The organism is Acidovorax sp., from assembly GCF_046291265.1.
Taxonomy (GTDB): Bacteria; Pseudomonadota; Gammaproteobacteria; order Burkholderiales; family Burkholderiaceae_C; genus Acidovorax.
The window spans coordinates 73,127-186,759 of sequence record NZ_JBKBTV010000001.1 but is presented as its reverse complement, the minus strand read 5'-3'; the positions used below and the strand labels follow the sequence as shown (position 1 = coordinate 186,759).

Below are 113,633 nucleotides of genomic sequence, written 5' to 3'. Positions count from 1 at the left end.
CGAAAAAACCAAAGCCCGCATCCGCTTTGGCGTAGAGCAGTGGATGGCGGCCATGGCGCCCAGCAACTTTCTGGCCTTCAACGCCGAAGCGCAGAAAAAGGCCATCGAAACCAAGGGCGAGAGCATTGCCAAGGGCATGCAAAACCTGCTGCATGACATCACGCAAGGCCATGTGTCGATGACCGACGAAAGCCTGTTCGAGGTGGGCCGCAACGTGGCCACCACCGAAGGCGCGGTGGTTTACGAGAACGAGTTGTTCCAGCTGCTCGAATACAAGCCGCTCACCGCCAAGGTCTACGAGCGCCCGTTTCTGCTGGTGCCCCCGTGCATCAACAAGTTCTACATCCTCGACCTGCAACCCGAGAACTCGCTGATCCGCTATGCCGTTGACCAGGGGCACCGCACCTTTGTGGTGAGCTGGCGCAACCCTGATGACAGCCTGGCCCACAAGACCTGGGACGACTACGTGGAAGACGGCGCCATGGCGGCCATTGACGTGGTGCAGAACATCACAGGTGCCGAGCAGATCAACGCCCTGGGCTTCTGTGTGGGCGGCACCATCCTGAGCAACGCACTGGCCGTGTTGGCCGCGCGCGGCGATGAGCCCGTCGCAAGTGCCACGTTTTTGACCACGCTCATCGATTTTTCTGACACGGGCATTCTGGACGTGTTCATTGACGAAGGGATGGTGAAGTTCCGCGAGATGCAACTGGGCAAGGGCGGACTCATGAAAGGCCAGGACCTGGCCTCCACGTTCAGTTTCTTGCGGCCGAACGACCTGGTGTGGAACTACGTGGTGGGCAACTACCTCAAGGGCGAAACGCCGCCACCGTTTGACCTGCTGTACTGGAACAGCGATAGCACCAACCTGCCGGGCCCGTTCTACGCCTGGTACCTGCGCAATTTCTATCTTGAAAACAAACTCGTCCAACCCGGCAAGCTCACCGTGTGTGGCGAGAAGATGGACCTTGGCAACCTCACGCTGCCCGTCTATATCTACGGCTCGCGCGAGGACCACATCGTGCCCATCAACGCCGCGTATGCGTCCACGCAGGTGCTGCCCGGCAAGAAGCGTTTTGTGATGGGTGCCTCTGGTCACATCGCCGGTGTCATCAATCCGCCCGCCAAGGGAAAACGCAGCCACTGGATTCGTGCGGACGGCAAGCTGCCGGCCACGCTGGACCAATGGCTGGTGGGCGCCACTGAACACCCTGGCAGTTGGTGGACCGACTGGTCGGGCTGGCTCAAAGGACACGCGGGCAAACAGATTGCAGCGCCCAAGGCCTATGGCAAGGGCACAAAGTTCAAGGCCATCGAGCCTGCGCCGGGAAGCTACGTTAAGCAAAAGTCCTGACCTGAAGGCCTGCGAGAATCATTGGGCGAAAGCCCTGCCTTTTCTTTTCATCCACACCAAAGACAACGGGCCCACTGATGGGCCCGGACCGATCCACTCAGAAAGAAGGACATTCCATGGAAGACATCGTCATCGTTTCGGCCACCCGTACCGCAGTGGGCAAGTTTGGCGGGGCACTGGCCAAGACGCCTGCCACCGAGCTGGGCGCCATCGTGATCCGCGAGGCCATTGCCCGTGCAGGTCTGTCGTCTGACCAGATTGGTGAAGTCATCATGGGCCAGGTGCTGGCAGCTGGCGTGGGTCAAAACCCAGCGCGCCAGGCGTCGATGAAAGCTGGTGTGGCCAAGGAAACCCCGGCGCTCACCATCAATGCCGTGTGCGGCTCTGGCCTCAAGGCCGTGATGCTGGCAGCCCAGGCCGTGGCCTGGGGTGACAGCGAAATCGTGGTGGCCGGTGGCCAGGAAAGCATGAGCCTGGCCCCGCACGTGCTGCCAGGCTCGCGCGACGGCCAGCGCATGGGCGACTGGAAGCTGGTCGACACCATGATCGTGGACGGCCTGTGGGACGTCTACAACCAGTACCACATGGGCATCACCGCTGAAAACGTGGCCAAGGCTTACGACATCTCCCGCGAGATGCAAGACGCCCTGGCATTGGACAGCCAGCAAAAGGCCGCCGCTGCGCAAGACGCGGGCAAGTTTGTCGATGAAATCGTGGGTGTCAGTCTGGCGCAGAAGAAGGGGGATCCCATCCTCTTCAACGCCGATGAGTATCTCAACCGCAAGACCAATGCCGAGGCCCTGGCAGGCCTGCGCCCCGCCTTCGACAAGGCAGGCAGCGTGACCGCTGGCAATGCGTCGGGTCTGAATGATGGCGCTGCCGCTGTGGTGGTGATGAGTGCCAAAAAGGCCGCTGCCCTGGGCCTCAAGCCCTTGGCGCGCATTGCTGCCTTTGGCACCAGCGGCCTGGACCCTGCCACCATGGGCATGGGCCCGGTGCCCGCATCGCGCAAGGCGCTGCAGCGCGCGGGCTGGAACGCTGCGGATGTGGACTTGTTTGAACTGAACGAAGCTTTTGCTGCACAGGCCTGTGCGGTGAACAAAGAACTGGCGATTGACCCTGCCAAGGTCAACGTGAACGGTGGTGCCATCGCCATCGGCCACCCCATCGGCGCGTCTGGCTGCCGTATTCTCGTCACGCTGCTGCACGAAATGCAGCGCCGCGATGCCAAGAAGGGGCTGGCTGCGCTGTGTATTGGTGGGGGTATGGGCGTGTCGGTGGCGCTGGAGCGTTGATTGGTTAAGTTAGACACGCAGTTTTGAACTGCATGCCCTGCAAAAGGCCGCGTATTGACGCGGCCTTTTTTTATCCGTTGAGCTTTTCAGACAAACCAGCGCTGGGCGGGTGTGTACATCACTGAGTGCCGAGCGCTGCGAAGGGGCAAACCCGCCATCCTGTTTTGTAATCATGCGTTACGATAATTGCACATGACGACGACAATTTTTGCCCAGCCCTTTCAGCCCGTTGGATGTCAGTCCTGTCGCGACAAGACCCAGTTGCCGTTTGACTTCACGATGGCGTTTCAGCCCATCATGGATCTGGAACTGGACCGCCCGTTTGCCTATGAGGCACTGGTGCGAGGCGTCGATGGCGAATCCGCTGGCACGGTGCTGTCATGGGTCGATGACACCAACCGCTATCGCTTTGACCAGGCCTGCCGCGTCAAAGCCATCGAACTGGCTTCCCGCTTGGGCTTGGCCGCATTGCCAGACTGCCGTTTGAGCATCAACTTCCTACCCAACGCTGTCTACCGCGCAGAGACCTGTATCCGCGCCACCATGGAAGCGGCCATGGAGTTCAATTTTCCCCACAACCGCATCATGTTCGAGGTGACGGAGGGCGAGCAGGTGACCAGCGGCGCGCACCTGAAGTCCATCTTCAACGAGTACCGCCGCCAGGGGCTGATCACTGCGATCGACGACTTCGGGGCCGGGTATGCGGGCCTGAACATGCTGGTGCAGTTTCAACCGCATGTACTCAAGATCGACATGGAGCTGATCCGCAACATCGACCAGGACCCTGTTCGCCAGGCCATCGTGTGTGGCGTTGCGCTGGTGTGCCAGCGCCTGTCCATCGACATCGTGGCAGAGGGCATCGAAACCACGGCAGAGTCGCTGTACCTGCGGTCCGTGGGCATCCGGTACCAGCAGGGCTATTTGTTCGCCAGGCCGGGTTGGGAAACGCTTCCGCTGGCTCCGCACGCTGTTTGAACCGTGGGTGTTTGGCGCACACGCCAAACACCGCGTTTGGTGGGGACATTGACGCGCATCAAGTGCCGCCTGGCATTTGTTGTAACCCGCTGTATGCACCAAAACGTGGCGCCCACGCCTACGAAGTTCCTGCGTCCGCTGTGTGACGCATGTGGATATGCCAAAAAGGAAACGGCTTCAGTGTTTACCTCCACGGCGGCCTGTGATTTCTTGGTTAGAGTGAGCGTTGAGCACATCACTAACAAGGAGAAATCACATGAGCCAAAAAGTTGCGTATGTCACCGGCGGCATGGGCGGTATCGGAACGGCCATCTGCCAGCGCTTGCACAAAGAAGGCTTCAAAGTCATTGCGGGTTGCGGCCCAACCCGTGACCACGCCAAGTGGCTGGGCGAACAAAAAGCGCTGGGCTACGCCTTTTATGCATCGGTCGGCAATGTAGGCGACTGGGATTCCACCGTGGACGCGTTCAGCAAGACCAAGGCCGAGCATGGCAGCATCGACGTGCTGGTCAACAACGCTGGCATCACCCGTGACCGGATGTTTCTGAAAATGTCCCGCGAAGACTGGGATGCTGTCATCGAAACCAACCTCAACAGCATGTTTAACGTCACCAAACAGGTGGTGGCAGACATGGTGGAAAAAGGCTGGGGCCGCATTGTCAACATCAGCTCGGTGAACGGCGAAAAGGGCCAGGCAGGTCAGACCAACTATTCCGCGGCCAAGGCGGGCATGCACGGGTTCTCTATGGCCCTTGCACAGGAACTGGCCACAAAGGGCGTCACCGTCAACACAGTGAGCCCCGGCTATATCGGAACGGACATGGTGAAAGCCATTCGCCCGGATGTGCTGGAAAAAATCGTTGCCACCGTGCCCGTCAAGCGCCTGGGTGAGCCCAGCGAAATCGCTTCCATCATTGCCTGGCTGGCGTCTGAAGAAGGGGGCTATGCAACGGGCGCCGATTTCTCGGTTAACGGCGGTCTGCACATGGGTTGATTTCCGAAAGCGGGCAGAAATGCCCTTGTCGGACAACAAAAAACCCCGCATTGCGGGGTTTTTTTGTTGAGAGGAGCAAAGAACTTGGGAAGGGGCCGCCATAACGCAGCCACACCTTCAGCAGCGTGCGGGAGCGCGCTTGCGGTCGCGTTCGTCTTCGGGCCAAGCAGTCAAGATTGCGGTGGTATTCATACTGGAAAACTCCTGTGATGTACCAACAACGCGGTCGATCAGCAGTCCGTTGACAGCGTTTCGCAAAAAAATGCAACCGTAAGTGCCTGGGTATTCAGGATGTAAGCCGCTACAAATTTTGCAGCAAGTGATTGATGCCTGGTAAGCGAAAAATCTAATTACTGCAGACTTTTGCTTACACGGTTTTACATATTCAAGCGGTTGCGGAGACCTCGATTTCTTCCAGCAACGCAGAAATTTCCAACCAACGCTCTTCGAGTTGGGCCGTTTCGTCGTGCCCGGCCTTGAGGCGACGGCCGCATTCGGCGATCTCGGCGGGTGGCAGCGCTTCGGTAAGTTTTTGCTCCAACCCGGCGCGCTCCGCCGCAAGGTCCGTCAGCCGTTTGTCGATTTGTTCCCGCTCTTTCTTGAGAGGGCGGGCTTTTTCAGCCTGTTGCTGGCGCGCCTGTGCATCGAGTTTGCGCTGGTCTCGCCCGTCCCGAGAGGCGGGCGTGGAGGGCGCCTGTGTCGGAACGGTGGCCGCAACGGCGACTGGTTTGACTGCCGGTGATGGCGGGGTGAACACCTGGGGTTGAGCGTTGGCCAAAGACGTTTGGGCTTGTTCAGCCAAACGAGCCTCTTCGCGCAAGCGCTTGGACTCTTCCAGCAGATAGCGCTGGTAATCGTCCAAATCGCCATCAAAGGGCCCCACGACGCCTCGGCCCACCATCCAGAAGTCCTCGCAGACCGAGCGCAGCAGCGCACGGTCGTGGCTGACCAGCATGACGGTGCCATCGAAGTCGTTGAGGGCCATGGCGAGAGCCTCGCGGGTCGCCAAATCCAGGTGGTTGGTAGGCTCATCGAGCAGCAGCAGGTTGGGACGCTGCCAAACGATCATGGCGAGCACCAGCCGGGCTTTTTCGCCACCGCTCATGGTGCCTACGGCCTGCTTGACCATGTCGCCTGTGAAATTGAAGCTGCCCAGGTAGCTGCGCAGGTCCTGCTCGCGGCTCGGTTGTTTTGCGTCAGGGCCCAGCTCTTTGGCCAGGCGAATCATGTGCTCCAGCGGATTGTCAGCTGGGCGCAGCACGTCCAGCTCTTGCTGGGCAAAGTAGCCAATGTTCAGGCCCTTGCCTTCGGTCACATCGCCGCCCAGAGGCTTCATGGTGCGCGCAATGGTTTTGACCAGCGTGGACTTGCCCTGGCCGTTCGCACCCAGGATGCCGATGCGCTGGCCTGCCAGCACCGAGCGGTTGACGCCCGCAAGGATGGTGGTGGGCACGCCTTCATCATCGACATAGCCAAACGACGCATTGCTGATGGCCAACATTGGATTGGGCAGGTTGGCCGGTTCCTTGAATTCGAAAGTGAAATCGGCCTCGGCCAGCACGGGCGCGAGTTTTTCCATGCGGTCGAGTTGTTTGACGCGGCTTTGTGCCTGCTTGGCCTTGCTGGCTTTGGCCTTGAAGCGGTCAATGAACTTCTGCAGGTGGGCCATCTTCTCTTGCTGCTTGGAGAAGCTGGCTTGTTGCAGCTCAAGCTGCTGGGCGCGCAGTTCTTCAAACTTGCTGTAGTTGCCACCGTAGCGGTTCAACTCGCCTTGCTGGATTTGCAGGGTGACGTTGGTAATGGCATCCAGAAATTCGCGGTCATGGCTGATCACGATCATGGTGCCCGCATAGCGTTTGAGCCACGCTTCAAGCCACACCAGGGCGTCCAAATCCAAGTGATTGGTGGGTTCGTCCAGCAGCAGCAGGTCGCTTGGGCACATCAGGGCACGCGCCAATTGCAGGCGCATGCGCCAACCGCCCGAGAAGCTGTTGACCGGCTGTTCCAGCTCGCTGACGCGAAAACCCAGGCCCAGAATCAGGGCTTGCGCGCGTGCCACCGCGTCATGCGCGCCTGCATCGTGCAGGTCCGAATAGGCATGGGCAATGGCCATTCCATCGTCGCTGGCCTCGGCCTCCACCAGTTGGCGCTGGACCTCGGCCAGGCGTGTGTCGCCGTCCAGTACAAACGCGGTGGCGGACTGCTCTGTCTCGGGCATGTCTTGCGCGACCTCGGCCATGCGCCAGCTCGTGGGAATGTAAAAATCTCCGCCGTCTTCATGCAGCTTGCCACTGAGCAGCGCAAACAGGCTGGATTTACCCGCACCATTGCGGCCCACAAGCCCGACGTTTTCGCCGGGGTTGATGGTGCCGGAAATGTTGTCGAGCACGACTTTGGCGCCGCGTCGCAGGGTAACGTTCTTAAGGGTAATCATCCGGAATCCGCAAAAAGGCGCACCCGCGCTAGGGCGGGTGGCAGGAAAAAGCTGGGGGTTTCAGCGCTTTTGCAACCGAGGCAAAAGGCTGTGGCGCAACCCTCTATTGTGCCGTGAGCCGAGAATGAGCGGTTAAGGCCTGCCGGGTGACCAGTAAAACCTGGTCTTCCCCGGCACTGGTTTCGAGCCAGAACACGGGTAACTGGGGGTAAGCCGCTTCAAAGTAAGCACGTTCGTTGCCGATCTCCAGCACGATCACCGCATCTTCTCCCATACACGCAGGCGCAGCGGCGAAAAGCTGGCGGATGAAGTCCATGCCGTCATTGCCACCGGCCAGCGCTAGCGCGGGTTCCGCTTGGTATTCAGCAGGCAGCGCCGCCATGCTCGCTGCATTGACGTAGGGCGGGTTGCACAGGATCAGGTCCCACGGGCCGGGCAGGGCGGTGAGTCCGTCGGAGAGCTGCAATTGGATACGGTCCTGCAGCCCGTGTTTGTCCACATTGATGTGTGCCACTGCCAGTGCGTCGGCGGAGATGTCGGCGCCGGTCACCTGCACCTCGGGCCAGGCCATGGCGGCCAGAACGGCGAGGCTGCCGTTGCCGGTACACAGGTCCAAAACCTTGTGGGTCTGATCGCTCAAGAAGTCATCGATGCTGCCATCGGCCAGCAGTTCTGCAATCAGGCTGCGCGGCACGATGGCGCGTTCGTCCACATAAAACGGCACACCTTGCAGCCACGCTTCTTGGGTGAGGTAGGCGGCCGGTTTACGGGTGCGAATGCGTTCTTCAAAAAGTGTAGCTACCAGCGCTTGACTGGCGGGCGCTACAGGCTGATTTGTTATGGAATCTGGCGCATCAGACAGATCGCTGTCCAGCGGCAGGCCCAGGCGCCACAGCACCAGCCACGCGGCTTCGTCGCGGGCATTGGTGGTGCCGTGGCCGAAGGACACTCCGGCCGATGTCAGCCACTGCGCACCGGATTCCACCAGCGCACCCACGGTAGCGCCTGAGAGCGCTCCAGCTTGTGTGGACTCGTTGTTCATGCCGACACCGCAACCGAAGCCAGCGCCTGCGCGTGCAGGTTTTCGAGCGTACGGCGGTAGATGTTCTTGAGGGGCTCGATGTCGGCCACCACCACGTGTTCGTCGATCTTGTGAATGGTGGCGTTGGGTGGGCCCAGTTCTATCACCTGCGGGCAGATCTGGGCGATGAATCGGCCGTCGCTGGTGCCGCCTGTGGTGGAAAGCTCGGTGATGATCCCTGTCTCTGCCTGGATAGCTTGTTGAACCGCGTGGACCAGCTCACCGGGCGTAGTCAAAAACGGTTGGCCGCCCAGTGTCCAGCGCAGGTCGTACTCCAGCTCGTGGCGGTCGAGCACGGCGTGCACACGTTGTTGCAGGGCCTCGGCAGTGGACTCGGTAGAGAAACGGAAATTGAAGTCCACCACCATGTCGCCCGGAATGACATTGGTGGCACCCGTGCCGCTGTGGACGTTGCTGATCTGCCAATTGGTGGGCGGGAAAAACGCGTTGCCTTGGTCCCACACGGTCGCAGCCAGCTCGGTCAATGCTGGCAGGGCCTGATGGATGGGGTTGCGCGCCAACTGCGGGTAGGCGATGTGGCCCTGAATGCCACGCACGGTGAGCTTGCCACTGAGCGTTCCGCGCCGCCCGTTTTTGATCATGTCGCCGGTTTTCTCGACCGAGGTAGGTTCGCCGACGATGCAGTAGTCCAGCGGTTCGCCACGCGCCTTGAGTTGCTCGACCACCACCTTGGTGCCGTCCACCGATGGGCCTTCTTCGTCGCTGGTCAGCAGAAACGCCACGGTCACCAACGGATCCGGCGTGGCGGCCAGGAACTCTTCGACCGCCACCACAAACGCAGCAATCGAGGTTTTCATGTCGCTGGCACCACGGCCGTAGAGCTTTCCATCCTTGTGGGTGGGTACAAAGGGATCGCTGCTCCATTGCGCCAGTGGGCCTGTGGGTACCACATCGGTATGGCCTGCAAATACTACTGTTTTGATAGCTGGTAGCGCTTGATGGATAAGCGCTACAGGCCGTTTTGCCCATAAATTGCTGACGCGGAAATCATCCGGGCCGCTGTCCATGCGCTCGCACACAAAACCCAGTGGTGCCAGCCGATCTGCCAGCAGTTCAAGGCAACCCCCATCCTCGGGCGTGATGGAAGGCAGGGAGATGAGCTGTTCGGCCAGATGCAGGGTACGGGACATTGGGGATATGGAACTCAGGGAAGGCGTTCAAGCAGGTGGTTGTTCAAGGCGCTGTCCAGAAAAATGGCACACACCAGGCCAGTGCCACCGTGGAACTGGCTTTCCAGGTCACCGGTAGCGTCCCCTCCCGGAAGGAGAGGGGGAGGGCGCCGCAGGCGACTGAGGGGGTGTTTCACTTCATGCTGCGGGTTTGACGTCCAGCACGATCTCGGTGAACGAGGGCATGTCATCGGGCGCATCGCGGGCTTCTTTTTGCGCCTTGGCGGCATTGGCGGCCAGAGAGAAGTCGTTCTGCAGGCGCCACATCAGGTTTGTGGGCGAGTCTGCGTAGGCCATGCCTTCTTTGCGGTCGATCTTGGCATCCATGATGAGGCGGGCAAGCGCTTCTTCAAAGGTCAGCGAGCCTTCGGCCATGGACTTTTCCATCGCTTCCTTCACGCCGGAGAAGTCGCCTTTTTCAATCAGCTCGGACACCAGCTTGGTGTTGAGCATGACCTCTACCGCAGGCACGCGGCCGCCGTCCACTGTGCGCACCAAACGTTGCGACACGATCGCCTTCAAGGCCGATGCCAGGTCGCCCAGCATGGTGGGGCGCACTTCAACGGGGTAGAACGACAAGATGCGGTTCAGCGCGTGGTAGCTGTTGTTGCCGTGCAGCGTGGCCAGGCACAGGTGGCCCGACTGCGCATAGGCAATGGCGGCCGACATGGTTTCACGGTCGCGGATTTCGCCGATCAGGATCACATCCGGCGCCTGGCGCAAGGCGTTTTTCAGCGCGGTCTGCAGCGACTGGGTGTCGCTACCAATCTCGCGCTGGTTGACGATAGATTTCTTGTTCTTGAACTGGTACTCCACCGGGTCTTCAATGGTGAGAATGTGACCCGTGAGCGCCTCGTTGCGGGTGTCGATCATGGACGCCAGCGACGTGCTCTTGCCCGAGCCCGTGGCTCCCACCATCAGGATGAGGCCCCGCTTTTCCAGGATGAGGTCGCGCATCACCGGCGGCAGACCCAGCGAGTCGAATTCTGGAATCGTCTGCGAAATGAAGCGGATCACCACCGCATAGCTGCCGCGTTGGCGCATGGCGCTGATACGGAAGCGGCCTACACCGCTGAGCGGCACGCCCATGTTGAGCTCACCGGTTTCTTCCAGCTCTTCGATGCGGTCGGGAGGGATGACCTCGGACAGCAGGTTGCGCGGTGCGTCGGGCGGCAGGATCTGGTTGTTGATCGGCACGCACTCGCCGTTGATCTTGATCAGCGCCGGGGCATTGGCCGACAGGTAAACGTCTGATGCCTTCTTTTCGCTCATCAGGCGAAGAATCCGCTCCATCGTGCTCATGGTGTTTCCCTCTTGTTGTCGGTCGTTGTCGTGGCGCTGATCATGTCGTCTTGCGCGCTGATGATCAAGCGGTGCGGTGTGATCAACGCGGCTCAGTCGCGCAGCAGGTCATTGATGCTGGTTTTGGACCGGGTCTGTGCATCCACCTGCTTGACGATGATCGCAGCGTACATGCTGTAGGGCGCGCCATTGGCGGCAGTTTTGGGCAGATTGCCACTGACCACGACCGAGCCCGAGGGCACACGGCCATAGCTGATTTCGCCGGTGGCGCGGTTGAAGATGGGGGTACTCTGGCCCAGGTACACGCCCATGCCCAGTACGGAGTTTTCTTCGACGACCACACCTTCGACCACTTCGGAGCGGGCGCCGATGAAGCAGTTGTCTTCAATGATGGTGGGGCCTGCCTGCAGGGGTTCCAGCACGCCGCCAATGCCTACGCCACCCGACAGGTGCACGTTGGAGCCGATCTGCGCGCAAGAGCCCACGGTGGCCCAGGTGTCGACCATGGTGCCTTCGCCCACATAGGCGCCGATGTTCACATACGACGGCATCAGGATCGCGCCCTTGGCGATGAAGCTGCCGCGGCGGGCCACAGCCGGTGGCACCACGCGCACGCCGGTGGCCTTCATTTCTTCTTCATTCAGATGGGCGAACTTGGTTTGCACCTTGTCGTAGAAACCCAGGTCACCGGCCTTCACGACTTCGTTGTCTTTCAAGCGGAACGACAGCAGCACGGCCTTCTTGATCCACTGGTGCACGGTCCACTGGCCCACACCTGCACGGGTGGCCACACGCAAGGTGCCGTTGTTCAGTTCGGCGATCACGTGCTCGACGGCATCCTGGATCTCCTTGGGGGCGGCGGCGGGCGAGAGGCTGGCGCGGTTGTCCCAGGCGTTGTCGATGATGGTTTGGAGTTGTTGGGTCATGTTGTTGTCAGTCAGTCTCTAGGTCTGTCGATCAGGCAGTACGGGATTGGATGAATTGCACGATGCGCAGCGCGGCTTCCGCGCATTCTTCGGTTTCGGCCACCAGGGCCATGCGAATGCGCTGGGCGCCGGGGTTGCTGCCCTGGGCCTCGCGGGCCAGGTAGCTGCCGGGGAGCACGGTGACATTGTATTGAGCCAGAAGGGCGCGCGCGAACTCGGCGTCATCCATGCCCAGCGCCTCGGGGACCTTGGCCCAGAGATAAAAACCGGCGTCCGGCAGCGCCACTTCCATCACGCCCGCCAGCAAGGGGGTGACCTGGGCGAACTTCTTGCGGTACATGGCGCGGTTTTCCACCACGTGTTTTTCGTCACCCCAGGCGGCAATGCTGGCGGCCTGCACGATGGGACTCATGGCACTGCCGTGGTAGGTGCGGTACAGCAAAAACGCTTTGATCAGCGCTGCATCGCCTGCCACAAAACCACTGCGCATGCCCGGCACGTTGCTGCGCTTGGACAGGCTGGTGAAGGACATCAGGTTCTTGAAATCTCCTCGGCCCAGTTGCGACGCGGCCTGCAGCCCCCCCAGTGGCGGTTCGTCGCGGAAGTAAATCTCGCTGTAGCACTCGTCCGAGGCGATCACAAAACCATAGCGGTCGCTCAGTTCGAACAGTTTTTTCCACTCCGCAAGCGGCATGACGGCGCCGGTGGGGTTGCCGGGAGAACACACAAACAGCAGCTGGGTGCCCTCCCACACGGCCTCAGGCACGGTGTCCCAGTTCACGGCAAAGTTGCGCGTGGGGTCGCTGGGGGCGTAGTACGGCTTGGCACCTGACAACAGCGCGGCGCCTTCGTAGATTTGATAAAACGGATTCGGGCAGACCACCAGCGGCTGGCCTTTTGACGGGTCGATGACGGTCTGAGCGAACGAGAACAGCGCCTCGCGCGAGCCGTTCACGGGCAGCACCTGGGTGCCGGAGTCCAGCGTGAGCGCGTAGCGTTGTTTCAGCCACTGCGTGAACGCCTCACGCAACCGAGGCTCCCCGGCCGTAGCGGGGTAGCTGGCCAAGCCGCCCAGGTTGTTACAAAATGCGTCTTTGATGAACTGCGGTGTAGGATGGCGCGGCTCACCCATGCCCAGGCTGATCGGGCTGTACGCCGCAGGGGGCGTCACCCCGGCAAAGAGCTGTCGCAGCCGCTCGAACGGGTACGGCTGGAGGTGAGAAAGCAGGGGGTTCATGGGGCGACATTATGGGCGAATGGCTTGTATCAACGGCCAGTTTGAACGGCTCGGGGGCGTTTGACGCCGACGTTGGGCATACCTATCGGAAACCCTCGCCGGGCCCGAATTGTCAATTCGACGTAAGAGCGCGCCCCTAGCATCGCCCGGCACTCGTAAGAACGATAAGGGAGACAAGATGGCAGGATTTTTCGCGCTGCGGCCGGGCCTGTGGTGGATGCGCCGTTGGCATCTGCCGGGCAAGCTGCTGACACTGGGGCTGCTGACAGCGGTTGCGCTGGCGCTTGCGGCGGTGTCCGCCCCTTGGTGGGCCGTGGCGGTAAGTGCGGTGGTGGTTCTGTATGCGTTGGCGGCTCTGTACAGCAGTTTGTCGTCGGACCTGGCGACTTTGGCGCGTGCCATGGATCTCACCACCGGAGGCGATCTGCGTGCCCGTGCGGGTGCCTACGGCAGCGACGAAGTCGGCGAGTTGGCCAGTTCGCTCGACCGCATGGTGCTGACGCTGTCGTCTATGGTGGCCGATATCCGCAGCAATGCGGCCCTGGTCGCCCATGCCGGGCAGAGTTTGGCTGAGGGCAATCGGTCGCTGGCAGACCGCACCGAACAACAGGCGGCGAACCTGGAAGAAACCGCCGCCAGCGTGGAGCAGTTGTCGTCCGCCGTACAAAACAATGCACACACGGCCCAGGGCGCAGACGTGCGCGCCGCCGCCGTGCGCAAGGCGGCCGATGCCGGGTCTGAGGCCATGGCCCGCGCCGTGCAATCGGTCGAGGCGATCCAGCAGGGTGCACGGCGCATGACCGAAATCATTGGGGTCATCGACAGCATCGCGTTTCAAACCAACATCTTGGCCCTGAACGCCGCGGTAGAGGCCGCCCGCGCGGGTGAACAAGGGCGCGGTTTTGCGGTGGTGGCGGGCGAAGTGCGCACGCTGGCCAAGCGGTCGGGCGACGCGGCGCGTGAGATTCGCGAACTGATCGGCGCATCGGTGAGCCAGGTCGAAACCAGCGCGGGCCTGATCCGCTCGGCGGGCGCAGGGATTGCGGATATGGCTGGTGGTATTCGCAGCGTGGCAGACAGCGTGAGCGAAATCTCCGGGTCGAGTGCCGAGCAGAGCACCGGCCTGCGCGAGGTGAGCGCTGCGGTGCAGCAGCTTGACCAGATCACGCAGCACAACGCGCAAATGGTGGGCCATGCGGTGCAACAGGCCGAAGCGCTGGAGGTACGCGCGTCCACCCTGTCCCGCGCGGTGTCTGCATTTCGGCTGCAGCAAGGCACGGCAGAAGAGGCGGTGGTGCTGGTGAACAAAGCCATGGCGCTGCACAAGACCACGTCGCGCGACCAGTTCTTGCGCAGCATCACTGACAAGAACCAGCCCTACCACGACCGGGACATGTACGTGTTCGTGCTCGACGCTGCCGGGACCTACCTGGCGTTTGGGGGCAACCCGGCCAAAGTGGGCACGCGGGTGCAGGATATTCCCGGCATTGCGGGTGACCGTCTGGTGAGTGACATCGTCACCCAGGCAGAGCGCGCGCCAGGCTGGGTGGAATACGACATCACCAACCCCGCCACGGGGGCAGTGCAGACCAAGATGTCCTACGTCAGTCGCGCAGGCGATGGGTACGTGGGATGCGGCGTGTACAAGGCCCTGGCGGCCAAGTAGCCCCGGGGGGGGGGGGGGGGGGGGGGGGGGCAGGGGGCGGGGGGCATAACAGCCTCGCCGCGACGTGTTTGCTCAGCCCGGGCTTTGCGCGCGGCGTTGCCGGGCCCGCTCCATGGCGGCCGCAATCGCCGCCTGTCGTGCAGCAGCGGCGTCCGGTTTCGTTTCAACGCCAGCGTCAACGGCGGGGTTGGTGTCAGCCAACGCCTCTTCGGGGTCCTCCAGCGGCACGCGCACTCGGTGTGTCTGGTAGCGCTGGCGCGCCTGCTGCGCCATGGGCGCTGACCAGGCCGACCAGCCGGTGGCCGTGCCACTCACGTTGTCCAGCTGAATGCAGTCCACCGGACACACGGGAACACACAGCTCGCAACCCGTGCAATAGGGCTCGATGACGGTGTGCATCATCTTGTTGGACCCCACGATGGCATCCGTGGGGCACGCCTTGATGCACAGCGTGCAACCAATGCACCAAGCCTCGTCAATGAAGGCCACCGCGCGCGGGCCCTCCACACCATGTTCAACGCTCAGCGGTACGACCGGGTGGCCCGTGATGGCGGCTAGACGCGCCACACCTTCGGCCCCGCCCGGTGGGCACTGGTTGATCGGCGCTGCGCCCTCGGCAATGGCTTGCGCGTAGGCAGCGCAGTCCGGGTAGCCGCAGCGCGTGCACTGCGTCTGCGGCAGCGCAGCATCAATTCGCGCCGCAAGCTGTGCCAGGGCGGTCGGTGCGTGGATTTCCGGTGCGCGGGTCAACCTTTTCGCACTGCGCGAGCGCGGGGTGCGGGCGCAGCGGCCTTGGTCGTGCCCAATTCGGCTGCAGGCGCTGCAGCGGCTCCGGTAGGCTGTTCGCCCGCAGGCTTTACCCAACGGGTCGCAACGGCAGAGGCCGTGGCAGCCGCTTTCGGCACCACTTTTGGCGTGGGCTTGGCAACAGGTTTTGTGGTTGCCACTGCTTTGACGGGTGGGGTTGCCTTTGGCTTGGTCCGCTTGGGGGCTTCGGCCGGTTTTGCTTTGGGGGCAGCGCGGGCCGATGTTTTGGCAGGAGCGGCTTTCAACGCAGGTTTTGCAGCCGGCTTGCTCGCAGCCACCGCCTTGCGGACTGGTGGGTTGTCATCCGGGATTTCGATGGCGGTGGCTACTGCGTTCTTTTGGGGCACTTCGTGCTCCAGGATGAAAGCGCGCACTTGGGGGTACACCAGATCGCGCCAGCGGCGGCCGCTGAAAATGCCGTAGTGGCCTGCGCCCTTGGCCTCCAGGTGGCGTTGCTCCTTGCGCACCACACCGCTGCACAGGTCGTGTGCCGCTTCGGTCTGGCCCGAACCGGAGATGTCGTCCAGTTCGCCTTCCACCGTGAACAGGGCCGTGGTGGTGATGTCTTGCGGGCGCACGCGTTCGACGTTGCCTTCGGGTGAGCGCACGTCCCATGTGCCATGCACCAGCTTGTAGTCCTGGAACACGGTCTGGATGGTTTCCAGGTAATAGTCCGCGTCCATGTCCAGCACAGCGTTGTACTCGTCGTAGAACTTGCGATGGGCTTCGACGCTGGTGTCGTCGCCTTTGATCAAGTCCTTGAAGTAGTCGTAATGGCTGGTCGCGTGGCGGTCCGGGTTCATGGCCACGAAGCCGGTGTACTGCAAAAAGCCGGGGTACACGCGCCGGCCAGCGCCCGGGAAGTTGTCCGGCACGCGGTAGATCACATTGTTTTCAAACCACTCGTAGCTGCGGTTCGTGGCCAGGTTGTTGACCGATGTCGGCGACTTGCGGGCATCGATGGGGCCACCCATCATGGTCATGGTCAGTGGCGTGGTCTCGCCACGGCTGGCCATCAGCGACACGGCAGCCAGCACCGGCACCGTGGGCTGGCAGACGCTGATAACGTGGCAGTTGCCATAGGTGCCTTGCAGGTGGCGGATGAACTCCTGCACATAGTTCACATAGTCATCCAGGTGAAACTCCCCGTCGGACAGGGGCACCAGGCGGGCGTTCTTCCAATCGGTGATGTAGACCTTGTGGTCCTTGAGCATGGTGCGCACCGTGTCGCGCAGCAAGGTGGCGTAGTGGCCTGACAGCGGCGCAACGATCAACACCACGGGCTGGGTCTTGAGCTTGATCAGCGTGTCCGTATCGTCCGAAAAACGCTTGAAGCGGCGAAGCTCGCAAAACGGTTTGTCCACCTCGATGTGCTCATGCACCGCTACCCCTACACCGTCCACATCCACCGTGTGGATGTCAAACGTCGGCTTCTCGTAGTCTTTGCCCAGGCGGTACATCAGGTCGTACCCGGCGGACATGCGCTGTGCAAGCGGGCTCTGGCTGAGCGGGGACATCGGGTTGCTGAAGAGCTTGGCAGCCGCCTGTGCGAAGTCCGTGAAGGGCTCCATCAAGGAGCGCTGGGTTTCGTAGAGGTGATAGAGCATGGGGCGAAACTCCGTTATGTTGCAGTGCAATATAGCAGCACTTGGTAACAAGCGCATGGAGGAAAACCACCAATGACGAGTCACCTTTGTGACAAGGCGCGTGGCTTTCCAGGAAGATTCGTTTCTCGCGTGAGCAGCGCACCCAGAACATCAAAAACAATAGCTACTAACGCTTTATCCATAAGCGCTAGAGGCACTTTTGACTCAATATTATTGGGGTTTGGGCTCCGCGTGTTCCAGCAGCCACGCTTCAAACGATTCGCGGGCTGAATTGCGCAGCGCCGGGCGAAAAGCGGCCTTGTTACTTAGGTACAGGCAATGCCGGATCACGGTGTACGGGTTGAAGGTGCCTTGCGGGTTTTGCTCCTCCAGGTGCTGCTTGTAGCGTTTGACCACACCCACCGTCTCGCGCATCAGCGCGTTGAAACGCGCGCGGGTCATGCCCGGCGACCAGACCTGGATGTCGTCCACAAAGCCGTCCACCTTCGATGGTTCGAACTCAAAGTCCTTGAAGAAATGCGTAGCAATCTTGAGAAACGTGAACGCATTGAGCTCGCTGCTGCTGGCTGCGGCCTTCTGGGGCGCCAGTGCGTCAAGTTCGGCATCAAAGGCCGGTTCGGCGGTTTCGTCCGGCGCCTCCAGCAGTTCGGCGGCGGTGGCGTCGCGGATCTGGCGGAACTCCCGGTCGGCCAATTCGAACAAGGCAGACAGCACATTGATGCGCCGCTTGAGCTGGCCCGGGATGGATTTTTTGTACTTGATCTTGTGGTCCAGCACGCTCCACGAGTCCTGGATGATGGTGCGCACCTGCAGCTCAAAAGGCAGGTGGGCATAGGCGGCGTGCTCGGGCAGATCGCGCTGGGCCGCGCTGAGCTTGAGGTCCAGGTGCAGGCCCTTGTAGCCAAACGAGGCTTCGGTGCTCTCGACCGCGGTCACCTTGTCGGTGACATCCATCACCGCAAAGTGCGCTCGCACGATCTGGGCGATTTTTTCCAGTTCGTCCTCATACAGGCACACCACGCGCACGCCGACCAGGTCGGTGATGTAGCTCTGAATGTCGAACGGGGTGTTGCTTTCTTCCAGCGCAGGCCGGTACTTGCGCACAAACTTGCGAATGCACTCGTCTGCGTCCTTGACGCGTCCCTCGACCTTGGCGATGTCAACGCCACCCGCTTGCGCCACCACCTGGGCTACCACGCCGGCGAGGGCTTCGCAGGCCTCGTTCAGGGCGGCACATTGCTGCGCATAAAAAGCGCGAAAAAGGGATTCCTCCCGGTCGAAATCAAGCGATGGCATGCCGTTCAATGTCCCATGGGTTGTGATTGAGGCTCTGTGCGCAGCGCGCGCAGCCGGGGTCGGCGTGCAGCATATCCAACAAGCCGGTCACCCCGGGGGTAAGTCTGCACGCAAATGCACCTTGGCAGTGCGGGACAGATGCTCATAATGGTGCAGTGGTCCGGCTCACCCCATGGTGTGCCTGCACCGCCAGGCCGCGCCACGAATCAAATGGGAACGCAATGACCCCCTCACACCCGTCCGGGACGGATGCCTCGCCCGACGAAAGCCCCAGAGGCCCACTGCGCGACGCGGGTTCGCGCGGTGGCCGGGGTGCGGTGAGCCACCGCTGGGTGCCGGTGGTGTTGCCTCCGCTGGTGGCGCTGCTGACGTTGGGGTTCACCTTTCTGTATTGGCAGGCGGAAGAGCGGGGCGCGCGGGCAAAGCGGGCGCAGAATTTTCAGGTAGCGGCCGACCACATTGCCTACAACCTCAAAGACCGCATGGCGACCTACGAGGTGGTATTGCGGGGGGTCAAGGGCTATTTTGAAGGCTCCGAGCGCATCGACCGCGAAGAATTTCGCGCCTATGTGGGCGCCCTGCAGTTGCAGGAGACGCGCCCTGGTTTGCAAGGGGTGTCGCTCATCCTGCAGTTGCAATCGGCAGAACTCGACGCCCACATTGCCGACATGCGCAGTCGCGGCTTCCCCGAATACACCGTGTGGCCTGTGGGCGAGCGCAGTGCATACGCACCCATCACCCACATCGAGCCCTTCAAGGGCGACAACCTCAAGGCCCTGGGGTTTGATGCGCTCACCATCCCGGCCGCTCAGGCCGCCATGGACAGCGCCCGCGACACGGGCGAGCTGGCGTTGTCTGCGCCATTGGCGCTCCAGCAAGACAAGTCTTTGCCTGGCACACCCGGCCAGCCAGCCACCGAGCCCGTGACCGAGCCCGTGCCTGGCTTGGTGATGTATTTGCCCGTCTACCAACCCGGCGCCATCATCAGCGATGAAGCCCGCCGCCGTGCAGCCCTGGTGGGATGGGTATCTGCACCGTTCAAGTTAGCCGATGTGATCAGCGGGATGGCGAAGGAGTTTGATTCGGACATTGGGCTGCAAGTCTTTGATGGCCGCGAGGCGAATGCAGGCAACCGCTTGTATGGCAGCGCTGTTGGCACCGCCGCTTCTGCCACGCCTGCCACGCCTGCCGCCTCAGACGCTGGAGCACCTAGCGCACAAGACACCCGCTTGTTGGCGGTGGGCGGGCGCCACTGGCTGCTGCAGATGTCGCCGTTGCCCGCCTTTGAGCAGCGCTACGGCGACAACGGCCACTACCCCGTGGCAGTGGCGGGGGGCGTGTTGAGCCTGTTGTTGGCCTGGTTTACCTGGTTGCTGGCCACGGGGCGCGAGCGGGCTGTGGCAGTTGCGCGGGGCATGACGGCCGAGCTGCGCGCCACCCGTGACGACCTGGAGAGCACCCTCAACGCCATTCCCGACCTGCTGTTCGAGCTGGGCCTGGACGGCCGCATCCACCACTACCGCTCGGCCCGCTCTGAAGTGCTGGCCATTCCACCCGAGATGTTTCTGGGGCGGCTCATCACCGATGTGGTGCCGCCCCATGCTGCCGCAGGCTGCCATGCCGCCCTGGATGCGGCCCACCGCACGGGGTACTCCGCAGGCCACCAGTTTCAGCTGGAGCTGGATGGCAACACGCACTGGTTTGAACTGTCCATCGCGCGCAAGGAAAGCCCGGCCCCTGGTGACGCACCGCGGTTCATTGCCCTGTCGCGTGACATCACCGAACGCAAGCGCGCCGAGGCACGCACCCACCAGTTGGCCTATTTCGATGCGCTCACCGGCCTGCCCAACCGGCGCATGTTGCTGGACCGCATGGAACACGCCCTGCTCAGCGCCCAAAAGGCAGCGCAGGTGGGCGCCGTGCTGTACATCGACCTCGACAACTTCAAGCAGATCAACGATGCCCGGGGCCATACCGTGGGCGACGCACTGCTGATGCAGGTGGCCCAACGCCTCACCCTTCAACTGCGGCCCGGTGACACCGTCGCGCGCCTCGGGGGCGACGAGTTTGTCGTGCTGGCACACAACCTGGCACCCGATGTGGAAACCGCTGGCCGCGCCGCGCTGCTGGTGGCTGAAGATGTGCGCACCGTGCTGGAGGCGCCGTACGCCATCGACACCCACCTGTACAGCAGCACCGGCAGCATCGGTATCACCTTGTTCCCCAAGCGCGGCGAGGGCGTGGAAGACCTGCTGCGCGAGGCCGATACCGCCATGTACCGCGCCAAAGACCTGGGCCGCAACCGCATCCGCTTTTACGAAGCCGCCATGCAGGCCGACGTGCAGGAGCGCCTGGCGCTGGAGCAAGACCTGAAAAAGGCGCACGCCGAAGGCCAACTGGCCGCGTTTGTGCAAAACCAGGTGGACGCAGCAGGCACTGTGGTCGGCGGCGAATTGCTGATGCGCTGGACACACCCCACGCGCGGCAACGTGCCGCCCAACCGGTTTATTCCCATCGCCGAGGCCTCGGGCCTGATCCTGCGCATGGGCGACTGGATGATCCAGCAGGCCTGCGAAACCCTGGCCAGTTTGCAGGCCGCTGGGCGCGAGCTGTCGCTGTCGGTCAACGTGAGCGAGCGGCAGTTTCGCCAGGACGATTTTGTCGAGCGCGTGCGCCATGTGCTGGCCCACACCGGCGCCCACCCCACCAACCTCATCCTGGAGGTAACGGAGAGCCTGCTCATCGAAGACCTGGACGACACCATCGCTCGCATGACCGAAATCGTTGGCCTGGGCGTTCGGTTTTCCATCGACGACTTTGGCACTGGCTATTCCAGCCTGGCTTACCTCAAGCGGCTACCGCTGTACGAGCTGAAGATCGACAAGAGTTTTGTGGACGACACCCCCGACGACCCCAACGACACCGCCATCGTGCAGTCCATCATCTCGGTGGCACGCCACCTGCACCTGCGTGTGGTGGCGGAAGGCGTCGAAACCCGCGCCCAGGCGGATTTTTTGGTGGAAAGCCAATGCGAATGTCTGCAGGGCTACCTGTTTGGGAGGCCGGAGCCACTGGCGGTGTGGTTGGGGCGGCTGACTACGACCGCATGAGGCAACGCAGTAACCGTGATGACGGTGGCTAACCGGCCACGATGGCCCAGCGCTCGTGGTCGCACCAGCGACCATTGATCTTCAGATAGCGCGGTGAAAAACCCTCTTGCGTGAATCCACAGGCCCGCACCAGCGCGACGGAGGCCGTATTGCCGGGCTGGATGTTGGCCTCCAGCCGGTGCAGTTTGAGATGCCGAAAAGCATGGCGCACCACCTGTTGCAGCCCCGAGCGCATCACGCCCTGGCGTTCGTAGCCCGCGAAAACGTAGTAGCCCAGGTACGCACTGCGAAAGTTGCCCATCACAATTTGCGAAAGATGGATGGCGCCCGCGATCTGCTCACCGTCGTTACCACCCGCTGCGAGGCCCGGCAGGCAAATGAGAAAACTTTGGTTTGCGGGGGCCTCCATCTGCGCCAAGTAGGCTGCAAATGCTTCTGGCGTAGACGGTGCAGAGGTCCAGGGCGCGTGCAGTGCGCGACTGCGCAGAGCCAGAGCGGTGAACGCGGCCTGATCCGTCGCCACTGGCACGCGCAGGACCGTGCGCATGAGGGCCGCTTTAGTCATAGGGGCACATCCTCTTCTTTGCTGGAATCAGAGCGCTGTCAGCGCGGTGTCAAACCAGCAGCGTCTGTGCGGGTTGCTCTGAAGAGGATTCCGGCGCAGCGCTGGCATACGACTGCACCGCCAGCGCATGCACCTCGCGCGCAGGGCGGTCCTTGAGCAGATGGTTGCTCCACACCTGGCGCCAGATGCGGGCGCCGGGCAGGCTGTGGCGCAGGCCCAGCATGTGGCGCGCGATGTGGGGCCAGGGGGTGCCGTACTGGGCCGCCTCGCGCTCCATGTACTCGACCATCTTGATTTCGACCTCTTCGCGGGTCAGGGGGCAGGGGGCGCCGCCTTGTTCACCGTAGTAGAGCTGGTCCCAGCGCGCCATCCACCAGGGGTTGTGGTACGCCTCGCGGCCGATCATCACGCCGTCCAAGTGCTCCAACTGTTCCTGCACCACCACATCGGTGGTGATGCCACCGTTGATGGCGATGGTGAACTGGGGGAATTCCGCCTTGAGCTGGTGCACCACCTCGTACCGAAGCGGTGGAACGTCCCGGTTTTCTTTGGGAGACAGGCCCTGCAGCCAGGCGTTGCGCGCATGCACGATGAACACGGTGCACCCGGCGTCGGCCACGGTGCCGACGAAGTCGCGCACAAAGCCGTAGTCCTCCACCTTGTCGATGCCGATGCGGTGCTTGACGGTGACGGGCACATTCACCACGTCCTTCATGGCCTTCACGCAGTCGGCCACCAGCTGGGGCGACTTCATGAGGCTGGCGCCAAACGCGCCGCGCTGCACGCGGTCGCTGGGGCAGCCGCAGTTGAGGTTGATCTCGCCGTAGCCCCACTGCGCGCCCAGGCGCGCGGCCTCGGCCAGCTTGTCGGGCTCGTTGCCGCCCAGTTGCAGGGCGACGGGATGTTCTTCGGCGTTGAAGCGCAGGTGCCGCTCGGTGCCGCCATGGATGATGGCGCCCGCGTTCACCATCTCGGTGTACAGCAGGGTCTGGCGGGTCAGCAGCCGGTGAAAGTAACGGCAGTGGCGGTCGGTCCAATCCATCATCGGGGCGACGGACATGCGCCAGGGGCTCAGGGTGGGTTCCACGGGCAAACTAGAAAGCGGGGAGGGTGGGGGTTGCAGTGGGAGCCCTGTATGGCTGAAGGCGCCTGCAGGGCTGCAACCGGAAAGCCAGGATTATCCCACCGACCTTGCGGCCAGTGCCAGCGTGTGGTTTTGAATAAAAATGGGCTCTAGCGCTTATCCATCAAGCGCTGATAGCTATCAAAAGAGAAGCGTGCAGATAGGCTGAATCAGCGCCTTGCTCGGTGGCGTCGGTCGGCTTGCACTTCCAAGGGCAGCGCCCCGTCGCGCAGCCCATAGCGGCGCACCACCTGGGCGCGCTGGCGCGGGTCGATGTTGATGCGGGTGGCATCGCGCCCCGCCATGGCCAGCAGGCGCGGGTCCATCACGCGGCGCCACAGGGACGGCACATAGGCCAGGGTGAACATGCCGAAGTAGCCAATCGGCAGCTGCGGCACCTGGTCAAAATGCCGCAGCGACTGGTAGCGACGCAGCGGGTGCGCATGGTGGTCGGAGTGCCGCTGCAGGTGAAAAAGCGCCCAGTTGGAGAACAAATGGTTGCTGTTCCACGAATGGTGCGGCTGGCAGGGTTCGTAACGGCCGTTGGCGTCTTGTGTGCGCAGCAGGCCGTAATGCTCGACATAGTTGGCCGATGTGAGCTGAAAGTTGGCCCAGAACGAGGCCACCAGCAAAAACGGCAGCACGGCCGGGCCGAGCCACAGGGCCAGGGCGGTCCACAGCAGCAGGGTGATCAGCGCGGGTTGCAGGATTTCGTTGTGCCAGGACAGTAGCGGCAGTTGCTGGCGCGCCAGCCGGTCTTTTTCAAGCGCCCAGGCGCGGCGCAGGGCGCCGGGCATTTCGCGCAGCACAAAGCGGTAGATGGACTCGCCCATGCGCGACGACGCCGGATCAGCCGGGGTGGCCACATCGCGGTGGTGGCCCCGGTTGTGTTCGATAAAAAAGTGCCCGTAGGCCGTGGGCGCCAGCACCAGCTTGGCCAGCCACCGTTCGAGCTTGGAGTTTTTGTGGCCCAGCTCATGCCCCAGGTTGATGCAGAACCCACCCACCGTGCCCGTGGTCAACACCATCGCCAACACACCATGCCAGGGCAGGGGCTGCGTGGCCACAAACCAGGTGCTGAAAATAAAAGCGGCCCACAGCACCGGCACCAGCAGGTAGGTGATGCGGCGGTAGTAGCGGTCACGCTCCAGCGCGGGCACGGCGGATTCGGGCGGGTTGCTTTGGTCCAGGCCCAGCAGCCAGTCCAGCAACGGTGCCACCAGGTAGAAAAACGCCACCGGTGTCCACAACGCCAGCGGCTCACCGGTCCACAACATCAGCGCGGGGCCTGCGCCCACGGTGCACGGCACGACCAGCGACAACAGCCACGCATACCGCTTGCGGTCGCGGTAGGTGGTGTCGTCGTAGCGGGTGGCTTTCAGCATGGTCCAGGGCGGGTCGAGGCGTGGCGGGTCAGCTCCGGGGAAGGGGAGCCATGCCGATCATTCTGGTCCGGCGGTTTTTAAACACCAGATTTTTTTGACCAAAGTGGGCCCGGGAAAAGATTGTTGACAATGCCGCCGACGGCGCTTTTCTGGGGGCAAAGTTGCCCTGCCCCAAAACCGGGCATAGGGGCTATCGGCGATACTCCCCGCGCCTGCGATTGATGGCGGCACGACAGCCGCCGTCCTGTTTTCTGCTTCCCCCTCATGCACCACACCATTTTTGACACGCCGGTTGTCAACACGCTCCTGCGCGCTGCGTCCCGATTCACCTTGCGCATCACCGGCTGGAAGATTGAAGGCGCCTTGCCCGCCCACGCTGCCAAAAGCGTGCTGATCGCGGCGCCCCACACCAGCAATTGGGATCTGCCGTACACGTTGATGCTGGCGTTTTCACTGCGCCTGCGGGTGTACTGGATGGGCAAACAAAGCCTGTTCAAGGCGCCGTTTGGTGGGGTGATGCGCTGGCTGGGCGGCATTCCGGTGAACCGGGGCCAGTCCAGCAACCTGGTCGCGACATCGGCCCAGGCCATGCGGGATGCGGATGGGCCGATGCAGCTCATCGTGCCGCCCGAGGGCACGCGCGGGAAGACGCGGCACTGGAAGACGGGCTTTTACTTCATCGCGCAGCAGGCAGGCGTGCCCATCGTGCTTGCGTTTGTGGACTACGGCCGCAAGGTGGGCGGCCTGGGCCCGGTGTTTGAGCCCACCGGAGATCTTGACGGCGACATGGCGCGCATCAAGGCGTTTTATGCGCCCATCCAGGGCAAGAACCCCACGCAGTTCGACGCCTGAGGTAGGCTGCCAAAATTTGAATGAAATTGGCCTCTAGCGCTTATCTATTAAGCGCTAGCAGCTATCAAAAGCGAAGTGAATGCGCTGGCAAAAGCCGCCTTCACGCCCCCACACTGCGCCGGTCGATCTTGCGGCTGAGCACGATGCTGGTCTGGGTCTGGTGCACGCCGTCCAGTTGCCCCACCTTGTCGAGCAGGGTGTCGAGCTGCTCATGGCTGGTGCAGCGCAAGAACACCAGGTAGTCAAACGGCCCGCTCACGGCGGATACCTCTTCGACCTCGGCCATGGCCTCCAGCGCGTGCAACACGGCGGGCGCCGTTTTGGGCAAAACGCTGATGGAGCACCACGCGCGCACCGTCGTGGCATCCAGCCGGGTGCCCAGCCGCACCCCGTAACCCGCGACCACACCCGAGCGCTCCAGCCGCGCAATGCGCGCCACTACGGTGGTGCGGGCCAGCCCCAGCTTGCGCGCCAGCGTGGCCGTGCCTTCGCGGGCGTTGGCCTGCAGCAGGCTGAGCAACTGGCGGTCGGTGTCGTCGAGCGAAGGTAAAGGGGCTTGATGGGCTGGAAAAGTCATAGCGGCCATCATATTCGCCGTTATGACAAAACATAGAGTAGTTTTCGACGTTATGGGCGCTACACATTGACAGCACCCTTGCCTAGCATCAAGGCATCTTTATCCCGCTCTTGGCGCCGCGCCACGAGCACCCACCGGAGTACCGCCATGACCACCGTTTCCACCCCCACCAACGTTGCCACCCGCCGCGCCGTCACCATCTTGGGCGCAGGTCACATTGGTTTTGCGATGGCGTTGCTGCTGCAGCAGGCTGGCGACTATGACGTTCTGGTAGTGGACCGCGACCCGTCACGCTTGGCCGAAGTGACTGCGCTGGGCGTGTCCACCCGGCTGGCGACAGACGACGCCAGCCTGCAGGCAGCCATCGAAGGCCGTTTTGCCGTGCTCAATGCGCTGCCATTTCACCGTGCCGTGCCGGTTGCCACGCTTTGCGCCGCCGCGGGAGTGCACTACTTTGACCTGACCGAAGACGTGGCCAGCATCCAGGCGATCCGTGCACTCGCTGCCAACGCCCACAGCGTGCTCATGCCCCAATGTGGCCTGGCACCAGGTTTCATCGGCATCGTGGGCAACGACCTGGCGCGCCGTTTCGACACCCTGCACACGCTGCGCATGCGCGTGGGCGCGCTGCCCCGTTACCCGCAAGGCGCCCTGCGCTACAACCTGACCTGGAGCACCGAAGGCCTCATCAACGAATACTGCAACCCCTGCGAGGCCATTGTGGACGGCGTTCGCACCACGGTGCCCGCGCTGGAGGGGCTGGAAACCTTTGCGCTCGACGGCGTGGAATACGAGGCCTTCAACACTTCGGGCGGGCTGGGCACGTTGACGGAAACGCTGGCGGGCAAGGCGCGGCAGGTGGATTACCAATCCATCCGCTACCCGGGCCACAACGCCATCCTCAAGCTGCTGCTCAACGACCTGCGCCTGCGCGACCGGCGCGATCTCCTCAAGGACATCCTGGAAACCGCCATTCCCACGACGGACCAGGACGTGATCGTGGTGTTTGCCACCGCATCCGGCCTGAAGGGCGGGCGGCTGGTGCAGGACTCGTACTCCGCCCGCATCGTCGGCACGCAGGTGGCGGGGCACACGCTGAGCGCTATCCAGTTCACCACGGCGGCGGGCATCTGCACGGCGCTGGACCTGGTGGCCCACGGCCATTTGCCGCAGCAGGGTTTTGTGGGGCAGGAAGCGGTGGCGCTGACAGACTTTTTGGCGAACCGCTTCGGCGCGGCGTACGCGGAAGAAGGCGTGCTGACCTTGTGACTCAGCGACCCCCAGGTTTTTGGTACATGCCCTCAATCGCCTGGGCAAAAAACGCCATCAGGTTGTTGCGTTTGAGCTTGAGCGTGGGTGTCATGAAGGTGTTTTCAATCGTCCACGGCTCCAGCGTCAGGTGCACGGCACGCGGCACGGCGTAGCGGGCAAAGCTGGCGGTGTTCTTCTCGATGCGGGCCAGCACGGCGCGGTGCACGCTGGGGTGGTTCAGGCTGTCGGCGTCTTGTGGGCTCAGACCCAGGTCGGCCGCCAACCGCTGCCATTCGTCACGCTTGAGCACGGCCACGCAGGCGATGAAAGGGCGGTTTTCGCCCACCACAAAGGCTTGCTCCAGCAGCGGGTCGGCCAACAAGGCCAGCTCCAGGTCGCCGGGCGGCACCTTTTCGCCGGTGGAGGTGACGATGATTTCCTTGATGCGGCCCTTGATATAGATTCGGCCGTTCACGATCTCGGCCTGGTCGCCCGTGCCCAGCCAGCCGTCGGCGCTCAGTATCTTGGCGGTGTCGTCAGGGCGCTTCCAGTAGCCCTTCATCACGATGGGTCCGCGCACCTGCAGCTCACGGTTGTCGCCGATGCGCACCTCCACGCCGGGCAGCGCCTTGCCCACGCAGGCGGGGTCGTTGTCATCCAGAGAGTTGACCGACACCACGGGCGCGGTTTCGGTCATACCGTAGCCCTGGATCAGCGGCAGGCCCAGGCCCAGAAAACATTTGGCAATGGTGGGCGACAACGGCGCGCCACCGCTGACCGCCACCCGCACGCGGCCGCCAAACTGGGCCAGCAGCGGCTGGGCCACCAGGGCATTCAGCACCGGCCAGGGCAGGGCGGCCATCCAGCCTGCGGCGCGGCCATCTTCGGCGGCCGGTGCGGGCAGCCCTTGTGCGGCGCAAAAACGCGCCCAGCCTTTGTGTTGTGCGGCTTCGTACAGCTGCATCTTCCAGGGCGTGGGCGACAGCTTTTCGAGCAGCTTGGCGTGGATGCGTTCGTAGATGCGCGGCACCGACACCAGCACTGTGGGGCGCACGGTCTTCAGGTCTTCGGCCAGTTGGGGCACGGAACGGGCATAGGCAACGCAGCTGCCCGCCGCAATCGGCAGGTAGTAACCGCCCGTGCGTTCAAAGGTGTGCGACAGCGGCAAGAACGACAGAAACACGTCGTCCACCGTGGGCGCAATGCGGTCCAGCACGGCTTTCACGTCGCTGATCACGTTGTGATGGGTGAGCATCACGCCCTTGGGTTTGCCGGTGGTGCCGGATGTGTAAACGATGGCGGCCAGGTCGTCTGCCTCTGGTGCTTTTGGCACAGGGGCGCTGCCTGCATGCGCCGCTCCGGCCAGCCACTGCACCAGCGATCCGACCGCTGGGCCATCGCCGGAAGCGGGTGTTGCGGCGAGCGAGGCGGCGTCGTCCGTGATGACTACCGCGCGCAGGGAGGGAAACGGTGTGCCCACGGCCTGGATCTTTTCCCACTGCTCTACGTGGCTCACAAAGAGCATGGACGCTTCGCAGTCGGCCAGGATGTACGCAATGCTGCCCGGGTTGTCGATGGCATGCAGCGGCACGGGCACGCAGCCGGTGGCCAGCGTGGATTGGTCAGCGCACATGGCGTTCAGGCCGTTGGGCAGCAGGATGGCCACACGCGCCGCAAGGGGCAGCTGCATGGCAGCCAGTGCCTGCGCCCATGTGCCGACGCGCTGGGCTGTTTCGGCCCAGGTCAGGCTCGTCCAGGCCTGGGAGGTGGGGTCGAAGGCTCGGTATGCCTCTGCAGTGGGGGTGCGGGCTGCGCGGTAGGCGAGGAGCTGGGGCAGCGTGTGAACGCTGGCGATATCGGTGGGAATGGGGGACATGGAACCTGCGGTGGAGGCTGTGCGCGCCAAAGCCGCACAGTCTCAGTGAAAACCCGCAGGATCATACCGAGCGAACCTGTTGGGCCTGCCTTGACCCACCCCGCATGTGTTGCAAATGGTGCGTTCTGAATTTCGGAATGATCTACCGCTGCCACGCTGCGGTTGCTGGCTGGGGTGATATTCATGGTGGTGGATGGCGGTGTCGGCCACAATGCCCCACCCGTGGGTTTTTGCCGGAGAGTGCGCCGAAGCTTCCACATCCTGTCACTTCTTTTTGCTGCTCCCCCAGACTGCGCCTGCCGCCATGGATCCCGTAACCGTCTTCGTCGTTGCCACGCTCATGATGCTGGCCAACGGGTGGGTGCTAGGCCTTGTGCGCAAGGATTTTCCGGCGTCTCTGCGCCCCTGCGCAGAGACTTGGCGCATTGCCACATTGCTGCTGGCGGGCGGCTCAGTGACCTACGCCTTTCGCGATCAGTTGCCGCTGGGGCTTGCATCGCCCCTCGCCAATGGCCTGGTGCTGCTCGGGTGCACAGGTTACTGGCGCGCGCTGCGGCAGTTCTATGGCCTCCCAGACCTGTGGTGGATGTTGGCGCCCGCCTTGGTGGGCATCTCAGGCATCCTCTGGTTTGCCGTGCTCAACCCGGACACCCGCATGCGTGTGTTCGTTCTTTCGACGTGCTGTGCGTTTTTGCTGGGGGCGAGTTTTGTATTGCTCATCACCCAAAAATCGCCCGAAGGCCTGCACAGCCGCCGCGTGATGGCCGGCCTGTTCGCCCTGGTGGCGGTGTTCACGGTCTTTCGAGCGGGTTTCATCCTGGTGCGGGGAATCAGCCCGTCGTTCGACATCACGGGCCACGGGGCCTGGATCAACATGGCCAGCCCCATGATCGCGGCGCTGCTGCCCGTGGTGGGTACCACGGCTTTTCTGCTCATGTGTTCTGAGCGCATTGGCCGCCAGTGGGAACAGGCGGCGTCTACCGACTACCTCACGGGCCTGCCCAACCGCCGCACGCTGACCACAGCGGGGGAACAGTGGTTTGCGCATTGGCACCATCAAAAGCGCGGGTTTGCGCTGGCGGTGATTGATATTGACCACTTCAAATCCATCAATGACCGCCATGGCCACGAAGTGGGCGACGTCGCTTTGCGGCACGTGGCCCAACACCTGCAGTCCGCATGCCGGGGCAAGGATCTGGCCGCTCGCCATGGTGGCGAGGAGTTTGTGATGCTGTGGGACGGCATGGACGCGGCCACCGCACTGGCTGCCGGGGAACGTTTGCGCGCACTGGTGGCTCAGGAGCCGCTGCGCAGGGCGGGGGAGCCCATTGCGATGACCATCTCGATGGGTGTGGCGGTGGCCACCGAGGGCGACAACAGCTTCAATGACCTGCTGCGCCGCGCTGACGAAGCGCTCTACGCTGCCAAGGCGGCGGGGCGCAATCGGGTGCAGGTCGCGCAAGCCTAAGAACCTGAACAGGTTCTAAGGATCAGGTCGCCGCTTCCAGCCCCTGCGCAAAGTGCGCCTTCATCGCCTTCACCGTGGCCTTGGCATCACGTGCCACCATGGCGGCCAGGATGGCTCGGTGTTCGTTCAGCGAATCTTCGATGCGCCCCTGCTTGAGCAGTGAGTTGTGGCGGTTGAGCTTCATCACCTTGCGCAGATCGGCCACCATCTGGCCGCGCCAGCGGTTGTCGGCCAACTCCAACAGCAGCATGTGAAAGCGCTCGTTCACCGCAAAAAAGCGCTCGCGCTCGGCTGCAGCGGCTTCCAGTTCGGCGTGCAGGTCCTGCAGCTCTTTCAGTTGTTCTGGCGTGGCGGTGGTGGCGACCACGCCTGCCGCGTCGCTCTCCAGCAGGCTGAGCAGGTGGTACACGTCGCGCAGGTCTTTTTCGCTCATTTCGGTCACATAGGCGCCACGGCGCACCTTCATCGTGACCAGGCCTTCTGCGGCCAGCACCTTCAATGCCTCGCGCAGGGGGGTACGGCTGATGCCGAATTCTTCGGCAATTTTCAATTCGTCGATCCAGCTGCCGGGCTCCAGCTCGCGGCGGAAGATGCGCTGGCGCAATTGCTCGGCCACTTCTTCGTAAAGCGCGCGGGGAGTGAGGGTGACAGCGGACATGGGGCGGATTGTAAGCCGGGCAGAATATTTTGAATCAATAATTATGAATGATGTAAACTCGCCGCCACATTGGGGCATGCCCCAACAGTTTTCTGCGCCCCAACGCCATCTTCGGAGAAGCCTTCGCCATGAGTGACACCCCCACCCACAACGCCTCAGAGTTCGCTGCATCTTCGTTGGAAGCCTGGGCCAAGGCCGCTGCCAAGTCTGCTCCAGGAGGCGATGTGACCGCGCTGAACTGGGTCACGCCGGACGGCATTACCGTCAAGCCGCTCTACACCGCCGAAGACACGGCCAACCTGCCTTACGCCAACACCTTGCCGGGTTTCGAGCCCTACCTGCGCGGCCCCCAGGCCACCATGTATGCAGTGCGGCCGTGGACCATTCGCCAATACGCAGGTTTTTCGACCGCTGAAGAATCCAACGCCTTCTACCGCAAGGCCCTCGCTGCGGGCGGGCAGGGCGTGTCTGTGGCGTTTGACCTGGCTACCCACCGTGGCTACGACAGCGACCATCCCCGCGTGACGGGCGACGTGGGCAAGGCCGGTGTGGCCATCGATTCGGTGGAGGACATGAAGATACTGTTCGACCAGATCCCGCTCGACAAGGTGTCCGTCTCCATGACCATGAACGGCGCCGTACTGCCCGTGCTGGCGGGCTACGTGGTGGCGGCCGAAGAGCAGGGCGTGTCGCAAGACCAGCTGTCTGGAACCATTCAGAACGACATTCTGAAAGAGTTCATGGTGCGCAACACCTACATCTACCCGCCCAAGCCGAGCATGCGCATCATCGGCGACATCATTGGCTACACGGCCAGGAACATGCCCAAGTTCAACTCGATCTCGATCTCGGGTTACCACATGCAGGAAGCCGGGGCCAATCAGGCACTTGAGCTGGCCTTCACCCTGGCCGACGGCAAGGAGTACGTGAAGACCGCTATCGCCTCGGGCCTGGATGTGGACGAGTTCGCCGGGCGCCTGTCGTTCTTCTGGGCGATTGGCATGAACTTCTATTTGGAAGTCGCCAAGATGCGCGCCGCTCGCCTGCTGTGGTGCCGCATCATGAAGGAGACCGGCGCCAAGAACCCCAAGAGCCTGATGCTGCGCACGCACTGCCAGACCTCGGGCTGGTCGCTGACCGAGCAGGACCCCTACAACAACATCGTGCGCACCACCATCGAGGCCATGGCCGCGGTGTTCGGTGGCACGCAGAGCCTGCACACCAATGCACTCGACGAGGCCATTGCCCTGCCCACCGAGTTCTCCTCGCGCATCGCGCGCAACACGCAGCTCATCATCCAGGAAGAGACGCACATCACCAACGTGGTCGACCCCTGGGCCGGCAGCTACATGATGGAAAAGCTCACCCAGGACATGATGGATGCCGCCTGGAAGATCATCGAAGAGGTCGAGGCCATGGGGGGCATGACGCAGGCCGTGGACAGCGGCTGGGCCAAGCTCAAGATCGAGGCCGCCGCCGCAGAGAAGCAGGCGCGCATCGACAGCGGCAAGGACGTGATCGTGGGCGTCAACAAGTACAAGCTGGCCAAGGAAGACCCGGTCGACATCCTGCAGATCGACAACGTGAAGGTGCGAGACGGGCAGATCGAACGCCTGAAAAATATCAGGTCAAAACGCGACCCAGCGCTTGTCCAGCAAGCGCTGGATGCTCTCACTTCTGCAGCAGAAGACGGCAGTGGCAACCTGCTGGACTTGGCCATCAAGGCCGTGCGCCTGCGCGCCACGGTGGGGGAGGTGAGCGATGCGCTGGAGAAGGTCTATGGCCGCCACCGCGCCGATACGCAAAAGGTGACCGGTGTGTATGCAGCTGCCTATGACTCGGCCGAAGGCTGGGACAAACTCAAGACCGAAATCAACGAATTCGCCGAAGACCAGGGCCGCCGTCCCCGCGTGATGATCGCCAAGCTGGGGCAAGACGGCCACGACCGCGGCGCCAAGGTGGTGGCCACAGCGTTTGCCGACCTGGGTTTTGACGTGGACATGGGCCCGCTGTTTCAGACCCCCGAGGAGTGCGCGCGCCAGGCGATTGAAAACGACGTGCACGCCGTGGGCGTGAGCACCCTGGCCGCAGGCCACAAGACGCTGGTGCCCGCCATCATCCAGTCGCTCAAGGACCAGGGTGCGGACGACATTATTGTGTTTGTGGGCGGGGTGATCCCAGCGCAGGACTATGAGCATCTGTACGAAGCGGGCGTGAAGGGCATTTATGGACCTGGTACGCCGATTCCTGCCAGCGCGAAGGATGTGCTGGAGCAGATTCGCAAGGCGGTGGCGTGATCACTTGCGCCATCAAACCCCGAACCGTTCGGGCTGAGCTTGTCGAAGCCGGGGCGCAAGCCTGTGACGGCCTTCGACAGGCTCAGGCTGAACGGTCTGCGGTGGTGTCGACGCGTTCCTCGCTGACTCACTGAACATGCGCCCTTTCTACGTCTACATCCTGCATTGCGCCGACGGTTCTTACTACGTCGGTCACACCGATGACATGGTGCTGCGCATGCTGCAGCATGAAAGCGGTGAGGTGGGCTACACGTCGACGCGCAAGCCTGTGGAATTGATGTGGCAAGGTGAGTTTGAAACCCGCGAAGGGGCTCTGGCTTTTGAATTGCAGATCAAAGGCTGGTCGCGGGCCAAGAAGGAAGCTCTGATAGCGGGTGATTGGGAGCGAGTGCAGGAGTTGGCCCGGTCGCATGGCAAGGTTGCTGGCGCGCCCAGGCTTCGACAGGCTCAGCCCGAACGGGTGGGGGGAGGAGCAGAAGCGGGCGATCCACCCGCTGACGAAGTCCGCACGCTTCAATCCGTAGAAGCCCACACACCCCAAACCGTTCAGCCTGAGCTTGTCGAAGGCCGGCCCAAACCTTCGCAGGACTTGCTTCTCGGAATCACTGGCAATCCTGGCCCCCTCCAGCGCCGCGCCATGTCCAAGGCCATCACGCTGCTCGAATCCACCCGCGCAGACCACCGCGCGCAGGCTGACGAGCTGCTCACCCGGCTGCTCCCCCACACCGGAAAATCCTTCCGCCTCGGCATCAGCGGCGTACCCGGCGTGGGCAAGTCCACCTTCATCGAGGCGCTAGGCCTGTACCTCATCGCGCAAGGTCACCGCGTCGCGGTGCTTACCATCGACCCCTCCAGCACAGTCTCCGGCGGTTCCATCCTGGGCGACAAGACGCGCATGGAACACCTGTCCGTGCACGATAAAGCCTACATCCGCCCCAGCCCATCGAGTGGCACCCTGGGCGGAGTCGCAGAAAAGACCCGCGAGGCCATGCTGGTCTGCGAGGCCGCAGGCTACGACGTGGTGATCGTCGAAACCGTGGGCGTGGGCCAGAGCGAGATTGCCGTGGCGGGCATGACGGACATGTTCGTGCTGATGCAGCTGCCCAACGCCGGCGACGACCTGCAGGCCATCAAGAAGGGCGTGATGGAGATTGCCGACCTGGTCGTCATCAACAAGGCCGACATCGACAAGAACGCCGCCACACGCGCCGAGGCGCAGATCACCTCCAGCCTGCGCCTGCTGGGCATGCACGGCAATCCCGACCACGCGACACACGGGGCCCTTTGGCAACCCCGCGTGCTGCAGATCAGCGCTTTGCTGGGGCAGGGCGTGGATGCGTTCTGGACGACTGTGACGCTGTTCCGCGAGATGCAAGCCACCAATGGCCGCCAAGCGTCCCGTCGAGAAAAGCAATCGCTCGCCTGGATGTGGGAGCGCATCGACGCGGGTCTCAAGCTCGCGTTTCGCCAGCATCCGCGTGTCAAAGAGCTGCTGCCCCAATTGCAGGCCGACGTGGCCGCCGGGCGCGTTGCAGCATCAACTGCAGCACGAAATTTGCTGCTAGCGCAATCCAGTCAAGCGCAGACAGCTATCAAATAAATAGTAAACAAGCAACCAAATTCACCAAAGGACGACCATGCAAGACATCCTGGAGCAACTGGAGAAGAAGCGCGCCCTGGCGCGCCTGGGCGGCGGGCAGAAGCGCATCGATGCGCAGCACGCCAAGGGCAAGCTCACGGCGCGCGAGCGCATCGAGCTGCTGCTGGACGACAACACCTTCGAAGAGTGGGACATGTTCGTCGAGCACCGCTGCACCGACTTCGGCATGGAGGACAACAAGATCCCCGGCGACGGCGTGGTCACCGGCTACGGCATGATCAACGGCCGCCTGGTTTTCGTCTTCAGCCAGGACTTCACCGTCTTCGGCGGCGCCCTGAGCGAAACCCATGCCGAGAAGATCTGCAAGGTGATGGACCAGGCCATGAAGGTCGGCGCTCCGGTCATCGGCATCAACGACTCGGGCGGCGCGCGCATTCAGGAGGGCGTGGCCTCCCTGGGCGGCTATGCCGACGTGTTCCAGAAGAACGTGCTGGCCAGCGGCGTGATCCCGCAGATCAGCATGATCATGGGCCCCTGCGCCGGCGGCGCCGTGTACTCGCCGGCCATGACGGACTTCATCTTCATGGTCAAAGATTCGAGCTACATGTTCGTGACCGGCCCCGAGGTGGTCAAGACCGTGACGCACGAGGAAGTCACGGCCGAGGAACTGGGCGGCGCCGGCACCCACACCACGCGCAGCGGCGTGGCCGACATGGCCTTCGAGAACGACGTGGAGGCGCTGATGATGCTGCGCCGCCTGTACAACTACCTGCCGCTGAACAACCGCGAAAAGGCGCCCGTGCGCCCCAGCAACGACCCGGCCGACCGCATGGACAGAAGCCTCGACACCCTGGTGCCCGAGAACGCCAACAAGCCCTACGACATGAAGGAGCTGATCGCCAAGGTGGTGGACGATGGCGACTTCTTTGAGCTGCAGCCCGACTACGCCAAGAACATCGTGATCGGCCTGGCGCGCATGGAAGGCCAGACCGTGGGCATTGTCGCCAACCAGCCGCTGGTGCTGGCCGGGTGCCTGGACATCAAGAGCTCCATCAAGGCCGCGCGCTTCGTGCGTTTTTGCGATGCCTTCAACATCCCGGTCGTCACCTTCGTGGACGTGCCCGGCTTCATGCCCGGCACCAGCCAGGAGTACGGCGGCATCATCAAGCACGGCGCCAAGCTGCTGTATGCGTATGCCGAGTGCACCGTACCCAAGATCACCGTCATCACGCGCAAGGCCTATGGCGGCGCCTACGACGTGATGAGCTCCAAGCACCTGCGCGGCGACGTGAACCTGGCCTGGCCCAACGCCGAGATCGCCGTGATGGGCGCCAAGGGCGCGGTGGAGATCATCTTCCGCGAGGACAAGAACGACCCGGTGAAGCTTGCCGCGCGCGAGGCCGAGTACAAGGAGCGCTTTGCCAACCCCTTCGTGGCCAGCGCCCGCGGCTTCATCGACGACGTGATCCTGCCGCACGAAACGCGCAAGCGCATCTGCCGGTCGCTGGTGATGTTGCGGGACAAGAAACTCGAAAACCCGTGGCGCAAACACGGCAACATTCCCCTTTGAGCGGCACTGCCACAGCCCTTGGGGCGTAGTTGCCGGACCTTGTCGTAGCGCTGCTACTGCCTGCGGTCCGGCGCCTAGCCCCAACCGCTTCGCTGGGCTGTGCCAGCACCTAACCCAATACGTTTCGGGTAAGAGCCCTTGAAAGAGACACAACATGTTTACCAAAATCCTGATTGCGAACCGCGGCGAGATTGCTTGCCGAGTCATCGCCACCGCTAAAAAGATGGGTATCGCCACCGTCGCCGTCTATTCCGACGCCGACAAGGAAGCCCGCCACGTCAAGCTGGCTGACGAGGCCGTCAACATCGGCCCCGCACCCAGCCGCGAGAGTTATCTGCAAGCCGAAAAAATCATTGCCGCCTGCAAGCAGACCGGCGCGCAGGCCGTGCACCCTGGCTATGGCTTTTTGAGTGAAAACGAAGCCTTCGCCAAGCGCTGCGAAGACGAGGGCATTGCCTTCATCGGCCCCAAGGCGTTTTCGATTGCCGCCATGGGCGACAAGATCGCGTCCAAGAAGCTGGCCAACGAGGCCAAGGTCAACACCATCCCTGGCTACAACGACGCCATTGCAGGTCCCGAGCAGGCGGTGGAGATCGCCAAGGGCATCGGCTACCCCGTGATGATCAAGGCCTCGGCCGGTGGCGGTGGCAAGGGCCTGCGTGTGGCGTTCAACGACAAGGAAGCCTTCGAGGGCTTTACCAGCTGCCAGAACGAAGCGCGCAACAGCTTTGGCGACGACCGCATCTTCATCGAGAAGTTTGTGCAGGAGCCGCGCCACATCGAGATCCAGGTGCTGGGCGACAGCCATGGCAACGTGATCTACCTGAATGAGCGCGAGTGCTCCATCCAGCGCCGCCACCAGAAGGTGATCGAAGAGGCGCCATCGCCCTTCATCACCGACGCCACGCGCAAGGCCATGGGCGAGCAGGCGGTGCAACTGGCCAAGGCCGTGAAGTACCAGAGCGCCGGCACGGTGGAGTTCGTGGTCGGCAAGGACCAGGATTTCTACTTCCTGGAGATGAACACCCGCCTGCAGGTGGAGCACCCGGTGACGGAGTGCATCACCGGCCTGGACCTGGTGGAGCTGATGATCCGCGTGGCCGCTGGCGAGCCGCTGCCGCTGACCCAGGCCGACGTGAAGCGCGACGGCTGGGCCATCGAGTGCCGCATCAACGCCGAAGACCCGTTCCGCAACTTTTTGCCGTCCACCGGCCGTCTGGTGCGTTTTCAGCCGCCGGAAGAATCGATGTTCCAGTCCGATACGACCAAAAAATTGGGCGTGCGGGTGGACACGGGCGTGTACGAGGGCGGCGAGATCCCCATGTACTACGACTCGATGATCGCCAAGCTCATCGTGCACGGCACCGACCGCAACGATGCGATTGCCAAGATGCGCGCGGCACTCAACGGCTTTGTGATCCGTGGCATCAGCAGCAACATCCCGTTCCAGGCCGCGCTGCTGGCGCATCCCAAGTTCGTGACGGGGGACTTCAACACCGGCTTTATTGCCGAGAACTACGGCAAGGGCTTCCACGCGGAAGACGTGCCGCACGCCGATCCGCTGTTTCTGGTGGCGCTGGCCGCCTTTATGAACCGCCGCTACCGCGCACGCGCCTCGGGCATCAGTGGCCAGCTGGCCGGGCACGAGGTGAAGGTGGGCGAGCAGTTTGTGGTGGTCACGCTGGGCGCCGAGGGGCAGAACCAGCACCACGAGGTGACGGTGTCTGATTTTGAAGACAAATCGGGCTCTAGCGCAGTATCTGTAAGCGGTACCAGCTATCAGATCAGTAGCAACGCCACTTTGGGGCAGATTCGCGTGCAGGGCGCGTGCAACGGCCAAGGCTTTACCGCCCAGGTGGAGCGCGGCGTGGGCAAGAACCCGCTGGCGCTGCGCATTGCGCACAACGGCACGCAGATTGACGCGCTGGTGCTGTCGCCGCTGGGCGCGCGGCTGCACAAGCTGATGCCGTTCAAGGCGCCGCCGGATCTGTCCAAGTTCTTGCTCTCGCCCATGCCCGGCCTGCTGGTCGATGTGGCGGTGCAGCCCGGGCAGAAGGTGCAGGCGGGTGAAAAGCTGGCGGTGATTGAGGCGATGAAGATGGAAAACATCCTCTTTGCCGCGCAGGACGGCGTGGTGGGCAAGGTGCTGGCGGGCAAGGGTGAGTCGCTGGCGGTGGACCAGGTGATTCTGGAGTTCGCTTGATCCAGGCAACGTCGTCGGCGGTCACGGCGGGCGCACGTCCGACTCAACCGCCAGCGGTTGCCAAGCCCGCTTGGCCATGGGGGCGCGTTGCCAGCGTGCTGGTGGGCGGCCTGCTGCTGGCAGATGCCTTGGTCTTGATGGGCCAGGGCTTTTTCATGGTCGGCGTGACCGTGCCGGGTGTGTTGGGGTTGGCGCTGGGTGCGCTGGGATTTCGTTGGCACAGCGTGCGAACCTGGCTGCAGGGCCAACGCTGGGGCACCGTGGTTTGGCGCGGCGGCTGGCTGCTGCTGGCAGCGTGGGTCGTGAGCGTGGCCGTGTTCTGGGCCTGGCTGGCGCAACAAGTACGGGCCTTTGAAGGCGCTGCCACCGCCGCGCCCGTGCAAGCCATTGTGGTGTTGGGCAGCGGCACGCCCAACGGGCAACCATCCCCGGCGCTGCGCGCGCGGCTGGCCAAGGCGCGCGAATTGGCGGCTACCCATGCGCAGGCTTGGGTCGTGGTCTCGGGCGGTGTGGACTTTGGTGAAACGCTGAGCGAAGGGCAGGTGATGGGCAATTACCTGCGCGAGCAAGGCATAGCCCCGGCGCGCATCCTGCAAGAAGAACGCAGCACCAGCACCGAGTTGAACCTGCAATACAGCCTGCCTTTGTTGCAACAACAGGGGCTGGGTTTGAACGCTGCCGTGGCCGTGGTGACCAGCGACTTCCACACGGTGCGCGCCCAGCGCATCGCTCGCAAGATCGGCTACACGCAGGTCGTTCCCGTGCCTGCGCCGACACCGCTTTACATCCGCTACAACGCCTGGCTGCGCGAGTATTTCGCCATGGTCAGCAGCTGGGCGCTGCAAGAGGTGTGAGCGCCGCGTTGGCAAAAATTTCAAGCCAAATTGGCCTCTGGCGCTTATCCAATAAGCGCTGATAGCTATCAAATCAGGAGTAAAAAGACATGACTGCCAGCACCCGCCCGTTCAAAGTCCTGGGCATCCAGCAAGTCGCCATTGGTGGCACCGACAAGCAGCGCATGAAAACCCTGTGGGTGGACATGCTGGGCCTGACACAGACCGGCACGTTTCAGAGCGAGCGTGAAAACGTCGACGAAGACATCCTGGCCATGGGCAAGGGCGCCTTCAAGGTCGAGGTGGACATCATGCAGCCGCTCGACATCGACAAAAAGCCCGCGGTGCACACCACGCCGCTCAACCACATCGGCCTGTGGATTGACGACCTGCCCACGGCGGTCGAATGGCTGGCGGCCAAGGGCGTCCGTTTTGCGCCGGGTGGAATCCGCAAGGGGGCTGCGGGGTACGACATTACGTTTTTGCACCCCAAGAGCAATGACGAATTTCCAGTTGCGGGGGAGGGGGTGTTGATTGAACTGGTGCAGGCGCCGCCGGATGTGATTGCTGCGCTGAGCTGAGCTGACCACAAAACCGGGCGTGCTCGGCATCTTCAGCGTGAGGCTCCGCTGACCCTCGGGCCCATGGCAGGCTTAAACCTTGAGCAACGGCTTGTATTGGCACGCAAACGAGCCCTGTTCAAGGCCCCAACTGCACGCATCTCCGCGCCCTGCGAATTGACGTTGTACATGGATTGACCGCAGTTGCGCGCTGATGGCGCTGGGTAGAAATGCCCGTTTGCAGGTTGCCGCTAAAAGACGGCAATTAGCCCTCAAAAGTGGATATTTTGCGGTGAGTCTGCAGCGTATTTGCCGTGTGTTGTCGCACCATTTTTGTTGGCACTTTTTGTGACCCCACAGTGCACTTTTGCACCTGCTTCCGCTTCAAAATCCGCACACCGTCACTGCGCAACGGTCAAACCTGAAGGGGTCTGAACGGTGCGCGCTGTGTAACTTCTGCCTGATGACTGACTGCTGTGCGCAGCGATGTTCAGGCGGACGCTTTGAAAGAGAACAACACCATGTCTACGTCCACCATGGCCGCTTCGGCCGCACCTCAAACAGTTCAGTTGCACCGCCGCCCCTCACCATCGCCGCAGCCTGCCGCAGATGCGTGGACGGTAGAGGCCATTGAGGCGCTGCTCGACAAACCGCTGATGGATCTGTTGTTCGAAGCCCAAACGGTGCACCGCCAGCACTGGCCCGCGGGAGACATCGAGCTGGCCACCTTGCTGTCCGTCAAAACCGGCGGCTGCCCCGAAAACTGTGGCTACTGCCCGCAGGCCGCCGAGTTTGACACCGGCGTGAAAGCGGACAAGCTGATGGAAGTCCATGAAGTGGTGCGCGCCGCCCAGGCCGCCAAAGACGCGGGCGCCACACGGTTTTGCATGGGTGCCGCATGGCGTGCCCCTAAAGACCGCGACATAGAGAAAGTCAGCGCCCTGATTGGCGCAGTGAAGGGCCTGGGCCTGCAAACCTGCGCCACGCTGGGCATGCTCGAATCGCACCAGGCGCAGGCCTTGAAAGACGCAGGGCTTGACTACTACAACCACAACCTCGATACCGTACCCGAGTACTACACCGATGTTGTCAGCACCCGTGCCTACCAAGACCGGCTGGACACCTTGCAGCATGTGCGCAGCGCGGGCATCAGCGTGTGCTGCGGCGGCATTGTGGGTATGGGCGAGGCGCCCGTACACCGCGCCGGGCTGATTGCGCAACTGGCCAATTTGCAGCCTTACCCGGAATCTGTGCCCATCAACAGCCTGGTGCGCGTGCCCGGCACACCCCTGGCCGACAGCGAACCCATCGACCCCTTCGACTTTGTGCGCATGATCGCCGTGGCCCGCATCACCATGCCTAAGGCACGTGTGCGGCTGTCTGCGGGTCGCCAGCAGTTGGGCGATGCGGTGCAGGCCTTGTGTTTTATGGCAGGGGCCAATTCGATTTTCTATGGAGACAAGCTGTTGGTGACCGGCAACCCCGATGCCGATGCCGATGTGCGTTTGCTGGCCAAGCTGGGACTGAATGGTCACCGCACCACGACCACCACCAAGGATGAGGAGCAGTTGCTCCCTGCTTGAAGCCCGTGCTGAGCACCGTTGTGGAACCCCATCGTCTGCAGGGCGGGGAAAGCTATTGAGTTCAGCCTTTGCGCAGTTGTGCAGTTGCTCACGTGGCGGTGGTTGTGCCTTGTATGCGTAGCAAATCTGCCCGCAGTTGCTGCACTTCGCTGCGCAGTTGCGCGTTTTCACGCAGCAAGTCGAAGTCTTTTTGCAGCTGCTTGCGGTGCTCCACATAGACCATCAGGTTGCTGACGCGCAGCCGCAGCAGGTCTGGGTCGATGGGTTTGAACACGTAGTCAATCGCCCCCAGGCTGAGGCCCTTGTGGCGTGCCGCTTCGTCCGTGACGGCGGTTACAAAGATGATGGGGGTGCATTCCGACGCATGGTGTTCGCGCAACCTGCGCGCCACCTCAAATCCGTCCATGCCAGGCATCATCACGTCGAGCAGGATCACATCGGGCGGCGCGTCGGACTGGCAGATGCTCAGCGCCTTTTCGCCGCTCTGTGCGACTTTGACTTTGAAACGTTCGCGGAACAGTCCTGCCATCAGCTGGAGGTTGTCGGGCGTGTCGTCTACCACCAGCAGGGTGGCGCGGTCAGCATTTCCGTCGTCTGGGGCGGCGGGCTGGGCGATCTCTCTGGTGAGCACACGCTGCATGCGTTCGAGGAGTCGTCGCACCGTAAAAGGTTTGACCAGCAAGTCGCTGATGCCCAGCTGGATGGCCTTGGCAGCAGAGGTGCGGTCAAGCCCGCTCGACATCAAAATGAAGGGAACGCCCGCAAGTCGTGGTTCGGCACGCATGGCCTCCAGCACCTCCAGTCCGTTGTGAACCTGCATGTCCATGTCAGCCACCACCACCTGCACGGGCTCGGACCGCAAGATCTGCAGCGCGCGCAAGCCATCTTTGGCTTGTAGAACCTGGCCAAAACCGACGCTTTCGAGTTGACTGGCCAGCGCCTGGCGCATGGCACCAGCGCCTTCAGCGAGCAATACCGTCGTTTTTGCGGGTTGCATGGGCACTGCCTTTATTCGTCGCGCACGGTCAATTCGATGCGTTCCGTCGGCACATCGGCGGCAAGGCGTTCTATCTGGGCCTGGAGCACCGGCGCACTGTCGGCAAAACGCTGGGCGATGGCCCGAAACTCTTCGGACAGCACCAGAAAGGCGTCCACCATGTCCGGGTCAAAGTGGCTACCCCGGCCGTCCCGAATGATCTCGACAGCCGTTTCGTGGCTAAACGCGGACTTGTAGACACGCTCCGAGATCAGCGCGTCATACACATCCGCCACCGCCATCAGGCGGGCCGACAGCGGAATGGTGTTGCCCATCAGTCCTTCAGGGTAGCCAGAGCCATCCCACTTTTCCTGATGGCTGTAGGTGATCTCCTTGGCGTAGCGAAAAAACGGGTTGTCCAGCATCGCGTCCGTCTCGGCAGCCACGATGGCGTCCCGGCCGAGCGTGGTGTGGGTTTTCATGATCTCGAACTCTTCTGGCGTCAGCTTGCCGGGCTTGAGCAGAATGCGATCTGGAATGCCGACCTTGCCGATGTCGTGCAGGGGGGCGGACTTGAAAATCGTCTCGATGGCGGCATCGGTCAGCTCGTCTTTGAATCGCGGGTGGTCTTGCAGCTTGCGCGCCAGTGCTTCGACATAGTGCTGCGTGCGACGGATGTGGTTGCCGGTCTCGTTGTCACGTGTTTCTGCCAAGGACGCCATGGCGCGGATGGTGGCGTCTTGCAGTTCGGCCAGGGCGCGGGTGCGGTTGGCGATTTCTTGTTCGAGAAAATGGTTGTGGTGCGCCAGATAATCGCGTGCGCGTTTGAGCTGCAGGTGATTGCGCACCCGGGCCATCACGATGGCGGGGTTGATGGGCTTGGTGATGTAGTCGACCGCACCCAGCTCCAGTCCGACGCTCTCGTCATCGGCCGCACTCATGGCGGTCAAAAAAATCACGGGAATGTCTTCGGTGTCCGGGTTGAACTGCAGGCGGCGAAGCACCTCGTAGCCGTCCATCTCCGGCATCATGATATCCAGGAGGATGAGGTCTGGCTTGCTTTCGCCCGCAACGATCTGCAATGCACGCTCGCCGCTGGTGGCCAGTTTGACTTTGTAGTCCGTCCGCAGCAGATCGCTCATCAGCGACAGGTTGTCGGGGGTGTCGTCGACGACCAGCACCGTGCACTTGCCGCTCAATTCCAGTGGATTGTTCATGAACCGGTTCCTCCTTGTTGTGTGTGGTTGACGGTGGCCTGGCGCAGCACGGCCAGCGCTTGCACAAAGTCGTAGTTGTCCAGCGCTCTTTTGATTTCGGGGTGGGCTGTACCCAGCAAAGCTTTCAGAGAGGTCGATGAGTCTCGGAAGAGTTCGATGGCGTCGGAGTCGTCGTCGGCCAGCAGTGCGTCTAGCTGAGCCACCAGCTTTTGCGCGGCCTCTGCGTCTATCGGCTCGCCTTCACGGGGTGTGGCACTGTCTTCTTCGGGCGGCAACGCTTTTTGCAACGCGGCCACCAATGCCTGGCAGGCATCGTCTACCGGTTGCAGCAGTGGTTCCAGCGCTTGGGGCGTGGCGTTGTGCCCGATGGCGTGCTCAACCGCCTGGGCCAGATCGGCCAACGGGCCTGCGCCAATGGTGCCCGCGGTGCCTTTCAGCGTGTGCATGGCCCGCAAAGCATCGTCCCGCTGGCCGGCCAGGAGCGCAGTGCGGGTGTTTTGCACCGCATGTGCCTGCCCTTCAACGAATTTGCGCAGCATGCTCTTGTAGGCGGCGTGCTTGCCCAGCACGCGCTTGAGGCCAGCGGTTGCGTTCAGTCCTTCGATGTTGCGCAGCGCCTCGTCTAGTGCAAGGGAATTCGCGGCCTCGGTTTGCACCTCTGCCACGGCCCCTTGCTCTGGTGCTGTGTGGTGCGGTGTGTAGTGCGGTGTGATCCATTGCAGGAGGCTGGCAAACAGTTCGTCCGGGTCGATGGGTTTGGCCAGGTGGCCGTTCATACCCGCTTCGAGGCACCGGTCTCGGTCGCTGGTCATGGCGTTGGCGGTCATGGCCAGCACGGGCAGGTTGGCCCACGCGGGGTTTTCTCGCAGTCGGCGTGTAGCGGTCAACCCATCCATCACAGGCATCTGCATGTCCATCAGTACCAAGTCGTAGCTCGCACGGGCCAACATGTCCAGCGCGATCTGGCCGTTGTCGGCCACCTCCACCACCAGTCCCGCGCCGGTCAGCAGTTCGGCGCCCACTTGTTGGTTGAGGTCGTTGTCGTCCACCAGAAGCACCCGTGCGCCGCGAACCGCCGACATGTCCAGCGCCGTGCCTTTGCGTGGTGGGTGTTGCGCATCGGCCAAAGGGGCGGCGCCCCCGAGCGCACGCATGGCGGTGTCAAACAACTGCGAAGGACTCACGGGCTTGGTCAGCATCAGTGCGATGCCCGCGCGGCTGAGTTCTTTGAAGACATCTTCGCGTCCATGCGCCGTGACCAGAACGGGGCAGGGCGGGCGTGGCAGCAGCGCGAGCTGGCGGTAGGTCTCAAACCCATCCATGCCCGGCATCTTCCAGTCAAGAAACGCGATGTCAAAGGGGCGCCCTGTTGCATCCGCCTCCTTTGCACAAGCGATAGCGGCTTCGCCAGAGCTGGCCGTGACCACGTCGAAACTCATGCTGCCCAGCAGCCCGGCAAGAATTTGCCGGGCCTGTTCACTGTCGTCCACCACCAGCATGCGGCGGCCTCGCAGGTCAGGCTCGGGCAACAGTGCGCGCTGCTTGGTGAGACCCAGCCCCAGGTCCAGACGCGCCGTAAACCAGAACGTACTTCCTTGGCCCGGGGCGCTCTCAACACCCACATCGCCCCCCATCAGTCCTGCCAGTTTCTTGGAGATGGCCAGGCCCAGCCCCGTGCCACCATACTTGCGGGTCGTTGAGGTGTCGGCCTGCTCAAAGGATCGGAACAGACGGGATTGTTGCTCTTGGGTCAGGCCGATTCCGGTGTCGTGGACTTCAAAGCGCATGAGAACGCCGCCAGCATCGCGCGCTGCCTCCAGCACGCGGATGACAATCTCTCCCTCGTCGGTGAACTTGACCGCGTTGTTGCCGTAATTGACCAGAATCTGCCCCAGGCGCAAGGGGTCTCCGCGCAGGTCGTCGGGCAGTGCGGGGTCCACGTCGAACATCAGTTCCAACCCCTTGCTGTAGCATTTCTGACCGATGAGGTTGGCTACGTTGTCGAGCACGCTGCGCAGCTCGAAATCGACCACCTCGACTTCGAGCTTGCCTGCCTCGATCTTGCTGAAATCGAGAATGTCATTGATCAGCCCTAGCAGGTGTTGGCCTGACCGCTGGATTTTCTCGACGTAGTCGCGCTGGCGGGGCGTGAGGTCAGTGCCTAAGGCGAGATGGCTCATGCCAATCACCGCGTTCATGGGTGTGCGGATCTCATGGCTCATGTTGGCCAGAAAGTCCGACTTCATTTGGGAAGCGTCTTCGGCCTTGGCCCGCGCAATCTCCAGCTCTTCCTCATGTTCGCGCAGCGCCACGTTGAGCGTCTGTAGTTCTGCGGTGCGCTGCGCTACGCGGGCCTCCAGCGCCTCTTCGTTGCGTTTGAGGGCTTCGACCAGTTCGGCCTGGGCTGCCAAGGCCAGTGATTTGGCCTTTTCTCGTTTGAGAAACTGCCGTGCCATGGCAAAAGCCAGCAAAAACGTGAGCACGGCCTGAAAGGCGGTGAGGCCGGTGGTGAGCAGGGTCTGGTGCTTGACCTCCGCATTGCGTGAATCGCCCAAAAGAGCAGAAACGCGAGAGGCATTCAGCGAAAGCTCTTGCACCGTGTCACGCAAGGTGTCGAGTTCAGCGCGCAACATGCCCATGTACTTCTGGCTGGAAGCGGTGTCGACGCTCTGCCCAAAGTACATGTCGCCTGCGGCCACAAACTTTTGCAACGCGGCCAGCGCTTTTCCGTAAATGGCCTCCTCTTGCATGAGCGTGCGCGCTGTGCCGCTTTCCAGCGCACTGAACCGGCTCAGAAAAAGGTCGTAGCGCAGTTCCAGTCGGTCCATCGGCAGGCTGGCAGGGTCCAGCGTGAACTGGTGCAACGCATGGTCCAGCTTTTCGTACTCGACATTGAGCTGCAGAAATGACCAAAGCGCGTTGACATCGCCCCGGCGCATGACCGCTTCGACGCTGCGGTATTGGTGGTATTGAACCGCTGCAATGGCAACGTAGGCCACCACCAGGCCCGCAATGATCAGTCGCAGAAGGTGTTTGCTGCGCAGCATGCGTCAAGAGGTCCGTGCGGCTTGAATGCGTTACTTGATTCGCAGCACGTTGAGCTGCCAGGCTGCACGGTTGTAATACAGCTCGGTGCGCAACTCGGCCTTGGTGTCAAAAGGAAACACGATAAAAAGCGGTCCCTTCTCGCGCACGGGCATGGGCCGGTTGTTCATCAGCCGGGCCACGATCACGTCGTGTCGGGTGGCATCGTCAAAAGGGATTTCGGTCTTGTAGTCGTTCAGCGCCACCGCCGTGATCTTGGTGCCTTTGGCGCCTACTGCCGCCAGCACGTCGCGCAGAAGGGGGCCCGTGAAAGTCACGGCATCGGGGTACCAGGGTGTCTTGGTCGAGAAGCTGTGTTGTGGCAGCTTCTCGAGCATCTTCATGTCGAACTGCGCCTGCGGGCCGTTGTTGGTCTGGCTGATCGTGCCTTCCACGGTCAGGATCACCCGCCCCGCAGGCTTTTCAAGGGCAAACGCAGCGGGCGCTGTCAGTGATAGCACACAGACAATGATTTTGCCCATACACCGCGCAAACCAATGCGCTATCGAATACCTGGCGATTGCGAACATGTCGACCTCCCCTTGAATGCAACAGTCTGATGGACGGTTGATCAAAATGTAAACTGATTTTTACCAACCGGTGGCTATTTCAGTTTGGGAGGTGTTGCCGCGCAGCGCCTATCGAGGCGATGTCTGCCGTTGCATCTACCTGTTCATGGGGCAGGTGTTGATGCCAAGCAGCGTATAGGCCGGGCAAAAACGAAAGAGGCCAGTGGCCAAGGGCACTACGCCCAGCCAGCCCCACCACCCCACGGTGTTGGTGGCAGCCAGGGCGATGAGCACCAAGCCCGCTGCGATGCGGGCTACCCGGTCCAGAGTTCCTACGTTGATCTTCATGGTGTTTCCTTTGGGTGACAACGGCCCCCGGGACGAGGGCCTGTTCTTGCACAGATGGCCGAGAGCCTCTTCATGGATGTCCCTGGTCTGATGAAGCCGGGGTGCAGGCGCGATGGGCCGAATCAAGGGTGTCACAACGCGTTGACGGGGATCTTGAGATAGGTCACGCCGTTGGCTTCAGCGGGGGGCAACTCGCCCGCGCGGATGTTGATCTGCACCGAGGGCAGGATCAGCACGGGCATTTCCAGCGTGGCGTCGCGCCGCGTGCGCAGCTCCACAAAAGCGTTTTCTGTGACGCCCTCGTGCACGTGGATGTTGTGGGCTCGCTGGTCCGCTACCGTGCTTTGCCACGTGGCGTCGCGCCCGGAGGGCGGGTAGTCATGGCACATGAAAAGGCGTGTTTGCGCGGGCAAACTCAGCAGCTTGCGCACCGACTGGTACAAGGTATGCGCGTTGCCACCGGGGAAATCGCAGCGGGCTGTCCCCACATCGGGCATGAACAGCGTGTCGCCTACAAAAACAGCATCTTCGACTTGGTAGGCCATGCAGGCCGGGGTATGGCCTGGCACCGCGAGCGCCTTGGCGGTCAATGCACCAATCTGGAACACCTCATCGTCGTGCAGCAATTGGTCGAACTGGCTGCCGTCCGGGCGGAATTCTGGCTCCAGGTGGAAGACGCCTTTGAACACGTCTTGCACCTCTGTGATGGCTGCGCCAATGGCAATCTTGCCTCCGAGCTTTTTGCGCAGGTAGTGCGCGGCAGACAGGTGATCTGCATGTGCATGCGTCTCCAGAATCCACTGCACGGTCAAATTCCGGCCTTGAACAAATTCCACGAGGCGCTCGGCAGAGCGCGTACTGGTACGGCCGGATTTGGGGTCGTAGTCAAGCACCGAGTCCACAAGGGCGCAATGGCCGCCAGGCTGGTCAAAGACTACGTAACTCACGGTCCAGGTGGCATCGTCAAAGAAGGCTTGTATCTGAGGCTTCATGGTGGGCTCCGTGTTTCGATTTCAGTTCTTATAGTTTATTGACGGATATATTGTTAGTCAATAGAATATGAATAACGAAATTGAAAAGGAGTGCATCCCTATGCTCACCGATACCGCCATCGACCTTGAAAGCCTGCGCCGTTCGGCAGACAGCGCGTGCCGCCTGATGAAGGTTTTATCCAACCCTGATCGCCTGCTATTGCTGTGCCAACTCAGTCAGGGCGAAAAGAGGGTGGGGGAGCTGGAGGAACTGGTCGGCATCTCTCAACCTACCTTGTCCCAACAACTGGGTGTGCTGCGCGAGGAAGGTTTGGTCAACACGCGTCGCGACGGCAAGAACATCTATTACGAAATCGCCAGCCCGCAGGCGATGGCCGTGATGAACGTGTTGTTTGAGCAGTTTTGTGGCCCGGCCAAGGAGACTCCCCCATGCTGATTGACTGGAACCATTTCACGCCTTGGGCTGCTTTGGCAGGGGGCGTTCTGCTGGGCCTGGCGTCGGCAGCGTTTGTTCTTTTCAATGGCCGCATTCTGGGCATCAGTGGCATCGTGGGTGGACTGCTGCGTCCCCGCGCAGGCGATGTGGGCTGGCGTGTGGCGTTTGTGCTGGGCATGCTGGCGGCCCCGGCGCTTTATTGGATGGTTGCGGGGCCGACGCAACCACGTATCGATGCGGGTTGGGGAATGGTGGTTGCAGCGGGCCTGTTGGTAGGTGTTGGAACGCGCTATGGCTCGGGCTGTACCAGTGGACACGGGGTGTGCGGGCTGTCGCGCATGTCGCCTCGTTCATTGATTGCCACGTTGGCCTTCATGGGGGCCGGATTCATCACGGTGTTTCTCATGCGCCATGCACTCGCCTGACCGGCACCCCACTTCATCGGAGCACTGTTTTGAAACATCGAATCTCGGAATTTTTGGTCGGCCTAGTGTTTGGCCTGGGCCTCATCGTGTCTGGCATGACGGACCCCGGCAAGGTATTGGGTTTTCTGGACCTCGCCGGTTTGTGGGACCCATCCCTGGCGTTTGTGATGGGAGGCGCCATCGCAGTTGGTGTGTTTGCGTTTGCCGTTGCGCGAAAGCGCACCACGAGTTTTTTGGGTGGTGGCATGCATTTGCCAACCTCCAGTGATATTGATCGTCGCCTGGTCATTGGCAGTCTGGTCTTTGGGGCAGGCTGGGGACTTGCGGGCTTTTGTCCAGGCCCGGCCATTGTGTCCGCGGGCGCCGGTCAGCCCAAGGCCATCGTGTTTGTCGTGGCGATGCTGGTTGGCATGTGGCTGTTTGAAGTGGCCGAACGCCGTGCCCGCATCAGCTCATCCAACAACGCGGGAGCGCACTGAAATGAACTTGCAAGCCATTGCACGGGCCCCTGAGTTTGCCGTGACGCCGCAGCTGTCGGCGGGTGACTTCGCCTGGGCATGAAAGTCATCCCCACCTGGATTCGCAACTACCAGAGGTCCTGGCTGTCGGGCGATGTGCTTGCCGGAGTGATCGTCACCGTGATGCTGATCCCCCAAAGCCTTGCATACGCGCTGCTCGCAGGGTTGCCGCCTGAAATGGGGTTGTACGCCAGCATCCTTCCCATCCTTGCCTATGCTTTGTTCGGTTCGAGCATGACCTTGGCCGTAGGCCCGGTGGCCGTGGCCTCGCTCATGACGGCGAGTGCGCTGCAACCACTGGCGGCCGCCGGTTCTGCCGACTATGTGGCCATGGCGATGCTGCTGTCGCTGTTGTCAGGTGGCATGTTGTTGGTGTTTGGCGTGCTCAGGCTCGGTTTCCTGGCCCACTTCCTGAGCCATCCGGTTATCAGCGGCTTCATTTCGGGTTCGGCCATCCTGATTGCGGTCGGACAGCTTAAACACCTGCTGGGCGTACCAGCAGGCGGCGCGAGCGTGTTCGATACGCTGATCCAGTTGGTGCACGCCATTCCCCACACCAATGGCGTCACCTTTGGCATTGGGGCAGGGAGCGTACTTTTCTTGGTGTTGGCGCGCAGATACCTTGCGCCATTGCTGGTTCGTGCTGGGGTCAGCACCCCGTTGGCCGACATTGCCTCGAAGCTGGCCCCCATGCTGGCGGTGATCGTGTCCACCGCATTGGTTGCATTGTGGCGATGGGACGAAACCGCAGGCGTCAGCATTGTGGGTGTGGTGCCCAACGGGCTTCCCACACTGGGTTTGCCACATCTGTCTGTATCCGCCATCGGGCAGCTGTGGCTGCCTGCCTTGCTGATTTCTTTGGTGGGATTTGTCGAGAGTGTGTCGGTGGCGCAGTCGCTCGCGCTCAAACGCCAGCAGCGCATCAACCCCAACAGAGAACTGCTGGGCCTGGGCGCAGCCAACGTGGCGAGCGCGCTGTCGGGCGGGTTTCCGGTTACCGGCGGGTTTGCGCGCTCGGTGGTCAACTTTGCGGCGGGTGCCTATACGCCCTTGGCAGGCGTGATTTCTGCCGTGCTGATGGGCGCCGTCATCGCCGCGATGACGGGCCTGTTTCACTATCTGCCTCACGCTGTACTGGCAGCCACCATCGTGGTAGCCGTGGTGTCACTGATTGACCTACAGACCTTGCGTGAGGCTTGGCGCTACGACAAGGCCGATGCGCTGTCCTTGCTGGCCACGGCGGGAGGCGTCATCGTGTTCGGTGTGGAGGTGGGCATCCTGACGGGGGTTGCCCTGTCGCTGGGCACCCTGGTATGGCGCAGCAGCCATCCGCACATCGCCGTGGTGGGGCGCATCCCGGGCACAGAGCACTTTCGCAACGTGGCGCGCCACCCCGTGGCCGTTGAGCAAGGGCTGATTGCCGTGCGTGTAGACGAAAGCCTGTATTTTGCTAACGTGGATGTATTGCAAGACACCGTCGAATCATTGGTGGCCGCACAGCCAGAGGCCCGATTTGTGTTGTTGGTGTGTTCGGCAGTCAACCAGATCGACGCGACCGCATTGGGCGTGCTGACCCATCTGGAGCGCAGCCTGTCGCAGCGCGGCATTGCGCTGTTGTTGGCAGAAATCAAAGGGCCAGTGCTCGACCGCCTGCAAAACACGGCGTTGGGCGAGCGGATGCAGGGAAGGGTGTTTTTGAGCACCCACGATGCCTTTGTGTTTGCACAACATAGCGCGGTGAAGCGTCCGCCGGTGGTCGATGGGCTGTCTACTTCGACCCTGTGACGCTGTGACCGTTCAAAGCCGACTTGCGGCGGTATTCTTGGCGTCCTTTCTTCCAGACAATCCGCCGAGCCTTTCATGCGCATCAACCTGATCACACCTTTTGCAGAAAAAGACGCCGCCAAAGCCCTCGGCGCCCGCTGGGACTCAGCGCGCAAGCTCTGGTACGTGGTGGATCCTCAAGACCTCACGCCATTCATGCGGTGGATTCCTGACATGGACGCTGCGACGGAAGACGCAGCCGTCGGTGCCAAAGGTACAGCGGGTGCAACTGCCGCAAGCTTGGCCCAAGTCGTGCCCAAAGAAAAAGCCAGCGTCGTGACTGGGCCTGCGGGCGAAATTGCCCATTGCGGTTGCGATGTACTACCGTGGATCGATTGCGCGCATACAGCCACACAAGTGCCAAGGTGACAGCACAGTCCATTGAACAAACGCCCAGATTGACGTGTGCGTTCTTTTGTAATTTTACATAATATACATCGTATATAGTCATGGGTAGGTTTTACGACTGACCACCTTAAGCGCTTCGGAGCCTCACAGAACTGCTGCTTTGCCTTCCGCATTCCCCCAGATGCCAAAGACTATCCTCGACCGCTACCATCCCCGACCATGACTATTTCCACCCCAGCACCTTCGACATCCTCCATCCACTTCGGCCACCAGGGCCGTGTTTGCATCGTCACTGGCGGTGCACAAGGTATCGGTGAGGCTTGCGTCCGCCGCTTTGCGGCCGAAGGTGCCAAGCCCGTGATCGTCGATGTAGACGATGGCCGCGGCCACGCTTTGGCGCAGGAGCTGGGAGCGCTGTATGTGCGATGTGATGTGGGCGACAAGGCGCAGGTGGATGCGCTGGTGGCGCAGACGCTGGCAGCCCATGGCCGCGTCGATGTGCTGGTGAACAACGCGGGCATCTTTCGGGCCGCAGACTTTTTGGACGTGACCGAGGCCGACTTTGACGCGGTGCTGCGGGTCAACCTCAAGGGCTCGTTCCTGGTGGGCCAGGCGGTGGCGCGGGCCATGGTCGCGTCGGGCGGCGGGTCCATCGTCAATATGAGTTCAGTCAACGGCGTGCTGGCCATTCCCAATATCTCCAGCTACAACGTCAGCAAAGGCGGCGTGAACCAGCTCACGCGGGTGATGGCGCTGGCGCTGGCCGACAAGAACATCCGCGTGAACGCGGTGGCGCCCGGCACCATCGCGACCGAGCTGGCCGCCAAGGCGGTGCTGACCAGCGATGAAGCCAAGCAGAAGATCATGAGCCGCACACCCATGAAGCGGTTGGGTGAACCGTGCGAGATTGCCGATGTGGTGGCCTGGCTGGCCAGCGATGCGGCCAGTTATGTGACCGGCGAGATCGTCACCGTGGATGGTGGCCGCATGACGTTGAACTACACGGTACCGGTCTGATTAATCGCAATCCCCTCTCAATACTATTCAATTGATAGCTGCTAGCGCTTGATAGATAAGCGCTAGCGGCCAATTTGACTCATATTTTTGTCAAGACTGCGGCATGCGCTGCAGCAGCCCGGCCATGCTGCGTGGCCAGCCCACCGCGCCAAACCACGCGCCGCCCGCCACCGCCCAGGCGTTGACCACGCCGTACAGCACCAGCGCCACGGCTTGCGCGGCAAACACGGCTGCCAGACCGCCGCCCCAGCGCAGTGCCAACCAGCCGCCTGTCACGGCCACCACCAGCCGAACGATGTTGCCAATCACAGGCCAGAGCAAGCGCCCTGCCCCTTGCGAGGCAAAGTACAGCACCAGGCCCAGACCGAAAAATCCGTACAGCGGCCCGACGATGCGCAGGTATTGCGCGCCCGCCTCCACCATGGCCGGGTCGCTGGTAAACAACGACAGCCACGCGGCCGGAAACGCCGCCGCCCACAGGCCGATGGCTTCGGCCATCACAAACGCGATGGCAGCACCGATCCAGGTGGCGCGCAGAGCGCGTTCGCGCTGGCCTGCGCCAATGCAGGTGCCCACCATGGCCACCAAGGGCGCGCCCAGGCCAAACACCAGGGGCACCAGCAGGTACTCCAGCCGCGATGCGGTGCCATACCCGGCAATGGCCGCCGTGCCAAACCCACCGACCAGCGCGGTGGTCACGCCAATCGCCACATTGGTGGCCACGGTCGACACGGTGCCCACCAGCCCGACCCGCAAGATGTCTTTGAACAACACCCAGCGAAACCGGATGTGGGCAAACGACGGCTGCAGCAGGCTGCGTGGTGACCACAGATACGCCGCCAGCACCAGGCTGCCGACCAGGTAGTACGCCATCAGCGCAATCGCCCCGCCCGCAATGCCCAGGCCGGGCACCGGCCCCCAGCCAAAGATGAGCAGCGGCGACAGTGGCACCAGCACTACGGCCCCCAGCACCGTGACATAGGCAGGCACGGCCATGTTGCCCGTGCCCCGGATGACCGCCGACAGCGTGTTGAACAACCACACCAGAAACGCGCCTGCGAACACCCAGTTGGAATAGACCAGCGCTGCATCCAGCGCGCCGCCGGTGCCGCCCATGCGGGTGTAAAGCCAGCGCCCTCCTCCCACCACGCCCACGGTAAAGATCAGTGAGAACACCGCCGCGATGGCCAGCGAGTGCAGCACCAGCGCATCGGCATCTTCTCGCCGCCGCGCGCCCAAAGCGCGGGCGATGGCCGACGCGATGCCGCCGCCCATGGCCCCCGCAGACGTCATTTGCATCAGCATGACCACCGGGAACACCAGCGCCATGCCCGCCAGCGCATCGGTGCCCAGCTTGCCAACAAAGTAGGTCTCGATGAGCCCGACGCCCGCCTGCGCCAGCATCACCAGCACATTGGGCGCGGCCAGCCGCAGCAGCGTGGGCGCAATGGGCGCCTCCAGCAGCATGCGGGTGCGTGGGTTCAGCGCTTCGGTGGTCATGCGGTCACCACGGCGTCAACGGCTGGTTTGCGTGGCACCACGATGCGCACGGTAGAGACTTGGAGCACATCGCCATGCTGGTTGCGGGTTTCGCTGCGCACGGTGACCATGCCACGGTCGGGCTTGGACTTGGAGGGCGCAATCTGCACCACCTCGCTCACCACGTGCAGCACATCGGTCGGCCGTGTGGGCCTGGGCCAGCTCAGTTCGCCCCCTGCCCCGACGATGCCGCCCGCAATGGGCAGCCCGCTGGTCACCTGCAGGCGCATGGTGATGGCCGCCGTGTGCCAGCCACTGGCTGCCAGCCCACCGAACAACGTGGCGCGGGCAGCGGTGTCGTCCAGGTGAAAAGGCTGCGGGTCAAACTGCGTGGCAAAAGCCTTGATCTGGGCCTCGTCCATGGCGTGTTCGCCGCTTTTGAACTGGTCGCCGACGGCAAGATCATCCAGGTACCTTGGCTGCATCAGTGCCGCTACAGATGGGTCAGGGTGGCTGCAAGCGTGGGTGTCCGTCATGGCGTGGGCGTTTTCGTTGGAAGGTGGATGTGAGTGATGGGGCGCGCTCAAGCAGTAGCCGGGCGCACCAAACGCGCTTCACGGATCGGCAGGTTGACCAGTGCCGCGCCCACGGCCAGCACGATGTCGATGTACCAGACCCAGTCATAACTGCCCGTGGCCTGGAACACCGTGCCGCCCAGATAGGCGCCAAAGAACCCGCCAATCTGGTGCGCCAGCATCACGATGCCAAACAGCATGGCCATGTTGGCGGTGCCGAACATCTTGGCAACCAGGCCGACCGTGGGCGGCACGGTAGAGAGGAACGTCACGCCCATCACCGCTGCAAAAATCAGCACTACTGCGGGTGTCTTGGGTGCAAACAAAAAGACCAGCACCGCCAAACCGCGCGTGGCATACAGCAGCGACAGCAGCGACTTCATGCGCCAGCGCCCCACGGCCCAACCCATGGCCAGGCTGCCAACGATGTTGAACAAACCAATCATGGCCAACGACCATCCGCCGATCTCGGGCGGCAGACCACAAGCGGCGATGACACCCGGCAAGTGCGTGGCCAAAAACGCCACGTGAAAGCCGCACACCAAAAAGCCGGCTGCCAGATACCGGTAGCTGGGCGTCGCCAGCGCCTGGGCAATGGCCTCGCGCGCCGTCAGCGCCTTTTGGCCCGATGCCGCGGCGGCCTGCGCGGCCATGGCATTGGAGTTGCCCTTGAGCACCCACACCGCAGGCAGCGCCAACAGCACCAGCACTCCCAACCACTGCATGGCACTGGCCCAGCCCACAGCCGCCGTCAGGCCGATGGCAATGGGCGCCATCACAAACTGACCGAACGAACCGCCCGCGTTGACGATGCCGCTGGCCAGCCCGCGCTTGTTCGCAGGTACCAGCCGCGCGGTGGCCGCCATCAACACCGACGGCCCTGCCATGCCCGCACCACCTGCGGCCAGCACGCCAATCGCAAAAATCAACCCAGCTGTGGTGGTCATGTAAGGGGTGATGAAGGTGCCCAGCGCCACCAGCGCCACGCCCAGCAAAATCACCCGGCCGGTGCCAATGCGGTCGGCCACAGCACCCGCAAAAGGCTGGGTCAGGCCCCACCAGAGCTGACCAAACGCAAACGCCAAGCTGATGCTGCCAATGCCCAGCGCGGTGGATGTATTGAGAGACGAGAGGAACAAGCCCATGGTCTGGCGCGTGCCCATGGTGAGCGCAAAGGCGCCAGCGGCGGCCAGCAGCACCAGCCACAGGGCCAGTGGCGCGACAGGCTTGGCTGCCGCTTGAGGGGTATCGTTACTCGTCATGGCCCACCTCCTGCGCGGGCAGCGCCGCCAGCAAATCCATGGATTCGTCCACCAGCGCATGCAGCGCTTGCACCCGCTCGGCGCCCAAGGTTTCATTCAGCGCCAGTTGGGCGGCCTTCCAGTGGAGCTTGGCTTCCGCGCGCTTGTCGCGGCCCGCGTCGGTGATGTGGGCCAGGCGGCTGCGGGCATCGGCGCCCGCCTCCAGCGTCACCCAACCCGCGTCGACCAACGGGCGCAGGTTGCGGGTCAGCGTGGAGGCGTCCATCTTCATGGCTACCGCCAGGTCGCCAGGCCGGATCGGCCCCAGTGTGAGCACATGCGACAGCAGCGAATACTGCGTGGTCTTCAGCCCACACTTGGCCATTTCGGCGTCGTAATGGTTGGCCACACGGCGCATGAGCTGACGCAGTTTGAAGTTGGTGCAGCCCTGCGGCAGTGCCGTGAAGACGGGTGGCTCAGCAGGTTCGAGGGTGGTGTGTTCGGCTTGCATGGATTTGATTGTATCTGCAATAATTGCATATGCAATACTTTGAGTTCGACCCCACCTTCAACGAGGAAACCCCATGACCCAACACAACCACCTGGAAGACTGGCTTGCCCAAGAGCGCGAAATACTGGTCCGGCTGGATGCGGGCCCCGGCCCGGGCGTGGCCAGCCGAGAGCAGATCGCGCACCTGAACGGCCTTGAGCAAATGCAGGCCATGCTGCGCGGCGAGCTGCCCTACGCCGCCATTGCCAAGACGCTGGATTTTTTGATCGTGGAAGTGTCAGAAGGCACCGCCATCTTTCAGGGCACGCCGCGCGCGGAACACCTCAACCCCATGGGTACCGTGCATGGCGGCTGGTTTGCCACCCTGCTCGACTCCGCCCTGGGCTGTGCCATTCATACCCGCATGCTGCCCGGGCGTGGCTACACCACAGCCGAGCTGGGCATCAATCTGGTCAAGGCCATCACACCCAAGGTGCAGCGCGTGCGTGCCGAAGGCCGCGTGATCCACTCCGGGCGCCAGTTGGCCACGGCCGAGGCGCGCCTGGTGGGGCCGGATGGCACGCTGTATGCCCACGCCACCACCACCTGCCTGGTTTTTGACATGCCTGCACAATCGAAAGGATGAAATTCCTCCACACGATGCTGCGCGTTGGCAACCTTCAACGCTCGATTGATTTCTACACCCAAGTGCTCGGCATGCAACTGCTGCGCCAGTCCGAGAACCCCGAGTACAAATACTCGCTGGCGTTTCTGGGCTTTGACGGCGGCAACCCCGGCCAGGCCGAGATCGAGCTGACCTACAACTGGGGCACCGAAAGCTACGACATGGGCACGGCCTATGGCCACATTGCGCTGGGTGTGCCGGATGCGTATGCGGCGTGCGAAAAGATCAAGGCCTCGGGCGGCAACGTCACGCGAGAAGCGGGCCCCGTCAAAGGCGGCACCACGGTGATCGCGTTTGTGACCGACCCCGATGGCTACAAAATTGAGCTGATCCAGCGCGCCGAAGGCACGGGCGGCGCAGGTCTGCGTTGAACGGCGCCAACATATACTATTAAATTTATAGCTGCTAGCGCTTAATAGATAAGCGCTAGAGGCCAATTTGACCAATAAAAAACCCGGCAATGCCGGGTTTTTTATTGAGCGACCTGCAGAAGGTCACTGCGCGTCATTGGGTGGGCATTACGCGCCCAGTGCCACTTCCACGCGGCGCGCTTCAGCGTTGCTGCCGCTGGCGGTGGTGACTTCGGGCTTCTTCAGCTCGATCTTGTCGTCGGCCACGCCCAGGGCCTTGAGTGCATCACGCACAGCAAAGGCGCGTTGTTTGGCCAGTTCTTCGTTCAGAGCGGCGTCGCCCGTGGCGTCATGGAAACCCGACACCACAGCCTTTTTGCCTTCGGCCACGCCCTTGACCACGTCGGCCAGAGCTTCGTTGGCGCCCGCGGCCACGTCGGATTTGGCGGTGGCAAAGTAGAACTTCACCACGCCGTTTTCGACCCGCACGCTGGCGGCGTCGGCAGCTGCCGGGTCAGCCACCACTGCGGCTGGCGCGTTGCTTGCAACAGCGGTGGTTGCAGGGGCCGCGCCCTTGCCGCCCATTTGCTTGACCACGACCGTGCCCACCACGACAGAGATGATCAGCGCAATCAGCGCGAACAGGAAACCGAGGGCAAAACGTTGTTGGCTGTCGTCGTCAGAGCTGGACATATGGGAGACCCCTTTTTTGGTGATGGTGAGAAAGAAACAATGAACCGTCGCCGCCTTGAAACCTGCCAGTGCAGAGGCCCCAGAGCGCCGAAGCAAAGCTTTCGATTGTAGAGTGACCGCATGACGAATCTCCCCGCGCCGCTGCGAGACCCCGCCCCGATGCTGGAGCGCGCCCTGAGCGAATGGGGCGGCCACCAGGACCTGTGGGTGTTTGGCTATGGCTCGCTGATCTGGCGGCCCGATTTTGACTACGCCGAACGCCGCGCCGCCAAGGTTCATGGCTGGCACCGCGCGCTCAAGATGTGGAGCCGCATCAACCGCGGCACGCCCGAATGCCCGGGCCTGGTGTTTGGCATGCTGTCGGGCGGCAGCTGCCGAGGCATGGTGTTCCGGGTGGACAAGGCGCATGCCCGGCAGGTCATGATCAACCTGTGGCAGCGCGAGATGATCACCGCCGTGTACGACCCGCGCTGGCTCACCTGCCAGACCCCCCACGGCCCCGTGCAAGCGCTGGCCTTCACCCTGTCGCGCAAAAGCCCCAACCACACGGGTGAGCTGCCCGACCACGAATACTGCCGCATTTTTGAGCAGGCCAGCGGGCGTTATGGCACCACCATCGACTACGCCCAGGCCACCTACGACGAGCTGCGCAAACACGGCATCCATGACCAGGCGCTGGCCCGTTTGATCGCGCTGGCAAAAAAAGAGGTGTAGTTCGCGCCCTGCGCAGATACGATGGCGTGCCACCGCTTGCGGGCGCCCGCAACGATCTGCGGTTTTCCTCTATCGTCTATGTTTTAAGGAGATTGGGCTATGAAAGTTCGTTTCACCCTGTCGATTCTTGCGTCCGTTGCTGCACTGGCCCTGGCTGGCTGCGCATCCCACCATGTCGATGCCCGTGCCACCGCCAAACTGGAGCCCACACGCGGCAATACCACCAGCGGTACGGTCACTTTTGCCCAGACCCACGATGGCGTGCGCGTGTCCGGAGAAATTCGCGGCCTCAAGCCAGACTCCGAGCACGGCTTTCATGTGCACGAAAAAGGCGACTGCTCCAGCGGCGACGGCATGAGCACTGGCGGGCACTTCAACCCCACAGGCAAGTCCCACGGCAACCACGGTGCAGGCGAGCACCACACGGGTGACTTGCCCAGCCTCAAAGCCGATAAGTACGGCGTAGCAGCATTCAGTTTTACGTCGAACAGCATCAGCCTGACGCGCGCGACGACCGAGATCATCGGCAAGGGCCTGATCGTTCACCGCGACCCCGACGACTACAAGACCCAGCCCACAGGTAACGCGGGCCCACGCCTGGCCTGCGCCGTGATCACGGCGGTGAAGTAGTCACCTTGGTCACCTCAGTCAACTGCGGGCAGGTTTCACCAGGCTTCATTCATTCTTGAGTCGGCATCTTTGACCTTGAAACACCCGTTCGGGCTGAGCCCTTCGACGGGTTCAGCGAGAGCAGTTTCAAGGGGATTGATGCAGACGCCATAGCCTGATCAGGCAGTTCTCAAGCAGTCAGCTACCGCCGCGCCGCCAGCAACCGCTCGGCGCGGTCCAGGTCCTGCACGGTGTCCACGTCGGTTACCGTGCCCACGTCTTCCACCTCCACCAAAAGCACCCTGCCCTGTTGCGCCTGCTGGCGCACCACGCTGGCAGCACCCTGCTCTCCCGCCAGGGCCAGCAGCCCAGGCAAGCATTCGGCTGCAAAACCCACGGGGTGGCCGCGCTCGCCCTGGTGCACCGGCACCGCCACCGCGCAGTCCGCCAGGGCGGCGGCGATGGTGCGTAGGGTTTCGGGCAGCACCAGCGGCAAGTCCCCCGGCAACACCAGCCAACCCGGTGCTTCCGCCGTAGCGCGCACCGCTGCGGCAATCGAATCACCCATGCCACCGTGCCCCGCATCCTCCACATGCCAGGGCAGCCCGCTGGCGCGCACGGCATCCAGCGTGTGCTGCAGCACCGGCTTGCCCGCCAGCAAGGCTTGCAACTTGTGCACGGACCCGCCAGATGCCGCAAAGCGCTCGCCCCGACCAGAGGCCAGGATCAGGACGGTGGGAAGATGGTGTCGCATGGACGGGATTGGCGATGGGATCGGAAGAAGTGCCGTTTCCTTGCTTCTCATACGGCAGAAAGTACGAGGCAATGAAGGGCAAATCGCTTCTGAGTGCTACTGGTGTACGGAAGCTTGGGCAATCTATGTTTTGGCCAGAAACGCCTGTTGGATCTCGTCAAACATCGTCTGGACGGTTTCTTCAATCCGGAAAATCAATTTATTATTTTCCGTGGTTCGCACAATTGCGTCGCCATGTTCGGAAACTTGAAAATAGATTTTGCCCGCTCATTTATTTCCAAATAGCTCGTCAGCTCGCTGAGCTTGCCATAGAAAGTGGCGCGTCCCCCGAAGTACGCCGTGTGCGCGCCGCCGGGCGATACGCCGAAGCGGCTTCTTTATACCTTCGGGTAACGCCGGAAACCCACCCACGCCAGCAAGGTCGCCAGCAGTGCCAAGGCCCATTGCGACAAAGTGGGAATTTTGCTGGCAGTATCGGTTGGCACAACGGGTTGAATCTCCACCGCCCCCATATCGATGGTGCCGCCCACGACTCGCGTCAATCCGCGCTGGTCGGTCGCAGCCACGGTCACGAACGTGTTCGAGCCCACATTGCGCGCTGGGCTGGTGTTGGCAATCAAGCGCGTGAGCGTGGCGCCGCCATTGTTGCCCAGCGCGCCTAGCTGGGGATCTACGCCAGTGACATTGTTAGCGCCCACCACCGCTGCCGACGACGTGTCTTGCAGCAGCGAGTAGTTCATGTTGATGGTGGCATTGCCCTTGTTGATATCGGGGCCAGTAGGTGCAGTGCCACCAGCGATGATGGAATTGGTGATGTTGATGGTGTTGGCGCTGTTTCCACCGTCTAGATTGCCACCGGAGCCGCTCGCCGTGTTGGAGGCTATCGTGGACGAGCGTATGTCGGTCAACTGGCTGCCACCAAAAGAGCCCTTCAAATAAATGCCGCCACCTTTACCAGCGGTGGCAGTATTGCCCGATATGGTGGTGTTTTCCAAACGCAACGTGGAGTTGGTTCTGTAAAAAAAGAAACCGCCCCCTTGGCCTGCGGTGTTACCACTGATCGTCGAGCGCTCTACGGTCAACGTGCCAGGCGCTGACGATTTGTAAAAGAACACACCACCACCACGACCATTGCTGTTGCTATTGCCCGAAATCGTAGTGTTGCTGATCGTCAGTGGCGCATTGATTTTGTACAGAAAGATACCGCTACCTCGAGATCCGCCGGAATTGCCCGAAATCGTCGAGTTGGTGATGCTGCTGGTGCCAGCCACGTTGTAGAGAAACAATCCAGCTCCACCAGAGCCTGCCGTGTTGCTGCTGACCGTGGTGTTGCTGATACTCACGCCTCCCGAGTTGGATCTGAAAAACAGCGCCCCCCCTTTGCTGGTTGACGTATTGCCTGTGATGACGGACTGGTCGATCGTCAAGCTGCCCGATTGCTCAAAACGAATAGCAGCACCATTGCTGTTTCTACCGCCGGTCAGCGTCAGTCGGCTGATCGTGACGCTCACACCAGCCGTTCTGACGTAAAAAATACGCGACGTATTGTTGCCATTGATGGTGAGTGTCCCCGCAGTCGGGCCTTGCACTGTGGCCGAATCGGTCAGGCGCAAATGGGTACCACCCAATATGATGGCGCCAGTCAACGCCGACAAGTCAATGGTGTCGGTGCCCGCACCTGCAACACAATCCCCCCCAGTGGTGTCGCCGTCAGCGTTGGCGTTGCTCACCGCCTCGCGCAGCGTACACAAGCTGTCGCCTGCCGTCACATCGTCAGCCAAAGAATCGACCTCAATGACCGCTGCCGATGCTTGCCCTCCCGCGGCTGCTAGCACCGCGCCTGCAGCCAGTGCCGCGCTTTTACCTATCCGTTTGGTATCTGGCCCACGATCCCATGCACCACCTTGTGTTTGGTATACCGCCATATCCCTCGCCCTTTAGTGATGTTAACTTTGCCGTTAGTGAGATTCTAAGAATACTGGGCACCAACCTAGCCGGTGCCTTACCCTTATGCGCCTGAACACAGAGTACATCCAACTGCCCCTGGCCTTTGATGCCGCCCGCTTGGCCAGCGAAATCAGCGCCCTGCCTGAATCAGTGTGGCAGCCACACCCCGAAGGACACGCCGGAAATGCGGCCTTGCCGCTGATGGCGGTGGGCGGCGACCCCTTGAACAACGGTGTCAAAGGAGTCATGCAACCCACACCACAGCTTCACAATTGCCCGTACCTGCAACAGGTGATATCAGCACTGCAAGCGCCCATTGGCCGCACCCGCCTGATGCGCATTGACGGCCGTGCCGAAGCCAGCTTGCATGTGGATGTCAATTACTACTGGCAGCAGCATATGCGCGTGCATGTGCCCATCGTGACCGATCCTGCGGTGCAGTTTATCTGTGGCGGCCACGCGCTGCACATGGCGGCCGGTCAAGCATGGGTGTTTGATACCTGGCGCGAACACAACGTCATCAACCCCACCCCCTTGCAGCGCATCCACCTGGTGATAGACACCACGGGCTCGGCCGCACTGTCGGCGCTGCTGGCGCAAGGCGGCCGCCCCACGGACCCGCAAGCGCCAACCATGGGCCCGGTTCGCACGGTGGCCTTTGAACCCAGTGCCCGCCCCAAAATTTGGCATGAGGTGGACAATTTTCCTGTGGTGATGTCCCCTGCAGAGCAGCAAACGCTGTTTGCGAACATCCAAGCCGTGCTGCCCAGCACAAACGCGGGCGCAGCCTTGTGTGCCGAAGTGACCGGTTTTTTCGACCAATGGCGACAGCTTTGGGAGCAGCACCAGTCAGCCCCCTCGGGTTGGCGCGCTTATGCCGATCTGCTGGAGGGCACCAGCAACAAAATGGAACGACTGCGCAGCAGCGTGACGCTTTCCAACGGCGTTGATGGCGCGTTCGCGGTACAGCAAATCATCTTGACACCAGCCCTGAACACAGATTTGGCCGAGCGCGTGGTGCCCTCAGTGCGCGGCGCACAAACGCGATTTGATCGGCCTGTTTTCATCGTCTCTTCCCCTCGCTCAGGATCATCGCTGTTGTTTGAGACGCTAAGTCAAGCGCAGGGTGTGTTCTCCATTGGCGGCGAAAGCCACGCACTGATCGAGGGCATCGAGACGTTACACCCCAGCGCGCACCAATGGCACTCCAACCAGCTGAGCGGCGCAGATGCCACGCCCGAGGTGATGCAGGAACTGGCAGCACGCTTTGCCACGGCCGCCCATGACCGCGAAGGGCGTCCCACCACGGACCAGGGTCGCTTTCGGTTCTTGGAAAAAACGCCCAAAAACAGCCTGCGCATTTCTTTTTTGCGCGCCATGTTTCCAGATGCCATCTTCATCTACCTGTACCGCGATGAGCGCGCCACCATCAGTAGCATGCTGGATGCTTGGCGCTCGGGGCACTTTGTCACCTACGACTTGCCTGGCTGGCGCGGCACACCTTGGTCGCTGGCTTTGGTACACGGATGGCGCGATATGGCAGGCATGTCCACGGCAGAAGTTGCTGTGCGCCAATGGGAGTCCATTACCCGCACCGTGCTTGATGACCTGCAAGCGCTGCCACCCGACAGCTGGTGCGTGACCAGCTACGACCAACTGGTGGCGCACCCGGAGCACGAAATGCGCAGGCTCAGCCAGTTCGTTGGCCTGGCGTGGGATCGCGCCTTGACTGCACCGCTGCCACCCTCGCGGCATACCCTCACACCAGCCAACCCCAACAAATGGCAAGCCAATGCCGCCGAAATCGAGCCTCTGATGCACCTGGTCTCGGCCACCGCCGAGCGCGCACGCGCACTGTTTGCCCACGAGCCCCTGCGCCGCGTTCCCACCACGCTGGCGCCACCCGCGCCCACGCACGTTGCCGCCCCTGCACCTACCCAAAACATGCCAACCCACGCCCCTAGCGCAGTCCCCGCTCAAACGCATGACACCCTGGACTTTCGCAGCGTCCACACCACCTCCTTGCCCCAGCTGCTCAGCGAGCTGGGTGCATCGCTGTTGGTGACCACCTATCAAAGCGGCCGCCTCATCACCCTGCGCGCAGATGGCCCCAAGCTCAACACCCACCTGACCTACTTTCCCAGCCCCATGGGCATGGCCTACGATGGCAACCGGTTGGCCATAGGCACGCTGCAAGCCATCTGGGACTACCGAAACATGCCCGATGTCGCGGCCCGTCTGCACCCCAACAAGCACGACGGTTGCTTTATACCGCGCAACATGCACGTCACTGGCGACATAAGGGTGCATGAGCTGGCTTTTGATGCGGGCGGCGAGCTGTGGGTGGTCAACACCCGGTTTTCGGCGTTGTGCACGCTCGACCGTGACCACAGCTTTGTGCCACGCTGGCGACCATCGTTTATCACCGCGCTGGCCGCCGAAGACCGCTGCCACCTCAACGGATTGGGCATGCGCGACGGCGTCCCCACCTTGGTCACGGCGCTGGGCAACACCAACATTCCCGAAGGCTGGAGGCACAACAAAGCGCAAGGCGGCATCGTTATGGACATTGCCAGCAACGAAATCGTCACCCAAGGCCTTGGCATGCCGCACTCCCCGCGTTGGCACAACGGCCATTGGTGGTTGCTCGAGAGCGCCAAAGGCACGCTTATCACGTTCGATCCAACTACCGGAAAAACACAAACCATCGCCCAAATGCCCGGCTTTACCCGAGGCCTGGCCATGCATGGCTCGTTGGCCTTTGTGGGACTGTCCCAAGTGCGCGAGAGCGTGTTCGACGGAATTGCCTTGAGCCAGCGCCTCAAGCCTGAAGAGCGCAGCTGCGGCGTGTGGGTCATTGACCTGAACACCGGCAACACCGTGGGCTTCATTCGCTTTGAGGGCATCGTGCAGGAGATTTTTGACATCCAAATACTGCCCGATCTGCGCTACCCCGAGGTATTAGAGCCCGATGCCGATGTCATTGGTGGCGCGTTCGTCTTGTCGGACGAGGCGATGAAAGATGTGGTGATGGACTGATGGTTCTGGCCAAAGTGCACCGGATAAGCTGCTGAATCCAGTCGATAAGAGAGCCCCATGCAAAGCCCTGCAACACCACACGTATTCTGGCAAACCACTGCCGTCAACAAAGCCCAGCGCAGCCAGCGCTGGGGGCAAACGCCTTTGGTGGTGTGGTTAACAGGGCTCAGTGCCGCAGGCAAAAGCACCATTGCGGTCGCGCTGGAGGCGCAGCTGCACCAGCGTGGCTACGCCACCTATTTGCTCGATGGCGACAACATCCGCCACGGCCTCAATCAAGATTTAGGATTTTCTGAGACCGAGCGAGCCGAGAACGTGCGTCGCATCGGCGAAGCGGCCAGACTCATGGTAGATGCAGGCTTGATTGTGGTGGTCTCCTCCATCTCACCGTGCCGCACCCAACGCGAGGCTGTGCGAGCACGCTTTGAGCCCGGCGAGTTTCACGAAGTATTCATCAGTACCCCGTTGCAAGAGTGCGAGCGGCGCGACCCCAAAGGCCTCTACAAGCGCGCCCGGCTAGGTCAAGTGCTGCAATTTACCGGCATCAGCGCCCCTTACGAAGCACCCAACCATGCCGATGTCGTCGTGGACACCACTGACCGACCATTGAGCGATTGCGTGCAACAGGTCACCACCTACATTTTGGCGCTGCAAAGTTCGCAGGTTTAGGGAGGGCGGCTTTTCTCTGCGTCTGTTTGCCATGCGCAGCTTGGAAAAATGGCACTAATCCGACACACTGTCCCGTATTGCCGTTGAAATCGGCCGCTTAGCAGCCGGGCCACCCAAGGCCCGGCGTCTTCACTCATTCAAGCCAGCTTGAACGGCAGCTCGCGCGGTGTTTTGCCTGTCAGCTGCGCAATGGCATTGGCAAACGCCGGTGCCAGTGGCGGCAGGCCGGGCTCGCCCATGCCCTTGGGTGGATCGGCACTCGGCACGATGTGCACCGTCACCTGGGGCATGTCGGTAATACGCGGCACGGCGAAGTCGCCAAAGTTGCTTTGCTCCACGACACCGTCCTTGAGCGTGATGGCGCCGCCGGGCAGGCACATGGACAGGCCCATCAGCGCCGCGCCCTGCACCTGGGCTTCTACGCTTTTGGGGTTGACCACCAGGTTGCAATGCACGCCGGCCGTGATGCTGTGCAGCTTGGGTGTGCCGTCCTTGACGGACGCCTCGACCACATAGGCCACCACCGATACAAACGACACGTGCACCGCCACCCCCCAGGCGCGGCCAGCGGCCAGCTTCTTTTTGCCATAGCCCGACTGGGCCACGGCCAGCTGCAGCGCGGCCTTGTGGCGCGGGTGCTTGTCTCCCATCAGGGCCATGCGGTAGGCCACGGGGTCTTGTTGGCTGGCGCGGGCCACTTCGTCGATGAGGGTTTCCATGACGTAGGCCGTGTGGGTGGATCCCACACTGCGCCACCACAGCACCGGCACGTTCACGTCGGGGTGGTGCACCGACAGTTTCATGGGCACGTTGTACGGCTCGCCCATGCCTTCGGTGGTCGTGGCGTCGATGCCGTTCTTGACCATGAAGGCCTCGAACGGCGAGCCCTTGGTGATGGACTGGCCCGCGATGGTGTGGTCCCACGCCAGGATCTTGCCCTGGGCGTCGAAGCCGATCTCGGCGCGGTGCACGTGCATGGGGCGGTAGTAGCCGCCCTTGATGTCGTCCTCGCGGCTCCACAGGGTGCGCACCGGGGCGGTGATGCCCGCCGTGCGCGCAGCCTTGGCCACGCCGCAGGCCTCCACCACGTAGTCGCTGGTGGGAATGGCGCGGCGGCCAAAGCCACCACCGGCCATCTGGGTGTGAACCTTGACGTTCTGCGGCTGCAGGCCCAGGGTTTTGGCGGCGGCCATGGCGTCCAGGCCGGGCATCTGGGTGCCCATCCACAGCTCGGCCTTGTCACCATCCAGCTTCACGGTGCAGTTGAGCGGCTCCATGGGCGCGTGCGCCAGGTAGGGGAACACGAACTCGGCGCTGATCTTGTGGGCAGCGCCCGCCAGCGGCGCCATGTCGGCCTGCATGGCCACGTTGCCAGGCTTGGTGGCCAGTTCGCGGTACTGCGCCAGCAGTGCCGTGGTGTCAGGCTTGCCCACCGCGCTGGTGTCCCATTCCACCTTCAGCGCATCGCGCCCCTGCTTGGCGGGCCAGTAACCATCGGCCACGATGGCCACGCCCTCGCCACCCCGGTCGGTGGGCACGCGCAGCACGGCTTTCACGCCCTTGATGGCTTTGGCCGCGCTGTCGTCCAGCGTCTTCACCTTGGCGCCAAACACGGGCGGACGTGCCACCACGGCCGTCAGCATGCCGGGCAGGCGCACGTCAATGCCGTAGTCCTGCTGGCCGCTCGATTTGGCCTTGGCATCGAGTCGCCCGGTGGGCTTGCCGATGAGGCGGAACTGCTTGGGGTCCTTCAAGGTGACCTTTTCGGGCACAGGCTGCTTCATGGCCGCTTCGGCCAGCGCGCCGTAGCCCAGCTTCTTGCCCCCGGGGCCGACGACAAAGCCGTTGCTGGTGCGCAGCGCCGAGGCATCCACGCCCCACTGCGCGGCAGCGGCCGAGACCAGCATGGCCCGGGTGCGGGCACCCAGTTCGCGGTACTGGGTGTACGAGTTCTTGATGGAGTTGGAGCCGCCCGTGAGGTGCATGCCCATCATCGGGTCGGCATAGGCCTGGTTGGCGTCGCCGTGCACGCTGCGCACTTTGCTCCAGTCGGCATCCAGTTCTTCGGCCAGGATCATCGGCAGGCCGGTCTGCACACCTTGGCCGAAGTCGAGGCGGTTGATGGTGACGGTGACCGTGCCATCGGCGTCGATGCGGACGAAGGCTGAAGGCTGCTCGAACGGCTTGAGGCCTGCGGGGGCTGCTGCTGCGGCACCCTGCGCGGCAGCCACCAGCGGAAACGCGCCCAGGGCAAAGCCCGACGCCGCCGACACCTTGAGGAAGGTGCGGCGAGCCAGGCCTTCAATACCCTCTATTGCGTCGTTTACTCCTGAATTAGTAGCTGCTTGCGCTTTATCCATAAGCGCTAGCAGGTGTTTGGGCATAAAAATATGGGCTTGGCCCTGCAGGGCATGAGCATCAAAGTGCATGGTGTTCTCCTTCAATCAAGCCAGGGTTTTGGCAGCGTCATGGATGGCTGCGCGAATGCGCACATAGGTGCCGCAGCGGCACACATTGCCTGCCATCGCCGCGTCGATGTCGGCGTCACTCGGCTTCTTCTTGCCCTTGAGCAAGGCAGTGGCGCTCATGATCTGGCCGCTCTGGCAGTAGCCGCATTGCGCCACATCGTGTTTCACCCAGGCCGCATGCACAGCCTTGCCCACCTTGTCGCTGGCCGTGACGGCTTCGATGGTGGTGATCTTCTGGCCCGCTGCCGCCGAAATCGGCGTGATGCACGAGCGCACTGGCGCGCCGTTCAGGTGCACCGTGCAAGCCCCGCACAAAGCCTGGCCACAGCCAAACTTGGTGCCGGTCATGCCCAGCGTGTCGCGCAGGGCCCAGAGGATGGGGGTGGATTCATCGGCATCTACAGCCGTGTCTTTGCCATTGATGTTGAGGGTAGGCATCGTGGAGTTCTCCGTGGGGAAAGGTGTTGTTGTGTTGCAGGAGGCGGTTGAAGGGAAAGGGATGGCGTCAGCGACGCCATCGGCCATGAAACGGTTGGAGCGTGGTGTGTGACATTTTTAAGAGAATATAAATTCGTTTAAAAGATCAGTCTGCGGCAGGAAAAAGTGCATCTCCGTCTCCTACCTAGGCCTTCAAGGCATCCCAGCACAGCCCAAAAGCCATCTGGTGCACAGCGTCTTCGTCGGGCAGCACCTTGGTGCGGATCAGGTTGCCCGTCTCGCGCACCGACCCCACCAGGCTGGCGGTGAGCAGCGGAATCGGCACGGCTTTCAAGATCTCTTGTTGCTGGCCTTCTTCCATCAACGCAAAAAAACCGGCCATCAGACGGGTCGAGAATTCGCGGTTGCCCTCAGTGAACCAGGGCGAGTTGTAGTACTGCTCCTGAAACACCACCTCGGCATACTGGTCCAGCCGGTGCCGCAGCAGGTTGCCCCAGGCGCGCCGCACGCGAGCGCGGTAGGGCATGCCGGGCGCGATGCCTTCCATGATGCGGGTGGCCGTAACCGTCTTGGCATTCTGGTAGAGCTGGCTGATGAGTTCATCCTTGGACGGGTAATACACATACAGCGTGCTGGTCGCAATGCCCGCAGCGCGGGCAATGTCTGCCAGGGTCAAGCCGCTCAGGCCGGTCTGGGCCACCAACTCGAAGGTGGCCTGGGCAATGGCACGCTGCTTTTCGTCGTCTTTGGGTTTCATCGGTGCGGCAATATAAGCGAATAGTTATTCGGTGACAACCGAGAACCGCAAAACCCCACGTTACCCCCATCCCGCACGCCCGTCACCCCCTTTGCCATGTGCCCGCCGTGGCTGGCAACCGCCCTGCCCCCACAGGCACAATCGGCCCATGACCACCTCCATCGCCGACCTTCGCAAGAGCTACGAGCGCGCCGAACTCAACGAAGACGCCTCGCACGCCGCCCCCCAGCAGCAGTTTGACCAGTGGCTCAAAGAAGCCATCAGCGCCGAAGTGCCCGAGCCCAACGCCATGACCCTGGCCACCGTGGGCAGCGACCTGCGCCCCAGCACCCGCATCGTGCTGATCAAAGGCTATGACGAGCGCGGCATCGTCTGGTTCACCAACTACGACAGCCGCAAGGGCCGCCAGATCGCGGGCAACCCCTACGCAGCCCTGCAGTTCCACTGGGTAGAACTGGAACGTGTGGTGCGCATTGAGGGCGTGGTGGAGAAGGTCAGCGATGAGGAAAGCAACGAATACTTTGCCAGCCGCCCGCTGGATTCGCGCATTGGCGCCTGGGCCAGCCCACAAAGCCAGGTCATCTCTGGCCGGGGTGTGCTGGTGGCCAATGCCGCCAAGTACGGAGCCCAGTTCATGCTGAAGCCACCCCGCCCGCCGCACTGGGGCGGATATCGCTTGAAGCCCGACCAGTGGGAGTTCTGGCAAGGGCGCAAGAGCCGGTTGCATGATCGGTTGCGATATCGGATGGATGCGGGGGAGTGGGTGCGGGAGCGGTTGGCGCCCTGATCCTCCAATACGCCATCCAGCCACGCGGCAACCCCACACGACCACCCAGGAGCGCACCATGTTCTCGCACATCCACATCGGCGTCACCGACTTCGACCGCGCCCTGGCGTTTTATCAACCGGTAATGGCTGCGCTGGGCATCGAGCCGCGTTTTGTCGACGTCGCCCACCCCTGGGCAGGATGGCAAAGCCACCCGAATCCGCGCCCCCTCTTCCTTATCGGTCGCCCCTTTGAAGGCGAACATGCACCGGGCAACGGTCAGATGACCGCCTTCGCCGCCAACACCCGCGCGCAGGTGGATGCCGCGCACGCCGTCGCCCTGGCCCACGGCGGCCATTGCGACGGGCCGCCCGGTCTGCGGCCGCAGTACCACGCCAACTACTACGGCGCGTACTTTCGAGATCCCGACGGCAACAAACTCTGCGTGGCGTGCCACGGGCCGGCGACCGCTTGAACCTTGGCCCACAAAGGCGTTTCGATCGACAGCTTCAACACTTGGCGCAAAGCCATTTGCAGTTTGGGCCGCATCATCGTATGATGTGCGTCATGCGAAAAACACCTGTCAACCAGCGCACCGCCGCCAAGGAAGCCTCGCACGAACGCATCGTTGATGTCGCGTCGCGTGCCATCCGCCGCAGCGGGTACGGCGGCACGGGTGTCGCTGACATCATGAAAGAAGCAGGCCTGACCCACGGCGCCTTCTACGCCCACTTCGATTCGCGCGAGGCCATGCTGGCCGAGGCCGCCGACCGGGCGGGCGCCGCCGCTAACGCCGCCGCCGCCGATATCGTCGCCGCGGTGCCGCCAGAGCAGTCCCTGCGGGCACTGATGAAGGCCTATTTGTCCAAAGAGCACATCCACGGTATCGAGCACGGGTGTCCGGTGTCTGCGCTCGGGTCTGAAATGCCTCGGCAATCGCCCGAGGTGCGCCGAGCGGCCACGCTGCGCATCAAGGAAATGATCGATCTGGTGGCGCGGCAGATGCCCGACTGGGGACAGCCCAGCGCCCACGAGCGCGCGCTGGCCACTGTGGCGTCGATGGTGGGGACGCTGATGCTGGCGCGTGCAGTGGACGAGCCCACGTTGTCCGATGCGTTGTGCGCCGCAACCCTCAAAAACCTGGACAGCACAGACTCCGCGTGACGGGGCTTCATTCCACACGCGGTTTTTTTGGCTCATAAATATGACGACCATCATGCGAATTTGCGTAATTAACGATCCACAGCGTTTTGCAAGTCCCATCCATTTCAACAGGGAATCAAAATCATGAAAGTTTTCATCGTTGAGCGCTACGGAAAAAATCAGAGCCTCAAAGCCACAGATATTCCCGAGCCGGAACTCCGTGAGAACGAGGTCCTGATTGAAGTTCACGCCGCCGGTGTCAACCTGCTGGATTCCAAAATTCGCAGTGGTGAATTCAAGCTGATCCTGCCTTATCGCACGCCCTTTGTTTTAGGGCACGACGTTGCCGGGGTCATTACCCAGGTGGGCCGCCGCGTTACGCGGTTCAAGGTGGGGGACGAGGTTTATTCACGGCCCGACGATTTTCGAATCGGCACCTTCGCAGAATATGTGGCGGTGAAGGAGGATTCGGTCGCCCTCAAGCCGCGCAATCTGACCATGGAAGAAGCAGCGTCCATTCCCTTGGTGGGATTAACCGCGTGGCAGGCGCTGGTCGAAGTGGCTCACCTGAAAAAAGGACAGAAGGTCTTCATCCAGGCCGGGTCTGGTGGAGTGGGCACCTTTGCCATTCAGCTGGCCAAACACTTGGGCGCCACCGTAGCCACCACCACCGGGCCCGGCAACATTGCCTGGGTTCAAGGCCTAGGTGCCGATACCGTTATCGACTACCGAAAGGATGATTTTGAGAAAGTCCTTCACGACTACGACTTGGTATTGAACAGCCAGGACGGCGAGACGCTGACCCAATCCGTCAACGTACTCAAACCCGGCGGACGCCTCATTTCCATCTCTGGCCCGCCCGACCCGGCATTTGCAGAATCCATCCGTGGCCCCTGGTTTCTGAAGCTGGCCACCCGCATCCTGAGTTGGGGTATCCGCAAGAAGGCCAAGGGCCGCAACGTCCAGTATTCATTTCTCTTCATGCGTGCCAATGGCCGCCAATTGAGCCAGATCACGCCGCTCATCGAATGTGGCGCGATCCGCCCCGTGGTGGACAAGGTATTTCCGTTTGACTCGACCAACGAAGCCCTGGCCCACGTCGAAAGCGGACGCGCCAAAGGGAAGGTGGTGATCAAGGTGCGCTGAGGGATCAAGGCAGTTGCTAGGTTCAACAACACGCACTCTGATATGACGTTCATCATATTTAGTTGCTTTTTCAGTTGATTTTTTATACCCAGGAGTTTTTCATGAATATCCAAAACGCAGTCGTTCTCGTCACAGGCGCCAACCGTGGAATCGGTTTGGCGTTTGCCCGCCAGTTGCTCGCCCGGGGCGCGCGCAAGGTTTACGCAGCCGCACGCGACCCGTCCACCGTGGCGTTGGCGGGCGTAGAGGCCTTGCAGCTCGACGTGACCTCTGTTGAGCAGGTCCAGGTGGCTGCCCGGCAGGCGTCGGACGTGACCCTGGTCATCAACAACGCAGGCATCGCCCAGCCCGGCGGCTTTCTGGCAGAAGACAGCGATGCCGTGACGCGCCGCGTTTTTGAAACCAATTTCTTCGGCGTGCTGAACATGAGCAAGGCCTTTGCGCCCGTGCTCAAGGCCAATGGGGGTGGCGCACTGCTCAACGTGCTGTCGGTTGTATCGTGGTTCAACGCGGGCGAACTGGCGGCTTATTCGGCCAGCAAATCGGCAGCATGGTCACTGACCAACGCCCTGCGCTACGAACTGGCCGGCCAGAAAACCCAGGTGCTGGGCTTGCACATGGGCTACGTCGATACCGACCTGACGCGCGGTTTTGACGTACCCAAAACCAGTGCCGACGAGATTGTTCAGCGCGCGCTCGACGGCCTGGAGGCCGGGGCCGATGAAGTGCTGGCCGACGAGATCACCCAGCAGGTCAAGCAAGGGCTGACGGCGCCACGCCCGGCCTACCTGCCCCAGGTGCAGTAGTCACCGGCACGGCGTCCACGGCTCGATCTCGGAGCTGTTGGCCCTCGCTCCGGGGCGGAGGTGTCGCGGCAAAGCCGTCAGCCCACCACCCACCGCGTCACCGCCAAAATCACCACCGGCATCGTCACCAACGCCAGCGCGGTCGACACCGCCACGCTCGCCGTCACCTCGTCTTCAGCCACCGCATAGCGCTGCGCAAACAAAAACACATTGGCCCCCACGGGCAGTGACGCTGCGACGATCATCACCGCCAGCGGCATGCCCGACAGGCCCAGCGCCAGGCCCAAGGCGGCCAGCACGATGGGGTGCACCACACACTTGACCAGCGCTATGCGCATGGCGGCCTTGAAATGGTGGCCGACCTTGGTAAACGCCAGCGTCACCCCCACCAGCAGCAGCGCAATCGGCCCCAGCGCCTGGCCCAGCAGCAGCAAGGGCTTGTCGACCACCTGCGGCACCACCAGCCCGGTCTGCGCAAACAGCAGGCCCGCAATGATGGGCAGTGGCACCGGGTGCACGATGCCGTTGCGCATGGCCTGCAGCACCGTGCGCCACATGGGCTGCTGCGCCGCTCCGTCCCGCCCGGCGTTTTCGCGGGCAGCGGCCAGCTCGAACACCACGGTGGCAGCGGTCAGCAGGATGAGCGAATGCACCGAGATCAGCGTGAACAGCGTGACCAGCCCCGCATCGCCAAACACCAGGCCCACCAGCGGCACGCCAATCATCAGCGTATTGCTGAACGTGTTGGCCAGCGCCCGCGCCGCCGCCAGCGTGTTGAAGCCCTGCAGCACCAGCGTGGCCGCGTACACGATGCCAAACGCCACAAAGTAGATGCCCACCGGGCCAAAGTCGAGGTCTTCGATGTGCACCGTGCTCATGGTGCGAAACAGCAGCGCGGGCGTGAGCACCATGAACACCAGGTTGGCCAGGTCCTTCACCGCGGTGGCTCGGATCCACTGGCGCCGCCCCACATAAAAGCCGATGGCGATGAACAGGATGACGGGGATCAGCGAGGTGAAGACGGGCGAGTTCAAGGTGCGGTGGCTCGGTGGGCAGGCCTGCGCGCCGCTAAGCGCTTGGCCTGTTAACTATGATTTTGATAGCTACTAGCGCTTTCACATCAAGCGCCAGAGGCCATTTTCGCTCAATAGTTGCCACTCATCCGGAGCCCTAGGCCATGGGGCGCCGCACGGACGGCTAGATCTTGATGAAGTTCGTCGAAGCCAAAGACCCGAACGGCAGCTCTGCCAGGCGCCCACCCACGGCGAGCGAGCCCAGGTCCACCGCAAAGTAGCCCATGCCGTCCAGCATCTTGCGCACTTGTGCCTTGGCGTCGGCGTCGTCGCCCGAATGCCCGCTAGATAACGTTTTATGCAAAAAAGATAGCTGCTAGCGCTTTATGGTAAAGCGCTAGAGGTCAAAAACACTTGATTTCTGGGCCTGCCGAAGCCCTGCACGAACGACGCTTCGCAAGGCATACCAAGGCCTGAGCGCCGCCCTGGTGAACAGCCACAGGCACATCCCGTTGCCCAGCCTTTTAAAACCCAAAAGAATATTAAACGTCTGTCACATATAAATTGGGTTATACTCCGCCGCGTTGCAGTCACCGCTCTTAGCGCGTGCAGTCACCGCAACGCCTGCCCAGAGACGCAAGTCTCCCCACGCAGGCCGCCTTTTGCGACCTTTGTTTGGTCGCCCAGTGGATCTGCAGAGCTGCAGCCCACCGCGTCCCTCGATGCTCATGCAGGCCCGTTATCAAGCCTGCCACCTGATTGAATCCGATTTCACAGACCGCCATTTCCATGGGCCAATACGTCGTTTCGCCCTCGACACACCCGACCGACTGTGGCCGCTTTCGCGCCTCCTTCTCGGTCCATCGATCCCAGGGCAACGGCAGCTACTGCCGCGTGTTCCGCTTTGACAAAGCCTTTGCCTCGCGCGAAGCCGCCCGGCTCTTTGCAGTCACCCAAGGCTGGCTGCAAACGTGCATGCAGCACCCGCCCACGTGCTGACCGGCAGATCGTTTCATTGATTGGTTCACGGGTGATGTTGACCTGCCCTCCGCAGATCCAACAACCATCTATCCACCCCCTTCCCGACTGCTGCGGATTTTCAATCCGTACGCTCGTACCCCAACGGTGCGCCATTCGTTGCACACCAAAATCTAGAAAGGCTCTACTTCCATGAGTATCAAAATCTACGTGGGCAACCTGCCCTACTCCGTGACCGATTCCAGCCTGGAAAGCAACTTCGCCGAATTCGGCTCCGTCTCGTCCGCCAAGGTCATGATGGACCGCGAAACCGGCCGCTCCAAAGGCTTCGGTTTTGTCGAAATGGCCACTGCTGAAGTGGCCCAGGCCGCCATCACCGCCCTGCACGGCGTGTCCGTCGACGGCCGCTCGATCGTGGTGAACCTGGCCCGCCCCCGTGAAGAGGGTGGCGCCCGTTCGGGCGGCGCGGGCGGCTACACAGCCAGCAAGCGGGCGGACGTTGGGTATGGCACGGGTGGCTACGGCGGCGGTCGTTACTGATCCCGGTAACCCTCTGTGAAGAACCGGCTCTGAGGAGCCGGTTTTTTTTTGCCGCGCACCCCTAAGTCCACTGAATCAGAGAAATCGGCGGTGCAGGCAATTGAATTGCCCCTGGCACGCTTTACTGAAACACGCACACGCCCAATGACTGACTTTTGGCCCGGTACATGGCGGTGTCTGCAGCGCGCAGGTAATCGTCGACCGTCGCCAGCCTGGATGCGCTGCTGGCCAATCCGATACTCGCACCACTGATCACGGTGCGCCTGCCAATCACGTAAGGTGCTTCCAGGGCGGCGGCAATCTGCCCTGCGCGTTGGCTGGCTTCAGCGGGATCAATGGACTCCAACAGCACATTGAACTCGTCGCCACCCATGCGGGCGACCAGGTCCACCGCCCGCACGCAGGATTCGAGCCGCCGCGCCACCTGCTGCAATAGCTGGTCGCCCACCTGATGCCCGTAGCTGTCATTGACGGCCTTGAACCCGTTGAGATCCAGCAGCAGCACGGCGAACATCGTGGCTCCATCGCGTGTCGGCACGCCACCACCGTTCACCACCTCGTTCTGGTGCAGCGCGATGAGTTGCGCGAGGCGATCGCGGAACAATGGCCGGCCGGGCAAGTTGGTGAGCGCATCGTAGGAACTGCCACGTTCGGCCAGATCGCTCAACGATCCCGCCATGCGCACCGCAACGCCGTCTTCGAACTCGGCGAGCCCGCGCCAATTGACCCATACCAGCCGCCCAGCCCCGTGGAACGCGCGGAAGTCCACCGAAAAGTTCGGGCTGTTTCCCGACAGGTGCCTGCGGTAGGCCTCCTGCACGCGCCCGCGATCCTCGGTATCGATGAGTTGTTCGAGAAAGCGCCAGCCTCCGTCATGCACAAGATCGGCGCTACCCAGCCCGACGATCTGAAGAAAACGCCCGGACACATGCAAAGCGTCCGTTCGCAAGTCCCAATACCAGATGCCGTCATTGGATCCGCGTGTCGCCAGCGAATAGCGGTTTTCGGAGCGCAACAACTCGAGTTCGGTGTTCTTCTGCTGGGTGACATCGATCATCAGGCCGATCATGCGGTTCGGTCGCCCCGGCTCGACCACTGCGCGGCACAGATCACGCACCCACACGACCTTGCCAGACTTGGCAATCAGCCTGTAATTCATCTCGTAGGCATGGCTCTGCGTGGCGTTGTATGCGGCATCGTCGATACGCAGGGCCTGCGCCAGGTCATCGGGATGCACATGCGCCCGCCAGAAGCCCGGGTCAGACCGCCACTCCTCGACGGAGTAACCGAACAAGCGCTCGACCTGCGGGCTCAGAAAGGTATTGCCCACCCCGATTTCAGCCTCCCACACCACGCCATCAATGGTTTCCAGCAAGCGCAGAAAGCGCTGGCGAATTTCCACCAGCACCTGCTCGGTGACCTCGGTGATCTCGATCAGGACACCCTGGCGGCTGATCACCCGATCCGCCGCATCCGTCTCCGGGTGAAGCTGCAGACGCACCCAGCGATAGTCCGCGTCGGCAAAGCGCAAGCGGAACACCGGCATACCCGAGCGCATGGTGCCGATGTCGTCGGGATGCACGAATTCAAGCAAGGACCTGCCGAGCGCCGCCGCCACCGAATGGCCGGTGAGCTTGTGCCACGCCGGATTCAGATAAGTGATCTCCCACAGCGCATCGGTTTGCACCACCGCCTCGGGTAACAGTTGCAGCAGTTTTGCGGACGGCGGGGGAGTGGTGGGCATGCAGGGCTGTTGCAAAAAAAGGGAGCGAAATCAACCACGTGAGATTAAGTATGGCACGGGTTCCGGGCATTGGAGCCCCCTTGATTTCGGTGGTTTGGGGCAGCGAAAGAGGGCAAGCCAGCAACGCCCTCCCCCGCCGCTGGTTCGCTCACATCACGAGGGCATAACCCGTCAGAACGCCACCTTCACCCCCACCGTCACATTCCGCCCCATCAGCGGCGCCGCCTTCTTGTTGAACGAGGTGTGCGCATACGCCAGGCGATCCGTCAGGTTGTTCGCCTTCAAATACACCTGCCACGGCGTGCCGCTGCTGAACTGGCCGTTGTAGCTGACGCCCAGGTTCAGCATGCCGTAGCCGGGTGTGGCGGTTTCAAACTGTGCCACGCGGTTCTGACGGGCCACTTGGACCCATTCGACCTGGCCTTCCCAGGCTTGCCAGTTGGCGTCCAGCCGAACACCGGCGCGGGTGGCGGGGATGCGGGGCAGTCGGCCGCCGCCTGCGTCTAGCGTGGCGCGCACGGTGTCGCCGAACAGGGTTAGCCCCAAGTTGCGGGTGATGCGCTGGCGCACCTGGCCTTCGATGCCGGTGAAGGTGGCGTCGGCTTGGCTGTATTGCAGCAGTTGCAGGCCATCCACTTCATCGAGCGTGCGGCCATAGATGTAGTTGTTGATGCGGTTGCGGAAGACGCTGACGCCAAAGGTGGTGTCGCCCGCCGTCTTTTTCAGGCTGACGTCGATGTTTTGCGAGATCTCGGACTTCAGGTTGGCGTTGCCGCGTTCATACGTGCTGGTGGCCATGTGCAGGCCTTGGGCGTACAGCTCTTCGGCTGACGGGGCGCGGCTGGCGCGGGTGAAGGAGGTGCCGACCTGGTAACCGGGCGTGAACTTCCACACCGCGCCCAGTGATGCGGACGTGCCGTTGTGGCTGCGTTCGATGCCGCTGGTTTGCGCTTCGGCCGTCTGGCGGTCGTGGCGCAGGGCGGCTTCAAAGCGCCAGTCGCCCAGGCGGTATTCCTCTAGTGCGAAAAAGCCGAGCTTGCGGGTGATGGTGGGCTCGACATACGCCTCTTCGCCCTCCGCGCTGAACTTGCGTTGCGAGGTTTGCAGGCCGATGAGGCCTTTAAAGCCTGCAATGGGTTCGTGCTGCAGCTCGATGCGGGTGTCGTAGGCCTTGTTTTTGAAGGTGGTGGCAATGGCGCCCTCTTCGACCTCGTCGTGCACGTAGTCTGTGACGCCCGCGCGCAGGCGCAGGGCCGAAAATCCGGCAAACGGGTTGCGCAGCTCGCCCCGGATGTCAAAGCGTTCGCTGCGCAGGTCGACCACAGGCACGTCACCATGTTCGGCGTCGTGGTCATGGTCGTGGCCGTCTTCACCTTCTTCGCCTTCGTGGGCGCCGCAGTGCAGGCTGTTGCCGTGGGTGTGGCAGCCTTCAAAGCTGTGGTTGTGGCCCGGCAGGCCGTATTGGGCGGCTTGGCGGGTGTAGGCGGCGCCCAGGTAGCCGCGGTCGCCCACCCACGACAGGCCGACGCTGCCGGTGTCGGTGCGTTTGAAGCTGCCCAGCACTTTGCGGGTGGGCTCGCCATCGGGCGCCCAGCCTTTGCCCACGCGGTAGTCGCCCGCGTCGCGCGCCACGCCTTCTGCGTGCACGGCCAGGTTGCCCGCGCCGCCGGTCAGCGAAAAGGCGCCTGCCCCTTCGCGCGCGCCGGTGTTGGCGCGCAGCTCGGCGCTGCCTTCGTAGCCTTTTTGCGGGATGGCGGTGGGGATTTTTCCGTCGAGCACGTTGACGACTCCGCCCACGGCGCCCGCGCCATACAGCAGGGCCGATGGGCCACGCAGCACTTCGATCTGGGTGGCCAGCAGGGGTTCGGACACCACGGCGTGGTCGGGGCTGATGGTGGAGGCGTCGTGCAGCTCGGCACCGTCGCTCAGCACCTTGACACGCGGGCCGTCCATGCCACGAATGATGGGCCGGCTGGCACCGGCGCCGAAATGGCTGCTGGTGATGCCGGGTTCGCTGTTGAGCGTTTCGCCCAGCGTGGCCTCGCGGCGGCGCACGAGTTCGTCGCCCTCCAGCACGGTGACGGGCGTGGTCATGTCGTTGGCACCCAGTTGCAGGCCGCTGGCTGAGACGGTGACGGGGGGCAGGCTGGAGGCGGCTTGGGGTGTTGCCTGGGCGTTGGGCTGGGCACCAACCTGGGCATGTGCCAAGCCAGTACCAGACAGCGTGAGGATGGCGGCCAGCGCCACCGGATGCAGGGCTGGGTGGCGGCTTGCGGTGCGGCGGAGAGCAGACCGGTGGATGGGGTTGTGGTTGGGGCTGGTGGGTGTCATGGCTGCAATGCAAATAAGGGGGCGTGCCAAGCGGCATGCGGTTGACGGCATCAAGGCCATCAATGAGAAAAATATGAGTAAAAAGTGCCTCTAGCGCTTATTGAATAAGCGCTAGCAGCTATCAAAACAGGAGTAGTGGTGGTGACGGGCCCACGCCACGGCATGCGCAAAGGCTTCAGATCGACACCGGGGATCGACACGGACTGATGCAGCAAACCCGTCTGCTGGCGCTGCGCTTTGTCGAAGGGCTTCGACAGGCTCAGCGCAAACGGGGTGCGCCGAATCAACGGTGCCTGATCAGCTGGAATGCAGATCTGAAGCCACGCGCGGTGCGTGGGGGGCCGTGCGGATTCGCCTCAGTCAAAAGTCTGCCCGTGAGCCTTGCAGCGGATCACGCAGATCGCACAGCAAAAGGCAGCAGACAGCCCTGACCGGCTGAACCCGTCACGCCAGCGCAGGCGGGCCGCGGGCCTGAAAAAGCGCAACATGCCGGACCGCAGCAGTGGCGGCCGGGTGCACCAGTGGCGCCTGCGCGGGCACCGGGGTGGCAAGCGCCGCAGGGGCGCTGTGCAAGGCGTCGCCCAGCGCGAGCTGGTCGAGCAAGAGGCAGTCCACCGGCGCGTGGTGCGCCAGCAGCACATCGAGCAGGTTGTGCGCGTGGGCTGGGTGGTTGTGACTTGCTGCCGGGTCGTCGGCTTGGGCGGTGGGGGTGTCTGGTGTCGCAGAAGCAGCAACGTTTTGGCTCTGGCTGGGGTTGTCACCTGCATCGGCAAACCCCGCCGACGGTGAAAGCGCATGCACCTGCAGCGCCGGGGCATGTATGACCTGGTGCAAGCGCCCCAGTGTTGGCACCAACACCAGCGCCAGCAGCAGCCACACCAAAGCGGCCTGCGCCCACAGCTGGCGGCTTGTTTGACCTTGCAAAAGCGCGCGCAGCCCTGCCCTGCGGGCCACGGCTTGCGGGGGGGCAAGCCGTGCCGTGGCGGCGGGTGGATGGGCGCGGGCGCGGGTCACAGGGCGGGGTTCAATCTACGAATCAGTCAGAAGCGGGGCAAGAAGGATGGCGGGTTGCTTTACTTCACCGGCACGGCTTCGACTACGCGGTAGTACAGGCCGTACTGGTCGTTGGTGAGCACGGTGAACTTGCCCTCGACCACCACGGGCTCCATGGAGTAGCGCACGGGGGTTTTGGCTTTCACCTCGATCATGCTTTCGGGCCCGCCCGGGATGCAAAACGAGCAGGTGAGCGGCACCGCGGTGAGCAGAAAGTGCGTCTGCGTGGCCTTGGCGTCCAGCGGCATCATGAAGCCCTGAAAGCGCTGAACTGTTTTGTCCATGCCCTTTTGCGCGTCGTTGAACACGGGCAGGATGCCGTCCTTGGTGGTCTTTTTGGTCAGGTCGGTCAGCACCGACCATGGCACCACGTCGTTGCGCTGGGGCAGCGGCGCGATGGGGCTGTTGGGGCTGTGGTAACCGGCGCCCGAGCCCGATGGCATGGCAGTGCCTGCGCCTGCCGGCAGCGGCGAAGAGAGCACCGGCGCCGCCGTGGACGTTGACGCCTCTTTGGCACGCTCGAAAGCGCCCGGCGCGGGCTTGGTGGCCGTGCCCTGCTGCTGCGCCTGCGCGCCGCCAGCCAGTGCCAGCGCGGCAGCCAACCAGGCCAAGCGGAGCATTGGGCCGCTGGCGGGTGTGGGGGTCAAAGCGTGGGACATGGCGGGCAACCTCTACAAAAAAATGAATGGCAGGAGCGGCGATCAGTGAACGTGCTTCATGCCGCAGTATTTACCGATAGCCAGACCCTTGCAGGCGGTCTGGAGTTCCTTCTGGCACACGTCGTGGCCCTTGCCGGATTCCAGGCACTTGGCGGCAGCCTCGTGCGCGGCGGCCATGGCACGGTGGCGTTCGGCGTCGGCCTTGGTCTCTTTGTCGCTGTGGGCCTGGGCGTGTGCCAGGGCGCCGACGAGCAGTAGGGGGGCCAGTGCGAGTGCGGTGAGGAGCTTTTTCATGGAGAGCCTTTCAGGTATGTCGATGGATGGGTTGATTGGTTTGAAAAATTTGGCTGGCGGGTCAGAGGCTGAGAGTTTGGTAGCCGAGCCCGAAAGGCGCGCGAAAACGCCTCGGATCTAGGCGCAAAGCACAGACATAGCTCGGGCTATGGCGAGCATTTGCAACGACGAGCCGGGGCGTTTTGGCGTGCAAGGCGGGCATGGATATAAGACTCTCAGCCTCTCAGGGCTGGCTGAGCAAATCGGCCACTTCGGTGCGGTAGGCCTGCATGGCGGGCAACAACGCCGCCAGCGCCGCCACACCTGCCGCCAGCAGCGGCACACCGGCCTCGGCAGGCAGCCAGATCCAGCCGGTGACGGGCAGCAGCCCCTGCGCCTGCAGCGCCCAGCCCAGGCCATGCGCCAACGCGTGGCCCATCAGCAGGCCCAAAACCGATGCCAGCGCGGCCAGCCACAGTGCTTCCCACAGCACCAGCCCGGCCACGCGGCCCGGGGGCGCGCCCAGCATGCGCAGCATGGCCAGGTCAGCGCGGCGTTCGCGCACGGCGTTCCACAGCGCGATGAACACACTCAGCGCCGCCACGGCCAGCAGCACGCCGCCAAAGGCGCGCAGCACATCGGCCCCCACGCCCAGCAGGCGCAGCAGGCGCGTGACCTCGATGGCGGGCGCGGCCGCCTGCATGGCTGTGTCCGCGTTGATCTGGCGTGGCAGCGTGATGGCGGCCATGGGCGTGCGGTAGCGCACCAGGGCCACGGTCACTTCGCGCTCTTCTTTCAGTATTTCCAGGTCTTCGGCGTCGTTGGCCGTGGCGGTCTCGTGCACCATCCAGACGGATTCGGTGCTGGTTAGGATGAGGCGGTCCAGCACGCAGCCGCAGGGTTTGAGCACGCCACTCACACGATACGGGTGGTTGCCGTGCGCGTGCCCTCCTCCGCCCAGCCCGTGGCTGCCGACAAAGGTGGCGCCCACCAACGGCGCACCTGCATGGCTGGCTTTGACAATGCCGCGCGCCACCGTAGCGCCCAGCACCGCATCCATGGGCTGCTGCCACAGCGCGCCTTCGGCCAGCGTGGTCTCGTAGTGCGTCACATAGTCGAGCGTGGTGCCCACGATGCGGTAGCCCTGGTAGCTGTCGCCCAAGCTGAGCGGAATGACCTGCGCCACCAGCGGGTTCTTCTGCAAAGTCAACACCTCTTGCAGCGGGATGTTGCCCGTGGGCACGTCGATGTGGAACACGCCCGCCAGGATGAGCTGCAGCGGGCTGCCTTTGGCACCCACCACCAGGTCAATGCCGTTCAGATCGCGCTCAAACGCCTTATCAAGCTGCGTGGCCACCAGCAACACCAGCGTGATAGCGGCCAGGCCCAGGGCGAGCACCAGCAGGTTCAACACCGCAGCCAAAGGCCGGGACCACAGGTAGCGCCACGACAGGCGGGCGAGTTTGAATACTCCTGAATTCATAGCTGCTCGCGCTTATCCAATAAGCGCTGGGTGCCAATTTCATTCAAATTCAGCGTCTGCACACCACCCAAGGCTTGCACCACACGCTGGTCGTGCGTGGCAATCACCAGGCTGGCATCGCACGCGGCGGCGCTTTGTTGCAGCAGCGCCAGCGCGTCGGCGGCGGCCTCATCGTCCAGACTGGCCGTGGGCTCGTCGGCCAGCAGCAGCTGCGGCGCCAGCAGCACAGCCCGCGCAAGTGCCACCCGCTGCGCCTGCCCGCCCGAGAGCTGGTGCGGCTTGCGCGCGGCCAGCTCGGCCACCCCCACCTGCCCCAGCGCGCGGGCGACGGCCGCATCGTCGCGTGGCAGCCCGGCGGCAAAATACACCAGCGCCAAGTTATCAGCCACCGTGAGCGCGCTGCTGAGGTACAGCTTTTGCGGCAAAAACCCGATGCTGCGCGCGCGCCAGGCATCGATCTCGGCCCCGCGCTGCGTGCCCAGCTGCGTGCCCGCCACAAACAGATCGCCGCCGCTGGCACCGCGCAGCCCGGCCATCAGCGCCAACCAGGTCGATTTGCCCGAGCCCGAACGCCCGCGCAGCAGCAAGGTGCCGCCCTGGCGCAGGTCCACATCGGGGAACCGCAGCGGCTCTGCGCCGCCCGTGGCATAGGTATAGGAGAGGCCCCGGGTGCGGATCATGCGGCGGCACCTTCAGCCGGGTGCGCGCAGTCGACACAGCGCCCGTGGACCGCGATGTCCACCGCCAGGCTCTCATGCCCGGCGGTGGCCAGCGCCTGCAGCACCTGCTTGAGGGCGGTCTGCACCTTGGCAGATCCCTGGGACAGGCGGAACTGGCGGTGGCAGTCGTCGCATTCAAATCTGGGGGCGGCGCCCTCTTCCCCTTGGGGCGCCAGTGCATACCGGGTCACGCGGGCTGCATCGACTTGCTTGTGCAGCAGACCGGCAGCGGCAAAGCGGTCAAGCAGGCGATAAACGGTGACTTTGTTGACCGGGGCGCCAGCGGTGGCGAGGGCGGCCTCGACTTCGGGTTCGGTGAGGGCTGCGTTGGGACGCGTTTCATACAACTGCGCCAACGCCCGCGTGGCGCGGGTGGCGCGCATACCGGAGGGGAGTGCCCAGGGCTGGCGGTGTGGGGAAGATGAAGCTGGGGTGGAGGGCATGGCGGGGTGCGGTGGCAGGCAGTGTCTGTAACGCAATCGGTTTGCATTATGCCTTTGGTTCTTCTTAGTTCGGAGCCTTGACAGCCATACCCGTCCAACGAAGACCCGCTGGTGCGAACCGAGCCGCAGCAGCTATTCAGGCACCGGTCCCCCAACATCAAAGAGCTTCAATGCGCCTGGGCCTCCGGATAACTGAAGTTTGACTACCTCTGGGCGCTTGACAGGTTTCAAATCAACTTCATCTTGCGACAACACACCTTGAGCGACGAGCTGGGGCTGAAGGCTATTTGCGACACCGACAACCAGTTTCGCCCTCTCCCACACCGCCGATATTAATGCTACCTCGAAAATTTCTGCCCCCATTTTTTCGCGGTATTCATCTGCGAGAGACATCTTGTCCTGCTCGATATGAAAGTATTTTGAATAGAAACCTACTGAAATTATCCTGTCAGTTTCAACTGGGAGATCCTCAGCCTTCATCCCCATGCCACCCCAAAATACGGCATCGCGCCAGCGTTTTCTGAGAGACTTGGTCCAAGGGCGAACTTTTGGATTCCTTTTATCCAGAAGAGATAATAAATTCATGAAATTTATTTTTTCATTCTGTGCAAAAAATGGCCTAAAACGTAATGCCAAAACCTCAAACTGGGCCTCTGGCAACGTAGAAAAAAATATTTCTAAATTAGCCAAAGAGGCTAACTCGAGAGTCTTTTCAAGCGAGCCCATATTTTTTGCGCCTTGAATTTTCAATGAAATCGGAAAACTCTTTACACTCGGCAACTCGTCGGTCACCAACCGTAATCGCATCGCCGCGCGCCAAAACATCAGCAGCGTTCGCTCACTGTCTACTTGATTGTCAAATTCAAGCATTCAAATAATTTCAGGCATTACTCTTAGGGATAATTCCACGGTGCCTCGACTTCCAAAAGGTGCCTCAGCCCAGGGCTTGCGTCAGGGAGACGCGTCCAGCATGGCGGTGAATTGCTTGAACTTATCAGCATCCAGGCTAAAAAGGACCTGGTCGAGCACCACGGCCTGTGCGCGGTCGCAAGCAGCTTCAAGCACGAATGCCGAGCGATTCATGCCGAGCAACCGGGCAGCGCGGTCGATCAGGGCACGTTGCTCAAGCGATGCCCGAAGGGTGATGGCTGCGTCACGCATAGAACTTATGCCTTCAAATACCGCGCAAACGTCTTCCTGAACTTCTCCACCTTCGGCCCCACCACAAACGCGCAGTACCCCGCGTTCGGGTTGTTCGCAAAGTAATCCTGGTGGTACGCCTCCGCCGTGCTGTAGTTGTCCAGCGGCTTCACCTCGGTGGTGATGGGCGCGCCGAATAGCTTGTCCTGCGACATCTGGCGGATCATGTTGTTGGCCACCTCGCCGTCTTCGGGCTTGTCGAAATAGATACCGCTGCGGTACTGGGTGCCCACGTCGTTGCCCTGGCGGTTCAGGGTGGTCGGGTCGTGGGTGTGGAAGAAGATTTCCAGCACTTCTTCGAGGCTGATCTCGTCGGCGTCGTAAGTCAGGCGCACGACTTCGGCGTGGCCGGTATCGCCCTGGCAGATCTGCTCGTAGCTGGGGTTGATGGTCTGGCCGTTGGTGTAGCCGCTTTCCACGTCGGTGATGCCACGGACTCGGTCAAAGACGGCTTCGGTGCACCAGAAGCAGCCGCCGCCCAGAGTGATGGTTTGCAGGTTGTGGGCCATGAGGGTCTCCATGCGGTGAAGTGAGGGGAAAAATGCTCACGGCATGGTACGCGGCCTCGCCCGGCGCAGGGCGGGCGGGGGCTTTGGGCGCCGACCGGCGGCCCGACCCCGGATTACTCGTACTGGCGGCCCTGCGCCATCAGCTCGGGCGTGCCGATGAGGGCGTTCAGGCCGTCGAAGTCGAGCATCTGGTCTTTGAAGGGCGCGGTGGTCTGGTGCGTGTGCAGGCTGGCGTAGTACGCCTGTAAGGTGTGCGCCACCGCGCGGGCGGTGCCGCCCGGAAAGATGGCAATGCGAAAGCCGCGTTGCCCCAGCTCTTCAGCGCTCTGCACAGGGGTCTTGCCGCCTTCGACCATGTTCGCCAGCAGCGGGATGCGGTGCGCAAAGCGCTGGCAGGCGGCGTCCATCTGCTCGGGGGTGCGCAGCGCTTCAATGAACAATGCGTCCACACCGCAGGCCAGGTAGGCCTCGGCGCGGTCGAAGGCGGCTTCGATCCCTTCGACCGCCAGGGCGTCGGTGCGGGCGAGGATGAGGGTGTGGGGGCTGTGGCGCGCGTCCACGGCGGCTTTCAGCTTGCCGCACATTTCGGCCACGGGGACCACGGTTTTGCCGTCGAGGTGGCCGCAGCGTTTGGGAAAGCCCTGGTCTTCGATCTGCACCATGGCCGCGCCCGCGCGCTCGAAGCCGCGCACGGTGCGCTGGGTGTTGAGTGCGTTGCCAAAGCCGGTGTCGGCATCGACGATGACGGGCGTGCGCACGCGCTCGGTGATGCGGGCCAGGGTGTCTTCGACCTCGGTGTAGGTGGTCAGCCCCACGTCGGAACGGCCGAGGCGCGTGTAGGCAATGGAAGCGCCCGAGAGGTACAGCGCCTCGAAACCGGCTTGCTCTGCCACCAGGGCGCTCAGGGCGTCGTACACGCCAGGGGCGAGGATGGTGCGGGGTTCTTGGAGGCGCTGGTGGAAGGGGGTTGTGGTCATTGCGGCAGCGATCTGCGTGGTGAAGACGGTTCTCTTGAAATACCCCAACCGTTCACCCTGAGCTCGTCGAAGGGTTGGCGCAGGTGGTGGCCCGGCTTCGACAGGCTCAGCCCGAACGGGCGGGGGGTGGGCGGTGGGGTGGACTCGGGACAGGCGCCGTGTCCGGCTCGCCTGAACGGTTGCTTGGAAACGGAAAAGCGAAGGTGCAGGTGCATCAGGCGCCGTTCAGTGGAAGAGCCGCCGTGTGCGCGGCAATGTACCCACCGGCCACCGCGCTGAGCAACCCATTGCCCGACAGATACCCCCACACCACATCGCCCGACACGCCGCGCGCCGCGCCGCCTGCGGCCAGCAGATTGGGAAACGGCTGACCGTCGGCGCCCAGCACACGGCATTGGGCGTCGATGTCGAGCCCGCCCTGGGTGTGGAACAGCGCGCCGGTGACCTTGACGGCGTAGAACGGCGCCTGCAAGGCGCGTTGAAACACACGCTCATGGGCAAATTTATGGTCTTTTTGACCGCTAGCGCTTGTCACGCTTGAGAGAGTAGCTATCAATTTTGATTTTTCGCAACCGACGGTGGCGGCCAGTGCCGACACGCTTTCGCAGCGCTTCACGGCCCCCGCGGCTTCGGCGTCGGCAAAGTCCGGGAAGCTGCGTGCCAGCGCCAGGATGGGCGCGTCAAACACGTTCCACGCCACGCCGCCGGGTTGGGCCAGCACATGTACCGAGGCTTCGGAGTAGCCCTGGGTTTCGTCATGAAAGCGCTCGCCCCGCGCGTTGACCTGGATACCGCCTTCCATCATCAGCGCCCAGGAGATCAGCGCGCCTTGGGGGATGGCCCAGGAGCCGTGGCCCTGGTAGCCGCCCAGGTCGGCCAGCCGCGCACCTAACTCTCGTCCCCACCCGATGGCGCTGCCGTCGTTGCCGGTGTGGCCCGCAAACAGCGCGTCGCGCATCTCGGGCAGTAGCTCGCGCACCATGGTGGCGTTGCCGCCAAAGCCATTGCAGGCCAGGATAAGTGCGTCGCACGACAGGTGTTCCAGCGTGCCATCGGGCCGCTCGTAGCCCACGCCGATCACGCGCTGCTGGGCGTTAACCCACAGCTCGCGCACGGTGGCGTCCGTCACCAACGGCACATCGGCCGCCGCCACCGCGTTGGCCAATCGGCCCATCAGGCCTGCGCCGGTTTTCTCGGGCGTGGCGTGCATGCGGCGCACGCTGTGGCCGGGGTACAGAAAGCCGTCGAGCACCTGCCACTGCAGCCCATGGCGCGTTTGCAGCGCATCCAGCGCGGGGCCGATGGCATGGGCGTAGGCATCGACCAGGTGCGGCGCCGCCCTGCCCTTGGCCTTGGCGCTGATGTCGGCGGCGAATTGTGCAGGGCTGTCGTCGATGCCTGCCGCGCGTTGCACCTGCGTGCCGGGCGCGGGGATAAAACCGGACGACAGCGCCGACGAGCCCGTGGGCGTGGCGTCGCGCTCCAGCACGGCGCAGTCCACGCCGGCGTCGTGCAGCATCAGCGCGGCCGTCAGCCCGCAGGCGCCGCCGCCCACGATGACCACGGGCACATGCGCGTCTTGCGCCACGGTGCCTGGCATGTGCTCTGCGTGGCAGATGCGTGGGATCGTCATGCCGCGGATGCCGACACGGCAGCAGAAAAGTCAGCACAGGTGAGCACTTGCGCCACGTTGGCCATGTCGGCCAGCGAGGTGTCGTGCACTTCCTGCTTGAAGGCCGCGCAGCCGTCGGACAGCACCAGCGTGCGGTAGTCGCGCATGTGGGCGTCTCGCACGGTGCTGGCCACCCCCCCGTTGGTGACGATGCCGCACACGGCCACGGTGGTGATGCCCGCGCGGCGCAGCACCCAGTCGAGCTGGGTGTTGAAGAAGGCCGAATACGCGACCTTGCACACCGCCACATCGACCCAGGGCGCAATGTCGGAGACCATCGCCTGGCCCGCGCTGCCCGGGGCGAAGTCGCCGCGCCGCAGAAACGGGCGCAAGGCTTTGAGATGGGGCGAGATCATGGGCTCGCCCTGCGCGTCGGGCCACAGGGTGAACTGGCTGCCAACGACCATGCCGCCAGCGGCCTTTAACGTTTTGGCCACGGCGGCCACGCGCGGGGGCAAGGCCTGGGCAGCGGGACTGACGGCACCGCCCCGGGCGTAGGCGCCTTCCGGGGCCAGAAAGTCGTCCTGCAGGTCGATGATGACCAAGGCGGTGTGGCGTGGGTCGAGCGCAGTAGCCATGCTCATGCTGCGGCCTTCCCGTCTGCACGTACCAAGAGGTTGCCCAGGGCGTCCACCGTGGCGCTGAAGCCCGGCTCCAGCCACACGGTGGTGTCGGGCTGTTCCAGGATGGCGGGGCCGTCGATGCGGGTGCCCACGGGCAGGTCCAGGCGCGCGTGGCGCGCAGCGTCCCACCAGCGGCCCGCGTGGAACACGCGCTGCACGCCCAGCGATGGGTTGACCGTGGTGGTCTGCGGTGCCAGCACCGTCAGGTCGAACTTGGGGCGCACGCCCACGCGGGCGTAGCGCAGGTTCATCACCCGCACGGCAATGCCGTCGAGCACGCGGCCAAAGGCGGCGCGGTAGGCGGCCTCGAAAGCGGCGCGGATGCCGTCTAGGCTGAGCGCATCGGCGGCCACGGGCACTTGCACGGTGTGGGTCTGGCCTGCGTAGAGCATGTCGAGCGCAATGACCTCCTGCACCTGAACGAACTTCACGCCCGCCGACTCCAGCCGTTGCTGGCAGGCGGACGCGAGCGTGGCCACGCGCTGGCGCAGGTCGGCCACGTCCAGATCGGCCAGGGGCTTGTTCAGCGTTTGCACCGCGTCGTGGCGCATGTCGGCCATCACGCAGCCCAGGGCCGACGTGACGCCGGGGTAGCGCGGCACGATGCCCGTGCCCACGCCCACCTCGCGCATCATGGCGCACACATGCAGCGCGCCGCCACCGCCGAAGGGCATGTAGGCGAACTGGCGCGGGTCGTGCCCGCGCTCGATGGACACCACACGCACGGCGCCCGCCATCTTGGCGTTGGCCACCGTGAGGATGGCTTCGGCGGCGGCCATTACGTCCAGGCCCAGGGGTTGGGCCACATGGGTGTCGATGGCATCGCGCGACTTTTGCGCGTCCATCGCGGCCAGCAGGCCACCGCCCAGGGGGCGGTCGGCGGCAATGCGGCCCAGCAACACATTGGCGTCCGTCACTGTGGGGCGCGTGTTGCCCCTGCCATAACAAGCCGGGCCAGGGATGCTGCCCGCCGACTCGGGGCCTACCTGCAACATGCCGCTGGCGTCCACCGAGGCAATGGAGCCGCCGCCCGCGCCGATGGTCTCGATCTGGATCATGGGCGAGCGCACCACCATGCCAAATTCAATGGCGGTCTGCGCGGCCAGGGCGGCCTCGCCGTTGGCAACCAGGGACACGTCAAACGAGGTCCCGCCCATGTCGCCGGTAATCGCATCGGGGAAACCCGCCGCCCGCGCAATGGCCGCGCAGGCGATCACGCCCGCTGCTGGGCCCGATAGCGCAGTGCGCACCGGCACGTCGCAGGCCGTCTGGCGCGACATCACGCCGCCGTTGCTTTGCACGATGAGCAGCTCGCCGCCAAAGCCCTGGGTGCGCAGGTCGCCTTCCAGCCGCTCCAGGTAGCTCCCCACCACGGGCTGCAGGGCGGCATTGAGGGTGGCTGTGGAGCAGCGCTCGAACTCGCGGATCTCGGGCAGCACCTCGCTGGCCGCCGTCACATGCGGGTTGGGCCACAGGCTGCGCACGGCGGCCACGGCGGCCTGCTCGTTGGCGGGGTTGGCGTAGGTGTTGATGAAGAACACGCAGACCGCCTCGCAGCCTGCGTCCAGCAAGGCCTGGGCCTGCGCTTTGACCTGTTCGATGTTGACGGGGGTGTGCACCGAGCCATCGGCCAGCACGCGCTCGTCCACCTCCAGGCGCAGGTTGCGCGGCACGATGGGCTCGAAGCTGCCGCGCAGGCCCCAGGTCTGCGGGCGGTCGCGGCGGCGCATCTCCAGCACGTCGCGAAAACCGCGTGTGGTGATGATGCCGGTGCGGGCCACCTTGCGCTCCAGCAGCGCGTTGGTGCCCACCGTGGTGCCGTGCACGATGGTGGCGATCTGCGCGGCCGAGTCGGCCACGCGCGCCACGCCGTTCATGAAGCCGCGCGCCTCCTCGCCCCGGGTGCTGGGTACCTTGACGATGCGGGCGCTGCCGTCGCGTTCGTCCAGCACGAACAGGTCGGTGAACGTGCCCCCCACGTCCACGCCGACCACGTACGACGCCTCGCTCGAAGCCTGATCCGAAACCTTGCCGTTCATTCCTTGCCTTTCAGTGCTTTCAGTGCGGTTGGGGCCGTCACATAGCCCATCGCCAAATCCTTGTCACGCGCTGCGGCAGCCCGTGCCGCAGGGGCGCCGTAGCCGCCGCCGCCGGGGGTTTCCAGCCGCACGCGTTCACCCTGCTTCAGGCGGATGCCGATCATCTTGGAGCGCATGGGTGGCTGATGCCATTCACTATCATTTTCATAGCTAAAGACGTTTACTGCACTAGCGCTACCGCCCGAAATGCCTTGAGGTGCCGCCTTGCCGCGCTCGCCAAAGATGAACACCTCGGCGTCCTGCTCCAGCAGCTCGATTTCATAGATGGCACCCAGGCCACCCCGGTGCTGGCCGTCACCGCCGGAGTCGGGTCGCAGCGCCCACTGGGTGAAGCGCACGGGGTATGCGGCCTCCAGGATTTCGAGCGGCGGGATGGTGGCGGTGGAGATGGGTGCGTTTCCATGGCTCAAGCCATCGCCATCGCTGTGACCGCCGTGGCCGCCACCGAAAAAGCTGAACATGACCCAGCGTTGTCCTTTGCGCGCGGCATCGGTGCGGTGGCCTGCGATGGACAGCGCGTTGATGGTGCCGTAGGCCTGGGCCATGGCGCGCTTCGGGTCGGCCTGCGCCGTGGCGCTAAAGATCACATCGATCATGCGCAAGATGGTTTCGGTGTAGCCCCCCACGGGGCGCGGCCGTGCGGCGCTGATGACCAGGCCTTCGGGGAGCACGAAGTCCACCGCGTCCAGCACGCCCGCGTTGGCGGGCACGTCGGGGAACAAGTGCTTGAGCGCCACGTAGCAGGCCGCAATCGCGGTGGCGCGCGAGATGTTGACCGGCCCCGCGCACTGCGGTGAGGTGCGCGAGAAGTCGAGCGTGAGGCGCTCGCCCTGCACCGTCATGTCCAGCGCAATGGTCAGTGCCTCGTCCTTGACGCCGTCGTTGTCCAGGATGTCGCTGAAGCTGTAGCGACCATCGGGCAGCGCTGCGATGTGTGACTGCATGAGCTTGACGGCGCGTGTGCGCAGCTCACCCATGGCCTGATGCACCACGGCGTCGCCGTATTGGTCCAGCAAGTCATGCAGGCGGCGCTCGCCCAGGTCCAGGGCGGCCAGCTGGCCGTTGAGGTCGCCCCACAGGCTGTCGGGCAGGCGGGTGTTGGCTTTCAGGATGGCGAGCACGTCATCGTCAAACACGCCGCTGCGCACGATGCGAACGGGCGGGATCTGCACTGCCTCTTGCCAGCATTCGGTGGCCGCCGGGTTGTAGTTGCCGGGCACGTTGCCGCCCACGTCGTGCCAGTGCGCGGCCGATGCCAGAAAGCAGTACAGCTTGCCGTGGCGAAAGAAGGGGCGCACCAGCTTGAAGTCGTTGGCGTGCGTTCCACCTTCGTAGGGGTCGTTGAACAGCCAGGTGTCTCCCGCCGTGATGCCACCGCGCTCGGCCGCCACGCGCATGGCCGCACGCACCGCAAACGCCATGGCGCCCACAAACACGGGCAGGCCCGATTTGCCCTGCACCAGCGTGTCGCCACTGATGGCGTCGTACAGGCCGTGGCAGGCGTCGTGCGCCTCTGCAATGATGGGGTTGAACGCGCTGCGGTACAGCGTGGCGTCCATCTCGTCGGCGATCTGCTCCAGTCGGCCGCGCAATACGGCCAGGGTGACAGGGTCCATGCGGGACGGTGCGGTGTGTGCGGTCGTGTTGTGTTCAGCCATTGAGGGCCTCCTTACCAAAGCGGGTGCGCAGCTGGTTCAGCAAACCGCCAGCGCGGACCATGTCCATGAGAAACGGGGGAATCGGCTCGCAGGCCAGCGCACGGCCCTGGGGGGTGATGACGGCGGGCGTCTGCCAGTCGAGCGTGATGGCATCGCCTTCACCCAGCGCACCCACCGCATCGGCTTCTGGGCAAGTGAGCAGAAGCAAGCCCAGATTGAACGCGTTGCGAAAGTAAAGCCCGCTGAACGACGGTGCGATGACCGCCACGATGCCTAGGCGTACCAGCACGGCGGCAGCCTGCTCGCGCGATGAGCCGATACCGAAATTGGGCCCAGCCACGATGACATCGCCCTTTTGCACGCCGCTTACGAAGTCGGGGCGCACGGATTCGAGACAGTGGCGAGCGAGCACGTCGATGCCGTGCTTCATGGCGTGTCCGGGGGCCAGCACATCGGTGTCGATGTCGGCGCCCAGCTTCCAGACGCGGTGGGTGTTTGTCATGCCAACACTTCTCTCGGGTCGGTGATGAAGCCGCGCAGTGCTGAGGCAGCCACGGTGTAGGGCGACGCGAGGTAGACCTGCGCAGTGGCCGAGCCCATGCGGCCCTTGAAGTTGCGCGCGGTGCTGGAGATGACGGTGGTGTTGTCGCCCACCGTGTCGCCATACCCTGCGCAGGCGCCGCAGGTGGTGGGAAAAAGCTCGGCCCCAGCGTCCTGCAGCACCTGCAGCACCCCTTCGGCACGCGCGGCAGCCTGGTCCTGCTGGCTGGCGGGGGCCACCATCAGGCGCACGCCGGGCGCCACGCGTTGGCCACGCAGCACGGTGGCAGCGGCGCGCAGGTCGTCCAGCTTGGCGCCGGTACACGCACCGATGTAGGCCACGTCAATCGACTGACCGGCGTGCTGGGCCACGGGTGCGGCGTTGGCGGGGCTGTGGGGGGCGGCGACTTGGGGCGTGAGCGTTGTCGCATCAAACGCATGGCGCGTCAGGGGTGCGCCCTCGTCCGTGTGCCAAGCATCCAGCCCTTGCAATGCGTCGTCGGGCACGCCCGCAGCGTGGAGCCAGTCGCGCGTGGTGGCGTCAGGCGCAATCAGCCCGGCCTGGGCGCCCAGCTCCGCGCTCATGTTCGAGAGGGTCATGCGCTCTTGCATGCTGAGCGCCTGCACGGCAGGGCCTGCAAACTCCACCGCCTGGTACTGGCCGCCGTTCATGCCAAAGCGGCCGATCATGTGCAGCATCATGTCCTTGGCCGTCAGGCCGGTGCCCAGGCGCCCGCTCCAGTGCATTTGCAGCGTGTGGGGCACGCGCAGCCAGATCTCGCCAGTGACGACCACGCCCAGCATCTCGGTGCTGCCGATGCCGAACATGTAGGCGCCAAACGCACCGCCCGTGGGCGAGTGCGAGTCGCCGCCTACACAGAACATGCCGGGGCGGATGTGACCGTGCTGGGGCACTACCACGTGGCAGATGCCCTGGCCGTCGTAGACATGGGGCAAGGCCTGCTCGCGCGCCCAGTCGCGGGCAATGCGCACGATGCGGCGGGATTCGTCGTCGCGCTCGGGCAGATAGTGGTCCATGACGAGGACCACGCGGGATTTGTCCCAGATTTGCGCGCCCAGCTCGTCGAGCATGGGTTTCAAGCGCCGCGGACCGGATGAGTCGTGGAACATGGCCAGGTCCACCCGGCAGTTGACGATTTCGCCGGGCGTCACGCTGCTGCGGCCACTCGCGCGGGCCACCAGCTTCTGTGCCAAGGTGCTGGGCGCGCGGGTCGTCATTCAGGCTTGGCTCCGGAAAACTGCACGACCTTGGCCCAGCGCGGGATTTCGGACTGCACAAACCGAGCGAATTCCTCGGGGCTGTTGCCCACGGGCACGGCGCCTTCGTGCTCCAGGCGCTTTTTCACATCGGGCGAGGCAATGGCTTGCCGCGCGGCGTCGCTGATGCGTTTGGCCAATGCGGGATCCATCTGCCCGGGGCCAAACAGTCCGAACCAGGCGCTGGATTCATAACCGGGCAATACCTCGGCAATCGCAGGCACGTCGGGGAACGCAGGCAACCGCTTCGCACTGGTCACGCCCAGCGCCTTGAGCTTGCCCGCGCGAATCTGCGCCTGGGCGTTGCCTACGGCGGCGAACATCAGGTCCACCTGCCCTGCCAGCACATCTTGTAGCGCCGGGGCCGTGCCGCGGTAGGGAATGTTGACGATGTAGGCGCCCGACTGCATCTTGAAGGCATCGCCCGCCAGGTGCAGCGACGAGCCTACGGCGCCAATCGCAAAGTTGAGCTTGCCGGGTTTTGCCTTGGCGAGCGCAATCAGCTCGCGCACGTCCTTGGCGGGCAGCGACGGGTGGGCGACCAGCACCGAGGGCGAGGTGGCCACGCAGGTCAGCGGTGTGAAGTCTTTGATGGGGTCAAACGGCAGTGTCTTGTACAGGCTGGCGTTGATGGCGTGGCTGGTGAAGCTCATCAGCAGGGTGTTGCCGTCCGGCACCGCCTTGGCCACGGCATCGGCGGCGATGTTGCCGCCCGCGCCAGGGCGGTTCTCCACGATCACGGTGCGACCCAGCAAGCGCCCCATTTCGGTGGCCAGGGTGCGCGCCAGTGTGTCTGTGGACCCACCGGCTGGGGCGCCCACCAGGATGCGGACGGGCGCTGTTTGCGCAAGCGCGTTGGCGCTGTGCAGTACGGCGGGCACAGGGCTCAGTGCAATAAGGACGTGGCGGCGTTGGATCATGGTGGGTGGTCTCCTGCAAGTTTTTGTACGGGTGCAGGCATCGGCGTGCCCTGTTTTTCTTCTGGTGCGCTTTCGTATTCGCTGGGGGCGCAATGGCTAGAGCCCCAGGTAGGCGCGGCGGAGGTCGTCGCTGCGCAGCAGTTCGTCGGGCGCGCCAGTGAAGCGGATGCTTCCGTTTTCCATCACGTACGCGCGGTCGGCAATCTCCAGCGACTGGCCTACGTTTTGTTCTACCAGCAACACAGCCAGCCCGGTGGAGCGCAACTGGCGGATCAGGCCAAACATCTCCTCCACCAGCAGCGGCGACAGGCCCAGCGAGGGCTCATCCAGAATCAAGAGCCGCGGCTCGGCCATGAGGCCGCGTCCAATCGCCAGCATCTGCTGCTCGCCCCCGCTCATGGTGCCCGCCAGCTGGGCTGTGCGCTCCTTGAGGCGCGGAAAGGTCGCAAACACCTTGTCGATGTTTTCAGCCCGGCGCTCACGGGCACGGGTAAAGCTGCCCAACGACAGGTTCTCCAGCACGCTGAGGTTGGGGAAAATCTTTCGCCCCTCGGGCACCTGGATCAGCCCGGCCTTGACCACCTGGGTGTAATGCGCGCCGCTGAGGTCGCCACCGTCAAACAGCATCCTGCCCGCCCAGGCGGGGTAAATGCCGCACACCACGTTGTTGAGCGTGGACTTGCCCGCACCGTTGCTGCCCAGCAGCGCAACGGTTTCACCGGGATTCACATGCAGGTCGACCCCGCGCAGCACCTCCACGCGGCCATAGCCACCGCGCAAACCCTTGATGTCGAGGAGTGGTGTTCTTGGCTTCACAGCGTCGGTTGTGTTCATGCCGTGGCCCCTTGCGTTGTCGGGGTGGCTGCGGCGCGCAGCCTCGCGGCAGTGCCATGGCCCAGGTAAGCCTCAATCACCCGTTCGTCGGCCGTCACCTGTGCGGGGCTGCCCTGTGCAATCAGTTGCCCCTGGGCCAGCACCCACACGTGTTCGGCCAGGTTCATCACAGCCTGCATCACGTGTTCGATCATCAGCACCGTCACGCCGCCATCGGCAATGCCGCGCACCACGGGAATCATCTCGGCAATCTCCTGGGGGTTGAGGCCGGCCAGCACCTCATCGAGCAACAGCAGACGCGGCTGGGTGGCCAAGGCGCGGGCCAGCTCCAGGCGCTTGCGGCCTGCCACCGTCAAGTCGGCGGCGGGTTTGTCGAGCTGCGGCAGCAGCCCCACGCGTGCGGCCACGTCAGTAGCCAGCCCCAGCGCGGCGCGGCGGTTGGGCTCTTTCAGGTGGGCGCCCACCGCGATGTTCTCGCGCACGGTTTGCGCGGCAAAGGGCTGCACGATCTGAAACGTGCGCGTCATGCCCAGCCGTGCGTTGACGTGCGGTGCCTGGCCCGTGATGTCCGCGTCCGCAAGCCGAACAGTGCCGGTGTCAGGCCGCACAAAGCCCGACATCAGCGCGAACAGCGTCGTCTTGCCCGCGCCGTTGGGGCCAATGAGGGCCGTGAGCGAACCCTCTGGCACCGACAGGCTGACGTCCTGCACCGCCTTCAGGCCGCCGAAAGATTTGCTCAGATGCTCAAGCTGCAGCAGGTTACTTGCCATCACGGCCTCCCGAGCGTTTCCACACAGCCACCACCGATTGCCCGATGCCCGCTATTCCGCGCGGCAGGAACATCACGATCAGCACCAGCACCACGCCGTAAATCACCATGTTGATGCCGGGCAACTGGCCGAACAGGTTGCGCGTGACATCCGCCAGCACATGCAGCACCAGGGCGCCCAGCACCGGCCCCCAGATGGTGCCGATGCCGCCCACGATGGCGGCCACCAAGGCTTCCACCGACGTGACCGAGCCATAGGCAATGCCCGGGTCGATGTACTGGAACACCTGCACATAAAACGCACCCGCCGCGCCCATGAAGCCGCCCGACAGCGCAATCGCTCCCATCTTGACGTTGAATGGGTTCACGCCGATGGCGCGTGCGGCGTCTTCGTTGTCGCGCACGGCCTGCAGCCAGGCGCCAAAACGCGAGTTCTTGAGCCACCAGCTCACCAGCAGCGCCAGCGTGACCAAGGCCAAGATCAAAAACACATAGCCCTTGCGCGAGCCGAACTGCATGTTGCCCACCGACTCGCTGAGAGGAAGCATCAGGCCCACGCCCGCTCCGGTGAAAGGCACCGACAGGGCCAGGATGCGGAACACCTCGGCAAAGGCCAGCGTCACCAGCGCAAAGTACGAACCCTTGAGCCCGTAGCGGAACGACAGCCCACCCACGAAAAGGCCGACCAGCGCACTACCCACCACGGCCATGGGCAAGGCCACCCAGGGGTTGATGCCGCCCTGCATCTGCGCAATGGCCTGGATGTAGGCGCCCGTGCCAAAAAACAGCGCGTGGCCAAACGAAAACTGCCCACCAAAACCACCCAGAATGTTCCAGGCCTGGGCCAGCAAGGCTGCGTAGAGCGCCATCATCACGAAGTTGAGCAGCACGCCCGATTCCGAAATGCCGGTGACAGCTGCCACCACGGCCGCAAACAATCCAATGGTCCAGAGTTGCTTCACGGCTTGGCTCCAAAAAGGCCCTGCGGGCGAAACAGCAGCACCGCAATGAAGATGGCAAAAATGCCGATCTGTCCCAACGATTCGCCCAGATACAAGCCGCCGAGCGACTCCACGACCCCAATCAACAGGCCGCCCACCAGCGCCCCCGTAAAGCTGCCCATGCCGCCCAGCACCACGATGGTGAAGGCCACCAGAACAAAGCCGCTGCCCACCTGCGGGTTCACGTAGTACGCTGGCAGCAAAAAGCAGGCGGCTGCGCCCAGGCAGGCCAAGCCAATGCCAAAGCTCATGGCGTACACATGGTCCACGTTGATCCCCATGAGCTTGGCGCCGTGTTTTTCACGCGCCACAGCGCGGATCGCGCGGCCCAGGTCCGTCTTGCCGACGATCCACAGCAACACACCCGACACCACCAGCGCCCCTGCAAAGGCCACCAGTTTCGGCAAGGCAATCATGGCGGGGCCCACGGCAACGGTGGTCAGCGTGTACGCGGTCTCGATGGTGCGGGTGTCTGACTTGAAGAACAGCAGCGCCAGGTTCTCCATGACGATGGAAATGCCCAGCGTGACGAGCAGGATGTTCTCGTCCTTGCCGTGGCTGGCTCGGTTGATGACCAGGCGTTGTAGTGCGTAGCCCAGCGCAAACATGCCGGGCACCAGGATGGGCAAGGCCAGATACGGATCCAGCCCGAAGTGCTGTTTGAGCAGGTACACCGCGTACAGCGCCAGCATCAGCGATGCGCCGTGCGCAAAGTTGATGATGTGCAACACGCCGTAGATCAGCGTGAGGCCGAGCGCGATCAGTGCATAGACCGCGCCCGTCGTCAGGCCGTTCAGAAGGGAGGGGAAGAGGATGCTGAGCTCAAACATGGGTGGGATGTCCGGTTTTCAGGCAAAGGCGCGGCCTGGCACCAGGGGTTCTGGCGCCTTGCTGGCCCATGCATGCATGGCCGGTGAGTGAGTGGGTTCAGGCCTTCAGCGGGAAGAGAGGGTCCGTTTCGCGGTAGTCGCGCGGGATGATGACCTTGATGTCCTTGTTCAGCACCTGGGTCATCAGCGGCTGGGCGCCCTGGTTCTGGCCATTGACGAACTTGGTGGCACCGTACGGCATGATGTGATCGGCAAACGTGCTCTTCTCCAGCGCGTCGATGATGGCGGCGCGGTCTACCGACTTGGCGCGTTCCAGCGCATCGGCCAGCAGCCACATGGACGTGTAGGTCATGAACAGCTCGTAGCTGAAGAACAGGCCCTTGGCCTCCACGCGCTTCTTGAGGTCTTGCGCCCGCTTGTCCTTGGGATTGAACCAGTGGTTGCAGTCGATGATGCCGTTGGCAGCGTCCGGGAATTCCTTGACGAACTTGTAGCTGGATGCCGCACCACCCAGCACCGAATAAATCGCCTTGGGCGTGACCTTTTGCTGCTGCATGGTGCGCACCAGCAGCGCGTATTCGTTGTAGTAGTTGGCCGGGATCACGATGTCCGGGTTGATCGCCTTCATGCGCAACACGATGTTGTTGAAGTCGCGCGTGGGGTTGGCGTGTTTGACGATCTCCTTGACCTCATAACCGTAGCCCGGCAGTTCGCGCGCCAGCAACGCGGCTGTGCCCGAGCCAAACAGCGACTCCTCGTGGATGATCATCACGGTCTTGGCGGGCTTGCCGGCCGAGGTGTTCAGCACGTGCAGGTTGGCTACGGCCGTTTCTGCGCATTTTTTGTAGCCGGGGCCAAAACGGAAGGTGTTTTTGAGGCCCCGCTCCACGATCTGGTCTGCCACGCCCACGTCCACGATGTGCGGGAGGTTGTACTTGGCAGCTGCCTGCGTGGTGGCCAGGCAGATGGCCGATGCAAAGGCGCCGACCACGGCAGATACGCCTGCCTCGTTCATCTTTTCAATTTCGGCCGCGCCGGCCTGTGGTTGCGACTGGGCATCGCCCAGCAACGCCTCGATCTTGGCGCCCCCCAGGGACTTGATGCCGCCGGCCTTGTTGATGTCCTCGATGGCCATCATCGCGCCCTCACGGCACTGCTGGCCCGAATACGCCAGTGCACCGGTCACCGGGTGCAGCACACCGACCTTGATGGTCTTTGCCTGAGCCCCACCCACCAATGGAAAGGCCATTGCAGACGCTGCAGCGGCCGACTGGGACATGAAATGGCGGCGAGTACTCATGGGCATTCTCCTGACAAAGATGGGGTTGGTTGGAGTTAGGGACGGGAAAGGGAATCAATGGAACTGGGCGGACAGCTCTTTGCTGACCCAGACCTTGGCGTCGATGCTGCCCACACGGGACAGCTGCATTTCGTATTCGTAGCGGTCAGGGCGATACAGCCCGTGCAACCACTGCACAGGGCGCTCCTGATCGTCATAAATGAGGCGGCGCACTGCCAGCAGCGCTGAGCCCACCGATATGTCGAGATGGCGCGCCACCACGGCATCGGCCAGCTTGGCCGAGATGGTCTGGTGGGCCCGGCCGACCTTGACGCCGGATTCTTCCAGCAGCACCAGGATGGGTTTTCGCGCCAGCTCGCGGCGTCCAAATTGGCGCGCAATGTCGGCAGGCACATAGGTAGTGATGTGGGAAAGCGGGCCTTCTTTGGTGCTGCGCACCCGCACTGCCTTTTGCACGGAATCGCCCACGGCAATCTGCAGGGCCCCGGCCACGGCGCGGGACGCGGTGACGGTGTCCACGTCCAGCACCTTGACGGATGTGCGCAAACCCATGCTGACCAGGTTCTCCAGCAAACCCGTCAAGTGTGCGCGGCTGCTTTCTCCGTCGGCCCCCGTACCAGTGGTTAGTGTGGGTGCGGACAACAAAGGGCGGGTACCCCGGCCGGGCTCGCGCGAAATCATGCCCTCGCCTTCCAGCAGCTCCAGCGCACGGCGCACCGTCACGCGTGCCACCGAAAACTGCTGCATCAGCGCAAATTCACCCGGCAAACCGTCTGCAAAACGCCCTTCCTGCAGTTGTTCACGCAACACCAGATAGATCTGGTGGTACTTGGGCAGCGGCAGGTTGTTGGATGGCATGACTGTCATATTAGGAATAGTTCTAATGTCCTGTCAATAAGACATTTAGAGGCGAAATCGCCCTTAGGGTAGACATTTGCGTAAGGGCGTGGCGTGCCACAACCCATGCAACCACTGTGCCAACCCACCGGCTCTGCGCGCAGAGGGTTTTGTAAAGCAGCGCATTTTTTTCTGTCGATGCGGCCGGGTGCGATTGACGCTCTCCCGGGCATTGACTACATTACTAACCAGTCAGTCATTAACGAAGCCGCCGTTGTCCCCCACCTCGACCCCGTCCCAGCCCCATCCAGCGACCAAGCGCGAACGCCGCAAAGAGGCGCGCCCTGGCGAGTTGCTGGAAGCGGCGCTCGACCTTTTTGTGGAAAAAGGGTTTGCGGCGACCCGGGTAGACGAAGTGGCGGCGCGGGCTGGGGTGTCCAAGGGCACCCTGTTTTTGTACTTCCCCAGCAAGGAAGAGCTTTTCAAGGCCGTGGTGCGCGAGAACATCGCTGGTCGTTTTGAGGAGTGGAACGCCGAGCTGGAAACCTTTGTAGGCACCACCAGCGATGTGCTTCGCTACTGCTACCAGGTCTGGTGGGAACGCATTGGAAGCACCAAGGCGTCTGGAATTACCAAGCTGATGCTGAGTGAGGCCCAGAACTTCCCTGAAATCGCCCAGTTCTACCAGCAAGAAGTCATCTTGCCCGGGCAATCTCTGGTTCGGCGCATTCTGGAGCGTGGCATTGCGCGCGGTGAGTTTCGCGCCATCAATCTGGACTACGCGGTGTACCTGGTGCTTGCGCCGATGATCTTCCTCATGATGTGGAAGCACTCGATGGGTGCCTGCGTGCCTGACGCACAGAACCTCGCGCCCGAGGTCTACATCGACACGCAGATCGACAACATCCTGCACGGCCTGTGTGTACGGCCCGATGCACCCCCCTCCTCCCCTCCTCCCTCGGCCTGACCATGAAACGCTGGATTCCCTGGATGGCTGCAGCCATTGTTGTCGTGCTGGTGGGTGCAGGCGGCTGGCGGGCTATGGCGGCGCGCCAGGCCCAGCAAAAGGCGCTAAACGAGGCTGCAACGCAGCGCGCAGACGCCCCCTTGCAGTTGGGCGCTGACGAAGTGTTGGCGGTGCAGCCACAAAGCCTATCGCTGGGTGTGCCGGTCTCCGGGTCATTGCGCGCTGTGGACTCCGCCATGGTCAAAGCGCGTGTGGGCGGCGAGTTGCAAGGGTTGACCGTGCGCGAGGGTGACAGCATCAAGGCGGGGCAGGAAGTCGCTCGCATCGACCCCACCGAGGCACGCGCACGACTGCGCCAAGCCCAGCAGCAAGCGGACGCAGCCAAATCACAGGTCGACATCAACCAGCGCCAGTTCGCCAACAACCGCGCCCTGGTGGACCAGGGGTTCATTTCAGCGACGGCGCTGGTGACATCGCAAGCCAGCCTGGATGCCGCGCAATCCACCTACCAGGCCGCGGTTGCTGCCGCGGACGTGACACGCAAAGCGCTGGAGGACACGGTGTTGAAGAGCCCCATCAGCGGGCTGGTGGCGCAGCGACTCGCACAACCCGGAGAGCGCGTGGCCATCGACACCCGCATCATCGAGGTGGTGGACCTGTCGCGCCTGGAGCTGGAGGCGCTGCTGAGCCCTGCGGACTCAGTGGCTGTGCGCGTGGGGCAGAAAGCATTGCTGACCATCGAAGGCGCCTCGGTGCCGGTGTCTGCCACGGTGGTACGCATCAATCCCAGCGCGCAGGCGGGCAGCCGCACGGTGCCGGTCTACCTGCGGGTCGATCAAACCAAGGCAGACGCGCCGCTGCGCCAAGGGCTTTTTGTGCAGGGCACGCTCGACACGGGGCATGCCGATGTACTGACCGTACCGCTCGACGCTGTGCGCACCGACAAGCCCGCGCCGTACCTGCAGACGATCAAAGACGGCCGAATCGCCTACGTGCAGGTCAAAACCGGGACGCGTGCTGTCATCAATGGACAGACGCTGGTCGCGGTGGAGGGAGTGCCAGCAGGCACGCCCGTGATTGCAGGCCGCATTGGCCAGCTGCGCGAAGGCACGGCCGTGTCGGGCGGTTTGGGAGGCGCGGCGGTTGCGCCTTCCGCTCCTGTCGCACCGGCTGCATCCCGCGCGGCACCCTGATGCGCTGACCCGCCATGTGGTTCACCCAAGTCAGCCTCAAAAACCCCGTGTTCGCCACGATGGTGATGCTCGCCATCGTCGTGCTGGGGTTGTTCTCGTACCAGCGCCTGAAGGTCGATCAATTTCCCAACATCGACTTCCCGGTGGTGGTGGTCACCGTGGACTACCCCGGCGCATCGCCTGAAATCGTTGAGAGCGAAGTCACCAAGAAGATTGAAGAAGGCGTCAACTCGATTGCCGGTATCAACGCCCTCACCTCGCGCAGCTACGAGGGCACTGCGGTGGTCATCATCGAGTTCCAGCTGCACATCGACGGCCGCAAGGCCGCCGAGGACGTGCGTGAGAAGGTGGCCACTGTGCGCCCTTTGCTGCGCACCGAGGTCAAGGAGCCGCGCGTGCTGCGCTTCGACCCCGCCAGCCGCGCCGTGTGGTCGCTGGCCGTATTGCCCGAAGAGCAAGCCGGTGTCACCCCGCGCAGTGCGGTAGAGCTGACCACCTGGGCCGAGCAGATCCTGAAAAAGCGCCTTGAAAACGTGCGCGGCGTGGGCGCCGTGAACCTGGTGGGCGCCACCAAGCGCGAGATCAACATTTACCTGAACCCGCAGGCGCTCGAAGCTTTTGGCGTGACACCCGACCAGGTGGCGCAAGCCGTGCGCAACGAGAACCAGGACCTGCCTGTGGGCTCCATCCGGTCGCTGGCGCAAGAGCGCGTGGTGCAGATCGACGCCCGCATGCAGCGGCCCGAGGACTTCGGCAAGATCATCGTCGCCCGCAAGAATGGCGCGCCGGTCCGTCTGGACCAGGTTGCCCGCGTCAACGACGGCGCGCAGGAGGTCGAGAGCCTCGCGCTTTACAACGGCCAGCGCACCCTGTTGCTGTCGGTCCAGAAGTCGCAGGGCGAAAACACCATCGAGGTGGTGGACGGCCTGAACGCTGCCGTGGTGGAACTGAAGAACCAACTCCCGCCCGGCGTGCGGCTGGAGACCATTGGCGACAGCGCCCGCCCCATCCGCGTGGCGGTGAACAACGTGCGCCAGACGCTGATCGAGGGCGCCATCCTCACGGTGTTGATCGTCTTTCTGTTCCTGAACTCCTGGCGCTCCACGGTGATCACCGGGCTGACATTGCCGATTGCGCTGATCGGCACGTTTTTGTTCATGAACATGTTCGGCTTCACCATCAACATGATCACGCTGATGGCGCTGAGTCTGTGCGTGGGCCTGTTGATCGACGATGCGATCGTGGTGCGCGAAAACATCGTGCGCCACGTGCAGATGGGTAAATCTGCCTACAACGCGGCCATGGACGGCACGCAGGAGATCGGGCTTGCCGTGTTGGCCACCACCTTGTCCATCGTCGCGGTCTTCATGCCCATCGGGTTCATGGGCGGCATCATCGGCAAGTTCTTCCACGAGTTCGGCATCACCATCGTGGCCGCCGTGATGATCTCGATGTTCGTGAGCTTCACGCTCGACCCCATGCTGTCGAGCATCTGGCACGACCCGAGCATTCACAGCCACGGCAAAAACGTGGCGCCCGTCACTTTCTACGACAAAACCATAGGCCGCGTCACAGGCTGGTTCGACCGTGGCACCGACGCGCTGGCCGAGGGCTACCAGCGCATCCTGCGATGGTCGCTGGTGCACAAGCTGGCCACCATGGGCATTGCGCTGGCCATTTTTGTATTGAGCATCTTCATGGTGCCGCTGCTGGGCACCGAGTTTGTGCCCAAGGCCGATTTCTCCGAAACGTCCCTCAATTTTTATACGCCCGTGGGTTCGTCGCTCGAAGCCACCGAGGCCAAGGCCAAGCAGGTCGAAGGCATCCTGCGCGAGATGCCCGAGGTGCGCTACACGCTGTCCACCATCAACACCGGCAGCGCCCAGGGCAAGATCTACGCCAACATCTATGTGCGGCTGGTAGACCGCAAAGACCGCAGCCGCAGCGTGGACCAGATGTCAGACGTGCTGCGGGAGCGCCTGAAGACCGTGCCCGGCATCACCATCACCCATGTGGGCCTGCTGGACGCAGTCGGCGGACAAAAGCAGGTGGAGTTCTCCCTGCAAGGCCCCGACCTGCAAGAGCTGGAACGCCTCACAAAGATCGTCACCGAAAAGATCCGCGACATCCCTGGCCTGGTGGACCTGGACACCAGCGCCAAGCCCGACAAGCCCGTGATCGCGCTGGAGATCAAACGCGATGCCGCGTCAGACCTGGGGCTGTCTGTGGCACCCATGGCCGCATCGCTGCGCACACTGGTGGCGGGCACCACAGTGGGCAACTGGCGTGCGCCGGACGACCAGACCTACGACGTGAACGTACGCTTGGCCCCCGAGGCGCGCACCGCACCGCAAGACCTGGAGCGCCTGCCGTTTGCCCTGACCGCCGCCGACGGAACCACGCGCATCGTGCGCCTCAACCAGGTCGCCAGCGTCACCGAATCCACCGGTGCCAACCAGATCAACCGCCGCGACCTGACCCGCGAAGTGGCCGTGAACGCCAATGTGGCCCAGCGCTCTGCGGGCGAAGTGTCGACCGACATCAAAAAGGCGCTCGATAGCGTCACCTTTCCGCCCGGCTACCGCTACCAGTTTGGTGGTTCCACCAAAAACATGGCCGAGTCGTTTGGTTATGCCATCTCTGCCCTGGTCATGGCGATCATCTTCATTTACATGATTCTGGCGAGCCAGTTCAAGAGCTTTTTGCAGCCGCTGGCGCTGATGACGTCCTTGCCACTGACATTGATCGGCGTGGTGCTGGCGCTGCTGATGTTCCGCTCCACGCTGTCCATGTTCTCGATCATCGGCGTGGTGATGTTGATGGGCTTGGTGACTAAAAACGCGATTTTGCTGGTGGACTTTGCCATCCGCGCCCGCGACGAGCACGTGAACGACGAGGGCCAGACCGTGCCAGGCCTGCCCCGTGCAGACGCCCTGCTGCTGGCTGCCCGCGTGCGGCTGCGCCCCATCCTGATGACCACGCTGGCCATGATTTTTGGCATGGTGCCGCTCGCTTTTGCGCTGTCCGAAGGGTCAGAGCAGCGTGCGCCCATGGGCCAGGCCGTGATTGGCGGGGTCATCACCTCTTCGCTGCTCACACTGGTGGTGGTGCCGGTGGTGTATTGCTACATGGACGACTTGGCCCAGTGGGCCCTTCGCAAGATGGGACGCGCCCCGGCAGCGCCTAAAATCGAAAGTTTGTCCTGATCGTCCCGATCGGCCTTGCATCTGCCCCACGGAGAAATTCCATGAACATGCCCCTGAACACGTCCGCCAACATCAGCGATCCTATTGCCCAGGCCCGCTACAACATGATCGAGCAGCAGATCCGCCCCTGGAACGTGCTCGACTTCGACGTGCTGGAACTGCTCGCCGTGGTGCACCGCGAGAACTTTGTGCCTCCTGCCTACCGCAGCCTGGCGTTCATGGACATCGAAGTGCCCCTGCTGGGCGACGACGCCGAAGAGGCCGTCCGCCTGGGCCTGAGCATGCTGCAGCCCCGCGTGGAAGCGCGCATTCTGCAAGACCTGCAAATCAAATCGACCGACCGCGTGCTCGAAATTGGTGCGGGTTCGGGCTACATGGCGGCCCTGCTGGCCTACCGCGCAGAACGCGTGGTGTCCCTTGAAATCAACCCCGAGCTGGCCGAAATGGCGCGTGAAAACCTGCGCGATGCGGGTGTGCAAAACGCCGATGTGCGCCTGGGCGACGGCGCACGCGACGTCATCACCGATGGCCCGTTCGACGTGATCGTGCTCAGCGGCTCGGTGGCCGAAGTGCCCACCGCCCTGCTCTCTTTGCTCAAAGATGGCGGCCGCTTGGGCGCCATCGTGGGCAATGACCCGGTCATGCGCTTCACCCTGACCCGCCGCACCGGCGACCGTTTCGAAACCACCTCGCCCTGGGACACCATCGCGCCGCGCCTCGTGGGTTTCCCCGAGCCGTCCGGTTTCACGTTCTGACCCTGGCCTTCTGAGTCCTTCTTTCGGAGTTTTTTGCATGATCGATCACGTCCGCCCCGCCCAGCTGTTGGTCTGGTTTGCCGCTGCCCCCGAAGGCAGCCAGCCCCTGGTGCTGGACGTGCGTGAGCCTTGGGAGCTGCAAACCGCCAGCGTGCGTGCGGACGGCTTCGAGCTGGTCGCCATCCCCATGGGCGAGTTGCCCACCCGCCTGGACGAGTTGAACCCTGCACGCCCCATTGCCTGCCTGTGCCACCACGGCGCACGCAGCCTGCGCGTGGCAGCGTTCTTGCAACACAACGGGTTTGAGCAACTGGCCAACATCACCGGTGGCATTGACGCCTGGTCGCACGAAAACGACCCCGCTGTCCCCCGTTACTGATGGCGTTCCTCGATCGCACCGCCCCTATACCGAATCGCAGACTCTTCCGAAGGACTTTCATGACATCGCACCGGCCGCTTATCCCGTCCCTTCTGACCCTGGCGCTGGTCGCAGCGCTGTGTGCGCCCGCGCACGCCCAGAGCCTGACGGAGCTGGTGGAATCGGCCCGCACCTACGACACCAGTTGGCAATCGGCCCGCGCCCAGCTCGATGCGGCCGCACGCCGTGCCGACCAGGCCCGCGCCGGCCTGCTGCCCAGCGCCGCGCTGTCGTCCGGCATCAGCCGTTCCAACGTGGACGTGAGCCGCCCTGCCATCGAAAACTCGGGCACGACCCAAACGCTGGGCGTCAACGCCTCGCAACCGCTGTACCGCCCTGCCAACCGGATCAACCTGCAGCAAGGCCAGCGCGGTGTGGATGTGGCGCAGGCGCAGCTGGACGCCGCCACCCAAGACCTGCTGGTGCGTGTGAGCCAGGCTTACTTTGACGTGCTGGCCGCCCAGGACACCCTGACCTTCGTCCAGGCCCAAAAAGCCGCAGTGTCGGAGCAACTGGCCTCTGCCAAACGCAACTTTGAAGTGGGCACCACGACGGTGACCGACTCGCGCGAAGCCCAAGCACGTTACGACCTGGTCATTGCCCAGGAGATTGCGGCCGAGAACGACCTGCGCGTAAAACGCCTGGCGCTGGACCAATTGGTGGGCATCACCGGCAGCAAGCCACAGCCCCTGGCACTGCCCGTGCAACTGCCCGGCGTGTTGCCCGACAACATCGCCACCTGGGTCGACACCGCCCGCGACCAGCAGCCCGGAGTTCGCCAGGCCGCCATTGCCCTCGAAATTGCCCGACTGGAAACCAAAAAGGCCGAAACCGGCCACCTGCCCACCGTGGACCTGCAGGCGGGCTACAACATCACGCGCAACCCCAACGGCACGATTACATCGCCCGGCGTGAACAGCCGCACCAACAGCGCCAGCGTGGGGGTGGCGCTGAACCTGCCGTTGTTTGCTGGTTTCTCGGTACAAAACCGCATCAAGGAAACCCTGGCGCTCGAAGAAAAAGCCACTGCGGACCTCGAAACCACCCGCCGCAACGTCGCCCAGGCCACGCGCGCCGCGTTTTATGGCGTGCAGTCTGGTCAGGGCCAGGTGCAGGCACTGGAAGCCGCCGAGGCGTCCAGCCAGAGCGCACTCGATGCCAACAAGCTGGGTTATCAGGTGGGCGTGCGCATCAACATCGACGTGCTCAACGCACAAAGCCAGCTCTTTCAGACCAAACGCGACCTGGCCCAGGCCCGCTACAACGTGCTGCTCGGCACGCTGAAGCTGCGGCAGGCGGCGGGCACGCTGACCCAGCAGGACATTGAGGCGATCAACGCACTGCTGCTCAGGCCCTGAGCGGTTGAATCGGTCGGGCGGGGCTTGCAACGGCCAGGCCCACTACTCCCGAGGACTTCGTAACCGCCGCGCGTTAACTACCGGGCGGCAGGCACCGCCGGATGCACCATGGCCAGAATGGCGGCCACCGTGGCTTTGGCCGCGCCCCGGTGTGCATTGGCAAACCGCGTTGCGCGTTCGCTGGCGGCGTGCTGCTTGTCCGCATCGTGCACCAGTTGCGCAGCACGGGACATGCCTGCACCCATGTCTGGCACCCGCTGCGCCGCACCCGCCGCACACGCCAGCTCAGCCGCCTCGGCAAAGTTGAAGGTGTGCGGGCCCAGCACCACGGGGCAGCCACAGGCTGCGGCCTCGATGAGGTTCTGCCCGCCCAGCGGCGCGAAGCTGCCACCCAGCAGCGCCACGTCGGCCAGACCGTAGTACAGCGCCATCTCACCCAGTGAATCGCCCAGCCATACGTCCGCAGAATCGGGGCCAGCCGCCCAGGTGCTGCGGCGCGAGACGGTCAAGCCAGCGTGTTGCAACAGTTGGTGCACCTCGTCAAACCGCTGGGGGTGGCGCGGAACGATCAGCCACTGCACGCTGGATGCTTCACTATTGATAGCTATAGGCGCTTTATCCATAAGCGCTAGAGCCTTATTTCGCTTGAAATTCTCCAACCACAGCGATTCCTCGCCTTCGCGGCTGCTGGCCAGCATCACCACGGGCTTGGGTGACAACCTGCGCCACGCCTGCCCCCGTGCCTGTTGGGCGGCATCGGGCACCACGTCAAATTTGAGGTTGCCAAACACGCCGCGCACCGGGGCGCCGATGGCGCGCAGGCGGGTGGCGTCCTCTTCCGTCTGCGCCCACACGGCGGTCAACCCGCCATACGCAGGGCGGGCCAGCGCGGCAACACGTTGGGCTTTGCGCAAAGAGTTTTCGTTGAACCGCGCGTTGGCCAGCACCAGCGGAATGCCACGCTGCTGGCAACCCGCCACCAGGTTGGGCCACACCTCGGTTTCCATGAGGATGCCGATGGCAGGCCGGAACTTGCGCAAAAACCGCGACACGGCGCCGGGCGTGTCCCACGGCTGCCACACCTGTAGATCGCCCGCCTGCAGCAGTTTTTCGCCTTCTGCCCTGCCCGTGGCGGTGCCGTGGGTGAGCAGCAGGCGCATGCCGGGCAACTGCTCGCGCAGTTCTGCCAGCAAGATGGCAGCGGCACGGGTCTCGCCCAGCGACACCGCATGCACCCAGACAAACCGCCCCAAAGGGTCGGTGCTGCTGTGGGGCATCAGGCTGTCGATGGGCGCGGGGTAGCGGCCAAAACGTTCGCCCATCGCATGGCCATAACCTGGCTCGGCCACCGCGCGGCGGCGCAGCTTACGGCGCAGCAGGGGCTGGCCGCACCAAGTGACCAGCGAATACAGGGCGCGCGCGGCGTTCATGCCGCTGCATCCACCGGCAGTACGGGGACCACGCGGCCAGACCAGGAGCCATTGCGATCCCGCTGCGCCAGCACCAGGCAATCGCCAGCGCCAGGGGCGGCCACCACCAACGCCCCCCCGGGTGCCCAGAAGGCACTGCGGCCCGCACTGACATAACCGCCGGACGGCCCGCCATGGTTGGCCAGCAGCACGGCCATGGCGTGGTCACGCGCGTAGCCCTGCAGCTGGGCGGACTCCGGGCCGTACCCTTGTTCAGAGATCAGGGCGCCGCTGGCGTACAGCACAGCGCCTGCGGTGGCCGCCGCATTCGCGTGTTCCGGGTGTGTGGCGTCTGCGCAAATGGCGAGCCCGGTGGGTGTGTCGGCCAAGGACAGCACCAGCGAGTCGTCCGCGCCGGCACTGGCAAATTGCACCTCGCTGCCATGCAAATGCCGTTTGCGGTACAGCGCCACCGAGCCGTCTGCGTTCAATACCCAGGCGCCAATCGCAGGCAGCCCTTCACCACGGACCGGTGGCGCCGGGGCTCCAACGACGAGCGTCATGCCATGGTCGCGCGCGGCCTGGCGCAGGGGGGCCAATAGCGCGTGCTCGGCGTCCACCACGTGGGCGGCCAACTGCGGCAGCTCATAGCCCGTGAGCGACAGCTCTGGAAACACCAGCAGTTGCACACCCTCTTGGGCCGCCGCCCGCACAAAGGCCAAGTGCGTTTGCACATTGCGTGTCACATCGTGGGCCACCACCGTGGTTTGGGCCGCAGCAATCAACAGAGGGCGAGAGAAAGAAGGGTTCACGCAGGGCCAAAAAATCAAAGAAAGGGATCGGGCGGCGGCCCCCAGCAGCCTGTGGAGCCAGGGGCGCCCTGGCCCCTTCAGTTCAGATGTGTGTCCGATGCGGTTCAGTGGCTGGCCGCGCCCACATGGGCATCGGGCTTCACGCGGTGCAGCAGCGCCAACATGGCCGCCTCAATGCGCGCCAGGGCCTCGGTGGTGTGCCCTTCAAAACGCAGCACCAGCACCGGGGTGGTGTTGCTGGCGCGGATCAGGCCAAACCCATCGGGCCAATCGACCCGCAGGCCGTCGATGGTGTTGATCTGTGCGGGGGCCGCAAAGGTTTCGGCCGCCAGGGCCTGCAGCTCGGCCGTCAGACGGTGCGGTTCGCCCTCGGCGCAGGCCACATTCAGTTCGGGGGTGGAGTGGCTGGTGGGCAAGGCGTTGAGCACCGCGCTGGGGTCGGCGCTCTTGCTCAAAATCTCCAGCAAGCGGCAACCGGCGTAGGTGCCGTCGTCAAAACCGTACCAGCGCTCTTTGAAGAAGATGTGGCCGCTCATCTCGCCGCCCAGGGGCGAGTTGGTTTCCTTCATGCGCGCCTTGATCAGCGAATGCCCGGTCTTGAACATCACCGGCACGCCGCCCGCAGCCGCAATGGCGGGGGCCAGGCGCTGCGTGCATTTGACGTCGAAGATGATCTCGCCACCGGGTGCCCGCGAGAGCACGTCTTGCGCGAACAGCATCATCTGGCGGTCGGGGAAGATGTTGGTGCCTTCTTTGGTGACGATGCCCAAGCGGTCGCCGTCGCCGTCAAACGCCAGGCCCAGCTCGGCGTCGCTGGTCTTCAGGGCCTCGATCAGGTCTTTCAGGTTTTCGGGCTTGCTCGGGTCGGGGTGGTGGTTCGGGAAGTTGCCATCCACCTCGGAGAACAACTCGATCACCTCGCAGCCCAGTGCGCGGAAGATATCTGGCGCCGATGCCCCTGCAATGCCGTTTCCGCAGTCGACCACGATCTTCATGGGCCTGGCCAGTTGGATGTCGCCCACAATGCGCTCGCGGTAGGCAGGCAAGACGTCCACATGGTGCACCGAGCCGCCGGGCACCAGTTGCCAGCTCTC

Annotated in this window: 102 protein-coding genes and 1 pseudogene (1 of these 103 cut by a window edge); 42 read left to right on the top strand and 61 right to left on the bottom strand. The window is 63.2% G+C overall.

Going from position 1 to position 113,633, the window contains the following annotated elements:
• From ACK41V_RS00845 to phbB, 4 genes are all read left to right on the top strand, one after another.
• On the top strand, window positions 1–1,354 hold the 3' portion of the coding sequence (locus ACK41V_RS00845) for a PHA/PHB synthase family protein (RefSeq protein WP_409776434.1). Its footprint begins 347 nt before the window's first position; 1,354 of the gene's 1,701 nt are visible here — the last part of the coding sequence; the start codon falls outside the window, past its left edge; the stop codon is at window positions 1,352–1,354.
• A gap of 116 nt (window positions 1,355–1,470) precedes the next feature.
• Window positions 1,471–2,649: an acetyl-CoA C-acetyltransferase gene (locus ACK41V_RS00840; protein WP_409776431.1), complete on the top strand. Its 1,179-nt coding sequence runs from the start codon at window positions 1,471–1,473 to the stop codon at window positions 2,647–2,649.
• Window positions 2,650–2,841: 192 nt separating this feature from the next.
• Window positions 2,842–3,624 carry an EAL domain-containing protein gene (locus ACK41V_RS00835; RefSeq protein WP_409776428.1) on the top strand — a complete coding sequence of 261 codons (783 nt, stop codon included), beginning with the start codon at window positions 2,842–2,844 and terminating at the stop codon, window positions 3,622–3,624.
• Between the two features lie 256 nt (window positions 3,625–3,880).
• A complete protein-coding gene (gene phbB / locus ACK41V_RS00830; protein WP_409776425.1) occupies window positions 3,881–4,618 on the top strand; it encodes an acetoacetyl-CoA reductase in 738 nt (245 codons plus the stop codon).
• A 385-nt stretch (window positions 4,619–5,003) separates the two neighbouring features.
• Here phbB and ACK41V_RS00825 read toward each other — a convergent pair whose 3' ends face one another.
• The 6 genes from ACK41V_RS00825 to dapC all read right to left on the bottom strand — a co-directional run bounded on the left by ACK41V_RS00825 (window position 5,004) and on the right by dapC (window position 12,788).
• Window positions 5,004–7,052: an ATP-binding cassette domain-containing protein gene (locus tag ACK41V_RS00825; RefSeq protein WP_409776422.1), complete on the bottom strand. Its 2,049-nt coding sequence runs from the start codon at window positions 7,050–7,052 to the stop codon at window positions 5,004–5,006.
• 103 nt (window positions 7,053–7,155) lie between these two features.
• A complete protein-coding gene (prmB, locus tag ACK41V_RS00820; protein WP_409776419.1) occupies window positions 7,156–8,094 on the bottom strand; it encodes a 50S ribosomal protein L3 N(5)-glutamine methyltransferase in 939 nt (312 codons plus the stop codon).
• On the bottom strand, window positions 8,091–9,284 hold the full coding sequence (dapE, locus tag ACK41V_RS00815; protein WP_409776416.1) for a succinyl-diaminopimelate desuccinylase: 1,194 nt from the start codon (window positions 9,282–9,284) through the stop codon (window positions 8,091–8,093). The genes prmB and dapE overlap by 4 nt, the downstream gene beginning before the upstream one ends.
• A gap of 177 nt (window positions 9,285–9,461) precedes the next feature.
• Entirely contained in the window at window positions 9,462–10,625 is a 1,164-nt protein-coding gene (locus tag ACK41V_RS00810) for a PilT/PilU family type 4a pilus ATPase (protein ID WP_409776413.1), read from the bottom strand.
• Between the two features lie 92 nt (window positions 10,626–10,717).
• Entirely contained in the window at window positions 10,718–11,551 is an 834-nt protein-coding gene (dapD, locus tag ACK41V_RS00805; RefSeq protein WP_409776411.1) for a 2,3,4,5-tetrahydropyridine-2,6-dicarboxylate N-succinyltransferase, read from the bottom strand.
• A 31-nt stretch (window positions 11,552–11,582) separates the two neighbouring features.
• The gene (dapC, locus tag ACK41V_RS00800; RefSeq protein ID WP_409776408.1) at window positions 11,583–12,788 is read right to left on the bottom strand and encodes a succinyldiaminopimelate transaminase; all 1,206 of its coding nucleotides are present in this window, start codon (window positions 12,786–12,788) and stop codon (window positions 11,583–11,585) included.
• Window positions 12,789–12,966: 178 nt separating this feature from the next.
• On the opposite strand from dapC, the gene ACK41V_RS00795 reads away from it, so the two are divergent.
• Window positions 12,967–14,454, top strand: a complete 1,488-nt coding sequence (locus ACK41V_RS00795) for a methyl-accepting chemotaxis protein (protein ID WP_409776405.1) — start codon at window positions 12,967–12,969, stop codon at window positions 14,452–14,454.
• A gap of 72 nt (window positions 14,455–14,526) precedes the next feature.
• On the opposite strand, the gene rsxB is transcribed toward ACK41V_RS00795, so the two are convergent.
• The 3 genes from rsxB to ACK41V_RS00780 form a co-directional block, all read right to left on the bottom strand.
• Window positions 14,527–15,204, bottom strand: a complete 678-nt coding sequence (gene rsxB, locus ACK41V_RS00790) for an electron transport complex subunit RsxB (RefSeq protein WP_409776402.1) — start codon at window positions 15,202–15,204, stop codon at window positions 14,527–14,529.
• The gene (locus tag ACK41V_RS00785; protein ID WP_409776400.1) at window positions 15,201–16,868 is read right to left on the bottom strand and encodes a polyhydroxyalkanoate depolymerase; all 1,668 of its coding nucleotides are present in this window, start codon (window positions 16,866–16,868) and stop codon (window positions 15,201–15,203) included. The genes rsxB and ACK41V_RS00785 overlap by 4 nt, the downstream gene beginning before the upstream one ends.
• Window positions 16,869–17,078: 210 nt before the next feature.
• On the bottom strand, window positions 17,079–18,164 hold the full coding sequence (locus ACK41V_RS00780; protein ID WP_409776397.1) for a GTP pyrophosphokinase family protein: 1,086 nt from the start codon (window positions 18,162–18,164) through the stop codon (window positions 17,079–17,081).
• Window positions 18,165–18,385: 221 nt separating this feature from the next.
• On the opposite strand from ACK41V_RS00780, the gene ACK41V_RS00775 reads away from it, so the two are divergent.
• Window positions 18,386–21,274: an EAL domain-containing protein gene (locus ACK41V_RS00775; RefSeq protein ID WP_409776394.1), complete on the top strand. Its 2,889-nt coding sequence runs from the start codon at window positions 18,386–18,388 to the stop codon at window positions 21,272–21,274.
• Window positions 21,275–21,302: 28 nt separating this feature from the next.
• Here the strand turns inward: ACK41V_RS00775 and ACK41V_RS00770 are convergent, their stop codons facing one another.
• From ACK41V_RS00770 to ACK41V_RS00760, 3 genes are all read right to left on the bottom strand, one after another.
• Window positions 21,303–21,839 carry a GNAT family N-acetyltransferase gene (locus ACK41V_RS00770; RefSeq protein ID WP_409776392.1) on the bottom strand — a complete coding sequence of 179 codons (537 nt, stop codon included), beginning with the start codon at window positions 21,837–21,839 and terminating at the stop codon, window positions 21,303–21,305.
• 49 nt (window positions 21,840–21,888) lie between these two features.
• Window positions 21,889–22,932 (bottom strand): tRNA dihydrouridine(20/20a) synthase DusA, encoded by a 1,044-nt coding sequence (gene dusA, locus ACK41V_RS00765; protein WP_409776390.1) that lies wholly within the window; start codon window positions 22,930–22,932, stop codon window positions 21,889–21,891.
• A 200-nt stretch (window positions 22,933–23,132) separates the two neighbouring features.
• Window positions 23,133–24,347 carry an alkane 1-monooxygenase gene (locus ACK41V_RS00760; protein ID WP_409776387.1) on the bottom strand — a complete coding sequence of 405 codons (1,215 nt, stop codon included), beginning with the start codon at window positions 24,345–24,347 and terminating at the stop codon, window positions 23,133–23,135.
• Between the two features lie 264 nt (window positions 24,348–24,611).
• Between ACK41V_RS00760 and ACK41V_RS00755 the strand changes: the two genes are divergently transcribed.
• Window positions 24,612–25,199: a lysophospholipid acyltransferase family protein gene (locus ACK41V_RS00755; protein ID WP_409776385.1), complete on the top strand. Its 588-nt coding sequence runs from the start codon at window positions 24,612–24,614 to the stop codon at window positions 25,197–25,199.
• 100 nt (window positions 25,200–25,299) lie between these two features.
• Here the strand turns inward: ACK41V_RS00755 and ACK41V_RS00750 are convergent, their stop codons facing one another.
• The gene (locus tag ACK41V_RS00750) at window positions 25,300–25,776 is read right to left on the bottom strand and encodes an Lrp/AsnC family transcriptional regulator (protein WP_409776383.1); all 477 of its coding nucleotides are present in this window, start codon (window positions 25,774–25,776) and stop codon (window positions 25,300–25,302) included.
• A gap of 147 nt (window positions 25,777–25,923) precedes the next feature.
• Here ACK41V_RS00750 and ACK41V_RS00745 point away from each other — a divergent pair, with 147 nt between their 5' ends.
• Window positions 25,924–27,045: a saccharopine dehydrogenase NADP-binding domain-containing protein gene (locus tag ACK41V_RS00745; RefSeq protein WP_409776380.1), complete on the top strand. Its 1,122-nt coding sequence runs from the start codon at window positions 25,924–25,926 to the stop codon at window positions 27,043–27,045.
• 1 nt (window position 27,046) lies between these two features.
• Here the strand turns inward: ACK41V_RS00745 and ACK41V_RS00740 are convergent, their stop codons facing one another.
• Window positions 27,047–28,903, bottom strand: coding sequence for an AMP-dependent synthetase/ligase (locus tag ACK41V_RS00740; RefSeq protein WP_409776377.1), 1,857 nt, complete (start codon window positions 28,901–28,903; stop codon window positions 27,047–27,049).
• Window positions 28,904–29,207: 304 nt separating this feature from the next.
• Between ACK41V_RS00740 and ACK41V_RS00735 the strand changes: the two genes are divergently transcribed.
• Window positions 29,208–30,371, top strand: coding sequence for a diguanylate cyclase (locus ACK41V_RS00735; RefSeq protein ID WP_409776374.1), 1,164 nt, complete (start codon window positions 29,208–29,210; stop codon window positions 30,369–30,371).
• Window positions 30,372–30,393: 22 nt separating this feature from the next.
• On the opposite strand, the gene ACK41V_RS00730 is transcribed toward ACK41V_RS00735, so the two are convergent.
• Window positions 30,394–31,029, bottom strand: coding sequence for a GntR family transcriptional regulator (locus ACK41V_RS00730; protein ID WP_409776372.1), 636 nt, complete (start codon window positions 31,027–31,029; stop codon window positions 30,394–30,396).
• Window positions 31,030–31,157: 128 nt separating this feature from the next.
• Here ACK41V_RS00730 and scpA point away from each other — a divergent pair, with 128 nt between their 5' ends.
• The 8 genes and pseudogenes from scpA (at window position 31,158) to bioB (ending at window position 41,675) form a co-directional block, all read left to right on the top strand.
• Window positions 31,158–33,326: a methylmalonyl-CoA mutase gene (gene scpA / locus ACK41V_RS00725; protein ID WP_409776369.1), complete on the top strand. Its 2,169-nt coding sequence runs from the start codon at window positions 31,158–31,160 to the stop codon at window positions 33,324–33,326.
• Between the two features lie 136 nt (window positions 33,327–33,462).
• Window positions 33,463–33,672, top strand: a pseudogene (locus tag ACK41V_RS00720) (GIY-YIG nuclease family protein); the annotation flags it as partial.
• A gap of 291 nt (window positions 33,673–33,963) precedes the next feature.
• Window positions 33,964–34,926 (top strand): methylmalonyl Co-A mutase-associated GTPase MeaB, encoded by a 963-nt coding sequence (meaB, locus tag ACK41V_RS00715; protein WP_409776459.1) that lies wholly within the window; start codon window positions 33,964–33,966, stop codon window positions 34,924–34,926.
• A 37-nt stretch (window positions 34,927–34,963) separates the two neighbouring features.
• Window positions 34,964–36,496 carry an acyl-CoA carboxylase subunit beta gene (locus tag ACK41V_RS00710; RefSeq protein WP_057204367.1) on the top strand — a complete coding sequence of 511 codons (1,533 nt, stop codon included), beginning with the start codon at window positions 34,964–34,966 and terminating at the stop codon, window positions 36,494–36,496.
• Between the two features lie 154 nt (window positions 36,497–36,650).
• Window positions 36,651–38,699, top strand: a complete 2,049-nt coding sequence (locus ACK41V_RS00705) for an acetyl-CoA carboxylase biotin carboxylase subunit (protein ID WP_409776366.1) — start codon at window positions 36,651–36,653, stop codon at window positions 38,697–38,699.
• Window positions 38,696–39,553, top strand: a complete 858-nt coding sequence (locus ACK41V_RS00700; RefSeq protein WP_409776363.1) for a YdcF family protein — start codon at window positions 38,696–38,698, stop codon at window positions 39,551–39,553. Before ACK41V_RS00705 ends, ACK41V_RS00700 begins: the two co-directional genes overlap by 4 nt.
• Before the next feature lie 89 nt (window positions 39,554–39,642).
• Window positions 39,643–40,113: a VOC family protein gene (locus tag ACK41V_RS00695; protein ID WP_409776360.1), complete on the top strand. Its 471-nt coding sequence runs from the start codon at window positions 39,643–39,645 to the stop codon at window positions 40,111–40,113.
• 500 nt (window positions 40,114–40,613) lie between these two features.
• The gene (gene bioB, locus ACK41V_RS00690) at window positions 40,614–41,675 is read left to right on the top strand and encodes a biotin synthase BioB (RefSeq protein ID WP_409776357.1); all 1,062 of its coding nucleotides are present in this window, start codon (window positions 40,614–40,616) and stop codon (window positions 41,673–41,675) included.
• Window positions 41,676–41,763: 88 nt separating this feature from the next.
• Here the strand turns inward: bioB and ACK41V_RS00685 are convergent, their stop codons facing one another.
• From ACK41V_RS00685 to ACK41V_RS00660, 6 genes are all read right to left on the bottom strand, one after another.
• Window positions 41,764–42,672 carry a response regulator gene (locus ACK41V_RS00685; protein WP_409776354.1) on the bottom strand — a complete coding sequence of 303 codons (909 nt, stop codon included), beginning with the start codon at window positions 42,670–42,672 and terminating at the stop codon, window positions 41,764–41,766.
• 11 nt (window positions 42,673–42,683) lie between these two features.
• Window positions 42,684–43,868, bottom strand: a complete 1,185-nt coding sequence (locus ACK41V_RS00680) for a two-component system response regulator (protein ID WP_409776352.1) — start codon at window positions 43,866–43,868, stop codon at window positions 42,684–42,686.
• A complete protein-coding gene (locus ACK41V_RS00675; protein WP_409776349.1) occupies window positions 43,865–46,915 on the bottom strand; it encodes a response regulator in 3,051 nt (1,016 codons plus the stop codon). Before ACK41V_RS00675 ends, ACK41V_RS00680 begins: the two co-directional genes overlap by 4 nt.
• 30 nt (window positions 46,916–46,945) lie before the next feature.
• A complete protein-coding gene (locus tag ACK41V_RS00670; protein WP_409776346.1) occupies window positions 46,946–47,482 on the bottom strand; it encodes a molybdopterin-dependent oxidoreductase in 537 nt (178 codons plus the stop codon).
• A 135-nt stretch (window positions 47,483–47,617) separates the two neighbouring features.
• The gene (locus tag ACK41V_RS00665) at window positions 47,618–47,809 is read right to left on the bottom strand and encodes a DUF2892 domain-containing protein (RefSeq protein ID WP_409776343.1); all 192 of its coding nucleotides are present in this window, start codon (window positions 47,807–47,809) and stop codon (window positions 47,618–47,620) included.
• Between the two features lie 131 nt (window positions 47,810–47,940).
• A complete protein-coding gene (locus ACK41V_RS00660; RefSeq protein WP_409776340.1) occupies window positions 47,941–48,801 on the bottom strand; it encodes an MBL fold metallo-hydrolase in 861 nt (286 codons plus the stop codon).
• Between the two features lie 100 nt (window positions 48,802–48,901).
• Between ACK41V_RS00660 and ACK41V_RS00655 the strand changes: the two genes are divergently transcribed.
• The 6 genes from ACK41V_RS00655 (at window position 48,902) to ACK41V_RS00630 (ending at window position 53,369) form a co-directional block, all read left to right on the top strand.
• The gene (locus ACK41V_RS00655; protein ID WP_409776337.1) at window positions 48,902–49,237 is read left to right on the top strand and encodes an ArsR/SmtB family transcription factor; all 336 of its coding nucleotides are present in this window, start codon (window positions 48,902–48,904) and stop codon (window positions 49,235–49,237) included.
• Window positions 49,231–49,662 (top strand): YeeE/YedE family protein, encoded by a 432-nt coding sequence (locus ACK41V_RS00650; protein WP_409776334.1) that lies wholly within the window; start codon window positions 49,231–49,233, stop codon window positions 49,660–49,662. The genes ACK41V_RS00655 and ACK41V_RS00650 overlap by 7 nt, the downstream gene beginning before the upstream one ends.
• Before the next feature lie 29 nt (window positions 49,663–49,691).
• Window positions 49,692–50,141, top strand: coding sequence for a YeeE/YedE family protein (locus ACK41V_RS00645; RefSeq protein ID WP_409776331.1), 450 nt, complete (start codon window positions 49,692–49,694; stop codon window positions 50,139–50,141).
• A 78-nt stretch (window positions 50,142–50,219) separates the two neighbouring features.
• A complete protein-coding gene (locus ACK41V_RS00640; protein WP_409776328.1) occupies window positions 50,220–51,965 on the top strand; it encodes a SulP family inorganic anion transporter in 1,746 nt (581 codons plus the stop codon).
• A 75-nt stretch (window positions 51,966–52,040) separates the two neighbouring features.
• Window positions 52,041–52,373, top strand: a complete 333-nt coding sequence (locus ACK41V_RS00635; protein ID WP_409776325.1) for a DUF5710 domain-containing protein — start codon at window positions 52,041–52,043, stop codon at window positions 52,371–52,373.
• 198 nt (window positions 52,374–52,571) lie between these two features.
• Window positions 52,572–53,369: an SDR family NAD(P)-dependent oxidoreductase gene (locus ACK41V_RS00630; RefSeq protein ID WP_409776322.1), complete on the top strand. Its 798-nt coding sequence runs from the start codon at window positions 52,572–52,574 to the stop codon at window positions 53,367–53,369.
• Window positions 53,370–53,459: 90 nt separating this feature from the next.
• On the opposite strand, the gene ACK41V_RS00625 is transcribed toward ACK41V_RS00630, so the two are convergent.
• The 4 genes from ACK41V_RS00625 to ACK41V_RS00610 all read right to left on the bottom strand — a co-directional run bounded on the left by ACK41V_RS00625 (window position 53,460) and on the right by ACK41V_RS00610 (window position 57,175).
• A complete protein-coding gene (locus tag ACK41V_RS00625) occupies window positions 53,460–54,869 on the bottom strand; it encodes an MATE family efflux transporter (protein ID WP_409776319.1) in 1,410 nt (469 codons plus the stop codon).
• Window positions 54,866–55,333 (bottom strand): MaoC family dehydratase, encoded by a 468-nt coding sequence (locus tag ACK41V_RS00620; protein ID WP_409776457.1) that lies wholly within the window; start codon window positions 55,331–55,333, stop codon window positions 54,866–54,868. The genes ACK41V_RS00625 and ACK41V_RS00620 overlap by 4 nt, the downstream gene beginning before the upstream one ends.
• A 98-nt stretch (window positions 55,334–55,431) precedes the next feature.
• A complete protein-coding gene (locus ACK41V_RS00615) occupies window positions 55,432–56,685 on the bottom strand; it encodes an MFS transporter (protein ID WP_409776317.1) in 1,254 nt (417 codons plus the stop codon).
• A complete protein-coding gene (locus ACK41V_RS00610) occupies window positions 56,675–57,175 on the bottom strand; it encodes a MarR family winged helix-turn-helix transcriptional regulator (protein WP_409776315.1) in 501 nt (166 codons plus the stop codon). Before ACK41V_RS00610 ends, ACK41V_RS00615 begins: the two co-directional genes overlap by 11 nt.
• Window positions 57,176–57,248: 73 nt before the next feature.
• Here ACK41V_RS00610 and ACK41V_RS00605 point away from each other — a divergent pair, with 73 nt between their 5' ends.
• Both ACK41V_RS00605 and gloA read left to right on the top strand, forming a co-directional pair.
• On the top strand, window positions 57,249–57,800 hold the full coding sequence (locus tag ACK41V_RS00605; RefSeq protein ID WP_409776312.1) for a PaaI family thioesterase: 552 nt from the start codon (window positions 57,249–57,251) through the stop codon (window positions 57,798–57,800).
• A complete protein-coding gene (gene gloA / locus ACK41V_RS00600; RefSeq protein ID WP_409776310.1) occupies window positions 57,797–58,210 on the top strand; it encodes a lactoylglutathione lyase in 414 nt (137 codons plus the stop codon). The genes ACK41V_RS00605 and gloA overlap by 4 nt, the downstream gene beginning before the upstream one ends.
• A gap of 147 nt (window positions 58,211–58,357) precedes the next feature.
• Here the strand turns inward: gloA and ACK41V_RS00595 are convergent, their stop codons facing one another.
• Window positions 58,358–58,882, bottom strand: coding sequence for an OmpA family protein (locus ACK41V_RS00595; protein ID WP_409776307.1), 525 nt, complete (start codon window positions 58,880–58,882; stop codon window positions 58,358–58,360).
• A gap of 120 nt (window positions 58,883–59,002) precedes the next feature.
• Between ACK41V_RS00595 and ACK41V_RS00590 the strand changes: the two genes are divergently transcribed.
• Complete coding sequence (locus ACK41V_RS00590) at window positions 59,003–59,596, top strand: gamma-glutamylcyclotransferase (RefSeq protein WP_409776304.1); 594 nt, start codon at window positions 59,003–59,005, stop codon at window positions 59,594–59,596.
• Window positions 59,597–59,695: 99 nt separating this feature from the next.
• Window positions 59,696–60,226 carry a superoxide dismutase family protein gene (locus tag ACK41V_RS00585; protein WP_409776301.1) on the top strand — a complete coding sequence of 177 codons (531 nt, stop codon included), beginning with the start codon at window positions 59,696–59,698 and terminating at the stop codon, window positions 60,224–60,226.
• Between the two features lie 181 nt (window positions 60,227–60,407).
• On the opposite strand, the gene ACK41V_RS00580 is transcribed toward ACK41V_RS00585, so the two are convergent.
• Window positions 60,408–60,959 (bottom strand): NTP transferase domain-containing protein, encoded by a 552-nt coding sequence (locus tag ACK41V_RS00580; RefSeq protein ID WP_409776298.1) that lies wholly within the window; start codon window positions 60,957–60,959, stop codon window positions 60,408–60,410.
• A gap of 377 nt (window positions 60,960–61,336) precedes the next feature.
• The gene (locus ACK41V_RS00575; protein ID WP_409776295.1) at window positions 61,337–62,884 is read right to left on the bottom strand and encodes an IPTL-CTERM sorting domain-containing protein; all 1,548 of its coding nucleotides are present in this window, start codon (window positions 62,882–62,884) and stop codon (window positions 61,337–61,339) included.
• Between the two features lie 85 nt (window positions 62,885–62,969).
• Between ACK41V_RS00575 and ACK41V_RS00570 the strand changes: the two genes are divergently transcribed.
• Complete coding sequence (locus ACK41V_RS00570; protein WP_409776293.1) at window positions 62,970–65,945, top strand: TIGR03032 family protein; 2,976 nt, start codon at window positions 62,970–62,972, stop codon at window positions 65,943–65,945.
• Window positions 65,946–66,002: 57 nt separating this feature from the next.
• On the top strand, window positions 66,003–66,614 hold the full coding sequence (gene cysC, locus ACK41V_RS00565; RefSeq protein WP_409776290.1) for an adenylyl-sulfate kinase: 612 nt from the start codon (window positions 66,003–66,005) through the stop codon (window positions 66,612–66,614).
• A 137-nt stretch (window positions 66,615–66,751) separates the two neighbouring features.
• Here cysC and ACK41V_RS00560 read toward each other — a convergent pair whose 3' ends face one another.
• The 3 genes from ACK41V_RS00560 to ACK41V_RS00550 form a co-directional block, all read right to left on the bottom strand.
• Window positions 66,752–69,043: a molybdopterin cofactor-binding domain-containing protein gene (locus ACK41V_RS00560; protein WP_409776287.1), complete on the bottom strand. Its 2,292-nt coding sequence runs from the start codon at window positions 69,041–69,043 to the stop codon at window positions 66,752–66,754.
• 15 nt (window positions 69,044–69,058) lie between these two features.
• Complete coding sequence (locus ACK41V_RS00555) at window positions 69,059–69,520, bottom strand: (2Fe-2S)-binding protein (RefSeq protein ID WP_010458214.1); 462 nt, start codon at window positions 69,518–69,520, stop codon at window positions 69,059–69,061.
• Between the two features lie 184 nt (window positions 69,521–69,704).
• Window positions 69,705–70,277 (bottom strand): TetR/AcrR family transcriptional regulator, encoded by a 573-nt coding sequence (locus tag ACK41V_RS00550; RefSeq protein WP_409776284.1) that lies wholly within the window; start codon window positions 70,275–70,277, stop codon window positions 69,705–69,707.
• 148 nt (window positions 70,278–70,425) lie between these two features.
• On the opposite strand from ACK41V_RS00550, the gene pdxH reads away from it, so the two are divergent.
• From pdxH to ACK41V_RS00525, 5 genes are all read left to right on the top strand, one after another.
• Window positions 70,426–71,064 carry a pyridoxamine 5'-phosphate oxidase gene (gene pdxH, locus ACK41V_RS00545; RefSeq protein WP_409776282.1) on the top strand — a complete coding sequence of 213 codons (639 nt, stop codon included), beginning with the start codon at window positions 70,426–70,428 and terminating at the stop codon, window positions 71,062–71,064.
• A gap of 58 nt (window positions 71,065–71,122) precedes the next feature.
• Window positions 71,123–71,518 (top strand): VOC family protein, encoded by a 396-nt coding sequence (locus tag ACK41V_RS00540; RefSeq protein WP_409776279.1) that lies wholly within the window; start codon window positions 71,123–71,125, stop codon window positions 71,516–71,518.
• Between the two features lie 80 nt (window positions 71,519–71,598).
• A complete protein-coding gene (locus ACK41V_RS00535; RefSeq protein WP_409776276.1) occupies window positions 71,599–72,207 on the top strand; it encodes a TetR/AcrR family transcriptional regulator in 609 nt (202 codons plus the stop codon).
• Window positions 72,208–72,330: 123 nt separating this feature from the next.
• On the top strand, window positions 72,331–73,332 hold the full coding sequence (locus ACK41V_RS00530) for an NADP-dependent oxidoreductase (RefSeq protein ID WP_409776273.1): 1,002 nt from the start codon (window positions 72,331–72,333) through the stop codon (window positions 73,330–73,332).
• Between the two features lie 101 nt (window positions 73,333–73,433).
• The gene (locus ACK41V_RS00525) at window positions 73,434–74,138 is read left to right on the top strand and encodes an SDR family oxidoreductase (RefSeq protein WP_409776270.1); all 705 of its coding nucleotides are present in this window, start codon (window positions 73,434–73,436) and stop codon (window positions 74,136–74,138) included.
• 77 nt (window positions 74,139–74,215) lie between these two features.
• Here the strand turns inward: ACK41V_RS00525 and ACK41V_RS00520 are convergent, their stop codons facing one another.
• Window positions 74,216–75,172 carry an AEC family transporter gene (locus ACK41V_RS00520; protein WP_409776267.1) on the bottom strand — a complete coding sequence of 319 codons (957 nt, stop codon included), beginning with the start codon at window positions 75,170–75,172 and terminating at the stop codon, window positions 74,216–74,218.
• Window positions 75,173–75,335: 163 nt separating this feature from the next.
• Window positions 75,336–75,515: a hypothetical protein gene (locus ACK41V_RS00515; protein ID WP_409776264.1), complete on the bottom strand. Its 180-nt coding sequence runs from the start codon at window positions 75,513–75,515 to the stop codon at window positions 75,336–75,338.
• A 425-nt stretch (window positions 75,516–75,940) separates the two neighbouring features.
• Between ACK41V_RS00515 and ACK41V_RS00510 the strand changes: the two genes are divergently transcribed.
• Both ACK41V_RS00510 and ACK41V_RS00505 read left to right on the top strand, forming a co-directional pair.
• Complete coding sequence (locus tag ACK41V_RS00510; RefSeq protein ID WP_409776455.1) at window positions 75,941–76,150, top strand: hypothetical protein; 210 nt, start codon at window positions 75,941–75,943, stop codon at window positions 76,148–76,150.
• Between the two features lie 171 nt (window positions 76,151–76,321).
• Window positions 76,322–76,669 (top strand): RNA recognition motif domain-containing protein, encoded by a 348-nt coding sequence (locus ACK41V_RS00505; RefSeq protein ID WP_409776262.1) that lies wholly within the window; start codon window positions 76,322–76,324, stop codon window positions 76,667–76,669.
• 121 nt (window positions 76,670–76,790) lie between these two features.
• Here ACK41V_RS00505 and ACK41V_RS00500 read toward each other — a convergent pair whose 3' ends face one another.
• The 25 genes from ACK41V_RS00500 to ACK41V_RS00380 all read right to left on the bottom strand — a co-directional run bounded on the left by ACK41V_RS00500 (window position 76,791) and on the right by ACK41V_RS00380 (window position 102,451).
• Window positions 76,791–78,413 carry a PAS domain-containing protein gene (locus ACK41V_RS00500; RefSeq protein ID WP_409776259.1) on the bottom strand — a complete coding sequence of 541 codons (1,623 nt, stop codon included), beginning with the start codon at window positions 78,411–78,413 and terminating at the stop codon, window positions 76,791–76,793.
• A 171-nt stretch (window positions 78,414–78,584) separates the two neighbouring features.
• Window positions 78,585–80,744: a TonB-dependent receptor domain-containing protein gene (locus ACK41V_RS00495; protein ID WP_409776256.1), complete on the bottom strand. Its 2,160-nt coding sequence runs from the start codon at window positions 80,742–80,744 to the stop codon at window positions 78,585–78,587.
• A gap of 444 nt (window positions 80,745–81,188) precedes the next feature.
• Window positions 81,189–81,758 carry a hypothetical protein gene (locus tag ACK41V_RS00490; protein ID WP_409776253.1) on the bottom strand — a complete coding sequence of 190 codons (570 nt, stop codon included), beginning with the start codon at window positions 81,756–81,758 and terminating at the stop codon, window positions 81,189–81,191.
• Between the two features lie 59 nt (window positions 81,759–81,817).
• Window positions 81,818–82,456: a DUF3299 domain-containing protein gene (locus ACK41V_RS00485; RefSeq protein WP_409776250.1), complete on the bottom strand. Its 639-nt coding sequence runs from the start codon at window positions 82,454–82,456 to the stop codon at window positions 81,818–81,820.
• A 42-nt stretch (window positions 82,457–82,498) separates the two neighbouring features.
• Entirely contained in the window at window positions 82,499–82,750 is a 252-nt protein-coding gene (locus ACK41V_RS00480; protein ID WP_409776247.1) for a hypothetical protein, read from the bottom strand.
• 223 nt (window positions 82,751–82,973) lie between these two features.
• On the bottom strand, window positions 82,974–84,212 hold the full coding sequence (locus tag ACK41V_RS00475; protein WP_409776244.1) for an ABC transporter permease: 1,239 nt from the start codon (window positions 84,210–84,212) through the stop codon (window positions 82,974–82,976).
• Window positions 84,209–84,892, bottom strand: coding sequence for an ABC transporter ATP-binding protein (locus tag ACK41V_RS00470; protein WP_409776240.1), 684 nt, complete (start codon window positions 84,890–84,892; stop codon window positions 84,209–84,211). The genes ACK41V_RS00475 and ACK41V_RS00470 overlap by 4 nt, the downstream gene beginning before the upstream one ends.
• The gene (locus ACK41V_RS00465) at window positions 84,889–85,314 is read right to left on the bottom strand and encodes a Fur family transcriptional regulator (protein ID WP_409776452.1); all 426 of its coding nucleotides are present in this window, start codon (window positions 85,312–85,314) and stop codon (window positions 84,889–84,891) included. The genes ACK41V_RS00470 and ACK41V_RS00465 overlap by 4 nt, the downstream gene beginning before the upstream one ends.
• A gap of 192 nt (window positions 85,315–85,506) precedes the next feature.
• Window positions 85,507–86,244, bottom strand: coding sequence for a hypothetical protein (locus ACK41V_RS00460; protein WP_409776237.1), 738 nt, complete (start codon window positions 86,242–86,244; stop codon window positions 85,507–85,509).
• 81 nt (window positions 86,245–86,325) lie between these two features.
• Window positions 86,326–86,535, bottom strand: a complete 210-nt coding sequence (locus tag ACK41V_RS00455; protein ID WP_409776234.1) for a DUF1778 domain-containing protein — start codon at window positions 86,533–86,535, stop codon at window positions 86,326–86,328.
• Between the two features lie 5 nt (window positions 86,536–86,540).
• Window positions 86,541–87,083 carry a peptide-methionine (S)-S-oxide reductase MsrA gene (msrA, locus tag ACK41V_RS00450; RefSeq protein ID WP_409776449.1) on the bottom strand — a complete coding sequence of 181 codons (543 nt, stop codon included), beginning with the start codon at window positions 87,081–87,083 and terminating at the stop codon, window positions 86,541–86,543.
• A 113-nt stretch (window positions 87,084–87,196) separates the two neighbouring features.
• On the bottom strand, window positions 87,197–88,060 hold the full coding sequence (locus tag ACK41V_RS00445) for an oxaloacetate decarboxylase (protein ID WP_409776231.1): 864 nt from the start codon (window positions 88,058–88,060) through the stop codon (window positions 87,197–87,199).
• Window positions 88,061–88,274: 214 nt separating this feature from the next.
• Window positions 88,275–89,693: an FAD-dependent oxidoreductase gene (locus tag ACK41V_RS00440; protein ID WP_409776229.1), complete on the bottom strand. Its 1,419-nt coding sequence runs from the start codon at window positions 89,691–89,693 to the stop codon at window positions 88,275–88,277.
• Window positions 89,690–90,316, bottom strand: a complete 627-nt coding sequence (locus ACK41V_RS00435; RefSeq protein WP_409776226.1) for a cysteine hydrolase family protein — start codon at window positions 90,314–90,316, stop codon at window positions 89,690–89,692. The genes ACK41V_RS00440 and ACK41V_RS00435 overlap by 4 nt, the downstream gene beginning before the upstream one ends.
• Complete coding sequence (locus tag ACK41V_RS00430) at window positions 90,313–92,394, bottom strand: hydantoinase/oxoprolinase family protein (RefSeq protein ID WP_409776223.1); 2,082 nt, start codon at window positions 92,392–92,394, stop codon at window positions 90,313–90,315. The genes ACK41V_RS00435 and ACK41V_RS00430 overlap by 4 nt, the downstream gene beginning before the upstream one ends.
• Window positions 92,391–94,112 (bottom strand): hydantoinase B/oxoprolinase family protein, encoded by a 1,722-nt coding sequence (locus ACK41V_RS00425; RefSeq protein WP_409776222.1) that lies wholly within the window; start codon window positions 94,110–94,112, stop codon window positions 92,391–92,393. Before ACK41V_RS00425 ends, ACK41V_RS00430 begins: the two co-directional genes overlap by 4 nt.
• Window positions 94,105–94,614, bottom strand: coding sequence for a 3-isopropylmalate dehydratase (locus ACK41V_RS00420; protein ID WP_409776219.1), 510 nt, complete (start codon window positions 94,612–94,614; stop codon window positions 94,105–94,107). Before ACK41V_RS00420 ends, ACK41V_RS00425 begins: the two co-directional genes overlap by 8 nt.
• The gene (locus tag ACK41V_RS00415) at window positions 94,611–95,891 is read right to left on the bottom strand and encodes a 3-isopropylmalate dehydratase large subunit (RefSeq protein ID WP_409776216.1); all 1,281 of its coding nucleotides are present in this window, start codon (window positions 95,889–95,891) and stop codon (window positions 94,611–94,613) included. The genes ACK41V_RS00420 and ACK41V_RS00415 overlap by 4 nt, the downstream gene beginning before the upstream one ends.
• Window positions 95,888–96,850, bottom strand: a complete 963-nt coding sequence (locus ACK41V_RS00410) for a tripartite tricarboxylate transporter substrate binding protein (protein WP_409776213.1) — start codon at window positions 96,848–96,850, stop codon at window positions 95,888–95,890. The genes ACK41V_RS00415 and ACK41V_RS00410 overlap by 4 nt, the downstream gene beginning before the upstream one ends.
• A 96-nt stretch (window positions 96,851–96,946) precedes the next feature.
• Window positions 96,947–97,684 carry an ABC transporter ATP-binding protein gene (locus ACK41V_RS00405; protein ID WP_409776210.1) on the bottom strand — a complete coding sequence of 246 codons (738 nt, stop codon included), beginning with the start codon at window positions 97,682–97,684 and terminating at the stop codon, window positions 96,947–96,949.
• Complete coding sequence (locus ACK41V_RS00400; protein WP_409776207.1) at window positions 97,681–98,454, bottom strand: ABC transporter ATP-binding protein; 774 nt, start codon at window positions 98,452–98,454, stop codon at window positions 97,681–97,683. The genes ACK41V_RS00405 and ACK41V_RS00400 overlap by 4 nt, the downstream gene beginning before the upstream one ends.
• Complete coding sequence (locus ACK41V_RS00395) at window positions 98,444–99,415, bottom strand: branched-chain amino acid ABC transporter permease (protein ID WP_409776204.1); 972 nt, start codon at window positions 99,413–99,415, stop codon at window positions 98,444–98,446. Before ACK41V_RS00395 ends, ACK41V_RS00400 begins: the two co-directional genes overlap by 11 nt.
• The gene (locus ACK41V_RS00390; protein ID WP_409776201.1) at window positions 99,412–100,284 is read right to left on the bottom strand and encodes a branched-chain amino acid ABC transporter permease; all 873 of its coding nucleotides are present in this window, start codon (window positions 100,282–100,284) and stop codon (window positions 99,412–99,414) included. The genes ACK41V_RS00395 and ACK41V_RS00390 overlap by 4 nt, the downstream gene beginning before the upstream one ends.
• A 97-nt stretch (window positions 100,285–100,381) precedes the next feature.
• Window positions 100,382–101,584: an ABC transporter substrate-binding protein gene (locus ACK41V_RS00385; RefSeq protein WP_409776199.1), complete on the bottom strand. Its 1,203-nt coding sequence runs from the start codon at window positions 101,582–101,584 to the stop codon at window positions 100,382–100,384.
• A 54-nt stretch (window positions 101,585–101,638) separates the two neighbouring features.
• Complete coding sequence (locus tag ACK41V_RS00380; protein WP_409776196.1) at window positions 101,639–102,451, bottom strand: GntR family transcriptional regulator; 813 nt, start codon at window positions 102,449–102,451, stop codon at window positions 101,639–101,641.
• A 244-nt stretch (window positions 102,452–102,695) separates the two neighbouring features.
• On the opposite strand from ACK41V_RS00380, the gene ACK41V_RS00375 reads away from it, so the two are divergent.
• Genes ACK41V_RS00375 through ACK41V_RS00350 form a run of 6 tightly spaced genes read left to right on the top strand, consistent with a single transcriptional unit; the run spans window position 102,696 to window position 110,318 of the window.
• Window positions 102,696–103,388, top strand: a complete 693-nt coding sequence (locus ACK41V_RS00375) for a TetR family transcriptional regulator (protein WP_409776193.1) — start codon at window positions 102,696–102,698, stop codon at window positions 103,386–103,388.
• 2 nt (window positions 103,389–103,390) lie between these two features.
• Entirely contained in the window at window positions 103,391–104,581 is a 1,191-nt protein-coding gene (locus tag ACK41V_RS00370; RefSeq protein WP_409776190.1) for an efflux RND transporter periplasmic adaptor subunit, read from the top strand.
• 14 nt (window positions 104,582–104,595) lie between these two features.
• Window positions 104,596–107,787, top strand: coding sequence for an efflux RND transporter permease subunit (locus ACK41V_RS00365; RefSeq protein WP_409776187.1), 3,192 nt, complete (start codon window positions 104,596–104,598; stop codon window positions 107,785–107,787).
• A 41-nt stretch (window positions 107,788–107,828) separates the two neighbouring features.
• On the top strand, window positions 107,829–108,542 hold the full coding sequence (locus tag ACK41V_RS00360) for a protein-L-isoaspartate O-methyltransferase family protein (protein WP_409776184.1): 714 nt from the start codon (window positions 107,829–107,831) through the stop codon (window positions 108,540–108,542).
• Between the two features lie 37 nt (window positions 108,543–108,579).
• On the top strand, window positions 108,580–108,921 hold the full coding sequence (locus ACK41V_RS00355; RefSeq protein ID WP_409776181.1) for a rhodanese-like domain-containing protein: 342 nt from the start codon (window positions 108,580–108,582) through the stop codon (window positions 108,919–108,921).
• Between the two features lie 59 nt (window positions 108,922–108,980).
• Window positions 108,981–110,318, top strand: coding sequence for a TolC family outer membrane protein (locus tag ACK41V_RS00350; protein ID WP_409776178.1), 1,338 nt, complete (start codon window positions 108,981–108,983; stop codon window positions 110,316–110,318).
• 77 nt (window positions 110,319–110,395) lie between these two features.
• Here the strand turns inward: ACK41V_RS00350 and ACK41V_RS00345 are convergent, their stop codons facing one another.
• The 3 genes from ACK41V_RS00345 to ACK41V_RS00335 form a co-directional block, all read right to left on the bottom strand.
• Complete coding sequence (locus ACK41V_RS00345) at window positions 110,396–111,748, bottom strand: 3-deoxy-D-manno-octulosonic acid transferase (RefSeq protein ID WP_409776176.1); 1,353 nt, start codon at window positions 111,746–111,748, stop codon at window positions 110,396–110,398.
• Window positions 111,745–112,539 (bottom strand): carbon-nitrogen hydrolase family protein, encoded by a 795-nt coding sequence (locus ACK41V_RS00340; RefSeq protein WP_409776173.1) that lies wholly within the window; start codon window positions 112,537–112,539, stop codon window positions 111,745–111,747. The genes ACK41V_RS00345 and ACK41V_RS00340 overlap by 4 nt, the downstream gene beginning before the upstream one ends.
• A gap of 104 nt (window positions 112,540–112,643) precedes the next feature.
• Window positions 112,644–113,633, bottom strand: a 990-nt coding sequence (locus tag ACK41V_RS00335; RefSeq protein WP_409776170.1) for a phosphomannomutase/phosphoglucomutase, incomplete at its 5' end; no start/stop codon positions are given.

Coding starts and splice junctions, on each gene's coding strand:
- ACK41V_RS00840 (WP_409776431.1), top strand. CDS start 1,471: ATGGAAGACATCGTCATCGTTTCGGCCACCCGTACCGCAGTGGGCAAG.
- ACK41V_RS00835 (WP_409776428.1), top strand. CDS start 2,842: ATGACGACGACAATTTTTGCCCAGCCCTTTCAGCCCGTTGGATGTCAG.
- phbB (WP_409776425.1), top strand. CDS start 3,881: ATGAGCCAAAAAGTTGCGTATGTCACCGGCGGCATGGGCGGTATCGGA.
- ACK41V_RS00825 (WP_409776422.1), bottom strand. CDS start 7,052: ATGATTACCCTTAAGAACGTTACCCTGCGACGCGGCGCCAAAGTCGTG.
- prmB (WP_409776419.1), bottom strand. CDS start 8,094: ATGAACAACGAGTCCACACAAGCTGGAGCGCTCTCAGGCGCTACCGTG.
- dapE (WP_409776416.1), bottom strand. CDS start 9,284: ATGTCCCGTACCCTGCATCTGGCCGAACAGCTCATCTCCCTGCCTTCC.
- ACK41V_RS00810 (WP_409776413.1), bottom strand. CDS start 10,625: ATGAGCACGATGGAGCGGATTCTTCGCCTGATGAGCGAAAAGAAGGCA.
- dapD (WP_409776411.1), bottom strand. CDS start 11,551: ATGACCCAACAACTCCAAACCATCATCGACAACGCCTGGGACAACCGC.
- dapC (WP_409776408.1), bottom strand. CDS start 12,788: ATGAACCCCCTGCTTTCTCACCTCCAGCCGTACCCGTTCGAGCGGCTG.
- ACK41V_RS00795 (WP_409776405.1), top strand. CDS start 12,967: ATGGCAGGATTTTTCGCGCTGCGGCCGGGCCTGTGGTGGATGCGCCGT.
- ACK41V_RS00785 (WP_409776400.1), bottom strand. CDS start 16,868: ATGCTCTATCACCTCTACGAAACCCAGCGCTCCTTGATGGAGCCCTTC.
- ACK41V_RS00780 (WP_409776397.1), bottom strand. CDS start 18,164: ATGCCATCGCTTGATTTCGACCGGGAGGAATCCCTTTTTCGCGCTTTT.
- ACK41V_RS00775 (WP_409776394.1), top strand. CDS start 18,386: ATGACCCCCTCACACCCGTCCGGGACGGATGCCTCGCCCGACGAAAGC.
- ACK41V_RS00770 (WP_409776392.1), bottom strand. CDS start 21,839: ATGACTAAAGCGGCCCTCATGCGCACGGTCCTGCGCGTGCCAGTGGCG.
- ACK41V_RS00760 (WP_409776387.1), bottom strand. CDS start 24,347: ATGCTGAAAGCCACCCGCTACGACGACACCACCTACCGCGACCGCAAG.
- ACK41V_RS00755 (WP_409776385.1), top strand. CDS start 24,612: ATGCACCACACCATTTTTGACACGCCGGTTGTCAACACGCTCCTGCGC.
- ACK41V_RS00750 (WP_409776383.1), bottom strand. CDS start 25,776: ATGACTTTTCCAGCCCATCAAGCCCCTTTACCTTCGCTCGACGACACC.
- ACK41V_RS00745 (WP_409776380.1), top strand. CDS start 25,924: ATGACCACCGTTTCCACCCCCACCAACGTTGCCACCCGCCGCGCCGTC.
- ACK41V_RS00740 (WP_409776377.1), bottom strand. CDS start 28,903: ATGTCCCCCATTCCCACCGATATCGCCAGCGTTCACACGCTGCCCCAG.
- ACK41V_RS00735 (WP_409776374.1), top strand. CDS start 29,208: ATGGATCCCGTAACCGTCTTCGTCGTTGCCACGCTCATGATGCTGGCC.
- ACK41V_RS00730 (WP_409776372.1), bottom strand. CDS start 31,029: ATGTCCGCTGTCACCCTCACTCCCCGCGCGCTTTACGAAGAAGTGGCC.
- scpA (WP_409776369.1), top strand. CDS start 31,158: ATGAGTGACACCCCCACCCACAACGCCTCAGAGTTCGCTGCATCTTCG.
- meaB (WP_409776459.1), top strand. CDS start 33,964: ATGTCCAAGGCCATCACGCTGCTCGAATCCACCCGCGCAGACCACCGC.
- ACK41V_RS00710 (WP_057204367.1), top strand. CDS start 34,964: ATGCAAGACATCCTGGAGCAACTGGAGAAGAAGCGCGCCCTGGCGCGC.
- ACK41V_RS00705 (WP_409776366.1), top strand. CDS start 36,651: ATGTTTACCAAAATCCTGATTGCGAACCGCGGCGAGATTGCTTGCCGA.
- ACK41V_RS00695 (WP_409776360.1), top strand. CDS start 39,643: ATGACTGCCAGCACCCGCCCGTTCAAAGTCCTGGGCATCCAGCAAGTC.
- bioB (WP_409776357.1), top strand. CDS start 40,614: ATGTCTACGTCCACCATGGCCGCTTCGGCCGCACCTCAAACAGTTCAG.
- ACK41V_RS00685 (WP_409776354.1), bottom strand. CDS start 42,672: ATGCAACCCGCAAAAACGACGGTATTGCTCGCTGAAGGCGCTGGTGCC.
- ACK41V_RS00680 (WP_409776352.1), bottom strand. CDS start 43,868: ATGAACAATCCACTGGAATTGAGCGGCAAGTGCACGGTGCTGGTCGTC.
- ACK41V_RS00675 (WP_409776349.1), bottom strand. CDS start 46,915: ATGCTGCGCAGCAAACACCTTCTGCGACTGATCATTGCGGGCCTGGTG.
- ACK41V_RS00670 (WP_409776346.1), bottom strand. CDS start 47,482: ATGTTCGCAATCGCCAGGTATTCGATAGCGCATTGGTTTGCGCGGTGT.
- ACK41V_RS00665 (WP_409776343.1), bottom strand. CDS start 47,809: ATGAAGATCAACGTAGGAACTCTGGACCGGGTAGCCCGCATCGCAGCG.
- ACK41V_RS00660 (WP_409776340.1), bottom strand. CDS start 48,801: ATGAAGCCTCAGATACAAGCCTTCTTTGACGATGCCACCTGGACCGTG.
- ACK41V_RS00655 (WP_409776337.1), top strand. CDS start 48,902: ATGCTCACCGATACCGCCATCGACCTTGAAAGCCTGCGCCGTTCGGCA.
- ACK41V_RS00650 (WP_409776334.1), top strand. CDS start 49,231: ATGCTGATTGACTGGAACCATTTCACGCCTTGGGCTGCTTTGGCAGGG.
- ACK41V_RS00640 (WP_409776328.1), top strand. CDS start 50,220: ATGAAAGTCATCCCCACCTGGATTCGCAACTACCAGAGGTCCTGGCTG.
- ACK41V_RS00635 (WP_409776325.1), top strand. CDS start 52,041: ATGCGCATCAACCTGATCACACCTTTTGCAGAAAAAGACGCCGCCAAA.
- ACK41V_RS00630 (WP_409776322.1), top strand. CDS start 52,572: ATGACTATTTCCACCCCAGCACCTTCGACATCCTCCATCCACTTCGGC.
- ACK41V_RS00625 (WP_409776319.1), bottom strand. CDS start 54,869: ATGACCACCGAAGCGCTGAACCCACGCACCCGCATGCTGCTGGAGGCG.
- ACK41V_RS00620 (WP_409776457.1), bottom strand. CDS start 55,333: ATGCAGCCAAGGTACCTGGATGATCTTGCCGTCGGCGACCAGTTCAAA.
- ACK41V_RS00615 (WP_409776317.1), bottom strand. CDS start 56,685: ATGACGAGTAACGATACCCCTCAAGCGGCAGCCAAGCCTGTCGCGCCA.
- ACK41V_RS00610 (WP_409776315.1), bottom strand. CDS start 57,175: ATGCAAGCCGAACACACCACCCTCGAACCTGCTGAGCCACCCGTCTTC.
- ACK41V_RS00605 (WP_409776312.1), top strand. CDS start 57,249: ATGACCCAACACAACCACCTGGAAGACTGGCTTGCCCAAGAGCGCGAA.
- gloA (WP_409776310.1), top strand. CDS start 57,797: ATGAAATTCCTCCACACGATGCTGCGCGTTGGCAACCTTCAACGCTCG.
- ACK41V_RS00595 (WP_409776307.1), bottom strand. CDS start 58,882: ATGTCCAGCTCTGACGACGACAGCCAACAACGTTTTGCCCTCGGTTTC.
- ACK41V_RS00590 (WP_409776304.1), top strand. CDS start 59,003: ATGACGAATCTCCCCGCGCCGCTGCGAGACCCCGCCCCGATGCTGGAG.
- ACK41V_RS00585 (WP_409776301.1), top strand. CDS start 59,696: ATGAAAGTTCGTTTCACCCTGTCGATTCTTGCGTCCGTTGCTGCACTG.
- ACK41V_RS00580 (WP_409776298.1), bottom strand. CDS start 60,959: ATGCGACACCATCTTCCCACCGTCCTGATCCTGGCCTCTGGTCGGGGC.
- ACK41V_RS00575 (WP_409776295.1), bottom strand. CDS start 62,884: ATGGCGGTATACCAAACACAAGGTGGTGCATGGGATCGTGGGCCAGAT.
- ACK41V_RS00570 (WP_409776293.1), top strand. CDS start 62,970: ATGCGCCTGAACACAGAGTACATCCAACTGCCCCTGGCCTTTGATGCC.
- cysC (WP_409776290.1), top strand. CDS start 66,003: ATGCAAAGCCCTGCAACACCACACGTATTCTGGCAAACCACTGCCGTC.
- ACK41V_RS00560 (WP_409776287.1), bottom strand. CDS start 69,043: ATGCACTTTGATGCTCATGCCCTGCAGGGCCAAGCCCATATTTTTATG.
- ACK41V_RS00555 (WP_010458214.1), bottom strand. CDS start 69,520: ATGCCTACCCTCAACATCAATGGCAAAGACACGGCTGTAGATGCCGAT.
- ACK41V_RS00550 (WP_409776284.1), bottom strand. CDS start 70,277: ATGAAACCCAAAGACGACGAAAAGCAGCGTGCCATTGCCCAGGCCACC.
- pdxH (WP_409776282.1), top strand. CDS start 70,426: ATGACCACCTCCATCGCCGACCTTCGCAAGAGCTACGAGCGCGCCGAA.
- ACK41V_RS00540 (WP_409776279.1), top strand. CDS start 71,123: ATGTTCTCGCACATCCACATCGGCGTCACCGACTTCGACCGCGCCCTG.
- ACK41V_RS00535 (WP_409776276.1), top strand. CDS start 71,599: ATGATGTGCGTCATGCGAAAAACACCTGTCAACCAGCGCACCGCCGCC.
- ACK41V_RS00530 (WP_409776273.1), top strand. CDS start 72,331: ATGAAAGTTTTCATCGTTGAGCGCTACGGAAAAAATCAGAGCCTCAAA.
- ACK41V_RS00525 (WP_409776270.1), top strand. CDS start 73,434: ATGAATATCCAAAACGCAGTCGTTCTCGTCACAGGCGCCAACCGTGGA.
- ACK41V_RS00510 (WP_409776455.1), top strand. CDS start 75,941: ATGGGCCAATACGTCGTTTCGCCCTCGACACACCCGACCGACTGTGGC.
- ACK41V_RS00505 (WP_409776262.1), top strand. CDS start 76,322: ATGAGTATCAAAATCTACGTGGGCAACCTGCCCTACTCCGTGACCGAT.
- ACK41V_RS00500 (WP_409776259.1), bottom strand. CDS start 78,413: ATGCCCACCACTCCCCCGCCGTCCGCAAAACTGCTGCAACTGTTACCC.
- ACK41V_RS00495 (WP_409776256.1), bottom strand. CDS start 80,744: ATGACACCCACCAGCCCCAACCACAACCCCATCCACCGGTCTGCTCTC.
- ACK41V_RS00485 (WP_409776250.1), bottom strand. CDS start 82,456: ATGTCCCACGCTTTGACCCCCACACCCGCCAGCGGCCCAATGCTCCGC.
- ACK41V_RS00480 (WP_409776247.1), bottom strand. CDS start 82,750: ATGAAAAAGCTCCTCACCGCACTCGCACTGGCCCCCCTACTGCTCGTC.
- ACK41V_RS00475 (WP_409776244.1), bottom strand. CDS start 84,212: ATGAATTCAGGAGTATTCAAACTCGCCCGCCTGTCGTGGCGCTACCTG.
- ACK41V_RS00470 (WP_409776240.1), bottom strand. CDS start 84,892: ATGATCCGCACCCGGGGCCTCTCCTATACCTATGCCACGGGCGGCGCA.
- ACK41V_RS00465 (WP_409776452.1), bottom strand. CDS start 85,314: ATGCGCGCCACCCGCGCCACGCGGGCGTTGGCGCAGTTGTATGAAACG.
- ACK41V_RS00460 (WP_409776237.1), bottom strand. CDS start 86,244: ATGCTTGAATTTGACAATCAAGTAGACAGTGAGCGAACGCTGCTGATG.
- ACK41V_RS00455 (WP_409776234.1), bottom strand. CDS start 86,535: ATGCGTGACGCAGCCATCACCCTTCGGGCATCGCTTGAGCAACGTGCC.
- msrA (WP_409776449.1), bottom strand. CDS start 87,083: ATGGCCCACAACCTGCAAACCATCACTCTGGGCGGCGGCTGCTTCTGG.
- ACK41V_RS00445 (WP_409776231.1), bottom strand. CDS start 88,060: ATGACCACAACCCCCTTCCACCAGCGCCTCCAAGAACCCCGCACCATC.
- ACK41V_RS00440 (WP_409776229.1), bottom strand. CDS start 89,693: ATGACGATCCCACGCATCTGCCACGCAGAGCACATGCCAGGCACCGTG.
- ACK41V_RS00435 (WP_409776226.1), bottom strand. CDS start 90,316: ATGAGCATGGCTACTGCGCTCGACCCACGCCACACCGCCTTGGTCATC.
- ACK41V_RS00430 (WP_409776223.1), bottom strand. CDS start 92,394: ATGAACGGCAAGGTTTCGGATCAGGCTTCGAGCGAGGCGTCGTACGTG.
- ACK41V_RS00425 (WP_409776222.1), bottom strand. CDS start 94,112: ATGGCTGAACACAACACGACCGCACACACCGCACCGTCCCGCATGGAC.
- ACK41V_RS00420 (WP_409776219.1), bottom strand. CDS start 94,614: ATGACAAACACCCACCGCGTCTGGAAGCTGGGCGCCGACATCGACACC.
- ACK41V_RS00415 (WP_409776216.1), bottom strand. CDS start 95,891: ATGACGACCCGCGCGCCCAGCACCTTGGCACAGAAGCTGGTGGCCCGC.
- ACK41V_RS00410 (WP_409776213.1), bottom strand. CDS start 96,850: ATGATCCAACGCCGCCACGTCCTTATTGCACTGAGCCCTGTGCCCGCC.
- ACK41V_RS00405 (WP_409776210.1), bottom strand. CDS start 97,684: ATGAACACAACCGACGCTGTGAAGCCAAGAACACCACTCCTCGACATC.
- ACK41V_RS00400 (WP_409776207.1), bottom strand. CDS start 98,454: ATGGCAAGTAACCTGCTGCAGCTTGAGCATCTGAGCAAATCTTTCGGC.
- ACK41V_RS00390 (WP_409776201.1), bottom strand. CDS start 100,284: ATGTTTGAGCTCAGCATCCTCTTCCCCTCCCTTCTGAACGGCCTGACG.
- ACK41V_RS00385 (WP_409776199.1), bottom strand. CDS start 101,584: ATGAGTACTCGCCGCCATTTCATGTCCCAGTCGGCCGCTGCAGCGTCT.
- ACK41V_RS00380 (WP_409776196.1), bottom strand. CDS start 102,451: ATGACAGTCATGCCATCCAACAACCTGCCGCTGCCCAAGTACCACCAG.
- ACK41V_RS00370 (WP_409776190.1), top strand. CDS start 103,391: ATGAAACGCTGGATTCCCTGGATGGCTGCAGCCATTGTTGTCGTGCTG.
- ACK41V_RS00365 (WP_409776187.1), top strand. CDS start 104,596: ATGTGGTTCACCCAAGTCAGCCTCAAAAACCCCGTGTTCGCCACGATG.
- ACK41V_RS00360 (WP_409776184.1), top strand. CDS start 107,829: ATGAACATGCCCCTGAACACGTCCGCCAACATCAGCGATCCTATTGCC.
- ACK41V_RS00355 (WP_409776181.1), top strand. CDS start 108,580: ATGATCGATCACGTCCGCCCCGCCCAGCTGTTGGTCTGGTTTGCCGCT.
- ACK41V_RS00350 (WP_409776178.1), top strand. CDS start 108,981: ATGACATCGCACCGGCCGCTTATCCCGTCCCTTCTGACCCTGGCGCTG.
- ACK41V_RS00345 (WP_409776176.1), bottom strand. CDS start 111,748: ATGAACGCCGCGCGCGCCCTGTATTCGCTGGTCACTTGGTGCGGCCAG.